This window comes from Kribbella sp. NPDC048915, from assembly GCF_040649595.1.
GTDB lineage: Bacteria > Actinomycetota > Actinomycetes > Propionibacteriales > Kribbellaceae > Kribbella.
This window is the reverse complement of record NZ_JBEZFT010000004.1, coordinates 344-112,150: the sequence shown is the minus strand read 5'-3', so window position 1 is coordinate 112,150 and position 111,807 is coordinate 344. Positions and strand designations below refer to the sequence as shown.

The 111,807-nt window shown below is 69.5% G+C and carries 107 protein-coding genes, 1 pseudogene and 1 riboswitch (1 of these 109 running past the window's edge); of the genes and pseudogenes, 59 read left to right on the top strand and 49 right to left on the bottom strand.

What is annotated here, in order from left to right:
• On the top strand, positions 1–213 hold the end of the coding sequence (locus AB0B82_RS03830) for a ferredoxin reductase (protein ID WP_360162138.1). 543 nt of this gene lie to the left of the window's left edge; 213 of the gene's 756 nt are visible here — the last part of the coding sequence; the start codon falls outside the window, past its left edge; its stop codon occupies positions 211–213.
• Positions 210–476 (top strand): DUF6510 family protein, encoded by a 267-nt coding sequence (locus AB0B82_RS03825; RefSeq protein ID WP_360162136.1) that lies wholly within the window; start codon positions 210–212, stop codon positions 474–476. The genes AB0B82_RS03830 and AB0B82_RS03825 overlap by 4 nt, the downstream gene beginning before the upstream one ends.
• 804 nt (positions 477–1,280) lie before the next feature.
• Here AB0B82_RS03825 and AB0B82_RS03820 read toward each other — a convergent pair.
• Positions 1,281–2,039, bottom strand: coding sequence for a MerR family transcriptional regulator (locus AB0B82_RS03820; RefSeq protein ID WP_360162134.1), 759 nt, complete (start codon positions 2,037–2,039; stop codon positions 1,281–1,283).
• Between the two features lie 85 nt (positions 2,040–2,124).
• On the opposite strand from AB0B82_RS03820, the gene AB0B82_RS03815 reads away from it, so the two are divergent.
• From AB0B82_RS03815 to AB0B82_RS03795, 5 genes are all read left to right on the top strand, one after another.
• On the top strand, positions 2,125–3,339 hold the full coding sequence (locus tag AB0B82_RS03815; protein ID WP_360162132.1) for an acetyl-CoA C-acetyltransferase: 1,215 nt from the start codon (positions 2,125–2,127) through the stop codon (positions 3,337–3,339).
• Positions 3,340–3,383: 44 nt separating this feature from the next.
• Positions 3,384–5,519 carry a 3-hydroxyacyl-CoA dehydrogenase NAD-binding domain-containing protein gene (locus tag AB0B82_RS03810; RefSeq protein WP_360162306.1) on the top strand — a complete coding sequence of 712 codons (2,136 nt, stop codon included), beginning with the start codon at positions 3,384–3,386 and terminating at the stop codon, positions 5,517–5,519.
• A 219-nt stretch (positions 5,520–5,738) separates the two neighbouring features.
• A complete protein-coding gene (locus tag AB0B82_RS03805; RefSeq protein ID WP_360162130.1) occupies positions 5,739–7,022 on the top strand; it encodes a sugar ABC transporter substrate-binding protein in 1,284 nt (427 codons plus the stop codon).
• Positions 7,019–7,978, top strand: a complete 960-nt coding sequence (locus AB0B82_RS03800) for a sugar ABC transporter permease (protein ID WP_360162128.1) — start codon at positions 7,019–7,021, stop codon at positions 7,976–7,978. The genes AB0B82_RS03805 and AB0B82_RS03800 overlap by 4 nt, the downstream gene beginning before the upstream one ends.
• Entirely contained in the window at positions 7,978–8,862 is an 885-nt protein-coding gene (locus AB0B82_RS03795; protein ID WP_360162126.1) for a carbohydrate ABC transporter permease, read from the top strand. Before AB0B82_RS03800 ends, AB0B82_RS03795 begins: the two co-directional genes overlap by 1 nt.
• Before the next feature lie 176 nt (positions 8,863–9,038).
• Here AB0B82_RS03795 and AB0B82_RS03790 read toward each other — a convergent pair whose 3' ends face one another.
• The gene (locus AB0B82_RS03790) at positions 9,039–9,434 is read right to left on the bottom strand and encodes a hypothetical protein (RefSeq protein WP_360162124.1); all 396 of its coding nucleotides are present in this window, start codon (positions 9,432–9,434) and stop codon (positions 9,039–9,041) included.
• A 100-nt stretch (positions 9,435–9,534) separates the two neighbouring features.
• On the opposite strand from AB0B82_RS03790, the gene AB0B82_RS03785 reads away from it, so the two are divergent.
• Positions 9,535–10,473: a crosslink repair DNA glycosylase YcaQ family protein gene (locus AB0B82_RS03785; RefSeq protein ID WP_360162304.1), complete on the top strand. Its 939-nt coding sequence runs from the start codon at positions 9,535–9,537 to the stop codon at positions 10,471–10,473.
• Here the strand turns inward: AB0B82_RS03785 and AB0B82_RS03780 are convergent.
• Both AB0B82_RS03780 and AB0B82_RS03775 read right to left on the bottom strand, forming a co-directional pair.
• Complete coding sequence (locus AB0B82_RS03780) at positions 10,462–11,070, bottom strand: hypothetical protein (RefSeq protein ID WP_360162122.1); 609 nt, start codon at positions 11,068–11,070, stop codon at positions 10,462–10,464. The genes AB0B82_RS03785 and AB0B82_RS03780 overlap by 12 nt on opposite strands.
• Positions 11,049–11,315: a nucleotidyltransferase domain-containing protein gene (locus AB0B82_RS03775; protein ID WP_360162120.1), complete on the bottom strand. Its 267-nt coding sequence runs from the start codon at positions 11,313–11,315 to the stop codon at positions 11,049–11,051. The genes AB0B82_RS03780 and AB0B82_RS03775 overlap by 22 nt, the downstream gene beginning before the upstream one ends.
• Positions 11,316–11,364: 49 nt before the next feature.
• Here AB0B82_RS03775 and AB0B82_RS03770 point away from each other — a divergent pair, with 49 nt between their 5' ends.
• Complete coding sequence (locus AB0B82_RS03770; protein ID WP_360162118.1) at positions 11,365–11,742, top strand: YchJ family metal-binding protein; 378 nt, start codon at positions 11,365–11,367, stop codon at positions 11,740–11,742.
• A 4-nt stretch (positions 11,743–11,746) separates the two neighbouring features.
• Here the strand turns inward: AB0B82_RS03770 and AB0B82_RS03765 are convergent, their stop codons facing one another.
• Positions 11,747–12,280 (bottom strand): YbhB/YbcL family Raf kinase inhibitor-like protein, encoded by a 534-nt coding sequence (locus tag AB0B82_RS03765; RefSeq protein WP_360162116.1) that lies wholly within the window; start codon positions 12,278–12,280, stop codon positions 11,747–11,749.
• A gap of 130 nt (positions 12,281–12,410) precedes the next feature.
• Between AB0B82_RS03765 and cobT the strand changes: the two genes are divergently transcribed.
• The 5 genes and pseudogenes from cobT (at position 12,411) to AB0B82_RS03740 (ending at position 16,041) form a co-directional block, all read left to right on the top strand.
• Positions 12,411–13,448: a nicotinate-nucleotide--dimethylbenzimidazole phosphoribosyltransferase gene (gene cobT / locus AB0B82_RS03760; protein ID WP_360162114.1), complete on the top strand. Its 1,038-nt coding sequence runs from the start codon at positions 12,411–12,413 to the stop codon at positions 13,446–13,448.
• A complete protein-coding gene (gene cobA / locus AB0B82_RS03755) occupies positions 13,445–14,746 on the top strand; it encodes a uroporphyrinogen-III C-methyltransferase (RefSeq protein ID WP_360162112.1) in 1,302 nt (433 codons plus the stop codon). The genes cobT and cobA overlap by 4 nt, the downstream gene beginning before the upstream one ends.
• Positions 14,743–15,567, top strand: a complete 825-nt coding sequence (locus AB0B82_RS03750) for an RNA methyltransferase (protein WP_360162110.1) — start codon at positions 14,743–14,745, stop codon at positions 15,565–15,567. The genes cobA and AB0B82_RS03750 overlap by 4 nt, the downstream gene beginning before the upstream one ends.
• Positions 15,567–15,734: pseudogene (locus tag AB0B82_RS03745) on the top strand (helix-turn-helix domain-containing protein); the annotation flags it as partial. The gene AB0B82_RS03750 and the pseudogene AB0B82_RS03745, both read left to right, overlap by 1 nt.
• Before the next feature lie 79 nt (positions 15,735–15,813).
• A complete protein-coding gene (locus AB0B82_RS03740) occupies positions 15,814–16,041 on the top strand; it encodes a hypothetical protein (RefSeq protein WP_360162108.1) in 228 nt (75 codons plus the stop codon).
• Between the two features lie 122 nt (positions 16,042–16,163).
• On the opposite strand, the gene AB0B82_RS03735 is transcribed toward AB0B82_RS03740, so the two are convergent.
• On the bottom strand, positions 16,164–16,334 hold the full coding sequence (locus AB0B82_RS03735) for a hypothetical protein (protein WP_360162316.1): 171 nt from the start codon (positions 16,332–16,334) through the stop codon (positions 16,164–16,166).
• On the opposite strand from AB0B82_RS03735, the gene AB0B82_RS03730 reads away from it, so the two are divergent.
• The gene (locus AB0B82_RS03730; protein WP_360162302.1) at positions 16,255–16,821 is read left to right on the top strand and encodes a hypothetical protein; all 567 of its coding nucleotides are present in this window, start codon (positions 16,255–16,257) and stop codon (positions 16,819–16,821) included. The two genes, AB0B82_RS03735 and AB0B82_RS03730, sit on opposite strands and share 80 nt — an antisense overlap.
• On the opposite strand, the gene AB0B82_RS03725 is transcribed toward AB0B82_RS03730, so the two are convergent.
• Positions 16,811–16,942, bottom strand: a complete 132-nt coding sequence (locus tag AB0B82_RS03725) for a hypothetical protein (protein ID WP_360162106.1) — start codon at positions 16,940–16,942, stop codon at positions 16,811–16,813. The genes AB0B82_RS03730 and AB0B82_RS03725 overlap by 11 nt on opposite strands.
• Positions 16,943–16,973: 31 nt before the next feature.
• Between AB0B82_RS03725 and AB0B82_RS03720 the strand changes: the two genes are divergently transcribed.
• Entirely contained in the window at positions 16,974–17,528 is a 555-nt protein-coding gene (locus AB0B82_RS03720) for an AAA family ATPase (RefSeq protein ID WP_360162104.1), read from the top strand.
• A 4-nt stretch (positions 17,529–17,532) separates the two neighbouring features.
• Here AB0B82_RS03720 and def read toward each other — a convergent pair whose 3' ends face one another.
• Both def and AB0B82_RS03710 read right to left on the bottom strand, forming a co-directional pair.
• Positions 17,533–18,132, bottom strand: a complete 600-nt coding sequence (gene def / locus AB0B82_RS03715; protein WP_360162103.1) for a peptide deformylase — start codon at positions 18,130–18,132, stop codon at positions 17,533–17,535.
• A gap of 146 nt (positions 18,133–18,278) precedes the next feature.
• Positions 18,279–19,094, bottom strand: a complete 816-nt coding sequence (locus tag AB0B82_RS03710; protein ID WP_360162102.1) for an LLM class F420-dependent oxidoreductase — start codon at positions 19,092–19,094, stop codon at positions 18,279–18,281.
• 69 nt (positions 19,095–19,163) lie between these two features.
• Here AB0B82_RS03710 and AB0B82_RS03705 point away from each other — a divergent pair, with 69 nt between their 5' ends.
• A complete protein-coding gene (locus AB0B82_RS03705) occupies positions 19,164–20,615 on the top strand; it encodes an ATP-binding protein (RefSeq protein WP_360162100.1) in 1,452 nt (483 codons plus the stop codon).
• Between the two features lie 43 nt (positions 20,616–20,658).
• Here AB0B82_RS03705 and AB0B82_RS03700 read toward each other — a convergent pair whose 3' ends face one another.
• Positions 20,659–21,000: a helix-turn-helix domain-containing protein gene (locus AB0B82_RS03700; RefSeq protein ID WP_360162098.1), complete on the bottom strand. Its 342-nt coding sequence runs from the start codon at positions 20,998–21,000 to the stop codon at positions 20,659–20,661.
• Between the two features lie 27 nt (positions 21,001–21,027).
• Here AB0B82_RS03700 and AB0B82_RS03695 point away from each other — a divergent pair, with 27 nt between their 5' ends.
• Positions 21,028–21,672 (top strand): NAD(P)-binding domain-containing protein, encoded by a 645-nt coding sequence (locus AB0B82_RS03695; protein WP_360162096.1) that lies wholly within the window; start codon positions 21,028–21,030, stop codon positions 21,670–21,672.
• Positions 21,673–21,751: 79 nt separating this feature from the next.
• Here AB0B82_RS03695 and AB0B82_RS03690 read toward each other — a convergent pair whose 3' ends face one another.
• The 7 genes from AB0B82_RS03690 to tkt all read right to left on the bottom strand — a co-directional run bounded on the left by AB0B82_RS03690 (position 21,752) and on the right by tkt (position 31,149).
• The gene (locus AB0B82_RS03690) at positions 21,752–22,564 is read right to left on the bottom strand and encodes an isocitrate lyase/phosphoenolpyruvate mutase family protein (RefSeq protein WP_360162094.1); all 813 of its coding nucleotides are present in this window, start codon (positions 22,562–22,564) and stop codon (positions 21,752–21,754) included.
• A gap of 221 nt (positions 22,565–22,785) precedes the next feature.
• On the bottom strand, positions 22,786–23,505 hold the full coding sequence (pgl, locus tag AB0B82_RS03685) for a 6-phosphogluconolactonase (RefSeq protein WP_360162092.1): 720 nt from the start codon (positions 23,503–23,505) through the stop codon (positions 22,786–22,788).
• Positions 23,502–24,674, bottom strand: coding sequence for a glucose-6-phosphate dehydrogenase assembly protein OpcA (locus AB0B82_RS03680; RefSeq protein ID WP_360162090.1), 1,173 nt, complete (start codon positions 24,672–24,674; stop codon positions 23,502–23,504). Before AB0B82_RS03680 ends, pgl begins: the two co-directional genes overlap by 4 nt.
• Positions 24,671–26,215: a glucose-6-phosphate dehydrogenase gene (gene zwf / locus AB0B82_RS03675; RefSeq protein WP_360162088.1), complete on the bottom strand. Its 1,545-nt coding sequence runs from the start codon at positions 26,213–26,215 to the stop codon at positions 24,671–24,673. Before zwf ends, AB0B82_RS03680 begins: the two co-directional genes overlap by 4 nt.
• Positions 26,216–26,243: 28 nt before the next feature.
• Positions 26,244–27,824, bottom strand: coding sequence for a glucose-6-phosphate isomerase (locus AB0B82_RS03670; protein ID WP_360162086.1), 1,581 nt, complete (start codon positions 27,822–27,824; stop codon positions 26,244–26,246).
• Positions 27,821–28,930 (bottom strand): transaldolase, encoded by a 1,110-nt coding sequence (gene tal / locus AB0B82_RS03665; protein WP_360162084.1) that lies wholly within the window; start codon positions 28,928–28,930, stop codon positions 27,821–27,823. Before tal ends, AB0B82_RS03670 begins: the two co-directional genes overlap by 4 nt.
• 41 nt (positions 28,931–28,971) lie before the next feature.
• Complete coding sequence (tkt, locus tag AB0B82_RS03660) at positions 28,972–31,149, bottom strand: transketolase (protein WP_360162082.1); 2,178 nt, start codon at positions 31,147–31,149, stop codon at positions 28,972–28,974.
• A gap of 322 nt (positions 31,150–31,471) precedes the next feature.
• On the opposite strand from tkt, the gene AB0B82_RS03655 reads away from it, so the two are divergent.
• Both AB0B82_RS03655 and AB0B82_RS03650 read left to right on the top strand, forming a co-directional pair.
• Positions 31,472–32,395: a heme o synthase gene (locus tag AB0B82_RS03655; RefSeq protein ID WP_360162300.1), complete on the top strand. Its 924-nt coding sequence runs from the start codon at positions 31,472–31,474 to the stop codon at positions 32,393–32,395.
• A 120-nt stretch (positions 32,396–32,515) separates the two neighbouring features.
• Entirely contained in the window at positions 32,516–33,613 is a 1,098-nt protein-coding gene (locus AB0B82_RS03650) for a ScyD/ScyE family protein (RefSeq protein WP_360162080.1), read from the top strand.
• A 69-nt stretch (positions 33,614–33,682) separates the two neighbouring features.
• Here the strand turns inward: AB0B82_RS03650 and AB0B82_RS03645 are convergent, their stop codons facing one another.
• Genes AB0B82_RS03645 through AB0B82_RS03635 form a run of 3 tightly spaced genes read right to left on the bottom strand, consistent with a single transcriptional unit; the run spans position 33,683 to position 36,121 of the window.
• Positions 33,683–34,609, bottom strand: a complete 927-nt coding sequence (locus AB0B82_RS03645; protein ID WP_360162298.1) for a COX15/CtaA family protein — start codon at positions 34,607–34,609, stop codon at positions 33,683–33,685.
• Between the two features lie 19 nt (positions 34,610–34,628).
• Positions 34,629–35,357: an ABC transporter permease gene (locus tag AB0B82_RS03640; protein ID WP_360162078.1), complete on the bottom strand. Its 729-nt coding sequence runs from the start codon at positions 35,355–35,357 to the stop codon at positions 34,629–34,631.
• A gap of 44 nt (positions 35,358–35,401) precedes the next feature.
• A complete protein-coding gene (locus AB0B82_RS03635; protein WP_360162076.1) occupies positions 35,402–36,121 on the bottom strand; it encodes an ABC transporter ATP-binding protein in 720 nt (239 codons plus the stop codon).
• A gap of 127 nt (positions 36,122–36,248) precedes the next feature.
• Between AB0B82_RS03635 and AB0B82_RS03630 the strand changes: the two genes are divergently transcribed.
• From AB0B82_RS03630 to AB0B82_RS03590, 9 genes are read left to right on the top strand one after another with little or no spacing between them, the layout of a single operon-like run.
• Positions 36,249–36,965, top strand: a complete 717-nt coding sequence (locus tag AB0B82_RS03630; protein ID WP_360162074.1) for a metalloregulator ArsR/SmtB family transcription factor — start codon at positions 36,249–36,251, stop codon at positions 36,963–36,965.
• On the top strand, positions 36,962–38,374 hold the full coding sequence (gene sufB / locus AB0B82_RS03625) for a Fe-S cluster assembly protein SufB (RefSeq protein WP_360162072.1): 1,413 nt from the start codon (positions 36,962–36,964) through the stop codon (positions 38,372–38,374). The genes AB0B82_RS03630 and sufB overlap by 4 nt, the downstream gene beginning before the upstream one ends.
• Positions 38,374–39,576: a Fe-S cluster assembly protein SufD gene (sufD, locus tag AB0B82_RS03620; RefSeq protein ID WP_360162070.1), complete on the top strand. Its 1,203-nt coding sequence runs from the start codon at positions 38,374–38,376 to the stop codon at positions 39,574–39,576. The genes sufB and sufD overlap by 1 nt, the downstream gene beginning before the upstream one ends.
• Positions 39,573–39,911 carry a non-heme iron oxygenase ferredoxin subunit gene (locus AB0B82_RS03615; RefSeq protein WP_360162068.1) on the top strand — a complete coding sequence of 113 codons (339 nt, stop codon included), beginning with the start codon at positions 39,573–39,575 and terminating at the stop codon, positions 39,909–39,911. Before sufD ends, AB0B82_RS03615 begins: the two co-directional genes overlap by 4 nt.
• A 26-nt stretch (positions 39,912–39,937) precedes the next feature.
• Complete coding sequence (gene sufC / locus AB0B82_RS03610) at positions 39,938–40,699, top strand: Fe-S cluster assembly ATPase SufC (RefSeq protein ID WP_360162066.1); 762 nt, start codon at positions 39,938–39,940, stop codon at positions 40,697–40,699.
• Entirely contained in the window at positions 40,696–41,952 is a 1,257-nt protein-coding gene (locus AB0B82_RS03605; RefSeq protein WP_360162064.1) for a cysteine desulfurase, read from the top strand. The genes sufC and AB0B82_RS03605 overlap by 4 nt, the downstream gene beginning before the upstream one ends.
• A gap of 1 nt (position 41,953) precedes the next feature.
• Positions 41,954–42,412, top strand: a complete 459-nt coding sequence (gene sufU / locus AB0B82_RS03600) for a Fe-S cluster assembly sulfur transfer protein SufU (RefSeq protein WP_360162062.1) — start codon at positions 41,954–41,956, stop codon at positions 42,410–42,412.
• Positions 42,405–42,785 (top strand): metal-sulfur cluster assembly factor, encoded by a 381-nt coding sequence (locus AB0B82_RS03595; protein WP_360162060.1) that lies wholly within the window; start codon positions 42,405–42,407, stop codon positions 42,783–42,785. Before sufU ends, AB0B82_RS03595 begins: the two co-directional genes overlap by 8 nt.
• The gene (locus tag AB0B82_RS03590; protein WP_360162058.1) at positions 42,782–43,402 is read left to right on the top strand and encodes an acVLRF1 family peptidyl-tRNA hydrolase; all 621 of its coding nucleotides are present in this window, start codon (positions 42,782–42,784) and stop codon (positions 43,400–43,402) included. Before AB0B82_RS03595 ends, AB0B82_RS03590 begins: the two co-directional genes overlap by 4 nt.
• Here the strand turns inward: AB0B82_RS03590 and AB0B82_RS03585 are convergent.
• From AB0B82_RS03585 to AB0B82_RS03560, 6 genes are all read right to left on the bottom strand, one after another.
• Positions 43,390–43,902: a hypothetical protein gene (locus AB0B82_RS03585; protein WP_360162056.1), complete on the bottom strand. Its 513-nt coding sequence runs from the start codon at positions 43,900–43,902 to the stop codon at positions 43,390–43,392. The genes AB0B82_RS03590 and AB0B82_RS03585 overlap by 13 nt on opposite strands.
• Positions 43,899–47,480 carry a hypothetical protein gene (locus AB0B82_RS03580; protein WP_360162054.1) on the bottom strand — a complete coding sequence of 1,194 codons (3,582 nt, stop codon included), beginning with the start codon at positions 47,478–47,480 and terminating at the stop codon, positions 43,899–43,901. The genes AB0B82_RS03585 and AB0B82_RS03580 overlap by 4 nt, the downstream gene beginning before the upstream one ends.
• Before the next feature lie 141 nt (positions 47,481–47,621).
• A complete protein-coding gene (locus AB0B82_RS03575) occupies positions 47,622–49,907 on the bottom strand; it encodes a hypothetical protein (RefSeq protein WP_360162052.1) in 2,286 nt (761 codons plus the stop codon).
• Between the two features lie 160 nt (positions 49,908–50,067).
• Complete coding sequence (locus tag AB0B82_RS03570) at positions 50,068–50,664, bottom strand: hypothetical protein (RefSeq protein WP_360162050.1); 597 nt, start codon at positions 50,662–50,664, stop codon at positions 50,068–50,070.
• Between the two features lie 3 nt (positions 50,665–50,667).
• Positions 50,668–51,207, bottom strand: coding sequence for a hypothetical protein (locus tag AB0B82_RS03565; protein ID WP_360162048.1), 540 nt, complete (start codon positions 51,205–51,207; stop codon positions 50,668–50,670).
• A gap of 46 nt (positions 51,208–51,253) precedes the next feature.
• On the bottom strand, positions 51,254–58,315 hold the full coding sequence (locus AB0B82_RS03560; protein WP_360162046.1) for a hypothetical protein: 7,062 nt from the start codon (positions 58,313–58,315) through the stop codon (positions 51,254–51,256).
• Between the two features lie 225 nt (positions 58,316–58,540).
• Between AB0B82_RS03560 and AB0B82_RS03555 the strand changes: the two genes are divergently transcribed.
• The 12 genes from AB0B82_RS03555 to AB0B82_RS03500 all read left to right on the top strand — a co-directional run bounded on the left by AB0B82_RS03555 (position 58,541) and on the right by AB0B82_RS03500 (position 70,016).
• Positions 58,541–59,275: a hypothetical protein gene (locus AB0B82_RS03555; protein WP_360162044.1), complete on the top strand. Its 735-nt coding sequence runs from the start codon at positions 58,541–58,543 to the stop codon at positions 59,273–59,275.
• Positions 59,275–60,075 (top strand): hypothetical protein, encoded by an 801-nt coding sequence (locus tag AB0B82_RS03550; RefSeq protein ID WP_360162042.1) that lies wholly within the window; start codon positions 59,275–59,277, stop codon positions 60,073–60,075. The genes AB0B82_RS03555 and AB0B82_RS03550 overlap by 1 nt, the downstream gene beginning before the upstream one ends.
• Positions 60,072–61,382: an ATPase, T2SS/T4P/T4SS family gene (locus AB0B82_RS03545; protein WP_360162040.1), complete on the top strand. Its 1,311-nt coding sequence runs from the start codon at positions 60,072–60,074 to the stop codon at positions 61,380–61,382. The genes AB0B82_RS03550 and AB0B82_RS03545 overlap by 4 nt, the downstream gene beginning before the upstream one ends.
• Before the next feature lie 57 nt (positions 61,383–61,439).
• Positions 61,440–62,345, top strand: a complete 906-nt coding sequence (locus AB0B82_RS03540) for a type II secretion system F family protein (protein ID WP_360162038.1) — start codon at positions 61,440–61,442, stop codon at positions 62,343–62,345.
• Positions 62,342–63,262: a type II secretion system F family protein gene (locus AB0B82_RS03535; RefSeq protein ID WP_360162036.1), complete on the top strand. Its 921-nt coding sequence runs from the start codon at positions 62,342–62,344 to the stop codon at positions 63,260–63,262. The genes AB0B82_RS03540 and AB0B82_RS03535 overlap by 4 nt, the downstream gene beginning before the upstream one ends.
• Before the next feature lie 126 nt (positions 63,263–63,388).
• The gene (locus AB0B82_RS03530; protein ID WP_360162034.1) at positions 63,389–63,607 is read left to right on the top strand and encodes a hypothetical protein; all 219 of its coding nucleotides are present in this window, start codon (positions 63,389–63,391) and stop codon (positions 63,605–63,607) included.
• Positions 63,608–63,654: 47 nt separating this feature from the next.
• Complete coding sequence (locus tag AB0B82_RS03525; protein ID WP_360162032.1) at positions 63,655–64,062, top strand: TadE family protein; 408 nt, start codon at positions 63,655–63,657, stop codon at positions 64,060–64,062.
• An 11-nt stretch (positions 64,063–64,073) separates the two neighbouring features.
• Positions 64,074–64,502, top strand: coding sequence for a TadE/TadG family type IV pilus assembly protein (locus AB0B82_RS03520; protein ID WP_360162030.1), 429 nt, complete (start codon positions 64,074–64,076; stop codon positions 64,500–64,502).
• A 2-nt stretch (positions 64,503–64,504) separates the two neighbouring features.
• Positions 64,505–65,251 (top strand): hypothetical protein, encoded by a 747-nt coding sequence (locus AB0B82_RS03515; protein WP_360162296.1) that lies wholly within the window; start codon positions 64,505–64,507, stop codon positions 65,249–65,251.
• 20 nt (positions 65,252–65,271) lie between these two features.
• A complete protein-coding gene (locus tag AB0B82_RS03510) occupies positions 65,272–65,916 on the top strand; it encodes a hypothetical protein (RefSeq protein ID WP_360162028.1) in 645 nt (214 codons plus the stop codon).
• Between the two features lie 109 nt (positions 65,917–66,025).
• Entirely contained in the window at positions 66,026–66,955 is a 930-nt protein-coding gene (locus tag AB0B82_RS03505) for a hypothetical protein (protein ID WP_360162026.1), read from the top strand.
• 46 nt (positions 66,956–67,001) lie between these two features.
• The gene (locus tag AB0B82_RS03500) at positions 67,002–70,016 is read left to right on the top strand and encodes a hypothetical protein (RefSeq protein WP_360162024.1); all 3,015 of its coding nucleotides are present in this window, start codon (positions 67,002–67,004) and stop codon (positions 70,014–70,016) included.
• 289 nt (positions 70,017–70,305) lie between these two features.
• Here the strand turns inward: AB0B82_RS03500 and AB0B82_RS03495 are convergent, their stop codons facing one another.
• On the bottom strand, positions 70,306–71,208 hold the full coding sequence (locus AB0B82_RS03495; RefSeq protein ID WP_360162022.1) for a neutral zinc metallopeptidase: 903 nt from the start codon (positions 71,206–71,208) through the stop codon (positions 70,306–70,308).
• Positions 71,209–71,343: 135 nt separating this feature from the next.
• Between AB0B82_RS03495 and AB0B82_RS03490 the strand changes: the two genes are divergently transcribed.
• On the top strand, positions 71,344–72,942 hold the full coding sequence (locus AB0B82_RS03490) for an ABC-F family ATP-binding cassette domain-containing protein (RefSeq protein WP_360162020.1): 1,599 nt from the start codon (positions 71,344–71,346) through the stop codon (positions 72,940–72,942).
• 23 nt (positions 72,943–72,965) lie between these two features.
• The gene (locus tag AB0B82_RS03485) at positions 72,966–73,736 is read left to right on the top strand and encodes an enoyl-CoA hydratase/isomerase family protein (RefSeq protein WP_360162018.1); all 771 of its coding nucleotides are present in this window, start codon (positions 72,966–72,968) and stop codon (positions 73,734–73,736) included.
• A 21-nt stretch (positions 73,737–73,757) separates the two neighbouring features.
• Here the strand turns inward: AB0B82_RS03485 and AB0B82_RS03480 are convergent, their stop codons facing one another.
• Genes AB0B82_RS03480 through AB0B82_RS03470 form a run of 3 tightly spaced genes read right to left on the bottom strand, consistent with a single transcriptional unit; the run spans position 73,758 to position 74,967 of the window.
• Positions 73,758–74,198 (bottom strand): SRPBCC domain-containing protein, encoded by a 441-nt coding sequence (locus AB0B82_RS03480; protein WP_360162016.1) that lies wholly within the window; start codon positions 74,196–74,198, stop codon positions 73,758–73,760.
• Positions 74,195–74,530: a metalloregulator ArsR/SmtB family transcription factor gene (locus AB0B82_RS03475; RefSeq protein ID WP_360162014.1), complete on the bottom strand. Its 336-nt coding sequence runs from the start codon at positions 74,528–74,530 to the stop codon at positions 74,195–74,197. The genes AB0B82_RS03480 and AB0B82_RS03475 overlap by 4 nt, the downstream gene beginning before the upstream one ends.
• Positions 74,527–74,967 (bottom strand): SRPBCC domain-containing protein, encoded by a 441-nt coding sequence (locus tag AB0B82_RS03470; protein WP_360162012.1) that lies wholly within the window; start codon positions 74,965–74,967, stop codon positions 74,527–74,529. The genes AB0B82_RS03475 and AB0B82_RS03470 overlap by 4 nt, the downstream gene beginning before the upstream one ends.
• 164 nt (positions 74,968–75,131) lie before the next feature.
• On the opposite strand from AB0B82_RS03470, the gene AB0B82_RS03465 reads away from it, so the two are divergent.
• Positions 75,132–76,985, top strand: coding sequence for an ABC transporter ATP-binding protein (locus tag AB0B82_RS03465; protein WP_360162294.1), 1,854 nt, complete (start codon positions 75,132–75,134; stop codon positions 76,983–76,985).
• Positions 76,985–77,161, top strand: a complete 177-nt coding sequence (locus AB0B82_RS03460; RefSeq protein ID WP_360162010.1) for a hypothetical protein — start codon at positions 76,985–76,987, stop codon at positions 77,159–77,161. The genes AB0B82_RS03465 and AB0B82_RS03460 overlap by 1 nt, the downstream gene beginning before the upstream one ends.
• Here the strand turns inward: AB0B82_RS03460 and AB0B82_RS03455 are convergent.
• From AB0B82_RS03455 to AB0B82_RS03445, 3 genes are all read right to left on the bottom strand, one after another.
• The gene (locus tag AB0B82_RS03455; protein WP_360162008.1) at positions 77,133–77,651 is read right to left on the bottom strand and encodes a hypothetical protein; all 519 of its coding nucleotides are present in this window, start codon (positions 77,649–77,651) and stop codon (positions 77,133–77,135) included. The two genes, AB0B82_RS03460 and AB0B82_RS03455, sit on opposite strands and share 29 nt — an antisense overlap.
• A 65-nt stretch (positions 77,652–77,716) precedes the next feature.
• Positions 77,717–78,475, bottom strand: coding sequence for a polyprenyl diphosphate synthase (gene uppS, locus AB0B82_RS03450; RefSeq protein ID WP_360162006.1), 759 nt, complete (start codon positions 78,473–78,475; stop codon positions 77,717–77,719).
• A complete protein-coding gene (locus tag AB0B82_RS03445; RefSeq protein ID WP_360162004.1) occupies positions 78,472–79,548 on the bottom strand; it encodes an ATP-dependent DNA ligase in 1,077 nt (358 codons plus the stop codon). The genes uppS and AB0B82_RS03445 overlap by 4 nt, the downstream gene beginning before the upstream one ends.
• Before the next feature lie 110 nt (positions 79,549–79,658).
• On the opposite strand from AB0B82_RS03445, the gene AB0B82_RS03440 reads away from it, so the two are divergent.
• The 4 genes from AB0B82_RS03440 to AB0B82_RS03425 are packed head-to-tail and all read left to right on the top strand — an operon-like array spanning position 79,659 to position 81,371.
• Positions 79,659–80,297, top strand: coding sequence for a DUF1707 and FHA domain-containing protein (locus tag AB0B82_RS03440; RefSeq protein ID WP_360162002.1), 639 nt, complete (start codon positions 79,659–79,661; stop codon positions 80,295–80,297).
• Between the two features lie 38 nt (positions 80,298–80,335).
• Positions 80,336–80,632 carry a hypothetical protein gene (locus AB0B82_RS03435; protein ID WP_360162000.1) on the top strand — a complete coding sequence of 99 codons (297 nt, stop codon included), beginning with the start codon at positions 80,336–80,338 and terminating at the stop codon, positions 80,630–80,632.
• Positions 80,629–81,039 carry a MerR family transcriptional regulator gene (locus tag AB0B82_RS03430; protein ID WP_360161998.1) on the top strand — a complete coding sequence of 137 codons (411 nt, stop codon included), beginning with the start codon at positions 80,629–80,631 and terminating at the stop codon, positions 81,037–81,039. Before AB0B82_RS03435 ends, AB0B82_RS03430 begins: the two co-directional genes overlap by 4 nt.
• Complete coding sequence (locus AB0B82_RS03425) at positions 81,036–81,371, top strand: YnfA family protein (RefSeq protein ID WP_360161996.1); 336 nt, start codon at positions 81,036–81,038, stop codon at positions 81,369–81,371. The genes AB0B82_RS03430 and AB0B82_RS03425 overlap by 4 nt, the downstream gene beginning before the upstream one ends.
• Here AB0B82_RS03425 and AB0B82_RS03420 read toward each other — a convergent pair whose 3' ends face one another.
• Positions 81,372–82,346 (bottom strand): zinc-binding dehydrogenase, encoded by a 975-nt coding sequence (locus AB0B82_RS03420; RefSeq protein ID WP_360161994.1) that lies wholly within the window; start codon positions 82,344–82,346, stop codon positions 81,372–81,374.
• Between the two features lie 91 nt (positions 82,347–82,437).
• Here AB0B82_RS03420 and AB0B82_RS03415 point away from each other — a divergent pair, with 91 nt between their 5' ends.
• Positions 82,438–83,658 (top strand): ROK family transcriptional regulator, encoded by a 1,221-nt coding sequence (locus tag AB0B82_RS03415; protein ID WP_360161992.1) that lies wholly within the window; start codon positions 82,438–82,440, stop codon positions 83,656–83,658.
• A gap of 498 nt (positions 83,659–84,156) precedes the next feature.
• On the opposite strand, the gene AB0B82_RS03410 is transcribed toward AB0B82_RS03415, so the two are convergent.
• The 6 genes from AB0B82_RS03410 to AB0B82_RS03385 are packed head-to-tail and all read right to left on the bottom strand — an operon-like array spanning position 84,157 to position 90,379.
• Positions 84,157–85,506 (bottom strand): GH1 family beta-glucosidase, encoded by a 1,350-nt coding sequence (locus tag AB0B82_RS03410; protein WP_360161990.1) that lies wholly within the window; start codon positions 85,504–85,506, stop codon positions 84,157–84,159.
• Entirely contained in the window at positions 85,503–86,456 is a 954-nt protein-coding gene (locus tag AB0B82_RS03405; protein WP_360161988.1) for an aldo/keto reductase, read from the bottom strand. The genes AB0B82_RS03410 and AB0B82_RS03405 overlap by 4 nt, the downstream gene beginning before the upstream one ends.
• Positions 86,453–87,256, bottom strand: coding sequence for a VOC family protein (locus tag AB0B82_RS03400; protein ID WP_360161986.1), 804 nt, complete (start codon positions 87,254–87,256; stop codon positions 86,453–86,455). Before AB0B82_RS03400 ends, AB0B82_RS03405 begins: the two co-directional genes overlap by 4 nt.
• A gap of 30 nt (positions 87,257–87,286) precedes the next feature.
• Positions 87,287–88,111, bottom strand: a complete 825-nt coding sequence (locus AB0B82_RS03395; protein ID WP_360161984.1) for a carbohydrate ABC transporter permease — start codon at positions 88,109–88,111, stop codon at positions 87,287–87,289.
• Positions 88,108–89,067, bottom strand: coding sequence for a sugar ABC transporter permease (locus AB0B82_RS03390; RefSeq protein WP_360161982.1), 960 nt, complete (start codon positions 89,065–89,067; stop codon positions 88,108–88,110). The genes AB0B82_RS03395 and AB0B82_RS03390 overlap by 4 nt, the downstream gene beginning before the upstream one ends.
• Before the next feature lie 4 nt (positions 89,068–89,071).
• The gene (locus AB0B82_RS03385) at positions 89,072–90,379 is read right to left on the bottom strand and encodes a sugar ABC transporter substrate-binding protein (RefSeq protein WP_360161980.1); all 1,308 of its coding nucleotides are present in this window, start codon (positions 90,377–90,379) and stop codon (positions 89,072–89,074) included.
• 217 nt (positions 90,380–90,596) lie between these two features.
• On the opposite strand from AB0B82_RS03385, the gene zapE reads away from it, so the two are divergent.
• The 3 genes from zapE (at position 90,597) to AB0B82_RS03370 (ending at position 93,901) form a co-directional block, all read left to right on the top strand.
• Entirely contained in the window at positions 90,597–91,601 is a 1,005-nt protein-coding gene (zapE, locus tag AB0B82_RS03380) for a cell division protein ZapE (RefSeq protein ID WP_360162292.1), read from the top strand.
• A gap of 190 nt (positions 91,602–91,791) precedes the next feature.
• A complete protein-coding gene (locus AB0B82_RS03375) occupies positions 91,792–92,910 on the top strand; it encodes a peptidoglycan bridge formation glycyltransferase FemA/FemB family protein (RefSeq protein ID WP_360161978.1) in 1,119 nt (372 codons plus the stop codon).
• Positions 92,911–92,989: 79 nt separating this feature from the next.
• Complete coding sequence (locus AB0B82_RS03370) at positions 92,990–93,901, top strand: polyphosphate kinase 2 family protein (RefSeq protein ID WP_360161976.1); 912 nt, start codon at positions 92,990–92,992, stop codon at positions 93,899–93,901.
• A gap of 73 nt (positions 93,902–93,974) precedes the next feature.
• On the opposite strand, the gene AB0B82_RS03365 is transcribed toward AB0B82_RS03370, so the two are convergent.
• Complete coding sequence (locus tag AB0B82_RS03365) at positions 93,975–95,081, bottom strand: Clp protease N-terminal domain-containing protein (RefSeq protein ID WP_360161974.1); 1,107 nt, start codon at positions 95,079–95,081, stop codon at positions 93,975–93,977.
• Positions 95,081–95,299, bottom strand: a complete 219-nt coding sequence (locus tag AB0B82_RS03360; protein ID WP_360161972.1) for a ribbon-helix-helix protein, CopG family — start codon at positions 95,297–95,299, stop codon at positions 95,081–95,083. Before AB0B82_RS03360 ends, AB0B82_RS03365 begins: the two co-directional genes overlap by 1 nt.
• 165 nt (positions 95,300–95,464) lie before the next feature.
• Here AB0B82_RS03360 and AB0B82_RS03355 point away from each other — a divergent pair, with 165 nt between their 5' ends.
• Positions 95,465–96,343 carry a hypothetical protein gene (locus tag AB0B82_RS03355; protein ID WP_360161970.1) on the top strand — a complete coding sequence of 293 codons (879 nt, stop codon included), beginning with the start codon at positions 95,465–95,467 and terminating at the stop codon, positions 96,341–96,343.
• A 34-nt stretch (positions 96,344–96,377) separates the two neighbouring features.
• On the opposite strand, the gene AB0B82_RS03350 is transcribed toward AB0B82_RS03355, so the two are convergent.
• From AB0B82_RS03350 to AB0B82_RS03330, 5 genes are all read right to left on the bottom strand, one after another.
• Positions 96,378–97,172: a sirohydrochlorin chelatase gene (locus AB0B82_RS03350; RefSeq protein ID WP_360161968.1), complete on the bottom strand. Its 795-nt coding sequence runs from the start codon at positions 97,170–97,172 to the stop codon at positions 96,378–96,380.
• On the bottom strand, positions 97,169–98,455 hold the full coding sequence (locus AB0B82_RS03345; protein ID WP_360161966.1) for a GTP-binding protein: 1,287 nt from the start codon (positions 98,453–98,455) through the stop codon (positions 97,169–97,171). The genes AB0B82_RS03350 and AB0B82_RS03345 overlap by 4 nt, the downstream gene beginning before the upstream one ends.
• Complete coding sequence (gene cysD, locus AB0B82_RS03340) at positions 98,455–99,429, bottom strand: sulfate adenylyltransferase subunit CysD (RefSeq protein WP_360161964.1); 975 nt, start codon at positions 99,427–99,429, stop codon at positions 98,455–98,457. Before cysD ends, AB0B82_RS03345 begins: the two co-directional genes overlap by 1 nt.
• A gap of 44 nt (positions 99,430–99,473) precedes the next feature.
• Positions 99,474–100,160 (bottom strand): phosphoadenylyl-sulfate reductase, encoded by a 687-nt coding sequence (locus AB0B82_RS03335; protein WP_360161962.1) that lies wholly within the window; start codon positions 100,158–100,160, stop codon positions 99,474–99,476.
• A 142-nt stretch (positions 100,161–100,302) separates the two neighbouring features.
• Complete coding sequence (locus tag AB0B82_RS03330; protein ID WP_360162290.1) at positions 100,303–101,991, bottom strand: nitrite/sulfite reductase; 1,689 nt, start codon at positions 101,989–101,991, stop codon at positions 100,303–100,305.
• Positions 101,992–102,402: 411 nt separating this feature from the next.
• On the opposite strand from AB0B82_RS03330, the gene AB0B82_RS03325 reads away from it, so the two are divergent.
• Together AB0B82_RS03325 and AB0B82_RS03320 are read left to right on the top strand one after the other, a co-directional pair.
• The gene (locus AB0B82_RS03325; RefSeq protein ID WP_360161960.1) at positions 102,403–102,972 is read left to right on the top strand and encodes a winged helix-turn-helix domain-containing protein; all 570 of its coding nucleotides are present in this window, start codon (positions 102,403–102,405) and stop codon (positions 102,970–102,972) included.
• A gap of 133 nt (positions 102,973–103,105) precedes the next feature.
• On the top strand, positions 103,106–104,326 hold the full coding sequence (locus AB0B82_RS03320; RefSeq protein WP_360161958.1) for an amidase: 1,221 nt from the start codon (positions 103,106–103,108) through the stop codon (positions 104,324–104,326).
• A 111-nt stretch (positions 104,327–104,437) separates the two neighbouring features.
• On the opposite strand, the gene AB0B82_RS03315 is transcribed toward AB0B82_RS03320, so the two are convergent.
• Together AB0B82_RS03315 and AB0B82_RS03310 are read right to left on the bottom strand one after the other, a co-directional pair.
• A complete protein-coding gene (locus AB0B82_RS03315) occupies positions 104,438–105,886 on the bottom strand; it encodes a glycine hydroxymethyltransferase (protein ID WP_360161956.1) in 1,449 nt (482 codons plus the stop codon).
• A gap of 29 nt (positions 105,887–105,915) precedes the next feature.
• A riboswitch (ZMP/ZTP riboswitch) is annotated at positions 105,916–105,997 on the bottom strand.
• On the bottom strand, positions 105,996–107,618 hold the full coding sequence (locus AB0B82_RS03310; RefSeq protein ID WP_360161954.1) for an acyl-CoA dehydrogenase family protein: 1,623 nt from the start codon (positions 107,616–107,618) through the stop codon (positions 105,996–105,998). (Overlaps the previous riboswitch by 2 nt.)
• Before the next feature lie 63 nt (positions 107,619–107,681).
• On the opposite strand from AB0B82_RS03310, the gene AB0B82_RS03305 reads away from it, so the two are divergent.
• The 3 genes from AB0B82_RS03305 (at position 107,682) to AB0B82_RS03295 (ending at position 111,014) form a co-directional block, all read left to right on the top strand.
• A complete protein-coding gene (locus tag AB0B82_RS03305) occupies positions 107,682–108,980 on the top strand; it encodes a YhjD/YihY/BrkB family envelope integrity protein (RefSeq protein WP_360161952.1) in 1,299 nt (432 codons plus the stop codon).
• Between the two features lie 154 nt (positions 108,981–109,134).
• On the top strand, positions 109,135–110,202 hold the full coding sequence (gene rsgA / locus AB0B82_RS03300; protein WP_360161950.1) for a ribosome small subunit-dependent GTPase A: 1,068 nt from the start codon (positions 109,135–109,137) through the stop codon (positions 110,200–110,202).
• Positions 110,203–110,270: 68 nt separating this feature from the next.
• Positions 110,271–111,014 (top strand): SDR family oxidoreductase, encoded by a 744-nt coding sequence (locus AB0B82_RS03295; RefSeq protein ID WP_360161948.1) that lies wholly within the window; start codon positions 110,271–110,273, stop codon positions 111,012–111,014.
• Positions 111,015–111,807: the final 793 nt, after the last annotated feature.

Sequence of the window (111,807 nt, the reverse complement as noted above, 5' to 3'; positions counted from 1 at the left end):
GACGTCCGGCTGGTGTACACCCGCGAGGCGCCGCCCGGTGAGCCGCGGGTCGGGCGGATCGACGCCGAGCTGATCGAGCAGTACGCGTTCAAACCCGGGGACGGCGCGACGACCTACGTCTGCGGCCCGACACCGTTCGTGGAGACGGTGGCCAATCTGCTGGTCGCGGCCGGGCACGACCCGGCCGACGTGAGAACGGAGCGGTTCGGATGACCCAAGCCAACTACCTCGACGGCAACGCGGCCGCCGGCGCCCTCAGCGAAGTGTTCGCCGTCGACCTCACCTCGGCCGTCGGCCGCTGCGACGGCTGCGGCCAGACCGCGGTGTTCGCCGAGGCTCGCCTGTATGTCGACGCGCCCGGAATGGTTGCCCGCTGCAACGGCTGCGAGTCGGTCCTGCTCCGGGTCGTGACCACCCCCGACGACACCTACCTGGACCTCCGCGGCCTCACGTACCTCCGCATCCCGAAGGCCTGACCGAACCCTCCGACTGCTGCGCGGATCCTCGACGCCCCAGCTCCGCGTCGATGGCTTGAACAGGAACTGGTGCGGTTGGACCCGTTATTACCTGTTCAAGGCCCCCGCCGCGCGGACAAGCCCCCGCCTTGTGGCACATGCCCGCCTTCTGGCACACGCCGGTCTTGTGGCACGCGCCGGCCTCTCACCCCAAACACCTCCCGGGGGCTTGAACAGGAACCTGTGCGCTTGCACCCGTTATTACCTGTTCAAGGCCCCCGCCGCGCGGACAAGCCCCCACTTTCTGGCACACACCCGCCTTCTGGCACACCCGCCGTCTGTCGCACGTTCGCCTGCCACCCTGGACACCTCCCGGGGGATTGAACAGGAACCGGTGCGGTTGGACCCGTTATTACCTGTTCAAGGCCCCCGCCGCGCGGGCAAGCCCCCGCCTTCTGGCACACACCCGCCTTCTGGCACACACCCGCCTTCTGGCACACACCCGCCGTCTGGCACACGCCGGTCTTGTGGCACGGGCCGGCCTCTCACCCCAAACACCTCCCGAGGGGCTTGAACAGGAACTGGTGCGGTTGGACCCGTTATTACCTGTTCAAGGCCCCCGCCGCGCGGACGCACCCCCGACTGCTGGCACACGCGAGGTTCTCTGGCGGATGCCGCGCGTCCGCGGCGGGACGCGGTGCGTCGACGAAGATGGGGACATCCGGTGACGTTGGGGGAGCGCGGCCGACGGCCCGGGAGCTCTACGCCGACGACAGGGCGGGTGTGGTCGGCCGGTGAAGTGGACTGGTTGGCCGGTGAGCCGTTCTACTTCTTGCGGATCGGGCGGGGGCGGCTGTTGCGGTTGCCTTGGCGGCGGATCGTGTCTCGCTGTGTCTCGCCGACGGCGCGCTCGTAGGCGAGTACCAGCCCTTGAATCGTGACCGGCTTGAATCGTTCGACCAGTTCCTGGATGTGCTCGGGTGGGCCGCCGGACTCGCGGTAGTGCGGCCAGACCTTGGTCCGGAACACCTCGGTGAGTTCCTCGGCGATTGCTCGGCCGTGCTCGGTGAAGATCCGGCCGGCGTCCAGCACGGCTTCGACCGGGAGGTCCAGGTCGAGCAGTTCGACGCCGAGGCTGAGATGGGCGGTCGCGACCCGGAACACGTCCTCGTCGGGCGTCGGCTCGACCACGCCGAGCGCGACCAGCATCTCGATGTCGTCGTCGCTCAGGTCCCGTCCAGTTCGGCGGACCAGCGCCGCCCGGTCCAGTGTCTCGGGCAGATCGCGCATCCACGGTGTCAGCAGGGTCCGGTGCAGGGCGATGTCCTGCGGGGTTGCGTCCGACGGGATCCGCTCGAGGTACCCCTCGATCGCCTGCAGCGTGAACCCGTGCGCCTGCAGTTCGCGCACCAGGTCCAGCCGGGCAATGTGCTCCGGACCGTAATACCCGACCCGGCCGCGCCGGATCGGCGGCGGGATGAGGCCCCGACCGGCATAGAAGCGCAGCGTGCGCACCGTCATCCCGACCCGCGCCGACAGTTCGTCCACTGTCAGCGTCGCGTCGTCCCCCGCGAGCTCGGACATGGCCGAGATCATAACGAGTCGCCCTTGACCACCGTGACAGCACTACTGTCACAATCGGCGGTATGACGGTTCTCCGGGAGGCCCCATGACCGACGCCTTTCTGTACGACGCGCTGCGCACGCCGCGCGGCAAGGGCAAGCCCACCGGCGCGCTGCACGAGGTGAAGCCGATCCAGTTGATCACCGGGCTGCTCACCGAACTGCGCCGCCGGCACCCTGACCTGGACCCGGCCGCGATCGACGACGTCGTGCTGGGCGTCGTCACGCCGATCGGCGACCAGGGTATGGACATCGCGCGCACCGCCGTACTGATGGCCGGCTATCCCGAGACGACCGGCGGCGTCCAGCTGAACCGCTTCTGCGCGTCGGGTCTGGAAGCTGTCAACCAGGCAGCGCAGCGGGTGCGGTCCGGTTGGGAGGACTTCATTCTGGCCGGTGGCGTCGAGTCGATGTCGCGCGTGCCGATGGGCTCGGACGGTGGGGCGTGGGCGATGGACCCGGAGACCGCGCTCGCGACCGGCTTCATTCCGCAAGGCATCAGCGCCGACCTGATCGCAACCCTTGACGGCTTCTCCCGGACCGACGTCGACGCGTACGCCGCCGAGTCGCACGCTCGCGCCGCGAAGGCCTGGGCGAACGGGTACTTCGGGCGCTCCGTCGTACCCGTGGTGGATCGCAACGGCCTGCTGATCCTGGACCACGACGAACTGGTTCGGCCCGGGACGTCGGTGGAGACGCTGGCCGGGCTGCCGTTGTCGTTCGCCGCGATCGGGGAGCACGGCGGGTTCGACGCGGTCGCGCTGGAGAAGTACCTGACCGTCGAACGGATCGAGCACGTGCACCACGCGGGCAACTCCTCCGGCATCGTCGACGGCGCCGCCCTGGTTGCTGTTGGCAACGAGAAGGCCGGGGAGGCGCTGGGTCAGGCGCCGCGCGGCCGGGTGGTCGCGACGGCCGTCAGCGGTGCCGATCCGACCATCATGCTCACCGGTCCGGCGCCGGCTGCCCGCAAGGCGCTCGCGAAGGCCGGGCTCGAGGTGAACGACATCGACCTGTTCGAGATGAACGAGGCGTTCGCCGCGGCGGTGCTGCACTTCATGAAGGACCTCGGCGTACCGCACGAGAAGGTGAACGTGAACGGCGGCGCGATCGCTCTCGGTCACCCGCTCGGCGCGACCGGCGCGATGCTGATCGGCACGCTGCTGGACGAGCTGGAGCGGCGTGAGCTCCGCTACGGCCTCGCGACCCTGTGCGTGGGCGGCGGAATGGGTGTCGCGACGATCATCGAGAGGCTGGCCTGATGAGCGACCTGACCGAGGCAACCGACAGGACCGAGGCAACCGACATGATCGGCTGGAAGAACGACGCGGGTGTCGTCACGCTGACGCTGGACGACCCGTCGGCGTCGGCGAACACGATGAACGACGCGTACATCGAATCGATGGGCCGCACCGTCGAGCGCCTGGTGGCCGAGAAGGCGCTGCTGAAGGGCGTGATCGTGACGTCGGCGAAGTCGACGTTCTTCGCCGGCGGCGATCTGCGGATGCTGTCGCGGATCCAGCCGTCGGACGCCGCTGAGGCGTTCGCGACGATCGAGCGGGTGAAGAAACAGCTCCGGACACTTGAGACGTTGGGGGTGCCGGTGGTTGCCGCGATCAACGGCTCCGCGCTCGGCGGTGGCCTGGAGATCGCGCTGGCCTGCCATCACCGGATCGTTGCCGACGACCCGCGGATCGAGCTCGGCGTACCCGAGGTCACGCTCGGCCTGCTGCCCGGCGGCGGGGGAGTGACCCGCACGGTGCGGATGCTCGGTCTGCAGGACGCACTGATGAAGGTGCTGCTGCAGGGGCAGCGGATGAAACCGGCGCACGCGTTGTCGGTCGGCATCGTGGACGAGGTGGTTCCGGCCGGTGACCTGCTCGAGGCGGCGCGCCGGTGGATCACGTCGTACGACGGTGACGCCAAGCAGCCGTGGGACCGCGACGGCTACAAACTCCCCGGCGGTACGCCGTCCTCGCCGAAGCTGGCCGCCTTCCTGCCGGCGTTCCCGGCGAACCTGCGCAAGCAGCTCAAGGGTGCGCCGTATCCGGCGCCGCGCGCGATCATGAGCGCCGCGGTCGAGGGCAGCCAGGTCGACTTCGAGACCGCCTCCCGGATCGAGTCGCGGTACTTCGTGTCGCTCGCGACCGGGCAGATCGCCAAGAACATGATCCAGGCGTTCTTCTTCGACCTGCAGGGGATCAATGCCGGCGGGTCGCGGCCGGCCGACGTACCGAAGTACGCCACCCGCAAGGTCGGCGTGCTCGGCGCCGGAATGATGGGCGCCGGGATCGCGTACGTGTGCGCAAAAGCCGGAATCGACGTAGTGCTCAAAGATGTTTCTTTGGACGCTGCTGCGCGCGGAAAAGAATATTCCGAAAAATTGCTCGCGAAACAGGTCGCGAAAGGCCGAACCACGGCCGCGGACGTGGAGACGTTCCTGAGCCGGATCACGCCGACCGCCGATCCGAACGACCTGGCCGGATGCGACCTGGTGATCGAGGCCGTCTTCGAGGACCCCGGGCTGAAGCAGAAGGTGTTCGCCGAGATCGCCGGCGTGGTCGAGCCGGACGCGCTGCTCTGCTCGAACACGTCGACGCTGCCGATCACCACGCTCGCCGACGGTGTCGACCGCCCGGACGACTTCATCGGCATGCACTTCTTCTCACCGGTCGACCGGATGCAGCTGGTCGAGCTGATCGTCGGCGCGAACACCTCGGACCGCGCGATCGCCCGCGCGTACGACGTCGTACGGCAGATGCGGAAGACGCCGATCGTGGTCAACGACAGCCGCGGGTTCTTCACCTCGCGGGTGTTCGGCACGCTGGTGATGGAGGGCGCCGCGATGGTCGCCGAGGGCGTCGACCCGGTGACGATCGAGCGGGCCGCGACGCTGGCCGGGTTCCCGGCGCCGCCGCTGGCAATGCTCGACGAGGTCACCCTCACGCTGCCGCGGAAGATCCGCGACGCGGCCCGGGCCGCCGGCGACAGCGCGGGCGCGTTCGACGACCACCCCGGGATGGCGGTCACGGACCGTCTCGTCGAGGAGTTCGACCGGAAGGGCAAGGCGGCCGGTGCCGGGTTCTACGACTACCCGACCGACGGGCCGAAGCGGCTCTGGCCGGGGCTGCGCGAGCACTTCACGCAGCGTGCCGACGTACCGCTCGTCGATCTGCAGGAGCGGATGCTGTTCGCGATGGCGCTCGAGACCGTGAAGTGCCTGGACGAAGGCGTGCTGCGGTCGGTGTCGGACGCCAATATCGGGTCGATCTTCGGCATCGGCTTCCCCCCGCTGCACGGTGGGGCGTTGCAGTACGTGAACGCGTACGGGCTGCCAGCCTTCGTCGAGCGGGCGCATCAACTCGCCGCGTCGTACGGCGCCCGCTTCGAGCCGCCGGCGTCGCTGGTTCGCAGGGCCGCGGCGGGGGAGATCTTCGGCTGATCACGGCCCGATACCAACTCAAGCAAATTCCACACATTCGAACAAATAACAGCGCGTCCGGTCTTGCGCCGGGCGCGCTTTTGCGCCATTGTGCTGGCACTTCTACAACGATTGACCTGTAGTAGGTTGTGCCATAATCAGAGATGCTTAACTCAGTTAAGTAACTCGGAACCGCTGGCGTCGTACCCCTGCGACGTCGCTCCCGGGAAGGTGGAATTCATGCCTGCTCATGTTCCGAACGCCGGTCTGACCCGGCGGGATCTGCTCAAGCGGACCGGCGGTCTGGCCGCCCTCGCCGCTTTCACCGCGGCCTGTGGTGGCAACACCGGCCGCCCGGCCGACTCCGGCGGAGGCGGCGGCGAGAAAGTCAACCTCGCGCAGTGGTACCACCAGTACGGCGAGACCGGGACGCAGCAGGCCGCGCTCAAGTACGCCAAGGCCTACCCCGACGCGAACGTCGCGGTGCAGTGGACGCCGGGTGACTACGGCGCGAAGCTGTCGTCCGGCCTGCTGTCCAGCAAGGGTCCGGACGTCTTCGAGAGCCAGTTCAACATCGGCATGGTGAAGAGCAACCAGGTGGTGCCGCTCGACGACATCCTGGCCGACGTGAAGGACGACTTCCTGCCCGGCGACCTGGCCACCAACACGCTCGACGGCAAGATCTACGGCGTCCGGATGATCATCGACCCGCAGGTGATCTACTACCGCAAGTCGCTGCTCGACAAGGCCGGCATCAAACCGCCGGAGACCGTCGACGACCTGATCGCCGCGGCCAAGGAACTCACCACGAACAAGGTGAAGGGCATCTTCGTCGGCAACGACGGCGGCAACGCGATGGGCGGTCCGGCGCTGTGGTCGTCGGGCGGCAGCTACCTGACGGACGACAACAAGCCCGGCTTCACCGGCGAACGTGCCGCGAAGGCGTTCGGCAAGCTGCACGAGCTGTACGCCAGCAAGAGCGTGCTGCTCGGCGCGCCGACCGACTGGTGGGACCCGACGGCCATCAACCAGGGTCTGGTCGCGATGCAGTGGATCGGCATGTGGGCGGTCCCGGGTATGCAGAAGGCGCTCGGCGACGACCTCGGTGTGATCCCGTTCCCGAAGCTCGATGCCGAAGGGCAGCCGGCCGTGTACTCCGGCGGCTGGACCCAGTTCGTGTCCGCGAAAAGCGCGAACGTCGACGCCGCGAAGAAGTTCGTCAAGTGGCTGTGGATCGACAATGAGGAGTACCAGGAGGACTGGTCGCTCAACTACGGCTTCCACATCCCGCCGCGCAAGAGCCTGGCCGCCAAGGCGTCCAAGCTGCAGAGCGGCGTCGCGGCCGACACCGTGAAGCTCAACCAGGACTACGGCCACACCGACAACCCGGCCTGGACCCCGAAGATGGGGACCGCCTTCGGTGACCTGCTCACCAACGTGATCAAGAAGGGAGCTGACCCGGCGGCCGAGATCGCGAAAGCCGAGAAGACCGTCAACGACGAGCTCTCGCGGTTGTTCGGATGAGCGCACCCACCAAGGAGTCCGTCGCCCCCGCTGCCGCTGGTGAGCAGCGCAAGGTCAAGCGACGGCACAAGGGCATCGCCGGGACCACGCTGTGGTTCTGGGTGTTCGTCGGCCCGTTCGTGATCGGGTTGCTGGTCTTCTCGTACCTGCCGATCATCTGGAGCCTGGTCCTCAGCTTCTTCGAGGCGTACAACACCGTCACGCCCTCGAAGTTCGTCGGCCTGCAGAACTACGTCGACATGCTGACCGACCGAAACTTCCTGTCCAGCTTGGGCACGTTCACGATCTTCGCGGTGTTCATCGTGCCGCTGACGTTCGCGCTCTCGCTGGCGCTGGCGTTGCTGGTCAACCAGGTGAAGATCGCGCGGGCGTTCTTCCGGTCGGTGTTCTTCCTGCCGACCGCGTGCTCGTACGTCGTCGCCTCGCTGATCTGGAAGCTGTCGATCTTCAACGGTGTCCGGTTCGGCCTCGCGAACACGGTGCTCGGCTGGTTCGGTATCGAGAACATCGCGTGGCTGTCGACGGTCGACCCGCCGTGGTACTGGATCCCGCTGATCACGGTCCGGTTGTGGCTGCAGCTCGGGTTCTACATGATCCTGTTCATCGCCGGTCTGCAGCGGATTTCGCCGACGTTGTACGAGGCGGCGTACGTCGACGGTGCGAAACCGGGCTGGCAGGTGTTCCGGTACATCACGCTGCCGCAGTTGCGCGCGACGTCGGTCGCCGTACTGATCCTCAACCTGATCGCGGCGTACCAGGCGTTCGACGAGTTCTACAACCTGATCGGCAACGTGAACTACGCGCGGCCGCCGCTGGTCTACCTGTACGGCATCTCGCTCGGCTCGATCCAGGACCTCGGTCACGGCTCGGCCGGCGCGCTGATCCTCGCGGTCATCATCATGCTGGTGACGCTGCTGCAGAACCGGATCTTCGGCTTCGGAAAGGCAGGCGACTGATGGCGGTCTCCGAACGTACGACGGGAACGCCGCAGCCGATCGGCTTCAGCCGCAGCCCGATGGGTGTCGTCGGGATGGTGCTGCGCTGGATCGCGCTGCTCGTCGCGGTGGTGCTGTTCCTGATCCCGTTCTACCTGATCCTGCGCAACGCCCTGTCCACCGAGCAGGACATCACCGCGCCGGACTGGACGTTGTTCCCGTCGACGCTGCAGTGGGGGAACATCAGCGAGCTGTTCAACGACACCACGGTGCCGATGGCGCGCTCGATGTACAACTCGGCTGTGGTGGCGATCCTGGGCACGGGCGGGCAGTTGCTGCTGGCGTCGATGGCCGGGTACGGGCTGGCGCGGATCCCGTACAAGCACGCGGACAAGGTCTTCTACGCGATCGTGGCGACCTTGATGATCCCGGGCGCGGTGACGTTCATCCCGTCGTTCATCGTGGTGTCGTCACTCGGGTGGGTCTCGTCGCTGCGCGGCCTGATCATTCCCACGCTGTTCAGTGGGTTTGCGGCGTTCCTGTTCCGGCAGTACTTCCTCGGGTTCCCCCGCGAGCTCGAGGAGGCGGCCCGGGTGGACGGTGCGGGGTACTTCGGGGTGTTCTGGCGGATCGTCGTACCGAACTCGCTGCCGTTCTTCGCGGCGATCGCGGCGATCACGTTCATCGGCAACTGGAACTCGTTCCTCTGGCCGCTGGTGATCGGCCAGGACTCGTCGTCGTGGACCATCCAGGTCGCGATGTCGACGTTCATCACGGCGCAGACCATCAACATCCATGAGCTGTTCATGGCGGTCGCGGTGTCGATCCTGCCGCTGGTGCTGATCTTCGCCTTCCTCCAGCGCTACCTCATCCAAGGCGTCACCCAATCCGGCATCAAGGACTGAACCGGAGACCCGCCAAGTAGCGGGTGGCCCCCGTCACCCGACAAGTCGCCGAGTCGTGGCGAATGGTTCCGGCCCCCTCGTCGAGTCGTGGAAAGTGGTTGTCTCAGCCAACCGATTTTCACGACTCGACGGCGGGCGTGACGTCGGCGGCGGGGGTGCGGTCGGCGGGGCTTCGCTCACGGGGTGAGCAGGGCGCGGACGCCTGCGCGCGCGAGCATCAGGGAGACGACGAGCGTCGTCACCGCAAAGAAGCCGCCGAGCATCACCGCGTCGCCGAACACGACGTCTGTGAGCCACAGGATCAGCGCCTTGCTGCCCGCGGACGCGGCCACGAGCCCAAGCGACGCGCCGACGCGCCCGCGCAGCCTCGTCGCCGCCTTGATCCGGCCGACGAGGATCGACTTCACCTTGACGACTCCCTCAAGGACGAGTTTCATCAGGACCGCTGTGCCGAGGGACATCAAGAACGACTCGCTGATCACCTTGGGGACCAGTTGCACGAAGGCGCAGAGCACGACCGTGTAGACGAAGACGTCGACGAGATCGACGGCGCGAAGGCGTCGGACGCTCATGCGGGCAGCCTACGCGAGCCAGGCCGTCTCGGCATGGTGCTCCCGGCAAATAGGTCATTGGGTGGCGGGGTTTGTGGTTAGCGTTCGGGTTGTGCGGATTATGACGCGGGAGCAGGCCGTTGGCTATCGGTTGTGGGTCAATCACCTGATCGAGCGGCTGCCGGCCGGGTCGCAGGCGGTGGCGGCGTACGTCGGGTTGCAGGACACGGCGCCGCGGGATGCGCTGCTCGGGATGCATGCGCGGATGGAGGGATGCACGCCGGGGGACTGGGAGCATCCGGAGTTGATCCAGACGTACAGCCCGCGGGCGGCGGTGTATGTGTTGCCGGTGCGGGACTTCGGGGTGTTCACGCTCGGGCGCTCGCCGTTCGATGCGGAGCGGATCGACATCCTCGCGGATCGCGTCTGCGAAATCCTGGGCGGGGAGGAGCGGCGTGGGGCCGGCATCCCCGGGTTGCGGGAGGCGTGCGTGAGTGGGCGGGTCGCGGTGCGCTGGGATACGACGTCGCTCTGGGCGCGGGAGGTGCCGCGACCGGCGATCGACGTGGACGAGGCGCGGGCGGAATTGTGCCGGCGGCATGTTCGTTGCTTCGGGCCCACATCGCCGAAGGTGTTCGGGTGGTGGGCGGGTCTGCGGCCGCCTGATGCGCGCATCGTGTGGGATCGGTTGGCCCACGAGTTCGCTGAGGTCGACTTCGACGGCGTCCCGGCGTGGGTGCTTCGCGACGTCGAGGATCTGGTGTTGGAGGCGCCACAGCCGCGCGGCGTTCGGTTGCTGGTGGCGTCGGATCTGCGGCTTTTCGGGCGGGATCGTGAGGGGCGATTCATCGCACCGGGTCTGCGGGCACTGACTCCGGTCGCCGACACTTTCCACCCGAATGGTGTCCTCGTCGACGGCCACATCGTCGGCGCGTGGGGCCGCAAGGGCGGTCGCGTGGACGTGATCCTGGCGGAGAGGCTCAGCCGCGAGCAGTACGACGAACTCGAAGCGGAGGTGGCGAGCATGCCGGTCGTCGACCCGCGACTCTCAATCCGCTGACTCGACAGGTACCCGCTCGCTGCGGAAGGTGGTTCGCAGTCGATCGATGTCGACTTCGGGCAGGTGGAGTTCGACGAGGTCGAAGGTTTCCTCGACCAGGTCGCGCAGCGCCGCGGCACCGACTGCAGGCGGCGAGGTGAAGATCGCGCGCACCCGGGCAGCGAGCGACGCTGGTGCCAGCGGGAGGTCGTGCTCCATGCTGTCGAGCCTTTTGAACGCGAGAACGTGCCCGCTGTACCGCCCGTTGAGCGCGTGCAGGACGGTCAGCACCTGATCGACCATGCGGACGAGTTCACGCGAGATCAGCAGCGGATTGTCGCGCTCGATCAGCATCTGCAGACGCCAGTACTTCTCGATCGCGCCGGCGTACCGCACGACGGCGACCTTCAGCTCCCGCGGGTACGTCGCGACGCGCTCCTGCCATCGTCTGACGAGCTCACGCCGCGGACCGATGACGTCGACACCGTCGACGAACCCCTGCGCGAGCTGCAGGGTCGCGCCGTCGGGCCGGCCCGCGAGCAGGTTGTCCAAGGCCGTCTCGACCGAGTCCGACAGCGTGTGCGTCACCTCGAGCATCAGCCCGCTCGGCACGTACACGTGGTCGTCCCAAGGCGGCGGCCGTCGGCGGCGATCAGCCGGACCTCGCCCGGCGCCGCGCGACGCTCGTCGGGTCTCGGCGGCCGCGACCAGAAGACGCCGATCTCCACGTCCGACCACCGATCGGCGTCGCCGCGGGCCGTCGAGCCGCCCAGCATCACCGCGTCGACGCCGTCGAGGTCGGCGTACCAGCGCATCGCCGGCCGTGCCACGTCCCGTCGCCAGCGTGCCGCCTCGGTCACCATTCGAGCAGCACATCATGTGGGTGGTTCAGGGATCGGGAACAATCGGGATATGGCTGTTCCTACTTGCCCCTGCGGCAACAACCTTCCGTACGGCGCCTGTTGTGGGCGGTTGCATCGCGGCGAGGCGGTGGCGAGTACGGCAGAGGAGCTGATGCGGTCCCGGTACGCCGCGTTCGTGATGCACGACGCGGCGTACCTGCGGAAGACCTGGGCCCTGGCCACCCGGCCCGCGACCATCACCTTCGACGCGGCGCAGAAGTGGACCGGCCTGGAGATCGTGAACACGACCGGCGGCAGCCCGTTCCACACCGAAGGCACCGTCGAGTTCCGCGCCCACTACCTGCGCGACGGCCGCCCCGGCGTACAGCACGAGAACAGCACCTTCACCCGCGAGGCCGGCCAGTGGGTGTACGTCGCGCCGCTCTGACCAGCTACTCGGCGGCGATCTGGTAGGTCGGGGTGATGATGGCTCGGGCGAGGGTGTGGAAGGCCAGGTTGAAGCTGACCACCGCGGGGGTGGCGTCCTCGTCGACGTCCAGCGCCTCGACGTCGATCGCGTGGACGACGAAGTAGTAGCGGTGGACCTGGTCGCCGGCCGGCGGGGCGGCACCGCCGTAGTTCTTGGTGCCGAAGTCGTTGCGGACGTGGAAGGCGCCGTTGTCGAGGCGCTCCGTCGTCCCGGCGCCGGTCGGCAGCTCGGTGACGGTCGCGGGGAGGTTGACCAGGACCCAGTGCCAGAACCCGGACGGGACCGGCGCGTCGGGGTCGAAGCAGGTCACCACGAACGCCTTGGTTTCCGCGGGGAACCCGGACCAGCTGAGCTGCGGTGACTTGTTGCCGCCGGCGAACGCGTGGTTGTCGGACAGCAGCTGACCGTCGGCGACGTCCGTACTCGTCACGGTGAACGAACCGACCTCGGGGAGCAGCTTGTACGGGTCCGGGGCGACAGGACGATCGAGCGACATCAATACCCTCCAGCTCTCACGATGTGTGGTGATCCCGACATTACTGTCCACATCCTGCCCGTCCGGCGCGGGGCACCCGGTCGGAGGTGCGAAGATCAGGACGCACGGCAGCGGACGGACGGAGGACCTGGTGGACGAGTACCTGGCGCGGATCGCTCCCGCTGATCAGGCGGCGATGCGGGCGGCCGCGGAGCGGCACGCGCGGCTGACCAAGCCCGCGGGCTCCCTCGGCACCCTCGAGGACCTCAGCGTGAAGGTCGCGGGCATCACCGGCGGTACGGCGGCAGTACCGGCGCCGGCCGTGGTGACGGTGTTCGCCGCCGACCACGGCGTCCACGCACAGAACGTGTCCCCGTGGCCGCAGGAAGTGACGGCCGCGATGCTCGCGAACTTCGCCGCCGGCGGCGCCGCGGTGAACGCCTTCGCGAAGAACAACGGAGTCGACGTCCGCGTGGTCGACGTCGGCGTCGCCACGGAAGTCGACCAGCTGGACATCACCCATGCGAAGGTCCGCCCAGGTACGCGCGACCTCGCGCAGACCGACGCGCTGACCGAGGACGAGGCCCGGGCGGCGATCGGGGTCGGGTTCGACCTGGCCGATCAGCTCGTCCGCGACGGGTACCGCTGCCTGCTGACCGGTGACATGGGGATCGCGAACACCACCGCGTCCGCAGCCCTGATCGCCACGTTCACCGGCGCCACGGCCGATGCGGTCACCGGGCGCGGCACCGGCATCGACGACGCCGCGCTCGCCCACAAGACCGCCGTCGTACGGGATGCGCTCGCGCTGCACGCCGTACCGCCGACCGAGCCGCTCAAGGCGCTGCAGGCGTACGGCGGTCTCGAGCACGCCGCACTGGCCGGGTACATCCTCGGTGCCTCGGCCAACCGCACTCCGCTGATCCTGGACGGCGTGATCGCGGGGGCGGCCGCGCTGGTGGCGCAGGCGTTCCACCCGGCCGTGATCGACTACTGCATCGCCGGCCACCGGTCCGCGGAGCCCGGTCATGCGGTCGCGCTGAAACAGCTCGGGCTGTCGCCGCTCGTCGACCTCGACCTGCGGCTCGGCGAGGGGACCGGCGCCGTGCTCGCGTACCCGATCGTGACCTGCGCGGTGCGCGCGCTGGCCGAGATGGCCACGTTCGAGGACGCGGGGATCACCTCGTGACGAACCAGTACCTGTCCGGACTCGTGCTCGAAGGACGGCGCGTTGTCGTCGTCGGCGGCGGCAGTGTCGCCCAGCGCCGCCTGCCCCGGTTGATCGAGTCGGGTGCGGTGATCGACCTGATCTCACCGTCGGTCACCCCCACGATCGAAGGACTGCTCGGCAACCCGTCGCTGACCTGGATCGAGCGCGGGTACGCCGAGGGCGACCTGGACGGGGCCTGGTACGTCGTGGTCGCGACGGATGATGCCGCGGTCAACGACCGGGTGTCGGCCGAGGCGGAGGAACGGCGGATCTTTTGTGTGCGGTCCGACGACCGCTCGCGGGCGACCGCGTGGACGCCCGCGTCCGGGCAGCACGACAGCGTGACGGTCGGCGTCCTCGGCGGCGGCGATCACCGGCGCTCGGCCGCCGTACGGGACGCGATCCTCGAAGGACTGCGGACCGGTGAGCTCGCTGCGCGGGACGTGGACCGGCGGCCGGGGGTGTACCTGGTCGGCGGAGGACCGGGCGACCCGGACCTGATCACTGTGCGCGGACGGCGGCTGCTGGCCGAGGCGGACGTGGTGGTCGCGGACCGGCTGGCGCCACAGCAGTTGCTGGACGAGCTGCACCCGGACGTCGAGCTGTTCGACGCGGCCAAGCTGCCGCGGGGGCGGGCCGCGCAGCAGGAGGAGATCAACCGGATCCTGGTCGACCGCGGGCAGCAGGGGAAGGTCGTCGTCCGGCTCAAGGGCGGTGACTCGTACGTCTTCGGCCGTGGTTTCGAGGAGGCACTGGCGTGCGCCGCGGCCGGGGTGCCGTGGACGGTGGTGCCGGGGATCACGAGTGCGATCTCGGTGCCGGCGGTGTCCGGGATTCCGGTCACGCATCGCGGTGTGACCCACGAGTTCACGGTGGTGTCGGGTCACATCCCGCCGTCGCATCCGGACTCGTTGGTGAACTGGGACGCTCTGGCGCAGTTGCGCGGGACGCTGGTGCTGCTGATGGCCGTCGAGAACCTGCCCGCGATCACCGAGCGGTTGATCAAGGCCGGGCGTCCGGCGGACACGCCCGCGGCGGCGATTGCCGATGGCACCCTTCCCGGGCAGCGGATGGTGACCTCTGACCTGGCCGGCATCGCGGCGGCGATGGCGGACGCGGGGGTCGGCGCGCCGGCGATCGTCGTCATCGGAGCGGTGGTGGACGTCGCAACTCAGGCGGCCAAGGCCCAGGACCAGTCGCAGGACCAGTCGCAGGACCAGTCGCAGGAACAGTCGCAGGAACAGTCGCAGGACCAGTCGCAGGAACAGGAACAGTGACGCTGGTACCGATCGAGGACGCCGCCGACGACCGGCTGGCGGACTACGTGAAGCTGCGCGAGGTGAACCTGCGCCGCCTCCTCGAAGAAGAACACGGCCTGTTCATCGCCGAGGGCGACAAGGTGATCCGGCGCGCGGCGGACGCCGGCTACGAGCCGCGTTCGTTCCTGCTGGCGCCGCGCTGGCTCGACTCACTGCAGGACGTCCTCCAGCAGTGGCCGGACAAGCCGGTGTACGTCGTGTCGGAGGAGCTGGCCGAGCAGGTCACCGGGTTCCACGTGCACCGCGGCGCGCTGGCGTCGTACAAACGGCAGGCGACGGTCCCACTGGACGACCTGTTGCAGGACGGTGTACGGCGGATCGCGATCTTCGACGACATCGTTGATCACACCAATGTCGGAGCTGGCTTCCGAGCCGCGGCCGCGCTCGGTGTGGACCTGGTGCTGGTGACACCGACGTGCGCGGATCCGTTCTACCGGCGCTCGATAAAGGTCTCGATGGGCACGGTCTTCCAGGTCCCGTGGACGCGGCTGCAGAGCTGGCCGGGTGACCTGCGGCGCCTGCAGGACCACGGGTACGTCGCGGCCGCGATGGCGCTGGCCGACGACTCGATCACGCTCGACGAGTTGGCCGATCGCAGGGACGAGAAGCTCGCGCTGATCTTCGGTACCGAGGGGCACGGCCTCACTCCGCAGGTGCTGCGGCAGGCCGATCTCACGGTCCGGATCCCGATGGCGGGCGGCGTCGATTCGCTCAACGTGGCGTCGTCGGCCGCGGTCGCCTTCTACGCGACACGTCCCCGAGAGTCCGGCGTACGCTGATGCGCATACGAGCGGCAGACGAGCTCGGCGCGTTCCTGCGGGCCGAGCGGGCGCGGGTGAATCCCGCGACGGTGGGCCTGCCGGCCGGTCACGACCGTCGCGTCGCGGGTCTGCGCCGCGAGGAGGTCGCCGTCCTGGCGGGCGTCAGCGCGGACTACTACACCCGCCTCGAACAAGGCCGCGAGCGGCATCCGTCGGCCCAGGTCCTGAACGGGCTCGCGCAACGACGCCGGGATCGATGCGCTCGTGGACGATCTGTCGGAGACGTCACCCGAGTTCCGCAAGCTGTGGGAGGACCGGACCGCGCGGGGCTTCAGCCGGGCGTACAAGATCTTCCACCACCCGCAGGTGGGCCGGATCGAGCTGACCTACCAAACCTTCGACGTCCGGGCCGCGCCCGGCCAGCAACTCCTCGTCGGCACCGCGGAGCCGGGCAGCCCGAGCGCCGAGGCGTTGGCGCGACTCGCCGGCTGACTGGGTGCGCCGCACCCAGGAAGTCCCGGCCTTCTCCGCGCCGGTCGGAAGTTCGACGCTGGTCGCATGACGAACCTGACCTACACGACCTACGTAGCCCCCTCCAAGCAAGCCGTCGCCGATCAGTTGCCGCCCGGCGAGGTCCGGCGGATGTGGTCGCCGACCGCGGCGACCCTGATCCAGGGCGAGCGCGACGCCGTCCTGGTCGACCCGCTGATGACCCAGGCCGAGGGCGAGGACCTGGCCGGCTGGATCGCGGCCACCGGGAAGAACCTCACCACGATCTTCGTCACGCACGGCCACGGCGACCACTTCTTCGGGCCGCGCCTGTACTCGACCGCTTCCCGGCCGCGCGGGTGGTCGCGCTGCCGTCGGTCGCCAAGGCGATGCGTGAGCAGGTCGGCCCGGCCTGGCTCGACGGTTTCTGGCGGCCGAAGTTCCCGGGACAGCTGCCCGAGCGGTTCGTCGTCGCCGAACCGCTCGAGGACGGCACCTTCACGCTGGAGGGCGCCGAGCTGGTCGCGGTCGACCTCGGTCACACCGACACCGACGCCACGTCGGCCTTGTACGTGCCGTCGATCGGCCTCGTCGTCGCGGGCGACTCGGTCTACGACGAGGTGCACCCGTACCTCGCCGAGTCGGTTGCCGGTGGCATCGACCAGTGGCTGGCCGCGCTGGACAAGCTGGACGCCCTGCATCCGGTCGCGGTCGTCTCGGGTCATCGGCAGGCGGACGCGTCCGACGATCCACGCTACATCGACGAGACGCGTCAGTACCTGAAGACGTTCGCCGCCGCGCAGTCGACGACGAGTACGGCGGTCGAGCTGTACGACGCCGTACTGGCCGAGTACCCGAACCGCCTGAACCGCGCCGTACTGTGGAACGCCGCCCACGCGGTCAAAAAGGGTTGACGACCGTGATGGCATGACCACATGCCGAAAGTAGTACTGGTCACCGGGATGCAGGCCGCTGGGAAGTCGACGGTCGCGCCGCTGCTGGCCGCACGGCTCGGACCGCCGGCCGCGACGCTGGACGGGGACGTGTTCTACCGCGGGGTCGTCGCCGGCGCCGAGATCATGACGCCGTCGCCCTCGGCGGAGGCGTTGCGGCAGCTGGAGCTGCGGTACGACGCCAGCGCGCTGGTCGCACAGCACTACGCCGACAACGGCTTCGACTTCGTCTGCAGCGACATCATCCTCGGCTCACACGTCGACCGCTGGTTCTCACAACTGCGCGACGTGGCGAAGTACCTGGTCGTGCTGGTGCCGTCGGTCGAGTCGGTCGTGCGGCGCGAGGTCGGGCGCGGCGGTGGGAACGCGTACCGCGATTGGCAGCGAGACGGTGGCTCGCTCGAGGACGCCGTACGGGCGTTTCAACCGGACGTCGACGCCACGCCGCGGCGCGGGCTGTGGATCGACACGAGCAACCAGACGCCGGCCGAGACCACCGCGCAGATTCTCGCCGACCTCGACCGGGCCCGCTGGTAGCGATTCAGGTGGCGGGGGAGTCCTCGTGGCTGTGGTCGACCATCGGGGTGACCGGCCAGTCCTCCGGGTAGTCCGGGGCGAACTCCTCGGCCTCGGCGAACAGGCGCTTGCGGTACTTGCGGGACAGGCGGTCGCCGAACACCATTCCCTGCGTGTGATCGGTCTCGTGCTGCAGGCAGCGGGCCAGCAGGCCGTTGCCCTCGTAGGTGACCGGCTGATTGTGGTGGTCGACGCCGGTCACCCGGGCGAAGTCGGGGCGGGCGCACTTGGTGAACGCGCCCGGCAGCGAGAGGCACCCCTCGTCGCCCTCGTCCAGGTTGCGGTCCTTGCCCTCGGGGAGCTCGAGCTTCGGGTTGCAGACGACGCCCTGGACGTAGTTGCCGTCCTTGTCCGGGCAGTCGAAGACGAACAGTTGCAGGTCGACACCGACCTGGTTCGCGGCCAGCCCGACTCCTTCGGCCGCGCGCATCGTCGCGACCATGTCGGCGACCAGCGTCTGCAGCTCCTCGCCGAAGTCGGTGACCGGCTGATTGACCCGGTGCATGACGTCCGTACCCCAGCGGGTGATGGGCCGCACCGAACCGTTCCCAGGCAACGTAGACATGCCCGAAATCCTAGCCGCCCGCACCGGTGCTCCCGATCCCGCCCGCACCAGCGCTCCGGATCCCGTCCGGCTGGCGGGTTGCTTGCCGGCTGACGGCTTGTGTAACCCGCCAGCGGAACTACAACCCGCCAGTGGGCGGGCTCGGATTACTTCGCGTTGATCTCGTCGCGCCAGGTTACCCACTCGCGGAGCAGGCCGAGGTCGTAGTCCGGGCCGGACGACGACACCGTGAACAGGCGGGTGCCGACGTCGAGCAGCGACTTGCCGATGTCCTCCGGGGACTTGTCGCCGACGCCGGCCGAGCGCTCGATCTCGCCCGGGTCGCGGCCGAGCGTGCGGCAGTGCTCGTCCAGGACGGAGTGCTTGTGTGCGAGCGTCTCGGCGTCGCCGAAGCCGTGCCAGATGTTCGCGTGCTTGGCGACCAGCTTGAGGGTCTTCTTCTCGCCGCCGCCGCCGATCAGGACCGGGATGTCCCGGGTCGGCTTCGGGTTGAGCTTCTGCCAGCGCTGCTCGATCCGCGGCAGCGCCTCGCCGAGCGCGTCCAGCCGGCCGCCCGCCGTACCGAACTCGTAGCCGTACTCGTCGTAGTCCTTCTCGAACCAGCCGGAGCCGATACCGAAGATCAGCCGGCCGTCGCTGATGTGGTCGACCGTGCGCGCCATGTCGGCGAGCAGGTCGGGGTTGCGGTAGGAGTTGCAGGTCACCAGCGCGCCGAACTCGACCCGCTCGGTCGCCTCGGCCCAGGCCGCCAGCATCGTCCAGCACTCGAAGTGCAGGCCCTCGGGCTCGCCGCTGAGCGGGTAGAAGTGGTCCCAGTTGAAGACGACGTCGACGCCGATCTCCTCGGCCGCTGCCACGGTCCGCCGGATGTCGGCGTACTGGGCGTGCTGGGGCTGGACCTGCAGACCGATCCGTACGGGGAAGGCAGCGTACGGCCGGTCGGTGGAATCGGAAGCTGTCATGCTGATGATCCTATCGGGCGTTACGGAGGACCCTCCGGATAGCCCGCATCGCGGAGGGGGTACGGCGGGATGACGGACATCGATGTCGACGAGTTCGCGCGGCTCTTCACGCGCTTCCTGGAGCGGATGCAGGTAGCCGGCACGTCCCGGCCCGCCCGGGAGAACTTGCGGGACCGGCTCCGCGACCATCTCGGGGTCGAGCCGGAGCAGGTGCCGGTCGTGGCGTCGGCGTACCCGTCCTACGACCTGCCGAACGTGCAGCGGGCAGTCGAGGCGTGGTTCGACTCCTACGAGGTGCTCGGGCTGGCCGGGGCGAATCGTGCGCACCACTCACTCGGTGAGTTGCTGGAGCTGGCGGATTACGACCGGTTCGGAGTCGGAGCGGTCGACTACCAGCGGCTGCCGATCGACGTCGACGAGGAGCTGGACTGCGTCGCGTTCGGGTTCTACCTCGGCGTGCGGGGCGTGGATCGGTACGTCGCGCTGCTGCGGGCCGCGAATCCGCAGTACGGGCGGATGAACGTCGACCTGGAGATCCTGGCGGCGGAGAAGGCGGCGGGCGACCGGTTCCTCGAGGCGTTGCCCGACTTGATCCGGGAGCACAACGTCTTCCGCGGAAAGGTGGTGTCGTTCGAGGGGCACGAGTTCGAGCGCGGCACCGGTCCGTTCCGGCTGTACCGCCGGCCGGGGATCACGCGGGCCGACGTCGTTCTTCCCGACGGCGTCCTGGAGCGGGTCGAACGTGCGGTGATCGGGATCGCCGAGCAGCGGGAGACTCTGCTGGCGGCGAGGCAGCACCTACGGCGTGGCGTGCTGCTGTACGGACCACCCGGAACGGGGAAGACGCACACCGTGAGGTATCTGCAGTCACGGCTGCCGGACTTCACCGTCGTACTGCTCGCCGGGACGAGCATCCAGTACATCTCGCAGGCCTGCTCGCTGGCGCGGGTGCTGCAGCCGGCCATCGTCGTACTCGAGGATTGTGATCTCGTGGCGGAGGCCCGGGACCTGCACGGCATGGGGAATCCGTTGCTGTTCCAGGTGCTCAACGAGATGGACGGGCTCGCGGCGGACGCGGATGTGGCGTTCGTGCTGACCACGAACCGCGCGGACCTGCTGGAGCCGGCGCTCGCGCAACGGCCGGGGCGGGTGGACCTGGCGGTCGAGGTACCGCTCCCGGACGAGCAGGGGCGGGCTCGCCTGCTGCGGCTGTACGGCCCTGATCTGGACCTCACGCCCGAGGTGGTCGACGAGGTCGTCGAACAGTCGGCCGGTACGACGGCGTCGTTCATGAAGGAACTGGTACGCCGGACCGTGCTGCTGGCTGCCGAGGCGGACGAACCACCGGGCGACCCACACATCCGAGCAGCCACCGCAGAGCTCCTGTCCGCCCGTGACCTGCTCACCCGCCGCCTGCTCGGCGCCAACGCCGGACCTTCAGGCCACGCGACAACAACAGATCCCGGCGTGGACACCGCACCAGGCCCGATGCCTGGGGTCTACAAGGGCCTTATCCGCTGAAGTAGGCCGCCAGGTAGCCGAGCATGGTCGGGTGTCGCCCCCTTTACGGTTCGTTCCCGGTCGGCAGTTGGTCGGCGTACTGGGCGGCCCAGTCGCCGAGTGCGCGGATCGGGGTCAGCAGGTCGGCACCTGCCGCGGTGAGGGAGTACTCGACGCGGGGCGGGGCCTCGGCGTAGCGGTCGCGTTGGACGAGCCCGTTGCGCTCGAGGCGGCGGAGCGTCTCGGTGAGCACCTTCTGGCTGATCCCGCCGATCTGCTCGCGGAGTTCGCCGGGCCGGACGGGGCCTTCCGCGAGCGCGTACAGCACCACCATCGACCACCGTCCGCTGATCAGCTCGACGGCGACGCGGGCCTGGCAGTCGGCGAAGAATCTCACGCCGTCCATTGTGCGTCGGCCGAAAGGCACCACCGGGTGCGTATCGAAGTACCTACCGTCGACGGCATGCGAATTGGAACACTGGGCAACGGAATGATGGCCGAGGCGCTGGCCTCGCACTGGGTCGCCAAGGGGCACGACGTGATGATCGGCGGCCGCTCGCCCGAGCGTGCCGCTGACGTCGCCAAACGGATCGGCGCGACGAGCGGATCGCTGGCGGAGGCGGCGTACGCCGAGGTGGTGCTGCTCGCCGTACCCGCCGAGGTGGCCGTCGACGTCGCGACCGTGGTGCCCGCCGGGACGACGCTGATCGACTGCACGAACGCCTTGGATCACAGCGATTTCACGCTGGCGCATCCGGCGACGGCGGAGGCGATCGCGGCGGCGGCACCCGGCGTCCACGTGGTGAAGGCGTTCAACCTGGCCCCCGATCTCGTCTGGCGAAACCCACCCGCCGGCCTCGGCGTCCCGCTGTGTGGCGACGACGGCGTCGATCAGGTCGCGGAGTTGGTGACAGACCTCGGATGTACGCCGGTGCGCGCCGGCGGACTGCGCCGCGCGAAGTTGCTCGAGGCAACCGCGGCGCTGGCGATCGGAATCTGGGTGCGCGGGGGAGACGTCCGCGCCATGTTCCCGCCGCTGGACCTGGCGGTCGGGACGGTCCCGCCCGGCCGGCCGTAGGCTCCAGACCGGGAACAGCAGGCACCTCCCCGCCCAGGCCGGACGGCATCCGGCCTAGCGTTCACCCCCGGACCGGCGTTCACCCTTTGGCTGATCGCGCAAAGAGCTCGTTCAGGGCAGCGTGCGGGATCTGCCCAGCGGCGAAGTTGATGGTGCCGTGGGTCGCGAGCTCCTCCGCGCTGCGGCGGATGAAGCCGAGTGCTGCCCGCGCGATCGAGCCGCCGAGGCTGATCCGCGTCACGCCGACCGACTGCAATTCGGCGACGGTCAACGCGGACGGGCCGAGGCCGAGGACGACGTTCAGCGGGCCGTCGATCTCCCTGACCAGCGTGCGGATCGCGTCGAGGTCGGCGACCCCGGGAACGTACAGGCAGTCGGCGCCGGCGGCGCGGAAACGGTTCGCCCGGTCGATCGAGTCCGCCAACGAGGTCGGTGTCCGGAGCAACTGCCCGTCGGTGCGCGCGGTCAGCACGAAGTCCGGCCCCGCCGCCTCCCGCGCTGCGATGATCCGCTCGACGGCGAGGTCCACGTCGTACAGCCAGCGGCCGTCGTAGTCCTCGATGTTCCCGCCGGCCAGTCCGGCCTCGCGCGCGAGCGCGATCGTCTCCGCGACCTTCGCCGGATCAGCGCCGTACCCGTCCTCGAGGTCGCCGTTCACCGGTACCGCGCTCGCGGCCGTGATCTCGCGGATCCGGTCGAACATCTGCTCCCGCGTCACCGCCGGCGCACCGTCCGGCAGCGTGTGATCGCCCTTGGCCAGCGAGAACGCGATACCCGCACTGGTCGTGGCGATCGCCGGGAAACCGGACGCCTGGAGCAGCACGGCACTCCCGGCATCCCATGCGTTCGGCATCACGAAGGGTGCGGTGTGCAGCTCGCGAAACGTCGTCATGCAGCGAGTCTGTCACCGACACACTTCGGCGTCCGCCGAACCGCCGACCGTCGCCGGCGCCCGCGACTGCGGCAGGAAGGCGGACGCCCACCACTCACCAACCTCGGGCACACGCCGCCGTTCACGCTCAAACGCTCGACGCAGCGGGTCCGATCGATCGGTTGGTGAGTGGTGGGCGTCCGCCTCCGAGCCGAGCCGAGCCGAGCCGAGCACAAGGGCCGCTACCCGAGCTTCGACGCGGCGGCTTCGTCGAGCAGCCAGAGCGTGCGGTTCCGCCCCTTCGGGAGCGCGGCGGGGACGTCCTGCTCGCCGAGCGCCTTCGCGACCGCCTCGGCCTTGTCCTCGCCGGCGACCACGAACCACACCTCCCGCGCCCGATTGAGCTGCGGCAGCGTCAGCGAGACGCGCGTCGGCGGCGGCTTGGGCGAGTCGTGGACGGCGACCGCCGCCTTGTCGGTCACGCCGAGCTGCGGATAACCCGGAAACAGCGAGGCGACATGCCCGTCCGGGCCGACGCCGAGCATCAGCACGTCGAACGTCGGCGACCCGGCCGCGGCCAGCTCCTCGGCGTACGCCGCTGCCGCCGCCTCGGCGCCCTGCCCGGTGTCCGCGGGCATCGGATGCACCCGGGCCGGGTCGACGTCGAGCTTCGACAGGAACGCGTCCCGCGCCTGCGTCTCGTTGCGCTCCGGGTCGCCGTCCAGCAGAAAGCGTTCGTCTCCCCACCAGAACTCGACGCGTTTCCACGCGACCTGTTCGCGGGCCGGCGACTCGGCCGCCGCGCGGTACACCGCCGCCGCCACCCGACCGCCGGTCAGCACCACGTGCGCGATGTCCCCGGTGCTCTGCCGGTCCACGATCGCCGTCAGGAAACGGGACGCCACCGAGAACGCGAGGTCCTCGGCATCGGGACGGATCACCAGTTCCGGATCCACAGTCATCGCTTCGCCGCCGCCTTCTTCGCACCTGTCTTCTTGGCCACCGACTTGGCTGCCGCGCTCTTCTTGGCAACCGTCTTCGGTGCCGCGCTCTTCTTCGCCGCGCTCTTCTTCGCGGCAGTCTTCTTCAGCGCGCTCCGCTGGGAATCCGTCGCAGCCTTCTTCGCCGACGGAGACTTGCTGCCCGCGACCTTCTTCCCGGCGGCCGTCGCCTTCGCGGCCGAGGATCTGCGCGCGGTCTCGCCGACCTTCTTGGCCTCGGCCGGCAACGCGTCCCGCTCGACCAGCGCCGCGAGCGCCTTCGCGTACACGTCGTCCGGATCCAGCCGGCGCAGTTCCTCGCTGAGCAGTTCCGCCGTCGTACGGCGCTTGAGCGCGACCGGACGATCGGGCTGGCCGGGCACGCTGAACGTCGCGACCGAACCGTCGGGGCGGGTCAGCGCGATCGGACCGGTCGGCGTGAACAGCCGAACCGCGGTCACACCCGGCCCGCGTGAGGTGCGCTGCTCGACCGGCACCTTCAGTCGCGACTGCAGCCACGCGGCCATCAGGTCGGCGCTCGGGTTGCCCTTCGCCGCCGCGACCTCGGCACCGGTCACTGTCGTCGGGTACTGGTCGAGGGCCGCGGCCATCAGCGCCCGCCACGGCGTCAGCCGCGTCCATGCGAAGTCGGTGTCACCCGGTGCGTACCCTTCGGCCCGCACCGTGTAGTCCACCGAGGCCCGGCGCGTCGCGGCCGCGTCGGTCACCCGGCGCCGGCCGAGCCGGCCGATCGGATCCTCCGCGGGAATTCGTGGACCGCCGCCCGGCCACCACACGACGACGGGGGAGTCCGGCAGCAGCAACGGCGTGACGACCGACTCCGGCACCTTGGCCAGCTCGCCGTGCAGCCGCAACAGCACCGCCTCGCCGGGAATGCCCTCGCCGACCCGCACCTCGGCGTCCAGCCCGGACGGTCCGCGGCCCGGCCGCAGGATCGCGACCAGGACCCGCGAGGGGTGTTCTCGGCCGGCTTCGTTCGCCGCCTTCATCGCGTCGTGGTGCGACGCCTCGTCGACGACGACCACGATCGTCCCGACCATGCCCATGGCCGGCGACCCCGCGTTCCGCCGCGCCCGCAGCAACGCGGACGCGATCTCGCTCGCGGTCGTGTCGGTCAGGTCGATGATCATGGCCGCCTCCAGGCGCGTCCGTCGCGGGCGAGCATCTCGTGGGCGGAGTCGGGGCCCCAGCCGCCGGACGAGTACTGCTCCGGCTTGCCGTGGCGTTCCCAGTAGTCGAGTACCGGGTCGAGGATCTTCCAGCCCAGCTCGACCTCGGTGTGCTGCGGGAACAGCGGCGGGTCGCCGAGCAGTACGTCGAGGATCAGCCGCTCGTACGCCTCGGGGGAGGACTCGGTGAACGAACCGCCGTACTGGAAGTCCATGTTCACGTCGCGGATCTCCATCGCGGTCCCGGGCACCTTGGCGCCGAAGCGGACCGTGATGCCCTCGTCCGGCTGGATCCGCAGTACCAGCGCGTTGTGGCCGAGCTCCTCGGTCTCGGTCTTGGTGAACGGCAGGTGCGGCGCGCGCTTGAACATCACCGCGACCTCGGTGACCCGGCGGCCGAGCCGCTTGCCGGTCCGCAGGTAGAACGGCACACCGGCCCAGCGGCGGGTGTCCACGTCGACCCGCAGCGCCGCGAAGGTCTCGGTCGCCGAGTCCTGCGGGATGCCGTCCTCCTGGAGGTACCCCTTGACCTTGACGCCGCCGGCCCAGCCGGCCGCGTACTGACCGCGGGCCGTGTGCAGGTCCAGCCGCGCGGGCAGCTGGACGGCGTTCAGCACCTTCTTCTTCTCCTGCCGCAGCGACCAGGCGTCGAAGCTGACCGGCTCCTCCATCGCGACCAGCGCGAGCAGCTGGAGCAGGTGGTTCTGGATCACGTCGCGGGCGGCGCCGATGCCGTCGTAGTACCCGGCGCGGCCGCCGATGCCGATGTCCTCGGCCATCGTGATCTGCACGTGGTCGACGTAGTTGCTGTTCCAGATCGGCTCGAACATCATGTTCGCGAACCGCAGCGCGAGGATGTTCTGCACCGTCTCCTTGCCCAGGTAGTGGTCGATCCGGAACACCGCCTCCGGCGGGAACACCGACTCGACCACCTGGTTCAGCTCACGGGCGCTCTTCAAGTCGTGACCGAACGGCTTCTCGATCACCACCCGCCGCCACGATCCCGGCCGCTCGTCGGTCAGGCCGTGCTCGGACAGTTGCCGCACCACCTCCGGGAACAGCCCCGGTGGAATCGACAGGTAGAACGCGTGGTTCCCGCCGGTCCCGCGGCTGACGTCGAGCTCGTCGACGGTCTCGCGCAGCCGCTTGAACGCCTCGTCGTCGGTCAGGTCACCCGGCACGAACCGGAAGCCCTCGGCGAGCTGCTGCCAGACCTCCTCGCGGAAAGGGGTCCGGGCGTGCTCCTTGACCGAGTCGTGGACGATCTGGGCGAAGTCCTGGTTGGTGTAGTCGCGGCGGGCGAACCCGACCAGGGCGAAACCCGGGGGCAGCAGCCCCCGGTTCGCCAGGTCGTAGACCGCCGGCATCAGCTTCTTGCGCGCCAGGTCACCGGTGACGCCGAAGATCACCAGGCTGCACGGCCCGGCGATCCTCGGCAGCCGCCGATCCTGAGGATCGCGCAGCGGGTTCTCCGGCCCCGGCTCTTCGAGCTCAGCGGTCATGGGCCGCCTTCCTCCCGTGTCAGGTGGCTTACTGGAACAGCGACAGCAACTGCTGTACGCCGGATGCGACGTCCGTGAGGTGCAGTCGCAGCACCGGACGTCCACGCTCCGCGAGCACACCCGCGTCGCCGGCCGCCTGGGCCGAGATCAGCGTGCCGAACGTGAACGGACGGTCCGGGATCTCGACGTCGGTCGGGTGCGCCCCGGTGATCTGCAGGAACACGCCCTCGGGGTGGCCGCCCTTGTGGTACTGACCCGTCGAGTGCAGGAACCGCGGGCCCCACCCGAAGGTCGTCGGCCGGCCGGTCTTGGTGGCCAGCGCCGGGCGGATCGCGACCAGGTTGGCGTCCCGCTCGGAGTCCAGGTACGCCATGACCGCGACGTACCCCTTGTCGTCGAGCTTGCCGAGCAGCGCGTCCAGCGCGCCCTGCAGCGAGTCGACACCGGCCAGCAGGCCTTCGGAACCGCGGACCTCGACAGCGCCCTCGGTGAACGCCGCGGGCTCCGGCTCCGGCTGCGCGTCGAGCAGACCGCGGGCCGCGGCCTTCGCGCTCTCGACGTCCGGCTGGTCGAACGGGTTGATGCCGAGCAGGTAGCCCGCCACGGCGGTCGCCACCTCCCAGAGCAGGAACTGGCCGCCGAGCGAACCGGACGTCAACGCCGTCGGCACGCTGCTGGTCGCCTTGTCCGCGAGCAGCGCGTTGGTCAGGTCGGCCGCTTCGCTGCGCAGCTCCGGCGCGCCGACCTCGACGGCCACCGGCAGCACGCCGGTGCCGTTCTTGCCGGTGCTCTCCGCGATCAGCTGCTCGGCCCAGTCCGGGAAGCCGACGATGTCGGATCCGTCGGCGGTGATGATCGCCTTGTCCCGGCCCGCGCTCGCCGCGAGCACCGCAGCCAGCCACAGCGCCGGGTTGTCGGTGCTGTCGGCCTGCAGCGCGGGGGCCGCCTCGGCGGCCTGGTCGAGCAGGTCGGCGATGTCGGCACCGGCGAGACCGGACGGCACCAGGCCGAACGCGGTCAGCGCGCTGTACCGGCCGCCGACGTTCGGGTCGGCGAGGAACGTCTTGCGGTACCCCTCGTCGGCCGACAGCTTCTCGAACGGCGACCCCGGGTCGGTGACCACGACGATCCGCGACGCCGCGTCGATCCCCGCGTCGGTGAACGCCTTGGCGAACGTCCGGCGGTGGCTGTCGGTCTCGACTGTGCCGCCCGACTTGCTGGACACCACGATGACGGTCTTCGACAGATCACCGTCGAGCGCGCGCTGCACCACGCTCGGGTCGGTCGAGTCCAGAACCACGAGCTCGACGCCCGCGGTCCGGGTGATGACCTCGGGCGCCAGCGAGGAGCCGCCCATGCCGGACAAGACGATCCGATCGATGCCCTCGGCGCGCAACTCGGCCTGCAGCGCCTCGATCTCGGCGAGCAAGGGGCGCGAGGTGTCGTGCAGATCGACCCAGCCGAGCCGGATCGAGGCCTCGGACTCGGCCTCCGGACCCCAGATCGTCGCGTCCTTGGCGGCGATCCGGGAGGCGATCTTCTCGGCGACGAGCTTGTCGACGACCTCGGACCAGTCGCCGCCCTGGGTGCTGACCTTCGGAGTGCTCACTTGGCCGCCGCCTTGAGGGCCGCGGTGACGGTCTCCTGCAGCTCCGACCAGGACGCCTCGAACTTCGAGACCCCTTCGTCCTCGAGCACCTGGACGACCTCGTCGTACGAAATGCCCAGCCGCTCCAGGTCGTCGATCACCTTGCGATCGGCCGCGTAGTTCCCGCGGACCGTGTCACCGGTGATCTCGCTGTGCTCGGCGACCGCGTTGATCGTTGCCTCGGGCATCGTGTTCACCACACCGCGGGTGACCAGATTGTCGACGTAAAGGGTGGGGGAGTACGACGGGTCCTTGGTACCCGTCGACGCCCACAGCGGACGCTGCGGCTTCGCGCCGACCGTCTCCAGCTCGCGCCAGCGGTCGGTGTCGAAGATCTCCTCGTATGCCTGGAACGCGAGCCGCGCGTTCGCGATCGCGGCCTTGCCCTTGAGCGCCTTCGCCTCGTCGGTCCCGATTGCGTCCAGGCGCTTGTCCACCTCGGTGTCGACGCGGCTGACGAAGAACGACGCCACACTGGCCATCTTGGTCACGTCGACGCCGTTCTCCACCGCCTGCTCGAGGCCGCTCAGGAAGGCGTCCGCGACGGCTTTGTAGCGCTCCAGCGAGAAGATCAGCGTCACGTTCACGCTGATCCCGGCCGCCAGCGTCTGGGTGATCGCCGGCAGACCTTCCTTGGTCGCCGGGATCTTCACGAAGACGTTCTCGCGGCCGACGATGTCCCACAGCTGCTTGGCCTGCTCGACGGTCTTCTCGGTGTCGTGCGCCAGGCCCGGCTCGACCTCGATCGACACCCGGCCGTCCTGGCCCTCGGTGTCGTCATAGATCGGCTTGAACAGGTCGGCGGCGTCCCGGACGTCGTCGGTGGTGATGACGCGGATCGCCTCGTCGGTCGAGACGCCCTGCGCCGCCAGCCGCTCGACCTGCTCGGCGTAGGCGTCCTTGTCCGAGATGGCCTTGGCGAAGATGGTCGGGTTCGTCGTCACGCCGACGACGTACTTTTCCTCGATCAGCTTGGCCAGGCTGCCGCTGGTCAGCCGCTGGCGGGACAGGTCGTCCAGCCAGATGGAGACACCCGCGTCGGCGAGTGCTTTCAAGCGATCGTTCATGATCCGATGCCTTCTTCCGAAATGTTCTGTTGTAGGGGTGTTCAGTGCGCGTCGCGGGTGTCGGCCGGGCCGACCGGGCCGGCGGCGGCACGCCGCGGCGGGACGCCCGGGCCGCTGACCTGCGCGGCCGCGGCGATGCTGTCCTTCGCGGCCTGGACGACGGCGTCGGTGGTGATGCCGAACTCGTCGTACAGCGTCTGGTACGCGGCCGACGCGCCGTAGTGCTCCAGGCTCACGCTGCGGCCGGAGTCACCGACGATGTCGTGCCAGCTCTGGGCGATGCCGGCCTCGACCGACACCCGGGCCCGGACGTCGGCTGGGATGACCGACTCGCGGTAGGCGTCGTCCTGCTCGTCGAACCACTCGCGGGAGACCATCGAGACCACGCGGGCCTGGACGCCCTCCTCGGCCAGCACCTTGCGGGCCTCGACCGCGAGCTGCAGCTCGGAGCCGGTGGCGATCAGCACCACGTCCGGCGTGCCCTCGGTGTCGAGCAGCACGTAACCGCCCTTGTGCACGTTCTCGGTGGTGGCGAAGCCGTCGGTCCCGCGCGGGAACGTCGGCACGTTCTGCCGGGTCAGCGCCAGGCCGGCCGGGCGATCGGAGTGCTCCAGGATCGCGGCCCACGCAGCGGCGGTCTCGTTCGCGTCGCCGGGCCGGACGACGTCCAGGCCGGGGATCGCGCGCAGCGCCGAGAGGTGCTCGATCGGCTGATGCGTCGGGCCGTCCTCACCGAGGCCGATGGAGTCGTGCGTCCACACATAGGTGACCGGCAGCTGCATCAGCGCGGCCAGCCGTACGGACGGGCGCATGTAGTCGGAGAAGACCAGGAATGTACCGCCGTACGGACGGGTCAGGCCGTGCAGGGCGATGCCGTTGAGCACCGCGCCCATGCCGTGCTCGCGGATGCCGAAGTGCAGCACCCGGCCGTACTCGTCGCCGGAGAACTCCTTGGTGGAGAACTCCGCCGGCAGGAAGGACGGCTGGCCCTTCGGGGTGGTGTTGTTCGACCCGGCGAGGTCGGCCGAACCACCCCACAGCTCGGGCAGCTCGGGCGCGAGCTTGGTCAGCACCTCGCCGGAGGCGGCGCGGGTCGCGACCCCCTTGGCGTCGGCGTCCCAGCTCGGCAGCGCGTCCTTCCACCCGGCCGGCAGCTCACGCTTCGACAGCCGGTCGAGCAGCGCGGCGCGGTCGGCGTTCGCGGCCTTCCACTCCTCGAACTTCGCGTTCCACGCGTCCTGCTGTTCCTTGCCGCGCTGCTGCGCCTTGCGGGTGTGCGCGATCACCTCGTCGGCCACCTGGAACGACTGCTCCGGGTCCCAGCCGAGGATCTTCTTGGTCGCCGCGACCTCCTCGGCGCCGAGCGCGGAGCCGTGGATCTTGCCGGTGTTCTGCTTGTTCGGCGCCGGCCAGCCGATGATCGTGTGCAGCCGGATGAAGCTCGGCTTGTCGGTCACCGCGCGGGCCGCCTCGAGCGCGTCGTACAGCGCCTGGACGTTCTCCTCGTAGCCGGTGCCGCCGAGGGTCCAGTCGACGTCCTGCACGTGCCAGCCGTACGCCGCATAGCGGGCGGCGACGTCCTCGGACAGTGCGACGTCGGTGTTGTCCTCGATCGAGATCTTGTTCGCGTCGTAGATGACGGTCAGGTTGCCGAGCTTCTGGTGGCCGGCCAGCGACGAGGCCTCGGACGCGACACCTTCCTCGATGTCACCGTCGGAGGCGATCACGTAGACCTGGTGGTCGAACAGGCTCTCGCCCTTCGGCGCGTCGGGGTCGAGCAAACCGCGCTCACGGCGGGCCGCCATCGCCATCCCGACCGCGTTGCCGACGCCCTGACCGAGCGGGCCGGTGGTGGTCTCCACGCCGGCGGTGTGCCGGTACTCCGGGTGGCCGGGGGTCTTGCTGCCCCACGTGCGCAGCGACTTCAGGTCGTCGAGCTCGAGGCCGAAGCCGGCCAGGTAGAGCTGGATGTAGAGGGTCAGGCTGGAGTGACCGGCCGACAGTACGAACCGGTCGCGGCCGGCCCAGTGCGGGTCTGCCGGGTTGTGCCGCATGACCTTCTGGAACAGCAGATACGCCGCCGGTGCCAGGCTCATCGCCGTACCGGGATGGCCGTTCCCCACCTTCTCGACCGCGTCCATCGCGAGCACCCGCACGGTGTCGACCGCGCGCTGGTCGAGCTCGGTCCATTCAAGCTTTGGGCTGGTCTTCTCCGTCACGCCGGCGGCGCTCCTCTCGATGGTCTTCCGATGTCGCTCCAGGACGAGCCTACTGTGAGCGTGCCCCGCCCTTGCGCACCTCTCATCTGTATGTCAACAGCTCACCGGGCTCTGCTGTTCCCAGCTGAATTTCTTTCGGACACCTCGCGGCGGTGCGCGCGCCCGCGCCCGGGAGGAGAGGGGGGTGGCAGGACTCTCCTACGGGGCGTCGTAGACTGCTGAATCGTCAGCGCCGGTGTGCCGGCGTCAACCCAGATTGTTCGAGGTGTTCGTGACGGCCGTCGACCCGCGTCCCGCCGCGACGACGTCGTACCCGACGCCGCTGCCGGACGCTCCCGCTGTATCAGCAACGGTGCGTCCGTCGGTGCGCGACGTGGTGAAGGCGTACGTCGGTCTGACCAAGCCGCGCATCATCGAGCTGCTGCTGATCACCACCGTGCCGGTGATGTTCCTGGCGGCCGGCGGTGTGCCCGGCCTGAAGGTGGTCGTCGCCACGCTGATCGGCGGCATCCTGGCCTCCGGCAGCGCGAACACGATCAACTGCGTCTTCGACCGCGACATCGACGAGCAGATGCGCCGGACCCGGCGGCGGCCGCTGCCGCGGCATGCGGTCAGCCCGCGATCGGCGACGATCTTCGGCATCGTCCTCGGGGTGCTCGCCACCCTCGAGCTCGGTTTCTTCGTGAACTGGCTCTCGTCCGGCCTGGCGCTCGCCGCGAACCTGTTCTACGTCTTCGGCTACACGATGGTGCTCAAGCGCCGGACCGTGCAGAACATCGTCTGGGGCGGCATCGCCGGCTGCTTCCCGACCGTGATCGGCTGGACCGCGGTCACCGGCAAGCTGGCCTGGACGCCGTTCGTGCTGTTCCTGGTGGTGTTCTTCTGGACCCCGCCGCACACCTGGTCGCTCGCGATGCGGTACCGCGAGGACTACGCGTCGGTGGACGTGCCGATGCTCCCCGTGGTCGCGACCCCGGTGCAGACCGCGCGCCAGATCATGGCGTACTCGGTCCTGATGGTGGGCACGTCGCTCGCGCTGTGGCCGATCGCGCACACCGGGTTCGTGTACCCACTGGCCGCGGCCGCGCTCGGATTCGTCTTCCTCCGCGAGGCGCGACGGTTGTTGCTCCGGGCCCACACCGGCGCCGACGGTGCTGCGCTGCGGCCGATGCGGTTGTTCCACTTCTCGAACATCTACTTGGCGCTGCTGTTCATTGCTGCTGCCATCGATCCGCTACTGCACTGAGCGTCGCTCCACAGGCACCGAATGCTTCCCCGTTGACCAAATCGTGATCTGATGGTCCGATGGGGTCCTGCCTGTGGAGGGGGATCCACGCCTGGGGAGGCACAGAGCAGGGGGCAGCACATGGGGGCACGAACACGTTTGGCCGCGGTCGCGGCACTCGCCCTGACCGCATCGGCACTGGTCACGACCCAAGCCGATGCCCACGGAAAGCAACACTCAAGTCTCAAGCCGGTCGCTTCGAAGCTGAACGGCCCGCGCGGAGTCTCGACGTACAAGAATCTGGTCATCTACAGCGTGACCGACGGTTCGGTGTACGCGACCACCGGCCGGAAGACGGTGAAGCTCGGCCAGGTACCGGGCGGATTCCCGCCGGCGATCGACACCAACAAGTGGGGGACGACGTACGCGCTGACCGGAGCCGGGGGTGAACCGGGTCAGCCACTCCCGCCAGGAAGCGCGACCCTGTACCGGCTGCGTCCGGGCAAGTCGCCGGTGAAGGTGGCCGACATCGCGAAGTACCAGGCCAAGGACCCCGATCCGTTCAACCTGGCCGACTCGCCGACCGAGTCGAACCCGTTCGGTGTGGCGGCGCTGAACGACGGGACGGTCCTGGTGGCCGACGCCGCGAACAACGACCTGCTGCGGGTATGGCCGAACGGTCACATCAAGACCGTCGCCCGGTTGAAGCCGCGCGTGGTCAAGGTTCCGACCGGCATTCCGCCGTCCTTCGGGCTGCCGCCGGCCGGTTCGAGGATGCCCTCCGAGGCCGTCGCCACGTCGGTCACGGTCGGCTCGGACGGCTACTGGTACGTCGGTGAGCTTCGGGGTGCGCCGGCCACGCCGGGAACGTCGCAGATCTGGCGGATCAAGCCGGGTTCGGTGGGCGCGGTGTGTGACCCGGTGCGGCCGTACAAGGGCAAGTGCCAGCGGTACGCCGACGGGTACACCTCGCTTGTCGACCTGGCCGGTGGTCCGCGCGGCGTGCTCTCGGTCGTCGAGCTCGACAAGGCCAGCTGGTTGAAGATGGAGATCAACGGGCCGACCAAGGGCGGGCTGTTCCTGCAGTACCCGGGCAAGCACCACAAGGCCGGGTTCAAGCGTGAATTGGTGCGGAACCAGCTTGTCCAGCCGGGAGGTACGGCGTTCGACCGGTGGGGCGGGCTGTACGTCTCCGCGCCGGTCTTCGGGACAGGAGCTGTCTACAAAGTCAGGTACTGAGTCAGGTGCTGGGTCAGGTACTGAGTCAGGTTTGTGACCGGGTACTGAAAGGTGCGCGCGGGACGCCCGTCAGGTGGCGGGTGTCCCGCGCTCGCCGTACACGGCGGTGACGAGCGCGATCAGCAGCCCGGCCAGGAACATGTGGACCAGGACCAGGCCCCACGGCAGGCCGGTGAAGTACTGCGTGAATCCGACGGCGCCCTGCATGAACTCGACCGCGAGCAGCCAGGCGGCGAGTTTGCGCAAGGTCCGTGAGGTGGCGGTGACGCGGGTCGCGATCACCAGCGCGATCGTGATGCCGAGCAGGCCGAACACGACGTCCGCGTGCAACTGGCTGACCAGCTCGGGGTCGAACCCGTTGCGGCCGGTCTCCGGGTCGCCGGAGTGCGGACCGGCGCCGGTGACAACGGTGCCGAGGGCAACCGACAGCCAGACTGCGACGACGCTCGCCGTGGCCAGGGCGCGGACGACCGGGGGAGTGTGCGGGTACGGGCTGGTGCGCGACCGGCGCACCATCGAGACCGTCAGCGTGATGATGATCGGCGAGACCAGGAAGTGCGCCGAGACGATCCACGGGTTCAGGCCGGTCAGCACACTGATGCCGCCGATCACACCCTGCAGCGGGACGCCCAGCGCGGCCGCGGTCGCCAGCCGGCGCAGGTCCCGCCGGACCGGGCGGTAGCGCATCACGACCAGCCAGGTGAGGATCGCCACGATCGCGACCACGAAGCCGAGCATCCGGTTGGTGAACTCGATCGCACCGTGAATGCCGAGCGCGGCGTGCGGAACGTAGGAGTCGTCGGTGCACGACGGCCAGGTCGGGCAGCCGAGTCCCGAGCCGGTCAGCCGGACCAGTCCACCGGTCACCACGATGCCGATGTTCACCGCCACCGACGCCCAGCCCCAGCGCCGGACCACGTCCAGGCTCGGGTCGGGCACCAGTCGCCAGAATCCACTCACCGGCTGGGTGTCTTGGGGCGGGGTCTCCGTCGTCATCACGCGCACACTCTAAAGCTCAGTCCCATTTGAAGGTCCGGGACACCAGGTATCCGAGTACTGCGGCCCACAGCGCCAGGGAGAGGGCGGCGGCCCAGGGGATGACGCCCTCGACGGTGGAGTTCGCGATGCCGTTGGCCAGCGCGGCGCTCGGCAGCAGGCGGACGATGCCCTGCATTCCTTCGGGGTACTCGGCGACCGGTGTCATCACCGCGCCGCCCACGAGCAGCAGCAGGTACAGCAGGTTCGCTGCGGCCAGCGTCGCCTCGGCGCGCAGTACGCCGGCCATCAGCAAGCCCAGTGACGCGAAGGCCGCCGTACCGCACAGGATCGTCAGCAGGACGCCGAAGGCTGCGGTGACACCGCCGACCGGCTTCCACCCGAGGGCGAACCCGGTGCCGATCAGGACCGCGAGCTGGATCGCCTGCACGATCAGGACCGCCCCGATCTTCCCGGCGAGCAGGCCGGTCCGGGACAGCGGAGAGGCGCCGAGCCGCTTGATCACGCCGTACCGGCGCTCGAAGCCGGTCGCGATCGCGAGCGACGTGAACGAGGACGACAGCACCGCCAGCGCGAGCACCCGCGGGACCGCCTCGTCGATCGGCCGGCCGCTGCCGAGCGGGAGCCGTTCGCCGAGGCCGGTGCCGCCGAGCAGCAGGAGCAGACCGAGCGGAATCACCAGGGCCAGCAGCAACTGCTCGCCGTTGCGCACCAGGAGCTTGAACTCCATCCGTGTGTGCGCAGTCACCTTCCGCGTCCACGGCGCGCTGCCGGGCTGTGGGGCATAAGTGGTCATGGCTTGCCTTTGGGGGTGGTGAGTTCCAGGAAGACGTCCTCGAGGGACTTGGTGTGGTGCTGGGTGAGGGCGTCGGGGGTGCCGGAGGCGATGACCTGGCCGGCGGACACCACGTGCACCTGGTCGGACAGTTGCTCGGCCTCGTCCATCGCGTGCGTGGTCAGGACCACGGTGACGCCGTCGTCGCGCAGGTCGCGGATCAGTTGCCAGATCTCCCGGCGGCCGTGCGGGTCGAGCCCAGTGGTGGGCTCGTCGAGGAAGGCGATCTCCGGTCGGCCGACGATCGCGAGCGCGAACGACAGCCGCTGCTTCTGCCCGCCCGACAACCGGCGGTACGGCGTCCGCCCGCAACTGCCGAGGTCGAGGCGCTCCACCAGCGCGGGAACGTCGAGCGGGTGGCTGTGCAGCGTCGCGACGTACCTCAGCATCTCGACCGCGCGGACGCCGGACCAGGCGCCGCCCTCCTGGAGCATCACGCCGATCCGCGGCATCAGTTCGTCGTGGTCGGCGAGCGGGTCGAGTCCGAGGACCCGGACGCGGCCGGATTCCGGGCGTCGGAAGCCCTCGCAGGTCTCGACGGTCGTGGTCTTGCCGGCACCGTTGGGCCCGAGCACGGCCGTCACAGCGCCGGCGGCTACGGTGAGACTGAGACCGTCGACCGCGGTTTTCTCGCCGTACCGCACGACGAGGTTGTCGATCTCCACCGCGACTGGCACAACGGCAGCATAGAGAGTGGACCGAAGTGACCTCGCTCACGCCTGGCCTTCGGCCCCCGCGTGAGCCCGGCATCCGGTAAGGGGAGCCTTATTTGAAGGCCCTCGGGAATTACGCGACACTGATGTTGTGAAAAATCCTGCGACCACCGGAGCCGTCAGTGGCGCCGCGCGGGACGAGTCCACTCGGGACCGGGTCGCACGCTCGATCCTGACCAACGGTCCGTCCAGCGCCGCGGTGCTGGCCGAGCGGCTCGAGCTCACCCCGGCGGCGGTACGCCGGCACCTGGACCACCTGCTCGACGAGGGTTTGGTGGAAGCCCGTGAGGAGCGTGTCTACGGCCCGCGCGGCCGCGGCCGTCCCGCGAAGGTGTTCGTGCTGACCGACGCCGGCCGGCACGCGTTCCACCAGGCGTACGACGACCTGGCGGCCACTGCGTTGCGGTTCATCGCCGAAGCAGGCGGTGACGACGCGATCACGGAGTTCGCCCGGCGCCGGGTCGCGGACGTGGAAGAGCGCTACCGGGAGCTGCTGGCGCAGGCTCCCGAGGACCAGAAGGCGGAGGTGCTCGCGCAGGCTCTGACGGCCGACGGGTACGCCGCCTCGACGGCGGAGGCGGGCCAGGGCGCCCAGCTCTGCCAGCACCACTGCCCGGTCGCGCACGTGGCCGAGCAGTTCCCCCAGCTGTGCGAAGCCGAGACCGAGGTGTTCTCGAGACTCCTCGGCCAGCACGTGCAGCGCCTGGCCACCATCGCCCACGGCGACGGTGTCTGTACGACGCATATCCCGGGTGCGACCCCCGCTACCCCTGTAATCGACGGCGAATCTGCGAGGACTACGCGATGACGCAAACCGCTCACCCCGAACTGGAAGGCCTCGGCAACTACCAGTACGGATGGGCCGACTCCGACGCGGCCGGCGCGGTCGCCCAGCGCGGCTTGAACGAGGACGTGGTGCGCGGCATCTCGGCCCTCAAGAACGAGCCGGACTGGATGCTCGAGCTGCGCCTGAAGGGCCTGAAGCTCTTCGGCCGCAAGCCGATGCCGTCCTGGGGGGCGGACCTGTCGGGGATCGACTTCGACAACATCAAGTACTTCGTCCGGTCCACCGAGAAGCAGGCCACCTCGTGGGAGGAGCTGCCGCCGGACATCAAGGCGACCTACGACAAGCTGGGTATCCCGGAGGCGGAGAAGCAGCGCCTGGTCGCCGGTGTCGCCGCGCAGTACGAGTCCGAGGTGGTCTACCACCAGATCCGTGAGGACCTGGAGGCCCAGGGCGTCATCTTCCTGGACACCGACACCGGCCTCAAGGAACACCCGGAGCTGTTCAAGGAGTACTTCGGCTCGGTGATCCCGGTGGGCGACAACAAGTTCGCCTCGCTGAACACCGCGGTCTGGTCGGGCGGCTCGTTCATCTACGTGCCCAAGGGCGTCAAGGTGGACATCCCGCTGCAGGCCTACTTCCGGATCAACACCGAGAACATGGGCCAGTTCGAGCGGACCCTGATCATCGTCGACGAGGGTGCCTACGTGCACTACGTCGAGGGCTGTACGGCGCCGATCTACAAGTCCGACTCGCTGCACTCGGCGGTCGTCGAGATCATCGTGAAGAAGGGCGCCCGCTGCCGCTACACGACGATCCAGAACTGGTCGAACAACGTCTACAACCTGGTCACCAAGCGCGCCACCTGCGAAGAGGGCGCGACGATGGAGTGGATCGACGGCAACATCGGCTCCAAGGTGACGATGAAGTACCCGGCCGTCTACCTGATGGGCGAGCACGCCAAGGGCGAGACCCTGTCGGTCGCGTTCGCCGGCGAGGGCCAGCACCAGGACGCCGGGTCGAAGATGGTGCACAACGCGCCGTACACGTCGAGCTCGATCGTGTCGAAGTCGGTGGCCCGCGGTGGCGGCCGGACGTCGTACCGCGGTCTGGTCGAGGTGGCGCCGGGTTCGCACCACAGCAAGTCCACGGTGCGCTGTGACGCGCTGCTGGTCGACACCATCAGCCGTTCGGACACCTACCCGTACGTCGACGTCCGCGAGGACGACGTGGCGATGGGACACGAGGCGACCGTGTCCAAGGTCAGCGACGACCAGCTCTTCTACCTGATGAGCCGGGGCCTGGCCGAGGACGAGGCGATGGCGATGATCGTCCGCGGCTTCATCGAGCCGATCGCCCGCGAACTCCCGATGGAGTACGCGCTGGAACTGAACCGACTGATCGAGCTGCAGATGGAAGGGGCCGTCGGCTGATGTCCGCGACGGAAACTCTTGTTGCCACCGGCAACAAGGCGCACTCGCACGGACCGGGCTCCCCGGTGCCGCTGCAGGCCCGCAGTGAGCGGCCGACGTCGTATGACGTGGCCGACTTCGCGGTGCCGAACGGGCGCGAGGAGGAATGGCGGTTCACGCCGGTCAAGCAGCTGAAGGCGCTGTTCGAGGACGCGCCCGGCACCGAGACGCCGAAGATCGACGCCTCCGGCCCGGACGGCGTGGTGATCGAGACGGTCGCCGCCGACGCGCTCAAGGTCGGTACGCCGCAGGACCGCAGCGCCGCCGTCGCGTGGAAGCACGCACCGGAGGCGCTGGCGGTGCGGATCCCGGTCGAGGCCGAGCTGACCGAGCCGGTGCACGTGAACGTCGCGAGCCTGGGTGCCCGCGGCTTCAGCCACCTGATCGTGGACGCCGGCCGGCACAGCAAGTCGATCGTGATCGTCGACCACACCGGCGCCGGTGAGCTGAGCAGCAACGTCGAGATCACGGTCGGCGACGGCGCCGAGCTGCGGGTCGTCGCGATCCAGCAGGGTGACCACGAGTCGATCCACCTGTCCCAGCACGACGCGCTGATCGGCCGGGACGCCCGGCTGCACCACGTCGCGGTCACCCTCGGCGGCAAGATCGTCCGGGTCGGCACCAACGTCCGGTACGCCGGTCCGGGTGGCGACGCCGACCTGGTCGGCGTGTACTTCGCCGAGTCCGGCCAGCACCACGAGCACCGGCTGTTCGTCGACCACGAGGCCACGCACTGCAAGAGCAACGTGCTCTACAAGGGTGCGCTGGCCGGTGACAACGCCCGCTCGGTGTGGATCGGCGACGTGCTGATCCGGGCCGCGGCTGAGGGCACGGACACCTTCGAGCTGAACCGGAACCTGGTGCTCACCGACGGCGCCCGCGCCGACTCGGTGCCGAACCTGGAGATCGAGACCGGCGAGATCGAGGGCGCCGGGCACGCCTCCGCGACCGGCCGGTTCGACGACGAGCAGCTGTTCTACCTGCAGGCCCGCGGCATCCCCGAGGACGCCGCCCGGCGCCTGGTGGTGGCCGGGTTCTTCAACGACATCATCGGCAAGATCGGTGTCGACGAGGTGACCGACCGGCTGCACGACGTGATCGAGGAGAAGCTCGCCCGCACCGCCGAGCTGAGCGAAGCCGCCAAGGCGGCCACCGGGCGATGAGCGACACCTTCGAGCGCGCCTGCGCCGCCGCCGACGTCCCCGACGAGGGCGTGGTCCCGGTCGAGGTCGGCGGCGTCGAGATCGCGGTGGTGAAGAGCGAAGGACAGTTCTTCGCGGTGCGCGACGAGTGTTCGCACGCCCAGATCCAGCTGTCCGAGGGCGATGTCGGCGGGTGTGAGATCGAGTGCTGGCTGCACGGGTCGCGGTTCGACCTGCGCACCGGTGAACCGACCAGCCTGCCGGCCTACGATCCGGTGCCGATCTACCCGGTCCGGCTCGACGGCGACGACGTACTCGTCGACGTGAAGAACCCCATCAACCAAGCTTCCCTGTAACAACCGACGGAGATAGAGAAACCCTCATGGCGACACTCGAGATTCGCGACCTGCAGGTGTCGGTCGACACCGAAGCCGGCCCGAAGCAGATCCTGCGCGGCGTCAACCTGACCATCGCCGGTGGTCAGACGCACGCGATCATGGGCCCGAACGGCTCCGGCAAGTCGACACTGGCGTACTCGATCGCCGGGCACCCGAAGTACAACATCACCGGCGGTTCGGTGACGCTGGACGGCGAGGACGTGCTGGACATGTCCGTCGACGAGCGCGCCCGGGCGGGCCTGTTCCTCGCCATGCAGTACCCGGTCGAGGTCCCGGGCGTCTCGGTGGCGAACTTCCTGCGGACCGCGAAGACCGCCATCGACGGCGAGGCGCCGAAGCTGCGGACCTGGGTCAAGGACGTGAACACCGCGCTGGCCGAGCTGCAGATGGACCCCGAGTTCGCGCAGCGCAACGTCAACGAGGGCTTCTCCGGCGGTGAGAAGAAGCGGCACGAGATCGTCCAGCTCGAGCTGCTGAACCCGAAGATCGCGATCCTCGACGAGACCGACTCCGGCCTCGACATCGACGCGCTGAAGATCGTTTCCGAGGGCGTCAACCGGTTCGCCTCCCAGGGCGACAAGGGTGTCCTGCTGATCACCCACTACACGCGGATCCTGCGCTACATCAAGCCGGACTTCGTGCACGTGTTCGTCGACGGCAAGGTCGCCGAGGAAGGCGGCCCGGAGCTGGCCGAAGAGCTCGAGGCGAACGGCTACGAGAGGTTCCTGAAGGCAGGCGCGAAGTGACCGACGCCCGGACCTTTGGCAGTCCGCTGGACCTGCAGTCGGTCCGGGCGGACTTCCCGATCCTGTCCCGCGAACTCGCGGGCGGTTTCCCGCTGGTCTACCTGGACTCGGCGAACTCGTCGCAGAAGCCGCGCCAGGTGGTGTCGGCGATCGAGCAGCACTACCTCGAGCACAACGCGAACGTCGCCCGCGCCATGCACCAGCTCGGCGCCGAGGCCACCGCGGCGTACGAGGGGGCTCGCGACATCGTGGCGTCGTTCATCGGCGCCCCGAGCCGGGACGAGATCGTCTTCACCAAGAACGCCTCCGAGGCGCTCAACCTGGCCGCGAACACGCTCGGCGCGTCGCTGAAGCCCGGGGACGTCGTGGTGATCTCCGAGATGGAGCACCACAGCAACATCGTCCCCTGGCAGCTGGTCTGCGAGCGGACCGGCGCGACGCTGAAGTGGTTCGGCGTGACCGAGGACGGGCGGCTCGACCTCAGCAACATCGAGGAGCTGCTGACCGAGAACACCAAGGTCGTCTCGCTGGCCTGGGTGTCGAACGCGCTCGGCACGATCAACCCGATCAGCGACATCGCCGCCAAGGCGCACGCGGTCGGCGCGACCGTGGTCGTGGACGCGTCGCAGGCGGTGCCGCAGTTCCCCGTCGACGTGTCGTCGCTGGGCGCGGACATGCTGGCCTTCACCGGTCACAAGGCCGTCGGCCCGACCGGTATCGGCGTGCTCTGGGGCCGTTACGACCTGCTCGCCTCGCTGCCGCCGTTCCTGGGCGGGGGCGAGATGATCGAGGTCGTCCGGATGACCGGTTCGACGTACGCGCCGCCGCCGGCCCGGTTCGAGGCGGGGACGCCGCCGATCGCGCAGGCGGTCGGCCTCGGTGCGGCGCTGGAGTACCTGTCCGGGATCGGCATGGACAAGATCGCCGCGCACGAGCACGCTGTCGTCGAGTACGCGCTCGAAGGGCTGAAGACCGTTCCGGGGCTGACGCTGCTCGGGCCGACCGACGCGACCGACCACGGCGGCGCGATCAGCTTCGCGCTCGAAGGCGTCCACCCGCACGACGTTTCGACCGTCCTGGACACCCGGGGGATCGCGGTCCGCGCCGGCCACCACTGCGCGCGGCCGGTGCACGAGCGGTTCGGAATGCAATCGTCCACCAGAGCGTCTTTCTACCTGTACACGACGCCTCAGGAGATCGACGCGCTCGTCGACGGCCTGGGATTCGTCCGATCGTTCTTCAAGGTGGATTGATATGCAGCTCGACAACCTGTACCAGGAGATCATCCTGGACCACTACCGCAGCCCGCACCACAAGGGCCTCGCGGAGCCGTACGACGTGGAGGTGCACCACGTGAACCCGTCCTGCGGGGACGAGGTCACGCTCCGGGTCGAGCTGGACGGCGACACCGTCAAGGGCGTCACCCACGACAGCGTCGGCTGCTCGATCAGCCAGGCCGCCACCTCGGTGATGACCGACCTGGTGATCGGCAAGCCGGTGTCCGAGGCGATGGCGACGTACGAGAAGTTCCTCGAGCTGATGCAGGGCCGGGGGAGTGTGGAACCGGACGAAGAAGTTCTCGAGGACGGCGTCGCGTTCGCGGGCGTCGCGCAGTTCCCGGCCCGGGTGAAGTGCGCCCTGCTGGGCTGGTCGGCCTGGCGGGACGCCACCGCCCAGGCGCTCGCAGCCAACGAAGGAGTCAAGAATGCCTGACCGGACCGACGAGAAGATCGAGCTGCCGGAGGTCGACCTCGAGGCGGCGCAGACAGGGACGGCCCCGCCGAAGGTGGACGACGTCAACGAGGCCCTGAAGGACGTCGTCGACCCCGAGCTGGGGATCAACGTCGTGGACCTCGGCCTGGTCTACGGGATCACCGTCGACGACACCAGTACGGCGATCATCGACATGACGCTGACGTCCGCGGCCTGCCCGCTGACCGACGTGATCGAGGACCAGACCCGGATGGCGCTGGACGGGCTCGTGAACGACTTCCGGATCAACTGGGTCTGGATGCCGCCGTGGGGTCCGGAGAAGATCACCGACGACGGCCGCGAGCAGCTGCGCGCCCTCGGCTTCAACGTGTGAGTCGCCGTACCGTTTTCGTCGCGCCGGAGCGCCTGGACCGGTGGCTGACCGGTTTCGGTGAGCGGCACGGCGAGGTCACGTACGACGTGACGCCGACGAGTGTCACGCTGTCGGCCGAGGACGGTTCGTCGGCCGTCGTGACCGTGCCTTTCGAGCCCCTCGCGGAGTTGACCCGCGAGGGGCTCGTCGCACATGTGCTGACCGAACGCCGGCTCGGTGTCCTGCTGGTCCGCCGGGGCGGGTACGGCGCCGGCGTGTTTACCGGGGGCAAGCTGATCGACTCGAAGGTCGGATCCCGCCATGTGCAGGGGACGACCAAGGCGGGCGGCTGGTCGCAGCAGCGGTACGCGCGCCGCCGGGACAACCAGGCGCGCGAGGCATTCGCCGCGGCCACCGAGGTCGCCGCACGGATCCTGGCGCCGGCGCGTCTCGATGTCCTGGTGTGCGGGGGCGACCGGCGCGCGGTCGACACGGTGCTCGACGATCCGCGCCTGAAGGACCTCGCCGCACTGGTCCGGCCGCCGTTCCTCGGCGTACCGGACCCGAAGCAGAAGGTCCTGGAGCAGGCTGGTGCCGACGCCCGCGCGGTCCGGATCGAGGTCGATCAGTCGGAGTAGCTGTCCCGGATCGCCAGCAGACGGTCCACCCGGAACCGGCCCGGATCGCGATCCCGCTCGGTCCGCCCGGCGTCGGTCCAAAAGGCGTCGCCGGGTACGGCGTCAGCGCCCGGCTGGACGAACTTCAGCACTTCCAGCACTGCTCGGTGCGCGTAAGCCATCGCCGCCTGCGCCTGCTCGGACCGGGCACCGGCCGCGACCCCACGGGCGATCTCGTCGGCCACCGCGAGCCACTGCCCGGCATCGATCAGCTCCGACGGCTCCGGCCCGCCGAACGTTCCCTCGGTGTCGAGCGGTCCGCGGCGCGGCAGCGAGAACAGGCATTCCCGGTCTGCGCCGCACCGCGAGCACGAACCGGCAGACCGCAGTGTTTCGGCCTGGATGTCGTGTGTCCAGGTTGTCTGGTCCGAGCCGCACCGGGCGCACACGGTGAGGTCGAGGTAAAGCTCCACTTCGGTGGTGGTGCGAGCGATCGCGTACGGCGGGTCGTAGTCGTTCATTCGATCGCCGTCCCGGTGGCCTGATGGCTGTTACGGCTTCGGTACGCCGGAGTGTCCGACGAGCGGGGGCCGCTCGTTCGGGCATCCATTGCGGTGAGGGCGGCCGCCGGGATGCCTTGTTGTTGCAGGGCATCGACGACCACGCTGGTGAACCGCTGGGACGTCTGGGCGGAGTGCAGCGCACGGAGGTCGACGCGGCCCTCGGCGAGCAGCGCCAGCCTCGGATGCAGTGTGGCGAACGCGGCCGCGAAACCGCCGTCGTTCCGGCCGGTCATGGTGCCGTCAGGCCGGGCGACAACGGTGGACCGCCGACCGTTCGGCTTCCGGATCACGAGCCGCACGTTGACGTCCTCGCGTCGTGCCCGCTCCAGTGCGTTGATCAACGGTTGATAGGGGTGCCGCTCGTCCGCGTCGACCGTCTCCTGCACGGTAGGTCCATCGGCCGGTCGAGGACCGGCGGTCCGCCCGGATTCCATCTGCTCCTGCATCCTGGCGTACTCGTGCCGGTACATCGTGACGTACCCCTCGCCCACCGCCGCACGGCGTACGGTGTCCGAGCGTTCGACCTTGGGACGCAGGCGCCGACCGAGCCGGAGACGCTCGAAATCCAGGTGGTAGTCGACCCGCACCTTGACCGTGACGAACTGGCTGGACTCGTAGACCCCGGTCTCGTGGCGCGCGCCGACCGTGCCGGTGTCCTGCTGACTGACCCGGCCGCTGCTGGACAGGCTCGTGCTGAGCTCGCCGCCTGGCGTGCCGCTGCTCACCGTCCGCGAGCCCGGCAGCAGCCGGTTGCTGCGTGCGGTCAGCTGGCTGACGTTGATCGCACGGGTGTTCTCACCGAGCTGAATTGCCGAGTCCGGGTCGGGATCGGACACGAGCTCCAGGCCGGAGATCTCGGCGCGCACCCGGACGACGACCACCTTGGTGGGTTTCCCGGGCACCGGGAGCGGGACGAGCTCGTGTCCCGACTCGCCGGCGATCTCCTGGAACTCGGTCAGCCGGTTCGCGGCGCCGAACTGCGACTCCAGAGTCGTGGCGTGCATCCGAACGCCGTCGGGCGTCAGCAGATCCCGCCTGCGAAGCCGCGCACAGGCGGCCGCGAAGAGGGTGTTGTCCTCCGCAGTGCCGGTCAGGTAGGGCAGGGTGGCTTCGGGAAGATAGCGGTCGGGCAGTACGACGGTGCGATGGTCCTCCGGGCCGAGCTGTGGCGGAGCCGAGTCGAGCACGGACGCGGGGACCGCGAGAGTCAGCCGGCCCGTGACGACGCGACGCGTCGTCACACCGGGTTCCGCCGAGTCCTCGACCTCGATCTCGACCCGGCAGTCGCGCTCGATGCGCGCTGTCTTCAGGGCAAGACCGGCAGTGATCCGGGTGTTGATCTCGCTGCTGGAAGCGGTCGTCGACGTACTCAGCTCCGCGCCGATTCCGGAGCCCACCGGGATCCCGTCAGTGGCCGTGCCGTTCAGCGAAGTGCCGTACGACGTGCTCCGGCTGACGCTGCGGCCTCGCTCGCGGAACGTCCACAGCTGGACGAGGCCGAAACCATTGCCGGTGACGTCCTGCGTGCCGCCGAGATCCGTGGTCGGTCCGCCGGTGAACCTGAGTCGTACCCGGAGCTTGAGCTTGCGGCTGCCCGCTCCGCCGCGGACCGGGAGTTCGTCGACGAAGCCGCCGGGGTCCAGCATGTTGTCCATCTGGTTGCGCCACCGCGGTTCGGCGAAGTTGCCGCGCAGCGCGTCGATCAGCACCGGGTCGTTCAAGGCCCGCCGAGAGTGGTCCGCGACGGCTGCACGGATCTCGCGGAACAGGTCGGTGCCGTTGCCGTCGGAGTCCCGGAACGCGGCCGTGTCGATCTGCGCGGCGCCCATGGTCCGGTCGTAGTGCCGCGGGAGCTGCGTCCGGACCCGCAGCTGTGCGAGGTCTTCCGCACTACGGAGCACGGCGTCGAGTGCCGGAGCCGACTTCTTCGCGAATCCGAAGGTCTTCTGCAGCGCGGCTACGATTACCTCGTCGGTGTGCCGGGCGGCCAGGCTGTCGGTGGCGCCCTGCTTGTCGATCTGGTAGCGGAGCAGCAGCGCGGTCATGGTGCGGCGGGGCAGTTCGAGGTTCCCGTTGAGGAGTCGCTCGACCGCATCGGACACTTGGTGCAAGGGGAGGTCCAGGGCGCCTCGCCCGTACGACAGGAGCGCCTCGCTCTCAGGCAGGGTCAGGACCACGGCGCCGTTGTCGAGCGGGACATCGTGTGCGGTGCCGAGCCGAAGCCTGGCCTCGAGGACGAGATCGCCCCAGAACTGGTAGTGCTGCCCGTCGCGGATCAGTGTCCGTTCGACACCGGACGTTTTCGACACGGTGGTGCTCGACGAGGCGCTGGTCGTCCGAGCCGACCCGTGCGAGACGTCGTACGACGGCCCGTCCGCCGACACCAGGCCGTAGCCGGCGCTGAATCCAGCGGTCGTGGCGGCCGACCTGCTCGCGGTGGTGCCTGTGGTTGCGAACGTCACGTTCAGCTCGGAGAGCGTGACCGGGCCGGAACCGACGTACCGGAGGTTCTCGATCCGGGTGGTGAGAGCGAGCGTGCCCGGCTGTGGGGTGAGGGCGCGTTGCCGGAGTTCGGTCAACGGACCCGCGGGCACCGGACCGACTGCGAGGCTGGTGCGGTACTCGGTGGTGAGCAGCTCCGGGTGGGTCATCAGGTTTCGCGGCGCGAGGAACGCATTGAGGTGGTGCAGGGCGGCGCTGTTGTGGTGGCCGAGCGCCGGGGCGGCCGCTGTCAACTGGTCGATCGGGTCCCGGACGTCGATCTGGTGGATCGTTGCTGTCTGCAACAGGCCGGGCTCGACCGGGCCGCGGACGGCGACCGTGGACTCGGTGGCGTCGCGGCAGAAGTCGCCGTCGAGCCAGACCTGTGCACTGCCCTCGGACGACGCCACCGGTACCGCCCCGTCGGCCGTGAGCTCAGTGATCCTGATCGTGTGCGGGATGTCGAACACCGCAGCGCGCGACGCCGACTCGGCGACCGCCATCCGGTACGCGCCGCGGCTGGACGACGATCCGAGGGAGCGTCCCCGCGAGGACCGGCCGATCGCGGTGCCGAGCGTCGGGGCGGTGCCTGCCTGGCCGGCCGCGGGTGCGTCGCTGAGACCCAGCCGGGCCGACCACGGCAGGCTCCGCGCCTGGGTGGTGGTGCGTCCTGACGAACTGACGCCGAAATCGACATTGACGACCGCGTCGTAGTTCGCGAGACCGATCGGCGTCGCACGGTCGAAGTGCTGCTCCAGCGTGATCCGGTACGACCTGACCCGCGGCGGGCCGCCGGTTCGGTGCTGGGTGAGTTGGAAGGTCAGCCGGTCCTGCGCCGCGTGGTCGTACCCGGCCTCCAGCCGGTGCCTGGCAATTTGCTCGCAGGCTCGCTGCCAGTTCTCCGTACGGCTGAGGACGACGGCCGGGTCTTTGCCGGCGAGGTCTTCCGGCAGTGGCAGGCCGTGCTCGTCGAGTGCCGGGATCATGCCCTGCTGCGACAGGTGGTCGAGGAAGCTGCGCAGCGCCTGATCGGCGCCGGACAGCTCGCGGATCATCGCCGGCCCGGCACCGCAGTTGGGCCGGATCGTTGCCGAGCCAGATCGGGAGCCGCAGCGGAACGTCGGTCGGCACCGGATCTCCGCGAAGGAGCAGCTGGCCGTCGGCGCGACGCTGTACGGCGCCCTCCCCGTCCCGGATCAGCACTTCGCTCGGGGCGGGCAGGCCGTAGCGGAACGCGTCGCGCTCCGCCATCCGCAGATATGCGTCGCCGTCGCCCGTGACAGTGAATGAGCCGGCGCGATCGAGGCGATGGATGGTGACCCGGTGCCGCAGCTGCACCTTGACTCCGACAGTCGGCGCCACTCGCTGGGTGCTCCACCGGGTACCCTGATCGCCGGTCGACGCAGTGTCGTCCCCGACTGGTGTTCCGGCCGGCGCGGAGTGCGGGACCGAGATCCGCGGTGGTCGAGCCCAGGTCTTGGAGCGACGAGGCCAGGCCGGCGCCGAGCGCGCGGTTCGAGCTGAAGGTCTGGCTGCCGGACGCGCCGGTGTTGCTGACCCTCCAGATCTCCAGTTTGTGGTCCGGTGAGCTGTCGCGGGTCAGCTCGGCGGACTCCAGCTGGACGGTCGTTTCCAGTTGGGCCCAAGCCACCGGCCGACCGTCGTTCGTGATCAGCCGCCAGACTCCGCCGGGGCCGGGACGTCTGGTCCAGCCGGATCATGCCGTCCTCGACGATCAGGCTGCGGACCCGGTCGTGGCCGACGCGGTCGAGCGCCCCGAGGGTTCGCCGGAGTTCGGCCACGGTCCGATCGCACAGATCGTGGAGGCCGTCGACGCGGGTGGCCATGTGCTCGGGCATCGTCGGACGGCGTTCCGCGTCGAGGCCGAGCGCGTCCAGGCTGGTCGTGTCGGCCGGCGGCGGGACCGTGTAGGTGTGGACGAACCCGAGGACGAGCGCGGTCGCGTCACGGTCGGAACCGGTGTCGACGACGTTCGGTTCTGACCAGTCGGCGGTGGCCGACTCCCGGATCCGCCAGATCCACCGGGGGCGATCGGCGCGGTAGCGCAGGAACTCCCCGCGCAGCGCCTCGACCGCGCCGGGCTGCGCGAAGTCGGTGGCTCCGCCGCTCACCGTCCGGCCGCGTCCCTGCGCCAGCTCGGCTCCGGGCGAGACGAACATCGCGGCCGCTCGCAACTGGCTTGCGTCCGGCAGCGCGTGGGACAGGGTCGCGAGGCTGGCGCCGGCGGCTACATTGACGTCCCGGGACGCCGCAGTCGCAAAGCTGAACCCGCCTTGGACCACCTGTCCGACTTGCGCCTCGTCGATCTGCACCGGACTGTCGAGCACCTCGCGCAGCTCGCCCGGATCGAGCACCAGGTGGAGCTGCGGGACGCCGCGCACACCCGCCCGCGGGTCGTTGTCGGGCGTCAGCACCAACCCGTCCGGCGACAGCAGCCGCCGGCTTTCGCCCCGCAGCGTCCGATGCAGAGCATCCGGCGTGAACCGTCCGGGTTCACCCGATGCCTCGTTCAGCTCCGCACACAACGCGCTCAGATGTGGAAGCCGCCCTGACGGCAGACCGTTGTGCTGAAGGTCCTTGGCCGGGACCGTGGCCGCGTCGGCCCGTTCGTACGCCTGGATTGCTCGTCGCGCGATGTCGGCATCGCCGCCCGTTGTCAGGGCCTGGGCTGCTTCCGCGGCGGTGCGGGCACGCTCGGCGGCGATGGTGCAGGCGGCAGCGATCTGCTCGTGGCGCTCCGCGATGCGGAGGCACGCGACCCCGCGGTTCCGGAGACGGCGCGCGCGTTCACCGGCGGCGGCGGCGTCCTGCAGCTTGGCCTGGTCAGCGGCCGACTTGCCCACCAGCCGATGGACTGCCCTGGCGAACCCATTTCCGGGTGCGTTGTTTCGGCCGCCGACGCCTGGGCGAGGGCTGCTCGGGTTGCGAAGTGCCGCGGGGGCGGGCGTCGTCATGCGCTCCGCTTCGTCGATCAGAGCGTTGGTATCGGCAACCAAGTCTGCCGTTGCCGGGTGGCCGGAGCTCTCCTGGCGGGCTCGTGCGCGGGTCAGTCGCCGGAGGTCGGCATCAGTCTCCAGTCGGTTCCCGTCGAGCAGGTCCCGCAACAGGGCGTTGCCTTCGCTCCGCTGGCGCGCGGGCAATCCGGGGAGGTCCAGTAACGCGTCCAGCCCGCCGGTCGCGCCGTCCACCGCGTTCCCGCCGCGCGCGCGATCGACCTCGGCCCCGACGAACGCGACCGCCTCGGCAATCAGCCGATCGTCGTCGACGATTCCCGCCCGCCGCTCCAGTCGGCGCTCGAGCCGTCGGAGGGCTTTGCGGCCCAGCCGTTCGCGGGAGTGCCCCAAGCGCAGAGCGCCGTTCTCGAGGACGATCGCGTCCGGTGCCACCATGCCCACCGCGAGTCCGAGCGCCCGGCGTGCGCGAACCCGCGGGGTGTCTCCCGTGCTCGCGGTGGTCGTCATCGTGCTCTCCCGTTGATGGCAGCTCACGGGAGGCTAACAACCACGGTTCCGCGAATCCCACCAATTCAGTCAACATTGGGCGGTGGGGTTCGTCACCCAGGAATCGCTGGACACGGCGCGGAGATTCCGCAGCCGGCCGGGTGATCCGGATCGAGGTGGATCAGCCGGCCGAGGGGCCCTGAAGCTCGCGGAAGTCCTTGAGGACGCCGCGGTAGTACTCGAGGTCCTCCTCGAGCCTTGCGCGGGTGACGGCCTGCGGGTCGTCGGCGAGGATCGAGCGGCCGAACTCGGACCAGATCTCCGCCTCGGGGACGCGGTCGCTGGCGTCGGGCAGGAACGCCATCGCCTGCACGATCGCCTCGGCGGCGAGCTCCCAGCCGAGCTCGACGTGGTGGCGCCGCTGCCGGTACTCGGGGTCCTGCGGTGCTTCGGGCTCGCCGGAGAAGTACACCTGGTCCTCGATCGCGCGCTCGCCGTACAGTTGCGCGACCTTGACCCACTCGGCGGCGTCGATCAGTTGCGACCTGCCGAGCCCGAAGTGCGCGCCGGCCGTGGTCGCGGACCGCTCGGACGAGTAGGGGATCGTGATGTCGCCGACCGGGGACGCGTAGATCCAGGCGTCCACGCCCTCGGTGACGTTCTGCCCGACCTCGAGCGGCGGCGCGGGCTGTGCCGCGTCCCCCTGGTCCGCGCTGCGCTGCGCGATCTCGAGGGACACATAGGTCTCGGCTTCCCACAGACTCCTGGCGGTCAGCATCCGCTATCTCGCTCCTGTTCGGTCGATGTCTCGGCGCAGTCGCGCGTAGGTGTCGCGAGCCAGCAGCAACCGGTCCAGCCGGAACCGTCCCGGCTCGGCAGCCAGCACCGCCTGTCCCTGCGGCGTCCAGAACTCGTCCGCCGGTACGGCGTCCGCGCCGGACGGGACGAACTTGATCACCTCGCCGACCGCGGCCTCCGCGATCGCAAGCACCCTATCGGCCTCGACGCGATCTGCCGGGACCGCCGACGCCGCGGTGTCGGCGACGTCCAGCCACTGACCCGCGTCGAGGACTTCGGACGGCTCCGGCCCGCCGAACGTCGGCCAGCCCCGCACCGGGGTCTCTCGCGCCGGCACCCCGAACAGGTACTCGCGCTCGGCCGAGCATCCCGGGCAGATCGCCGCGTAGCTGGACGCGATCTCGCCGTCGACCTCGACCAGTGCCTGTTCCCACGGCGCGTCGACCGATCCGCAGTCCGGGCACGGGTGCAGCTCCAGGTACAGCCGCGCCTCGTCCCGGGTCCGCGCTACCGCGAAGGCCATCGGGCCCCTTTCGTTCGTTCGGCAACCAGCGCATCCATCATCGACCTCACGGCCCGGACAGCGACGGCCCGTGGCCGGTCGGGGAGATGTGCCGGCCGGGGGCACTGCCCATCGGCCGTCCGCCTTGACCGGCGGCCGGTGCGACCGTCCGCGCGGCCGTCGAGTAGTCGAGCCCCTTCAGCACCTCCCGCGGTACGCCGGCCTGCTCGAGCGCACCGGCGACCTTGGCGCTGAAGCTGCCGCCCGGCTCGGAGGTGTTGTAGAGCGCGCGCAGATCGACGCGTCCCTCGGCCATCAGCGCGAGGTTCGGGTGCAGCGTCGCGAACGCCGAGGCGTAGCCGCCGTCGCCCTGACCGACCATCGAGCCGGTCTTCAGCGCCTTGTAGGTGCGCTGGGTCCCGTCGGCCTCCTGCACCTGCAGCACGATGTCCCGGCGCTCGATCTTCGCCTTGGCGAGGGCGTCGACCAGCGGTCGGTACGGCTGGAAGACCGCACCGGATTCGCCCTGGACGTACTCGGTCGCGCTGATGTCCGGCGGCCCGAAGTCGGCCGGCTCGGCCTGTAGTCGCGCCTCGGCGAGGGCGGCGTCGAGCGAGGCGCCGTTCTCCATCTGCTGCAGCACCTCGAGGTAGCGGTGTTTGAGCATCCGGACGAACATCTCACCGCGGGCCAGGCTCGGCAGGTGGGTGGCCTTGCGCTCGATCGGTTCGCCGCGGCCCTTGTTCGTGGACGTCGTCACGGTGGCGTCGTACACGAGCGGGATCCGCACCGTGACCATGTCGCCCTCGAGGAACCGGCTGCCCTCGAGCCGGGTGCCGTTGGCGTCCGACGACTGCTCCTTGACCTGCTCGCCGACCGAACCGCCGACGCTGACCAAACCGCCGTCGGCGCTGCCGTTGGCGGTCAGCGGCGTCAGCCGGTTGCCGGCGCTGGAGGCGCGGTACGCCTCCTGGCGGCGCCAGACCCGGCCTTCCTGGCCCTCGACCTCGGGACCGTGCAGCTCCCAGCCGACTGCGGTCGCATGCACGCTGACCTCGACGACCGAGCGGCCGTTCCCCGGCTCGGCCAGGGGCTGCAGCTGGATGCCTTCGCCGAGCAGCCGACCGGCCTTGGCCCGCAGCGCGGTCGGCTTCAGGTTGGCCTGGATCAGCGGCGCGTACTCCGCGACGCCGCGCTCACCGAGGACGCCCGGCCGGCGCAGGTGCGCGGTCAGGTTCTCGAGCAGTTCGTGCCGCCGCTCGTCGCCCTCGCCGTGCAGCGCGACGCGAATCGCGACCGAGCCTTCGGGCAACGCGATCGGCCGGTGCTCGGTGCGCGGCTCGAGCTCCTGCTGCCGTTGCGGGCGGGGGCCGTCCATGATGTCTCCGCGTGGGATCCACTGGACGATGTCGGCGCGTACCTCCCGCGGCTCGGACACACTGGTCACGTCGGCCGGGTCGATCCGGCCGAGCTTCCAGCGGGCGCTGGCCATCGCCGCCGCGCCGGCGTTGCGGAGCCGGACAACCTGCGTGCGGAAGACCGCTGTCCGATGGGTCTTGACCTGGTCGAAGTGTCCGAGCCGGTCGATCAGGGTGTTCACCTCGCCGCTGCCCGCTGTACGGGCCTTGGTCTGATCTGTCCCGACGCCGACGGACGTGCCGGGTTCGAGGACGCTGCCAGGCTGCGCGTCGACGCCGCCGGAGATCGTGACGGAATGACCGACCGAGCGGTCGCGGCCCTGATAGTCGTAGTTCTGCCCGATTCCGCCGGCGTCCTGCCTCGGGATGTCCGGGCTGCCGTCGGGCTGATCCGGGACGCCCTCGATGGTGCGCTCGCCTTCGTACCGGAGTTCGGTCAGGACGAGCAGGACGTCCGGCCGCTCCTGGCCTTGGATCGGCACCTCGATCGCGGCCTCGAAACCGCTCGGCGCGAACATGTCGTCGAGGTGGCCGTCGTAGCTGGTCGGCGAGAAGTTGACGTCGAGCGCGGTCCGCAGCACCCGGCTGGCGTCGCGGAGACCGGGCGCGAGTTCGTCCACCTGGGGTTCGACCAGCTTGCGCAGGTCGACGGGTTCGTCCGTTCCCTCGACGGTGATCGACTCGAGCTGGGCCGCGCCGAGACTCTCGTCGTACGCCTCCGAGGTGTGCACGACCCGTCGGTGGTCGGCCTGCTTCTCGGTGCGCGCGATGACAGCTCGAAGCTGTTCCTCGGCGTCGGCCGCGTGCGACGGGGCGACCTTGCTGCGCTCGCGGAGCTTGGCGGCGAGCCGCTCGGCGGTGTGCTCGGCAGCCAGGCCGGTGGTGACGCCAGCCTTTTCCCGCTGGTAGCGGCTGATGAAGCCTGCCGCCACGCGGTGGCTGATTGGCAGCCGGTCGCTGAGGTAGCGCTCGGCGGCGTCCTCCGCGACCCACAGCGGCAGGTCGAGCTTGCGGGTCGCGTAGAGCTCGAGCGCTCGCCGTTCGGGCAACGCCTTCTGCGCCAGCGCGTCCGGCAGCGGGATCGACTGCACCACTTGGCCCTGGTGCACGATGTCCGCGGTCATCGTGTAGCGCTCGATGAACTCGTGGTGCGTCCCGGGATTGACCAGCAGCCGCTCGTCGCCCGACGTCTCGCTGGTCGTCGTGGACTGCGACGTACCGCCGGTCCGGCCGAGCGACGCGCCGCCGGTATTGGCGAGCCCGCCCGCCTCGACCGCGCCGCCGCCACCGTCGGCAGAGACCCCGCCGGAGGCGGAGGTGCCGATGGTCGAGCCGACGTTGTTCATCGTGAAGTTGATGTCGACAGTGGTCTGCTGGCTCATCGCGAGATGGGTCGATTCGACCGCCTCACCACGAACGACGATCTCGTACTCCTGCGGCAGGATCGTGCCGTCGGTGAGCGCATGCAGCGGGTTACCCGGCGCCGGTACGACGGTGAACGGCAGCCGGTACTCGCCGTTCATCCACTGCCGGTTCGCGATCAGGCTGGACGGTGACAGCGCCGCGTGCAGCGCGGGCAGCGCACTGGTGTCCGACCGGATGGCCGGAATCGCCTGGCACAGTGCGTCGGCCGCATTGCCGGCGTCGACCGCGACCGGGATCGCCTGCCGGACGGCGACCGCGTGCGGCGGCTTCGGGGTGGTCGCGAAGACGGGGGCGGCGGCGCGGGTCAGCGCGCTGTCGTACGCGACGTCCATGGTGCCCGGCACGTCGACGAGCGGCGTGTCGCCGCGGTCGGTGATCTCGCCGAACTTGATCCGCACGCCCTCCCGCAGGCGGTCCATGACCGCGCTGGTCTCCCACAGCGCGACGTGGTTGATCTGCTGGGCGACCGTGTAGCTGATGTTCCGGCCGAAGGCGTTGCGGTTGACCTTGACGCCACCCTTGCCGGAGGCTCCGGAGACACCTTCCGCGGGTTTGTCCGAGCCGCCGATGCCTGCGGACAGCGGCAGCGATTTGTTCCGGCCGGAGGTCCGTCCGGTGCCCCACGAGGCGATCCCGAGCTTGATGTCTTTCTGGCTCTTGCTGACGCCGAGGCCCTCGGCCTGGAAGCCGCCGGTCTGCTCGTCCCGCTCCTGCTCCACCGACAACCGGAACGGGCGCCAGTGCGGTGTCCCCAGCGGGCCGCGCTCCTCGAGCATCACGATCAGACCACCCTGACAGGCCTGGTCGATACCGGCCTCGATCCGCGGCGCGAGGATCTGTTGCCGGATCCGCTCGCGGTTGCGGCGCTGCTCGAGCGTAGCCTTCTGCCCCGGAGCCGCGACCAGTCCCATCCGCTCCAGCTGCTTGAGCGCCTCTTCCTGGGCCTCCTCGGCGCCCGTGAGATTCTGCGCCATACCGCGGCCGACGCCGCGCAGCTGGTTCTCACCGGGACCGATGGACGGCGGCAGCGTCTGCGGGAACGCCGCCGGCTCGTCGTCGCCGCGCAACAGCACGCGCCCGTCCTGCTCGACCCGGACGGTACCGTCGGGGTTCCTGGGGATCGCGTCCTCCGCAGCCCGCCCGCCGGCTCGCAGCAAATCGTTCTCCGGAACGCGAAGCAGACCCTCACAGCGGCCGGTCTCGACGATCGGCTTCGCCGTGGGATCGCCGACCTTGCGCAGCGTCGCCTTCACCTGGAGCCCGACCAGCACACCCTGCGTCGGTCCCATGTTGCGCTGCACGACCGGGGTGATCGCGGTCATGCTCACGCTCTGGCCGCCGGAACGGGAGACGTTGCGGCCCACCGACGCGCTCGGCGAGACGTCCACTCCGGTGCCGGCGACGTTGTTCAGGGCAGTCGCCGCGGCCAGCGGGTTCGCCTTGTCCAGGTCACCGGGGAACTTGACCGAGACGGTGCCCGTCGAGGACGCGCCGTAGGTTTGGTTCGCGTTGAGCCCGCCGAAGTCGACGAGCACCTCCTCCTGCCACATCTCGGTGCTCGACTCACCGACGAGCTGCGTCTCGGCCCAGACCGGCTGGACCTCCCAGGTCAGCTCGTACTCCGACTCGCCGCCGACCGGGATCTGCCGGGTGATGCCGCCCGGTCGGCTCAGCTCGCGGAGCAGGCGGGGCGAATCGTTGACCATCAGGCCGGCGATGTGGTTGTACCCCACGCGGTCCAGGCTGCCGTGCTGCTGTTCCAAGCGGCGAACGAGCCGCTCGGTGACGTCCTGCAGCCCGGTGATGCTCGTGACCGTGTGCCGTGGGAACTCACCCGTGACCTGGTGGCCGACGCCCGCCTCCTCGAGCGAGGTCGACTCGGTCGGCGTCGGCACCGTGTAGGCGCTGGACACCCAGGTCTGCTGACGCCCCGCGTCCGCGGTCTCGACCGGCGACCAGTCGTCGAGCGGCGAACGCCGGACCTCGATCTCCCACTCGCCGGACCACTCGTACAGCAGTGATTCGCCGCGGTTGTCGTCGACCCAGCCGGATTGGTAGTGCGCACTGGCGCCGCCGGTCTCGGCGAGCGTTCGCCCGCGGGTCACCTCGGCCTTGGGTGACACCAGTTGGGCGGCGGCGTGCAACGGCGTACCCGGCGCCGCAATCGCCATCAGCTTGCCGAGGTTGACTCCGGCGGTGAACGTGCTCGCGTGCGTGTCGGTGGTGCTGATCGACGTACCGCCGTCGCCCAGCGTGCCGGACATCTGCTCGGCCATCCGGTGGTCGCGGTCGGCGATCTCGGTGACGTCACGGGACTTCATCCGCAGCCGCACCTGCGCCAGGCCGTCGACCTCCTGATCTGCGTCGTTCTGGACGAAGAAGACCATGCCGTCCCGCGACATCAGCCGCCGGTACTCCGCGGCCGGCAGCGGGAGCGGGCCACGGCGCGGCATCCGCTCGTCGATGTTCGCGGCGGCGAGCGCCGCGTTGATCCGGTCGATCGGAAGCTTGAGTCCGTCGCCGTCGGGCTGCCCGGTCATCAACAGGTCCTTGGCCGGCAGCGCCTGGTCGACGCTGCGCCGGTACGCCTGGACCTGGCGCTCCGCCGTACCTGCCAACTCGGCGATCCGGGCGGGGGAGGCCCCACCGTCCAGCTCGGTCAGCAGATCGCGGTAGCCGGTCACGGCCTGCCGTGCGGCGCCGGCGGCACGCTCGTAGCCGTCGGCGATCACCGTGTGCCGGTGAGACTTGTTGTCCTTGGCAATCGCCTCGTCGCGCAGCACGCGGCCGCGTTCGGCGGCGCCGAGGTCGCGTTGCTGCTCCTCGGTCGTGGCTTCGTCCCGCTTGGCCGTGGCCTCTTCGGCCGCGCCCGCGGCGGTTTCGCGCTTCTTGCTCGCTTGCCCGTCGAGGTCCGCGGCGGCCGTTTCGAGCGCCTGGATCTGGGCGACGACCTGAGCGCGCAGATGCGGAACGGTGTGGCGGGCCGTTTTGGCGCGCGACTCGGCGCGGGCCGCGGCGACGCCGAGGGCGGCTGCGTCCGGAGTGACGACGGTGCCGGACTTCCAGGGCAGCGCGGGCTCGGTGCCGCCGTGGCGGCGGATCGTCCGCGCGACACCTTCGAGGTCGCGCTGGAGGTCCTCGAGGCTGCGTGGCCCGCTGGTCCGGCCGGTCGTGAGCGTCTCGGTGCGCGCGTCGTGCCAGTCCCGGAGCACGACCTGGAAAGCGGCGTGGTCCGCCTGCAAGCGGCGATCACGACGCTCGTGGCTGAACACGGACCGCACGCGATGCAGCACACCGTTGGACTGTCCGGCCTCGGCGGCGGCGACCTCCTGGGTCATTTGGGCGAGCTGGTGCGTCATCACGAAACGGACCTGGTCGTCGCTCAGGACGCTCGGCATCCGCAGTACGTGCGGGTCGTCCGCCGTACCGCTGCGGATGACGCCCTTGCCCAGGGCGCCGAGTGTGGTGTCGCCGATCTCGATCCGGACATGCTGGGGTACGGCGGAGTACGGGGTCTGCAGGATCGCCTGACTCGTCGCCGGGTCCACCTCCACCGCGGCGGTGACCGAGCCGGTCAGGGACTGCCCGTCCATCGCGCTGAGCACATCCAGCGCGTGCTCGGACGTCAACGGCGGCTGCGAGCTCGGCCGGTTGCCCGTCGCCAGACCGGTACCGCGGATCTGTGACGTCCAGACCCGCCGGCCCTCGGCGCGGCGGTGCCGGCTGCCGACCTGGGCACGGCGGCGGGCGGTACGGCTCGGCGCTGCCGTGGTGCCCAGGAGTTGGGCGTCGCGCTCGATGGCGGCCGAGGCGTCGACGACGGCCGACATCGCGGCCGCGCGCTGCGGCTGCCTGAGTTGCTCGAGGCGGGCTGCGGCAGCCGGGTCGTCCGGCGCTGCGCTGCTGAGCGCGACCCGCAGCATGGCGTCCGCCTCGGTACGACGTGACTGGTCGAGGCCGGGCACCCGCAGGTACCGGTCGAGGGCTTCGGTGGCGCCCCGCGCGGGCAGCTCACCGCGCGCCCGGGCGGCCTCCGTACCGACGAGGGCCACCGCTTCCGCGAGCAGGCGGTCGTCGTTCACCCGGTCCCTGGCCCGGCCGGTCAGCAGCGTCTCGATCGCGCGGACAGCGCGGGCGGCGAGAGTCTCGTCCCGGGTCAGCCGGACCCGGGCGTCCCGCAACGGCACCGCCGACGGGTACAGAATGCCGAGCGCGACGCCGAACGCGCTGCGAGCGCGCTGGACCGGATCCGTGGCGGACAACGTCGGTGTAGTCAGCCGAACCACCCCTTACATGAGGGGGCCTGGTGCTCACCAGTTGTCACCAGGACCCTCTGGTTCCGGAATGTAGCAAAAGAACGGTTAATCGCCAGCCCTCCGCGGCCCCCGTTCAGTTAACGATTTACGCCCGGCGGGCGGCGGCACCCAAGGATTTACGGCCGTTCCCGGGTCGGCACCGGCAGCACCGACCTGTTGGCGCGGATGGCACCTCGCTGCCATTACGGTAGGCGCGTGAGTCTCTCGTCCTCCCAGCGAACCCCCACCTCAGGCGGCCGGGCCGCGGCCCGATCGGCGGGTGCCGGGGCGACCCGGCTGCCGAGCAGCCGGGAACGACGGCCTGCCCTGGCCGCGCTCGCGGTGATCCTGATCCTGCTCGGCGCCGCCGGGTCCGCACTGATCGCCCTGAACAGCGGCAACCGCTCGGACTTCGTCGCGATCGCCGAAACCCTCCCACCGGGACACAAGCTCGAGCAGAAAGACCTCTCCCGGGGCGACCTGGCCGGCGCGACCGGCGGGCTGATCCCGTGGTCGGAGGCGGAGAAGTACCTCGGCCGCTACACCAAGACCTGGCTGTACAAGGACCAGTTCGTCACGCCCGACAGTCTGACCAAGGACAACGAGAAGCCGATTCCGGCGCGCAGTGCGCTGGTCGGTCTCAGCCTCGAGGCCGGCCGGGCGCCGTCCGACGGCCTGCAGATCGGCGACGTGGTCCGGGTGATCCGGGTGCCTGCGGCCAACCAGGACGGCGGCGCGGCGGTCACGCTCGTCAACGCCGCCGAGGTGACGTCGGCCGCCGGTGCGATCACCGACAGCAAGACGAGTGCGAACAGCACGCTGAACGTGTCGATCCTGATCCCGGACGACGACATCACCGCGGTCGCCGCCGCGGCGGCCGCGAAAACCGTCGCAGTGGTGAAGCTCGCTCCGGGGACGAAGCCGGACGTCGTCCGCAACGGAGCCAACTGATGGCACTGGTGGCACTGGCGAGCGCGAAGGGCTCGCCGGGGGTGACCACGGCCGGCCTGGTCTTCGGCGCGCTCTGGCCGCGGCAGGTGATGCTGGCCGAGTGCGACCCGGCCGGCAGTGATGTGGCGATCCGGATGACCGGCCCGGCCGGCGCTCCGCTGAACTCGGACCGCGGGCTGGTCAGCCTGGCCGCGGCGAGCCGGAAGGGACTCGGCGACGAGGTCATCCTCGCGCACAGCCAGCAGCTCGACGGCGGCCTCGACGTCCTGCTCGGCGTGCGCTCGCCCGAGCAGGTCGGCGGTATGGGCGGCCTGTGGCACCCCCTCGGTATCTCGTTCAACCAGATGCAGCACGGCGACGTCCTCGCCGACTGCGGGCGGATCGGTGCCTCGTCACCGCAACTTCCGGTGATCCAGTCCGCGCGCCTCGTCGTACTGGTCTGCGCCGCGACCGGCTCGTCGGTGGCGCATCTGCGCGAGCGGCTGGCGACACTGGTCCATCACGTCAATGCGCAGCTCGGCGTGGTCGTGGTGGCCGACCCGAAGCAGCGCGACGCGGTGAAGCAGGTGTGGTCTGTGCTGGACGCAATGGCGCTGCCGGTGCGGCACCGGTGGCACCTGGCGTACGACCCGGCCGGAGCGGCGTTCTTCGACGGGCGCGGCCACGGCCGGCTCGAGAAGACCCAGCTGATCCGGTCCGCGACGGCGATCACCGCCGAGATGGCCGCGCTGGTGGCCGCGCCGCCGCCGCAGGACTTCGACATGGCCAACGCCGCCTTCCCGCCGGGAGACCTGCGGTGACCGCCGATCAGGAGCTGGTCCGCCGGCTGCGGGTGCAGGTCGCGGAGCGGCTGAACGAGCAGCGCCGCCGCGACCAGGTGAACGGCGTACCTCCGATGAGCGCGGAGGACGAGCGGGAGTACGCGCGGTCGCTGATCGTGCAGGTGCTCGAGGACCACGCGCGCTACGAGCTGGCCGAGGGCCGGACGCCGCCGACCCCGGACGACGACGCGCAGATCGCAGCCGCGATCCACTCGGCGCTGTTCGGCGTCGGCCGGCTGCAGCCGCTGATCGACGACCCCGAGGTCGAGAACATCGACATCAACGGGTACGACCAGGTCTTCGTGCAGTACGGCGACGGACGTGAGGAAACGCCCGGCCCGGTGGCCGAGAGCGACGAGGAACTGGTCGAGCTGATCCAGGTGCTGGCGGCTCATGCCGGTCTGACCAGCCGTCCGTTCGACTCGGCGAACCCGCAGCTCGACCTGCGGCTCCCGGACGGCTCCCGGTTGTCCGCGGTGATGGGCGTGACCGCCCGGCCCGCGGTCTCGATCCGGCGCGCCCGGCTGGGCAAGGTGTTCCTGCAGGACCTGGTCGCCAACGGCACGATGAGCGAGGACGTCGGCTCGTTCCTGCGGGCGGCGGTTGCCGCGCGCAAGAACATCATGATCGCCGGCGCCACGAACTCCGGTAAGACCACGCTGCTGCGCGCGCTGGCCAACGAGATCCCGCCGCACGAGCGGCTGATCACCGTCGAGCGCTCGCTCGAGCTCGGCCTCGGCGAGTTCAAGGACCTGCACCCGAACGTGGTCGCGTTCGAGGAGCGGCTGCCGAACTCCGAAGGTGTCGGCATGGTGAGTATGGCGGACCTGGTCCGCCGCTCGCTGCGGATGAACCCGTCCCGGGTGATCGTCGGTGAGGTGCTCGGCGACGAGATCGTCACGATGCTGAACGCGATGAGCCAGGGCAACGACGGCTCGCTGTCGACGATCCACTCGAACAGCTCGATGGAGGTGTTCAACCGGATCAGCACGTACGCGATTCAGGCGACCGAGCGGCTGCCGATGGAAGCCACGCAAATGCTGATCGCCGGCGCGCTCGACTTCGTCGTGTTTGTTCGCAAGCACAACGACTACACGCGCGGCGGCGGCCTGAGCCGGTACGTCGAAAGCATCCGGGAGGTCACCGGATGGGACGGGCGGGTGCTGTCCGGCGAGGTCTTCGCGCCAGGACCGGACGGCCGCGCCGCGGCGCATGCACCGATCGCGTGCATGGACGAACTCGAGCACTTCGGCTACCAGCCGCTCGTCCACGGAACGTGGGCGTGATCGCGTGAGCGAGCGCAGTGAGGTCACCATCAGGCACAGTGCGACGCGAGGACGCCGATGAGCGACAGGACTCTGGGAGCGCTGCTGTGCGGTGCGGTGGTCGGCGGCGCGGTGATGCTGCTGATCGTCGCGATCCGCGGTACCGAGCCGAAGGACGACACCCCGTCGCTGTTCCGCAACCGCGGCGCTGACCACCGCAGGAACATGGTGCGTTTCGGCGCTGCGCTGGCCGTTGGTCTGCTGGTGCTGGTGGTGACCCGCTGGCTCGTGCTCGCGGTCGCGCTCGGTCTGCTGGCCGGGATGGCGGACCGGTTCTTCGGCGGCACGGGGGAGGAGCGCCGGGCGATCGACCGCCTCGACGCGCTCGCCACCTGGACGGAGGCGCTGCGCGACACGATCGCCGGTGCGGTCGGGCTCGAACAGGCCATCCCGGCCACCGCGGTGAACGCGGCGCCCGCGATCAAACCCAGCCTGAACCTGCTCGTCGACCGGCTGCGGATCCGCGAACCGTTGCCGTCGGCCCTGATGCGGTTCGCCGACGACCTCGACGACCCGTCCGCCGACCTGATCGTCGCCGCCCTGGTGCTGAACGCGCGGCTGCGCGGCCCGGGTCTGCGTGAGGTACTGAGTGCGCTGGCGGATTCGGCCCGCGAGGAGCTCGACGTACGGCGGAAGGTCGCGGCGGAGCGCCGATCCACGCGGCGCAGTGTGCAGGTCGTCGTCGCGATCACGCTCGCGATGGCCGCCGGCCTGATCCTGTTCAATCCGACGTACATGGCGCCGTACCGCAGCTTCATCGGCCAGATCGTGCTGGCCGTCGTGATCGGGCTGTACGCCGTCGGTCTGCTGTGGCTGCGGCGGCTGGCGAAGATCGAGGTACCGGAGCGGTTCCTGATCGGCGGCGGCGCGGACCAGCGGATGAACCGTCCGGGCAACGACCGGATGGAGGTGGTGAACGGATGACCTGGGCGTTCATCACCGGCGGCATCGCCGGGCTCGGTGTGTACGTGCTGGTCCGGATGTTCATCAGGCCGCGCGCGAACGTGCTGTCGACGATCGCCCGGATCGACGCGGGCCGCAGCGGCTACACCAGCGGCGCGACGGCCAGCGCGGCCGGCGAGAAGGTGCTGGGCGGTGTGGACCGGGCGCGGGAGTCGCTCGGGCGCCGGCTGGAGGCCGAGGCGAACGCCCGCGGTTGGGCGTTCGGCAAGCTCCGCCGCGACCTCGCCGTGATGAACCGGCCGTTCGCCGAGATGCTGGCCACCAAGGTGTTCTTCGCGCTCGGCGCGATGATCTTCATCCCGATCGTGCTGTTCCTGGCCTCCGCGATCGGCATCACCGCCCCGGGCGCGGCGCCGGCGGTCGTCACGCTGGCGTTCATGACGCTCGCGTTCTTCCTGCCGGACATCGCGCTGCGGCAGGAAGCCGAGGCGCGGCGGCGCGACTTCCGGCACGTGGTCGGCAGCTTCCTGGACCTGGTCGCGATGAACCTGGCCGGCGGCCGCGGTCTGCCCGAGGCGCTGATGACCGCGTCGACGATCGGCGAGCACTGGGCGATGGCCCGGATCCGGCAGGCGCTGGCCAACGCCCGCCTGATCGGCATCACGCCGTGGGACGCGATGGCCCGGCTCGGCGAGGACCTCGGCGTCGAGGAACTCCGCGACCTGGCATCGGCGCTCGCACTGGCCGGTGACGAGGGTGCCAAGATCCGCTCGTCGCTGCTCGCCCGGGCGGCGTCGCTGCGGCGCAAGGAGCTGGCCGATGTGGAAGGCAAGGCGGGTGAGCGGTCCCAGTCGATGCTGGTCGCGCAGCTCGTCATGATCGCGGCGTTCTTCCTGTTCCTGGCCTTCCCGGCCGGCGTGGCGATCCTCGGAAGCTAGGCCGGACGGCGATGCGGGCAGGCAGGAACGACCAGGGATCGCCGCGAGGGATCCGTACGGCGGAGTTGTCCGTCGAACCCGGCATACTGAGGCCTGCTTCGGCCTCACGATCTGGAAGGTGTGCGAATGACCTCGGAGTTGATGTTCTGGCGGGCCATGACCGGCTACGCGCTGGCGCGGGCGAAGGCTCAGCGGGCCCGGGCGAAGCAGGGCCACACCGAGCTCGGCGCCTCGGCGCTGGAGTGGGCGATCATCTCGGGCATCCTCGTCGTCGCCGCGCTCGCGATCGGCGTCGTGGTGAAGCGCGTGATCGACAAGCACACGGCCGACATCGAGAAGGGCTGACGGAGGCCGGTGTGCGATCGGGCCGGCGCTTCTCGGGACGACGCTTTGTGCGGCGGCGATCCGAGCGGGGCGTCAGCACGCTGGAGCTCGCCATCCTCGCACCGGCGATCCTCGCGCTGATCTTCCTCTGCATCCAGACCGCCCTGTGGCTGTACGGCCGCTCCGTCGCGCTGAACGCGGCGGAGGAAGGCGTCTCCCGGCTGCGGCTGGTGCAACCGCCGGTCTACACCGCGGCGGTGGGGGAGAAGGTGCGCGCGGACGTCCAGTCCTACGCACAACAGCTCGGCGGTACGGCGTTGCAGCATGCCACCGTCCCGTTCCCGGCGTACAACGACCCCGAAGGCATGGTTTCGTTCACGGTCACCGGCGAGACTGTCTCGCTGGTGCCCGGTCTGACGTTGCGGGTCAGCCGCACCGCAACCGGGCCGATCGAGCAGTTCGAGGCCGACAAGTGAGGATGCCGACGATGGTAGGGAGGCGGCGTGCCCGGCGCGGTGAGCGCGGCACGCTGGCCCTGGAGCTGGTGATCCTGGCGCCCGTGCTGCTCGCGCTGTTCATGTTCCTGCTCGCCTGCGGGCGGTACTTCCAGACCTCCTCGCTGCTGGAGAGCGCGGCTCGCGACGGTGCCCGCGGCGCCAGCCAGTCGCGGTCGTTGCAGGAGGCCCAGGGGCGGGTCGACGACGCGGTCACCGCCGCGCTGAGCCAGGGTGTGGCCTCGTGCAAGCAGTCGGCGTCCGGGTCGATCACGACCGGATTCGAGGCCGGTAAGCCGTTGTCGGTCGAGGTGACCTGCACGATCAACTACCGCGATCTCGGTCTGCTGGGTCTCGGTGGCGACACGAAGATCACCAAGCGGTTCACGTCCTCGCTCGACCCGTACCGGGGGGTGCGGTGACGATGCGCAGGTGCGTCGAGTTCGTCCGCATCGATGCCCCCCGCAACGACCCGGGCAGGCGCCGGCGCCGGCTCGGGCGTGGCGCGCTGAGCCCCGCGGTCGCGATCCTCGCGGTGATGATCTTCACGCTGGCCGGCCTGGTCATCGACGGCGGCCGTCAGCTCGGCGCCCGCTCCCGCGCGATCGGCTACGCCCAGGAAGCCGCCCGCGTCGGCGCCGCAGCGATCCAGCTGAACGTCGCCGAGGCCAAGATCGACACCGCCAAGGCCGCGACCGCGATCACCGAGTTCTGCGGCCAGGTCCGCCAGAACGACCCCGCCGTCACCACCTGCGGCCCCACCACCCTGACCGACTCCGAAGTCGCCATCCAGGTCGACATCGCCAACAAGACCACGTTCCTGGGCCTCGTCGGCAAACGCTCCCTGAAAGCCACCGGCACCGGCCAGGCCCACGCCGAACAAGGCATCACCAAAGCCGACGAGAGCCCCACCATCCCGCCCATCGTGGTGAACTCGACCACCGATGATCCCGGCGCGCCGATCACGACGGCCCGGCCGCCGACGATCGACCTCCCGTGCCCCACCTGGACGATCGGTTCGCCCACGCCGATCTGGACACTGTCCCCGTTCCCGTTCCCGGCCACCTGTACCCCAAGCATCACCCCGACCCCGGACGACCCGTCCACACCGCCGTCCGGCACACCGTCCGAGACGCCGTCGAGGCCAACGAGTTCCGCGCCGCGGCGCTAGACACCGGAGGATTGTCTGTCGTGCGAAGGTCTGCACTCCCGGCCGCCGCCCTGGCGAGCATGCTGTTGCTCGGTGCTTGCGGCAACGACTCCGACGATGGCGGCCGCCCGGTCCCGGTCGGCGAAGGCGGCGGTACGACGTCGAGTACGCCGAGCGAGTCCACCGAACCGACCACGACCGTCAGCGCCCCGACGCGGCCGGCCACCAGCGCCAAGCCGACCGGCCAGACCCAGCAGGTGATCGTGCGGGCCGGGAACTTCGCGTCGAACCCCGCCGTCCAAGGCCTCGTGACCAGCTACCCGCTCTACTTTCAGGCCCTCGTCGCCAAGGACGACACGATCCTGAAGAAGCGGTTCCCATCGTTCTTCTACGCCGATGTCTCGCAGGGCATCCAAGACGCCAAGCGGAACGGCTGGGTGATGAGGCCGCCGGGCAGTGTCGTCGTCGTCGGCGCCCGGAGTACCGACGACGGGACGGTAGCGGTGCAGACCTGTCGCTCGCAGACGACGCAGTACTGGGATCCGAAGACCCGGAACTGGACCGTCGTCACCCCCAAGGGCTCGCCCGAGGTGATCGAGATGATCAAGACGGGGGTCGGATGGTTGCCGTACCGGCTGGCGACCAGCAAGGGCGTGAACTGCGCGAGCGTGCGTTATCCGGCCTAGGTCGGAATACGACCTTGCGAGGTTGCGAACAGGTGACGGGGTACTGGGCAACGGGCATGATGCACCTGGTCGAAGATAATCTGCCGGAAGACAAGTCTGGGGAGTGAGGATGCACAACCGAGTAGGCCGCACATTGCTCGTCCTGAGTGCTGTGTTCGCGCTGCTCAGCGCCGTCCCGGCCACGACCGCGTCCGCCGAGACGATCCATCGTGGGAACTCCGTCTGCAGCATGTACGTGAACGCCGTCGGCTTCGGCGCGTACTGCAGCTCGGGCCAGGCCTACATGGGCGGCGGGAATCCGCCGCCGACCTGGCGTGAGCGGCTGAACGGACGACCGTTCGTTCCCTGCCGGGACTTCGACATCCCCGAAGGCATCCGGTTGCCGAAGGCGCCGGAGGGCAAGAGCTGGGTCCTGCGGATCACGATCACCGACTACAAGCTCGACTCCTACAACGGCGGTCCGAACGCTCACCTCGAGCGGGCGTACGTCGCGGTGGACGAGGCCGAGCGGGCGCAGTGCCCGTTCCCGGACTACATGCAGCAGTTCTGGTGGCGCTTTCAGAGCACTTACCCGTCGCCGGCACTGCAGATCATGCCGACGTACACGCCGCGGGTGAATGTTCCGGCCTTCTTCACCCTGACCCCCGAGAGCTCGATGGTCCTGAAGCAGACGGGTGATCTGAGCGGCTACTACGACCCGACGCACAACCTGACGATGCGCGGGATGGTCGTGGAGATGACGATCGACCCGGGTGACGGCACCGGACCGTTCACCTGCAAGACCGGTGTGACGCCGGCCGACGACCCTGACGGCTACGACCAAACCAAGGATCCGGACGAGCAGATCAACCCGTGCAAGCACACGTACAAGAAGTCGAGTGCGGATCAGCCGGACGGGATGTACACCGTCAAGCTGACGATCACCTGGGATGTCTCGTACTGGATCGGTAAGGCCACCGGCTGGACGTCGATCGGGCGAGCGAATGTGACTGCTGTGCAGCGGCTGCCTGTGCAGGAAGTTCAGGCTATTGGTGGCTGATCTGGATGGCTGACATGGTGGTTGACGGTGGGGGTATGGAGGCGTGATGGTCAGGACGAATGAGCCCGTGCGGGCGGCGCGGTTGCCGCAGCAGCGGTCGGGGAGTCCGGGCGCGGACCGGCTGAAGGGTTTCGTCGCGCTGCTCGCGATCCTCGCGATCGTCGGCGGTGTGCCGTACGTGCTGCTGCGCTTCTTCGGTACGCCGTGGCCGGACTCGATGCCGAGTGCGGACATGCTGCTCAGCGAGCTGAGCGTCGAGACCGTGCTGGGCATCATCGCGTTCGTCATCTGGCTCGCGTGGCTGCACTTCGTGATCTGCCTGATCGCGGAGGCGGTCGCGGAGATCCGCGGCCACGGTTTGTCGCCACGGGTCCCGTTGGGCGGTGGTTCGCAGGCGCTGGCACGCCGGCTGATCGGCACCGTCGTACTGATCGCGGCGGGTGCCGGTGTGAGCCTGCCGGTTGCGAGCGCGGCCACCGCGAGCGGTCCGGCCGCGCCGACCTCGGTGAGCGTGAGCCAGGGCGGCGACCAGAGCTCGGCGTCGCAGTTCCGGCAGACCGAGCCGGCGAGCAAGGTTCTCACCGGCGGCCACCAGCAGCAGTCGAAGACCAGCGTCGGGGTCCGGACGAACAACGATCACAAGGGTCAGGTCGTCAAGTACACCGAGGTCCGCCCGCCGCAGGGCCGCAACTACGACTGCCTGTGGGACATTGCCGAGCGCTACCTCGGTGAGGGCCGCCGGTACAAGGAGATCTACGACCTCAACAAGAACAAGCTGCAGCCCGACGGCCGTCGCTTGACGAACCCGGATCTGATCCTGCCGGGCTGGCAGGTGCGGCTGCCCGCGGACGCCAAGGGCCCGGGTGTGCACACGGTGCGGGTCAGCATCGGCGACCACACCAAGACCACGACCAAGACCACGACCAGCACCAAGACAACCGTCAGCACCCGGACCGAGACGCCGGCGAAGCCCACGGTCGAGAACAAGACCGAAACCCGCACCGAGAGCAGCGGGCCCGGCCGGTACGCCGAGCAGGGGATCGAGAAGCCGTCGTCGGTCGTGATCGGCAGCTCGAAGAACGACCCCGGCGCGAAGAACGTCAAGCCGGGTCAGCCGAACGTCATCGCCGAGCCGCACGCGCCCGGCACCGGCCGGACCGAGCACGGCGAGCCGGCCGCGGGTGGTACGCGGGTGCCGGAGGCGACGCCGGCACCGGTGGACGACGGTTTCGACGTGAAGCAGGCCGGAATCTTCGGGCTCGGTGCGACGCTGCTCGCTGCCGGTCTCGCACTGGCGCTGAAGCGCCGTCGCGGCTGGGCGCAAGGCCCCGGGCCGAAGGCCGCCGGCCACCGGCAGACCGAGGTCGGGTTGCGGCTGGCGTCGGACGTGCCGACCGCGCAGTTCGTCGACAACGCGCTGCGGAAGCTCGGCGCGGACATGACCCAGTTGCAGCGCCCACTGCCGAAGGTGGTCGCCGCGCTGGTGACCGACCGCGCGCTCACCCTCGTGCTCGACCCGTACGGTGCGAACCCCGAGCCGCCCGGTCCGTGGCAGGCGATTGCCGACGGCACCCGTTGGACCTTGCGACGCGCCTACGCGCCGAACGCCGACGTGAATGCGCCGGCGCCGTACCCGACGCTGGTGACGGTCGGCCAGAACGCCGACGGTGCCACGGTGCTGATCGACCTCGACACGGCGAACGGGATCGTCGCGTTCGGTGGCGTTAACAACGCCTCCCGCGACGTGGTCGGTTCGCTGGCCGTCGAGCTCGCGACGAACCTGTGGTCTGAGGGCGCGCACATCAGCATGGTCGGATTCGGTGACGACCTGTCGTCGCTGGCGCCGGCCCGGCTGAGCTACTGGGTCCGTCTCGACGACGCGATGGCCGAGGTTGTCCGCCGGTCCGAGGCGCAACTGCAGGCCTGCGAGCGGCGCAACGTCGGCTCGGTCGCCGAGGCCCGGATGTCGCACCCGGACGCCGCGCTGTGGGGCCCCGAGATCGTGTTCCTGTCCGCGCCGCCCACGCCGCAGGAGCAGGAGCAGCTGAACCAGCTCGCCGCGGACACCAAGCGCAGCATCGCGGTCGTCGTGGTCGGCGACGTACTGAACTCGCCGTGGCGGTTCGTCGTGGACGAGAAGAACCAGGCCGTCTGCCGGCTGCTCGGCCTCGAGGTGGACGCGCACAGCGTCAACCCGGAGCAGTTCGCCGACCTGGTCGCGCTGTTCGACGCGGCCGAGGCTGACGCGCGCGACAAGCGGCGCTCGGAGCAGGACATGCCGGCGTACGAGTTCTCGACCACCGACCTGAGTCAGCCGGCCCCGGTCGAGGTCGACCTGCTCGGCCCGGTCGAGGTCGATGCCCGTGGCACCATCGACGAGGGCCGGATCGCCCTGTCGACGGAGATCATCGCGTTCCTGGCCAGCCAGGACTACGGCGTGCACCCGAACGTCCTCGCCGGTGCGATCTGGCCGCGCGGAATCAGCCCGGAGTTGCGCGACGCGGCGCTCGAGCACACCCGCCGCTGGGTCGGTGTCGACGCAATGTACGCCGACGAGTCCGGCCGCTGGATGCTCAACCGCAGCGTCGTCCGCGTCGACTGGGACGTCTTCCGCACGCTGTCCAAGCAGGCGTCGATGGTCGACGACCCGCGCGGGCCGCTGTCGACGGCGCTCAGTCTGGTGCACGGCCCGGCCTGGTCGAACCTGCCCGCCGGCCGCTACTCCTGGCTGGCCGCGTCCGGCGTCGAGCGCCGGATGGCAGAGGCCGTCGTCGACGCCGCACTGCGGCTCGCCGAGGCGTCGGTCGCGTACAACGACGGAGGCACTGCCCGGACGGCGCTGCAGACCGGCCTGACCTTCTCGCCCGCGTCCGAGGAACTGTGGCGCGCCACGCTCCGCCTGGCCGCCCACTTCGGCACCACCGCCGACGTCACCAACGTCGCCGCCCAGATGTACGCCGCCCTCGCCAAACACGGTGGCCCCCGCGGCGCCGAAGCCGAAACCGACGCCCTCGTCGACGAACTCCTCCCCGGCTACCACCGCCCCGCCCAAGTCGCCTGACCGAGTCGCCTGACCGAGCCGCCTGACCCAGCGGCCCGGGCCAGGTCGCCTTGGTTCGAGCACCTAACTCCGTCTCCGCAAACCCTCCACTTGAATGGGCACCCCTTGAGCTGAAGGGTTGCCCATTCAAATTTCCGCTGGGCAACCCTGCACTTGGATGGGCAACCCTTCAGCTAGGGGGTTGCCCTGTGAGGTGGAGGGTTGCCCGCTCAAGTGGAGGGTTGTCGCGGTGTGGGTGGCGCGCTTGGGACAGGAAGGGGTGGGGGAGCTGGGGCGGGTTCGGGGTGGGTCAGAGGGTTTGGGCGGACCAGGTGTCGCAGGCGGTCATGTCGCCGGATTCCATGCCCTTGGTGAACCAGCGCATGCGCTGTTCGGCGGTGCCGTGGCTGAAGTTCTCCGGGGTGACCTGGCCCTGGGTCTTCTGCTGGATGCGGTCGTCGCCGACCGAGGCGGCCGCGTCGAGGCCGCGGGCGATGTCGTCGTCGGAGAGTTCGGTGATCAGCGGCTGACCGCTGCTGTTGGGCACCGTGGTCGCGTGGTTGGTCCAGATCCCGGCCAGGCAGTCGGCTTGCAGTTCCGAGCGGACGGCGTCGGATGTCGGGCCGTTGCGGGACTTGATCCGGCCGAGGATGCCGTACAGGTTCTGGACGTGGTGGCCGTACTCGTGCGCCACGACGTACGCCTCGGCGAACTCGCCGCCGCGCGCACCGAGGTCCTGCTCGAGGGTCTGGAAGAACCCGATGTCGAGGAAGACCCGCATGTCCGGCGGGCAGTAGAACGGGCCGACCGCACTGGTTGCCGGACCGCAGCCGGTGTTCACCGAGCCCTCGAAGACCCGCATCGGCGCGCGGGTGTACTTCTTGCCGCGCCGGGGCAGCTCGGCGGCCCAGAAACTCTCGATCGAGTTCTGGTAGAAGACGAACCGGCAGTCCGAGTTCGACTGCAGGTCACTGCCCTTCTTGCACGAATCGAGGTTACCCGCTGCCGTGTTCCGGACCGCCGGTTCGTCGCTGCCACCTCCGCCTGGCAGGCCACCGGTCAGGAGCAGGATCACGATCAGCAGGATGATGCCGCCGATGCCGCCGCCGACCGGGATCGTCCCGCCCGGCAGGCCACCGCGGCCGCCACCGCCACTACCGCGGGTGTCCTCGACACCGCTGGTGTCGAGATCCGCATCCGGATTGAATTTCACCCCACCTACACTAGACCTCGGAGCGGGGGATTTCGGGGTGTCGCGACGCCGCCGTACCGCCGTGCCCGCCCCGCCAGACCCTGTGTTCCGCCCATCCCAGCCCGTAGCTCACCGTAAGGACGCCTGCGACCCCCGATGATCACTGTTTCCCATCTCGAGGTTCGCGTCGGTGCCCGTCAGCTGCTCGCGCCCGCCTCCTTCCGGGTCGGCCCGGGCGACAAGGTCGGCCTGGTCGGCCGGAACGGCGCCGGGAAGACCACCCTCACCAAGATCCTCGCCGGCGAGGGCCTGCCGGCCAGCGGCACCGTGACGTCGTCCGGCGAGATCGGCTATCTCCCGCAGGATCCGCGGACCGGCGACCTGGAGGTGCTGGCGCGGGACCGGATCCTCGCCGCGCGCGGTCTGGACGAGGTCGTACGGCGGATGCGCTCCGCCGAGAAGTCGATGGCCAGCGCGGACGAGAAGACCCGCGCCAAGGGCATGCGGCGGTACGAGCGCGCCGAGGCGGATCTGCACGCCGCGGGCGGGTACGCCGCCGAGTCCGAGGCGGCCCGGATCGCGGCCAACCTCGGGCTGCCGGAGCGGGTGCTCGGGCAACCGCTGGCGACGCTGTCCGGCGGTCAGCGCCGCCGGGTCGAGCTGGCCCGGATCCTGTTCGCGCAGGCCGACACCCTGCTGCTCGACGAGCCGACCAACCACTTGGACGCCGACTCGATCGTCTGGCTGCGCGACTTCCTGAAGTCGTACGCCGGTGGCGTGATCATGATCAGCCACGACGTGAACCTGCTCGAGGAGACCGTGACCCGGGTGTTCCACCTGGACGCGAACCGGGCCGAGATCGACATCTACAACGTCGGCTGGAAGGCGTACCTGAGCCAGCGCGAGACCGACGAACGCCGCCGCAAGCGCGAGCGGGCGAACGCGGAGAAGAAGGCGTCGCAGCTGATCGACCAGGCGAACAAGATGCGCGCCAAGGCGACCAAGGCGACCGCCGCGCAGCAGATGCTGCGGCGCGCCGAGCAGCTGATGTCCTCGCTGGAGGAGGAACGCCAGTCCGACCGCGTCGCGAAGATCGCGTTCCCGACACCGGCGCCGTGCGGCAAGACGCCGTTGATGGCGCGCGAGTTGTCGAAGTCGTACGGCTCGCTGGAGATCTTCACCGACGTCGACCTGGCCATCGACAAGGGCTCGCGGGTCGTCGTCCTCGGTCTGAACGGTGCCGGCAAGACGACGCTGCTGCGGATCCTCGGCGGCATCGAAAAGGCCGACACCGGTGAGGTGATCGAGGGGCACGGCCTCAAACTCGGGTACTACGCCCAGGAGCACGAGACCCTCGACGTGAACCGGACCGTCCTGGAGAACATGAAGACCGCCGCGCCGGACCTCAACGAGACGCAGGCGCGTAGCGTGCTCGGCTCGTTCCTGTTCACCGGCGACGACGCGGACAAGCCGGCCAAGGTGCTGTCCGGCGGTGAGAAGACGCGACTCGCGCTCGCCACGCTGGTCGTGTCGGCGGCGAACGTCCTGCTGCTCGACGAGCCGACCAACAACCTCGACCCGGCGTCCCGCGCCGAGGTGCTGAACGCGATCCGCTCGTACACCGGCGCGATCGTGCTGGTCACGCACGACGAGGGCGCGGTCGAGGCGCTCGAGCCCGAGCGGGTGGTCCTGCTGCCGGACGGCGTCGAGGACCTCTGGTCGAACGAGTACGCCGACCTGGTCTCGCTGGCCTGATTACTTCTGAGTAATATCCGGGTATGACGGATCCCGGAGTGCGGTTGTCGGTGCAGGGACCGGTCGCGCGCGTCGTGCTCGACCGGCCGGAAGTGCGCAACGCCCAGACGCCCGCGATGTGGAGCGCGCTGGCCGAGTTCGGTACGGCGCTGCCGCCCGAGGTCCGGGTGGTGATCGTGTCGGGGGAGGGGCCGTCGTTCTCGGCGGGTCTCGACCGCCGGTTGATCATGGGGGAGAACGACCTCGGCCAGGAGCCGCTGCTCACGCTCGGTGCGAAGCCGCGGGACGAGGTGCTCGACCTGATCGCACGCTTCCAAACCGGATTCTCCTGGCTGCGGCGCCCGGAGATCCTGAGCATCGCGGCCGTGCAGGGTCATGCGGTCGGCGCGGGCTTCCAGCTCGCCCTGGCCTGCGACCTGCGCGTGGTCACGCCGGACGCCCGCTTCAGCATGCGGGAACCGTCACTCGGCCTGGTCCCGGATCTGGGCGGTACGAAGCCGCTCGTCGAACTCGTCGGCTACTCGCGGGCCCTGGAGATCTGCACGACCAGCCGCTGGGTCGAGGCGGCCGAGGCGAAAGAGGTCGGCCTGGCGAACATCGTCGTCCCGGCCGGCGAGCTGGAAGCGACGGTCAAGGATCTGACCGCCGCGCTGCTCGGCCCGCTGCCGGGCGCGATCCGCGAGACCAAGGCGTTGCTCCTCGGTGCCGCGGACCGCTCGTACGACGATCAGCTCAAGGCAGAGCGGGAGGCGCAGGAGCGCCGGTTGAAGGAGCTCCTGGTCGCTCTCGGCTGATCAGGGCGGGTCTGGCGATCCCTAGTGCCAGTTGCTGACGAGAATGTCGTTCGGGGACGGTGCGCCGGCGCCGGTTTCGACGTACTGCTTGAGGCTCATCAGGTACGTCGCCCACTTGGTGCTGCAGTGGTACATGAAGTTGACCGGCTCCCGCCAGCCCTCGTGTTTGAACAGGACGATCGTGTAGTCGTCGACCTGGGACAGCCGGAAGCTGACGTGGGTGCCGATCCACTCGTCCGGGCCGCCGACGACCTCCCAGCGGACCAGCTCCGGCGAGTTCTCGAGAACCTTCATGTCGAACCCGTCGCCGCCGGCGCTGGCGAAGCGGAACTCGATGACCTCATCCGGGTCGCCTTTCGTGTCCTCGGTCCACCAGCCGGCCAGGCCGTCGATCGTGGTGAGGGCTGTGTGTACGTCGGTCAACGGCGCGATCACGCCGACCCGGTGCAGGATGTCGCTCATGGTTGCTTCCCTTCGTGGTTTTCGATCGCTTCCGCGATGCGCTTGATCCGCTGCAGCCGCCGGTCCCAGGTGCGGGCGACGTCGGTGAGTTGGTCGAGCGCGCGGGCGAGTTGGTCTTCGTCGACGGTGTAGCGGCGTTCGCGTCCGGATGGCGCGGAGCGGACGAGGCCGGCCCGGTCGAGCACGGTGAGGTGTTTCGCGACCGCCTGCCGGGTGACTGGCAGCCGCTCGCTGAGACCGGTCGCGGTGCCGCCGCCGTCGGCCAGCAGCAGATCGAGCATCCGCCGCCGCGTCGGGTCGCCGATCGCCGACCAGAGCTCGTCGTCGATCACGGCCGGTGCGCCAGCCGGTCCGCGTACGGCGCGATCCGGGGCAGGAAGTAGTCCCAGCCGCTGGTGTGGTCCTGGAGCATCTCGTCCGGCTTCGCAGCCTCGTCGTACCCGGTCTCGGCGAAGCGGAGCAGCGTGCCGCCGTCGGCCGGCACCAGGTCGAAGGTGACCAGCAGCGAGTTCTCCGCCGTGGCGACCTCGCCGCGGTAACCCCAGCGGAAGACGAACCGGCGCGGCGGCTCGGCCTCGACCACCGTGATCGGCTCGACCTTGTCGCCGTCGTCGCGCCGGAAGCTGACGCTTCCGGTCGCGCCGGGCACCGGTTCGAGGTCGACGTCGTCCGGCCACCACTCGCGCAGGTGCTCGGGCGAGCTGATCACCTCGTACACCACCTCGGGTGCGGCCGCGATCGTGATCTCCCGCTCGATACTCCTGGGCATCTCTTCATCCTTTCGCAACCTTTGGTTGCATATGACTGTAGCCCGCGCCGGATTGATGTGCAACCAAAAGTTGCGGGAAGTGTGGCTGGGCACCAGGTGTTGAGAAGATGCGTGCAGACGAAGGGAGCCGGATGTCCGGAATGATGCGGCCCGGCATGGGGGCGATGGGCTGGCGGCGCCAGGACACGTCCGTTCTGGACCAGAAGTTGGCCAAGGGAACGCTGCGGCGGATCGTCCGGTTCGCCCGCCCGTACCGCTGGCACATCACGGCGTTCCTGCTCCTGGTCGTGGTGTCCGCGGTCCTCGTGGTCGCGTCGCCGCTGCTGTTCAAGAAGATCGTCGACGACGGCATCTCCAAGGGGAACGCGGGTCTGGTGACGGCGCTCGCGCTACTGGTCGCCCTGCTCGCGGTCGTCGAGGCGGCGCTCGGCTTGGTGCAGCGCTGGTTCTCGGCGCGGATCGGGGAAGGGCTGATCTTCGACCTGCGCACCAAGGTGTTCGCGCATGTGCAGCGGATGCCGATCGCGTTCTTCACCCGGACGCAGACCGGCGCGCTGGTCTCGCGGCTCAACAACGATGTGATCGGCGCGCAGCAGGCCTTCACGTCCACGCTGTCCGGCGTCGTCTCGAACGTCATCAGCCTGCTTCTCGTCGTCGGCGCGATGCTGGCGCTGAGCTGGCAGTTGACGATCGTCGCGATCCTGCTGCTGCCGATCTTCCTGATCCCGGCGCGCATCCTCGGCCGCCGGCTGGCCGCGATGACGCGCGAGCAGATGCAGTTGAACGCCGAGATGTCGACCGCGATGACCGAGCGGTTCAGTGTCGGCGGCGCGCTGCTGGTCACGCTGTTCGGACGCCCGTCGATCGAGAACGCCGACTTCGGCGAACGCGCCGGCCGGGTGCGCGACCTGGGCATCCGGATCGCCATGCTGGGCCGGGTCTTCTTCACCGCGCTGACCCTGGTCGCGGCGCTGGCGACGGCACTTGTGTACGGCGTGGGCGGCAACCTGGCGGTCCGTGAGACCTTGACGATCGGGACGCTCCTGGCGCTGGTCGCCCTGCTCGGCCGCCTGTACGGTCCGCTGACCGCACTTTCGAATGTTCGCGTCGACGTGATGACCGCGCTGGTGTCCTTCGAGCGGGTCTTCGAGGTGCTGGACCTCGAACCGATGATCAAGGACGCTCCTGAAGCGCGTGATCTGCCACGCGATGCCGCAAGCGTCGAGTTCGAGCACGTTTCGTTCTCGTACCCGACGGCCGACGAGGTGTCGCTCGCGAGCCTCGAAGCGGTCGCGGTGCTCGACAAGCGCGTCTCGGCGCAGGTGCTCGAGGATGTGAGCTTCGCCGTACGGCCCGGGCAGATGGTCGCGCTGGTGGGGCCGTCGGGTGCCGGCAAGACCACGATCACCAACCTGGTCGCCCGGCTGTACGACGTCAGCGGGGGAGCGGTGCGCATCGGCGGGCACGACGTACGGGACGTGACGCTGCAGTCGTTGCACGACACGATCGGGTACGTGACGCAGGACGCGCACATGTTCCACGACACGATCCGCGCCAACCTCGTGTACGCGAAGCCCGAGGCTACCGAGGACGAGATGATCGCGGCGCTGCGGGCGGCGCAGATCTGGGACCTGGTCGAGGCGCTGCCCGACGGACTGGACACCGTGGTCGGCGACCGCGGCCACCGGCTGTCCGGCGGCGAGCGGCAGCGGCTCGCGATCGCCAGGTTGTTGCTGAAGGCGCCGAAGATCGTCGTCCTCGACGAGGCGACCGCGCACCTGGACTCCGAGTCCGAGGTCGCCGTCCAGCGGGCGCTCGACACCGCGCTGGAAGGCCGGACGTCGCTGGTGATCGCGCACCGGCTGTCCACGGTGCGCAATGCCGACCAGATCCTGGTGGTTGACCGCGGCAACATCGTGGAGCGCGGCACGCACGACCAACTGCTGGCGGCCGGCGGCGAGTACGCTGAGCTGTACCAGACTCAGTTCAGGGAGTCCGACACAGCGGCAGGTGTCTGATGATCAAACTGGCTCTCGCGCTGGCGGCCGGCTACGCCGGCTATCAGGTCGCGTACCACTCCGAGGACGGCAAGCACTACGGGCGGACCGGCGAGCGCACGGTCCGCACCACCCTCGCGCTGGTGATGGCCTGCCTGGCCGGCGGGGTCACTTACGCTGCTCTGCTCCAGCACTAGCCGGCTTCGAGTCGTGCTCCAGCAGATGGAGCACGGGTACGCCGAGGTGCCGGCGCGCCGAGTTGGTCCAGTCCAGGTGGAAGAACTCCGCCACGATGTGCGGCCGGGTCAGGATGATGACCTCGCGCCCGTTGACCGCCTGCACGGTCGCGACCAGAGCGTCAATCGGCCGGTCGTGGGAGATCCCGCCCTCGGCGAGCCGGCCGAGGTCCCGGAGCCGCTGCACGCTGCGGCCACTGCAGCCCTTGGCCTCGCTGTCGATGGCCTTCTGTGCTTCCGCGAGGTCCTGGCGCTGACCGGCCAGACCAGGCCCGTACAGGTCCGCGGTGCCCAGTGCGCTGATCGATGCTTCGACGCCCGCTTCGGCGTTGTGGCACGGTACGAGCACGTGGTACCTGACCTGTTCAGGCATGTCCTGATGCAACTCGACGACGCGTTTCGCGTCAGGCTCCGACAGCTCCTTCTCGACGAGCAGGACGACGTCGTACATCACGCCACCTCCGGTGCTTACCAGTCGGTATACCCCCATAGTGCCCCGGCTGACCCCGGATGTACTCAACTGAATCGATCCAGTCTCCGGTGTCCGTAGGTACGCAGCGCCCGCAGCAGGTCGACCTCGCGGAACGCGGGCCAGTAGAGGTCGCAGAACTCGATCTCCGAGTGGGTCGCCTGCCACAGCAGGAAGTCGGACATGCGCAGTTCGCCACTGGTCCGGATGACCAGATCCGGCTCCGGCAGTCCGGGTACGTACAGGTGCCGGCTGATGTCGGTTTCGGTCAATGTGCCAGCGATGTCTTCGAGCGATCGCCCCTCGGCGGCGGCCTCGTCGAGCACCGACCGTACGGCGTCCAGCACCTCGAGTCGGCCCGAGTACCCGATCGCGAGAGTCAGATCACCGGCGTCCCGATCGCGGCTCAGCTCGACCGCTTCCTTCAGCGCGCGGGCCGTTGAATCGGGCAACAGGTCCAGCTGTCCCGCGACGTGCAGCCGCCAGCGGTGGTCACGCCGGACATGATCGGCCAGCACGCTCTTGGTGAGCTCCATCAGGTACTCGACCTCGGCCGAGTCGCGCTTGCGCAGGTTGTCCGCCGAGGCGACCCAGGCGGTCACGCAGGTGACTCCGGCGTCGGCGCTCCAGCGCAGGAACTGCTCGAGATGCTTGGCGCCGAACCGATGCCCGATGCGAACGTCGTCGTACCCGGCGCGGCGGGCCCAGCGACGGTTGCCGTCCATCGCGATCGCGACATGTGCGGGCTTCGGCAGCCCGCGCAGCTGGTGGCGCAACCACCGCGCGTACAGGCTGTAGAGCATCATCGTTGAGCGCTGGAGAGGACGTCGGCGAGGTCGAACTTCACCGGCTCCTCCAGCTGCTCGTAGGTGCACGACTCGGGTGTGCGATCGGGCCGCCAGCGGACGAACTGGGCCGTGTGCCGGAAGCGGATGCCTTCCATGTGGTCGTAGCGGACCTCGACGACGAGTTTCGGGCGCAACGGCACGAACGACAGGTCCTTGCCGGCCTGCCACCGGCTGCCCTCGGCGTTGCGTGGTGTCCGAACGCCTTCCTCTTGCTTCGCCCAGGCCCACGGGTGGTCGTCGAATGTGGTGACGAGCGGCTGCAGCTCCTGGAACAGCTCCTTGCGCCGCTCGAGCGGGAACGCGCCGATCACCCCGACGCTGGCCAGCGTGCCGTCCTCGTTGTACAGACCGAGCAGCAGCGAGCCGATGCGATCGGGCCCGCTCTTGTGCACGCGGTATCCGGCGACGACGCAGTCCGCCGTCCGCTCCGGCTTGACCTTGAACATCACCCGCTTGTCCGGCTGGTACGTCCCGCCCAGCGGCTTCGCGATCAGCCCGTCCAGCCCGGCACCCTCGAACTGCTCGAACCACTGCGCCGCGACGTCGGGATCGGAGGTCGCCGGCGTGACGTGGATCGGGGCCTTCACATCCGACAGTGCGTCGAGCAACGCCGTCCGGCGCTCACCGAACGGCCGCTCGGTGAAGTCGTCCTCGCCGAGCGCCAGCAGGTCGAACGCGACGAACCGGGCCGGCGTCTTCTCGGCCAGCATGTTCACGCGACTGGCCGCCGGGTGGATGCGCTGCTGCAGCAACTCGAAGTCGAGCCGGTCGCCGGACTCGCCGATCACGATGATCTCGCCGTCGATCGCGCACTGCTCCGGGAGATTCGCCTTCACCGCCTCGACCAGCTCGGGGAAGTACCGCGTCATCGGCTTCTCGTTGCGGCTGCCGATCTCCACCTCGTCGCCGTCGCGGAAGATGATCGACCGGAAGCCGTCCCACTTCGGCTCGTAGGACAGGTCGCCGCGCGGTATCTCCTTCACCGGTTTGGCGAGCATCGGCTTGACCGGCGGCATCACTGGCAGTCGCATCCCGTCATTGTGTCCCACGCCACGGACAGTCTCCAGAAACCCTGCGTTCGGGAACCGCCGGTGACGACCGTGCGGTGGACAGTGAGCCGACCGCCACGGACAATCTCCGCATGAGCTCGGTACCGGTGGGGTGGACGCGTCCGTCGGACGCGGAGCGGGACCGTGCGCTGGCGATCCTCCGCGACGGCGCCGGATCGGGCCGGCTGTCGCACGACACCTTCATCCGCCGGATGAACCTCGCCCTGCGCTCCCAGAGCCGCGCCGAGCTCGCCGACCTGATCCGCGACTTGCCGCGGGGCGAAGCGCGCTTCCGCGGCTGGGCTCGCACGGTGCGCGCCAAGCTCCCACGGATCGCGGTGCTCCCGGGCTCCGAGCCCACAGGTGCACTGCGCACTCCCGGGACGGCGGCCTCCCGCGGCATCCTCGGATACCTGCCCAAACTCACGCAGCTTCGCAGCCCGGAGCCCGAACCGCTGCCCGCGCTGGCGCTGCCCGCGCCCGGCTCGCCGACGGTGCGGATCGGCCGTGGTCCGGGCGCGACGCTACGGCTGGCCGACGACTCGGTCTCGCGAGCGCACGCGGAGTTGCGGCACGTCGGCGACCGCTGGCTGCTCCGCGACCTCGGCTCGATGAACGGGACCTGGGTGAACGACTCCCGCATCACCACGACAGTCCGCGTGCGGCCGGGTGACCGGGTCGCGTTCGGCGCGGTGGAGTTCACCTTCACGTGGGTGGACCAGCCGCAATAGTTGCATCCGGTACTTCGGTACAGGTTTACCGTCGTTCCATGGACGCAACCTGGGCACCGGAAGCCTGCACCCTGCCGACCGCGGAGCGACCGTTCCGTGTGGCCGAGTTCAACGAGCTGTTCGCCGAGCACCTGCGGCGCGCCGACCGCGTGGACGCGCAGACCCTCGACATCGTGCTGGACCCCGAGTCCCGGACGACGGTGGAGGATCTCACTGCCCGCGAGACCGCCTGCTGCTCGTTCTTCACGTTCACCCTGACCGGCACCGCCGAACTCCACCTGCGCATCACGGTCCCGCCGGCCCAAACCGCCGTACTCGACGGGATGCTCCGGTGAGATCGAGCGAGGTGGCCGAGGCCGCCGGGGTGAACCTGCAGACCCTGCGGTACTACGAGCGCCGCGGACTGCTCGACCCGCCGGACCGGACGCTCGGCGGCCACCGTGTGTACCCCGAGGACGCCGTCACGACGCTGCGCGTGATCAAGGCGGCGCAGCGGCTGGGATTCACCCTCACCGAGATCTCCGAACTGCTCGCGACGGCCCGGCATCGCCACCCGCGCGGCGCGGGTGCCGGGCTGCAGGCCCGGGCGCGCGAGAAACTGGCCGACGTGGAAGCCAAGATCGCCGACCTGACCGTCATCGCCGCAACCCTGCGCGCCGGGATCGCCGCCGGATGCGACGACCTCGAAACCTGCGCGGGCGATCCGGACTGCCCGCTGCCGTTCACGGAGCTCGCCCGGTGACCGTGCTGCGGTCGGTCGTCCTGTTCGTCCTGGCGGCGCTGCTGGAAATCGGAGGAGCGTGGCTGGTCTGGCAGGGCTGGCGCGAGAACCGCGGTCTGCTGTGGATCGCCGGCGGGATCGTTGCCCTCGGCGCCTACGGTTTCGTCGCGACCTTCCAGCCGGATCCCCACTTCGGCCGGATCCTCGCGGCGTACGGCGGGGTGTTCGTCGCAGGCTCGCTCGCCTGGGGCGTCCTGGTCGACCACTTCAAACCCGACCGGTACGACGTGCTCGGCGCGGTGATCTGCCTGCTCGGAGTCGCGGTCATCATGTACGCGCCACGCTCCTCCTGATCAGGTCAGCAGCACCACCTTCCCCGTGGTGGCCCGGATTTCGAGGGCCTTGTGGGCGGCGGCCGCCTCGGACAGCGGGAACGTCGTGGTCTGCGCCCGCCACCGGCCGGCGACCGTCTCCTCCAGCGCAGCGGCCTCCAGCGCGCGGAGTTGCCGGGTCAGCTTGGCGCCGATCGCCCAGCTGACGGTCAGGCCGCGGCTCATCACGTCTTCGTGTGTGTACTCGATCGGCCCGCCGCCGGACCAGCCGAACATCAGGGCGCGGCCGCCGACACCGAGCAGCTCGAACGCCCGCTGACCGCTAGCCCCGCCGACGCCGTCGAACAGGACGGTGATCTCTTGATCACCCAGCGCGCCCTTCAGCACCTGCGGCCACTCAGGATCGCGGTAGTCGATCGCGTACTGCGCCCCGAGCGAGCGGACCAGATCGACCTTTGCGGGACCGCCCGCGAGACCGATCGCCACCGCACCGGCGTTGCGCGCTGCCTGGATCAGGTAGCCGCCGATCCCGCCCGCCGCGGCGGTCACGAGGACGACGTCGCTCGTGGTGAGCTGGGCCTGCCGGAGGATGCCCGCGGTCGTCCGGCCGGTGCCGATCGCGGCGACCGCCTGCGCGGCGTCGACGTGGTCGGGAAGTTCGTACAGCGACTCGGCCTTCGCCACCGCGCGTTCGGCGTACCCACCTGGCACCATGCCCAGATGCACCACGACCCGCTTGCCGCGCCAGGAGGGGTCCACGTCCGGACCGACCGCGGCGACCCGCCCCGCGACCTCGCGTCCGGGGATCGTGGGCAGTTCCGGCACCGGGATCGGGCCGCCGCCGGCCGAACCCGACCGAATCATCGTGTCGACGAGATGGACGCCGGCCGCCTCGACGTCGATGAGCACCGTGCCGGCGCCGGGAGTGGGGTCCGGAACGTTCTCGAGGACGAGATTCTCTGCCGGACCGAACGCATGCAATCTGATCGCTTTCACGGTCGCGACCGTAGAACCTCAACAGTGATTGAGGTCAACCACTGCCACTTCCTTACGTTGTGTATTAAAGTTCGCTGGGAGGGAGGGTGACGTGGCGAAGATTCTCAGAGGAGCGACCGCGCAGGAGACACACAGCGCGATCCTCGACCTGATCCGCTCCAGCGGCACGGTCACCCGGGTCGATCTCGCCGAGCGGTCCGGGCTGACCGGCGCGTCGATCTCGCGGGTGGTGAAGCGGCTGCTCGCGGACGGCCTGATCATCGAGACCGGGTACGGCGACCCGACCGGGGGTAAACGCGCCACGCTGCTGCAGTTCAACCCGCGCGCCCGGCACGCCGTCGGTATCGCGATCGACACCCCGAGCACGACGTACGTCGTCACCGACATGAGCGGCCGGGTGATCGAGCAGTTGTCGTCACGCGGGATCGGCAAGGACGCGCCGGAGACGGTGATCAAACGGATCACCGCCGAGCTCGACGACCTGATCGTGAAGGCCGAAATCGAGCCTTCGACGCTCGTCGGCGTCGGCGTCGCGCTGGCCGGACGGCAAGGCCGGGGCGGGGAGCGGCTGCTGCGCACGGGATCCCGGAAGTACGCGTGGGAGCCGTTCGCGGTGCGGGACACGCTGAAGGCGGCGATCGACCATCCCGTCGTGGTGGAGAACGACTCCACCTGCGCGGCCATCGGCGAGTTCTGGGCCGGGAAGATCCCGTCGGCGAACGACTTCGCCACCGTCTACCTGGCGGCCGGTTTCGGCCTCGGCCTGGTGACGAACGGCGATGTGTACCGCGGCTCGTCGTCGAACGTCGGCGAGATCGGGCACATGGTGATCGACGTCGACGGGCCGATGTGCTGGTGCGGCGGCCAAGGGTGCCTGGAGAGTCTCGCCGCGCCCGCCGCGGTGGTCGCCCGCGCGGTCGAGGACACTGACCTGGCGGCCCGGCTCGGCCTCCGCGGCAGCCGCCCCTCCGTCCGGTCGGACTTCGCGCGGATCGCCCGGGCCGCCGCCGGTGGGGACCCGCGGTGCACCGAGCTGATCGAGGAATCGGCGATGTACCTGGGCAAGGCGCTGCTGTCGATCACCAACCTGCTCGACCTCGACCAGATCATCCTGGCCGGCCCCGGATTCAGCGAAGCCGGCGACATCTACGTCCGAATTGCGTCGCAGGAGCTCAACCGCCTGTCGTTCGTCCGCGCCATGCACCCCACCCGCGTGGAGCTGTCCAAGCTCGGCCCGAGCGCGGCCGCCCTGGGCGCGGCGTCGCTGGTCCTGCACAGCCAATTGACCCCACACCAGAACGCCCGCGCCTGACGGTCCGCCTGACGGTCCGCCTGACGGTGCGGCTGACGGTGCGGCTGACGGTGCGGCTGACGGTGCGGCTGGGGTGCGGATCCCCAGGCCATCACAATGCGAGGAGCCGGGGATCTGTGGAGGGTTTTCCCCCGTATGGCGGGCAAAAGCCTCCAGTGTCGTGCGGAAACTCTCCTAGATGATTGATGCACGGCCTGGTCTGGATTCGGCGGTCGTAGTGATGGAGCCGGGGACGCTCGGGCGTGTGGCGTGGGTGGCGTGTGTCAGGTCGACAGGACGTGTCCCGTGCCAGGGGCCACAGCTGAGCGTGAATCAGACACCGAACAGACCCGCCCCGCACCACACTAACTGTCGAGCGTGCACACCTTCGGGCCGTGGATCAATCGTCTGGGAGTACCCGCGGCGCTGCTGACCGAGCCGCACGCCATCAGCCAGCCGTGCGCCGCGCCTGCGCGCCTGTCCCGACGACACATCCGTCCCAAGCGCCGGAAGGTCAGCTCAGTTCGTCAGGAAGTTCTGCAGCCAGCGGCCGCTCTTCTTCACGAACCGCGCCTGTGTGTCGTAGTCGACGTACACGATCCCGAAGCGGCGGCTGTAGCCCCACGCCCACTCGAAGTTGTCGAGCAGCGACCAGGCGAAGTACCCCTTCAGCGGGAAGCCTTCGCTGACGAGGTCCTTGCAGACGGCGAGGTGCTGCTGCAGGTAGTCGAGGCGTTCGTCGTCCTCGACGGTGCCTTCCGCGGTGACGACGTCGGGGTACGCCGATCCGTTCTCGGTCACGTACAACGGGAGCTCGGGCGCGAGCTTGTTGATCGTGACCAGGATGTCGCGCAGCCCGGTCGCCTGAATCGGCCAGCCCATCTGCGTGCGGGGGAGTCCGGTGTCGATGGTGACGACGTTCTCGCTGCCCGGGTTCGTGGACGCGACCGGGGCCGAGATCGGACCGTCGGGCGCCGCCACCGTGCTCGGGCAGTAGTAGTTGACGCCGATGAAGTCCAGCGGCGCCCCGATCAGCTCGAGGTCCGCCTCCTGCTCGGCGAACCACGCCGTCGTCCCGGTGTCCTCGAGGACGTCGGCCGGGTACCGCCCGGACAGCAGTGGCTCGAGGAAGATGCGGTTCCGCAGGCCGTCGATCCGGCGGGCCGCGTCGCGGTCGGCGGGGGAGTCGGTGGCAGCGTGCACCGGGGCCGGGTTGAGCGCGATGCCGTACGTGCCGCCTTCGGAGCGGATCGCGTCGAGCGCGAGCCCATGGCCGAGCAGCAGGTGGTGCACGGCCTTCAGCGACTCGGCGCCCTCGGTCCGGCCCGGAGCGTGCTCGCCGTTGCCGTACCCGAGGAAGGCCGAGCACCACGGCTCGTTCAGCGTCATCCAGTGCTTGATCACGTCCGACAGCGCGTTGTGCGTGACGGCGGCGTAGTCGCGGAACCGCTCGGCGGTCTCGCGCACCAGCCAGCCGCCGGCGTCCTCCAGCGGCTGCGGCAGGTCCCAGTGGTACAGCGTCGCGTACGGCGTGACGCCGTGCTCGAGGCATGTCTCGGCCAGCCGCCGGTAGAAGTCGAGACCGGTCTGGTTCGTGGCGCCGGAACCGGTCGGGACGATCCGCGGCCAGGCGATCGAGAACCGGTACGCGTTCAGGCCGAGGTCCGCGAGCAGACGAATGTCGTCGGCGAACCGGTGGTAGTGGTCGACGGCGACCTCGCCGGTGGAGCCGTCCGCGATCCGCCCCGGGGTGTTCGCGAACGTGTCCCAGATGCTCGGACCGCGGCCGTCCGCGGCCACCGCCCCCTCGACCTGGTACGACGCGGTTGCCGCGCCCCACGTGAATCCGCTCGGGAAGCCGTTCGTCACGTCGTCTCCTTCTCCACCCAGTGCCGCTTGTCGGGGAGCAGGCTACCTAACCGGTTAAGCAAAGCCGAGGGCAGGTCCGCATCCCGGGCAGCGATCAGCGCGTCGACGCGGGCCGGTTTGGTGATCCCGACGACCGCGCCGGCGATGCCCGGATCGTCGATCGAGTGCCGTAGCGCGGCCGTCGCCAGGTCGACGCCGTACTCGCGGCACGCCTTGTCCATCTCCGCGACCGCCTCGAGCAGCGCGGGCGGTGCCTCGCGGTAGGCGTACTTCGTGGCGCCGGCCGGGTTCGCGAGGATGCCGCCGCCGTAGATCGCGGCGTTCACCACCGCGATGCCCTCGGACCGGGCCCGCTCGAAGATCGGTCCGGCGGAGCGGTCGACGAGGCTCCACCGGTTGTGCACGAGCAGTACCTCGAAGCCGCCGAGGTCGAGGTAGCGCGACAGTTCGCGGGTGTCGCCACCCGCGAGGCCGACGTGCCCGATCTCCCCGTCCGCGCGCAGTTGCATCAGCGTGTCGACCGCCTCCCGCATCGACTCGAAGTCGTGGAACTCCGGGTCGTGCAGGTACACCAGCGGCAGGTCGTCCAGCCCCAGCCGTTCCTTGCTCTCGGCAACACTCGCGCGGACCCGGGCGCCCGAGTAGTCGCGGTCCTTCGCGTCCACCTTCGTCGCCACCAGGAAGCCCGGCGGGAGTCCGCCGTACTCGCGGATCGCCTGGCCGATGCGCGTCTCGCTGGTGCCGTCGCCGTACCCGTTGGAGGTGTCGATCCAGGTCAGCGGGCTGTCGAACACCCGCAGTACCAGGTCGATGGCTTCCTGCGGCGTCACGTCGTACCCGAAGACGGCGGGCATGCCCGCGATCCCGGAGCCGCCGGCGCAGACCGCGGACACGGTCAGGCCGGTGTTTCCGAGCGGGCGAAGCCAGTTGGCGGGGGCAGTGTCAGTCATGCGCCGGAGCCTACGGCGTACGCGAAGCCGTCGGAGCCTACGGCGTACGCGAAGCCGTCGGGGTCGACGTAGACCTTCGTCTCATCGTGGGCGATCTGCACCGGCAGATCCGGTACGTCGCCCGCCAGCTCGGCGTACGCGAACCCGGCGACGTCGAGCTGCGGGTCGCGGGCGGTCTTCGGGACGTCGTAGGTGAACACCTCGAGCACCGTGTCGCCACCCTTGAGGTAGCCGATGTGGAAACCGCGGCTGTCGTGCGGCTGCTCGATCGTCCCGATGAAGTCGAACCCGTGGTGCCGGTGGTAGAAGTCGCTGGTCGCGTCCCGGTCCTCGACGGTGATCGCGACGTGGTCGAACCGCGGTCGCTGCGGTACGCCGAGGGCACGCTCACGCGCCACCCCGTCGGCGTCCAGAACCTCGGCGTACCGCAGGTCGCCCTGGATCAGTTCGAGCAGCGTGCCGTCGGGGTCGTAGAAGAAACAGATCCGGACGTTGCCCTCCGCGTTCAGCGGGTCGAGTTTGAATTCGACACCGCCGGCCTTCAGCGCGTCGGCCCGCTCGTCCAGCCGGTCGACCTTGAACCCGATGTGCCGGAAGCCCTTCTGCAGGTCGTCCGGCGACCAGGTGCTGTGCTCGCGGCCGTTCGGCACAACGCGTAGCTCGATCGTCGCGGTGACCGCGTCGAGGACGGCGCGGTCGGCGGTCACCTCGCCGACGACTTCGAGCTCGAGGAAACGGGTGTAGTACTCGACCGAGCGGGGGACGTCCGTGCAATTGACCACGACGTTCTGGATCGGCATCTGACCTCTTTCGGGAGATGAGTTGGGGAATCAGTTCTTGACGGCGCCGAGCATCATCCCGGCGACGAACTGCCGCTGCATCCGGACGTACACGATCACGACCGGGACGACCGACAGCGTGAGGCCGGCGGTGAGGGCCGGCCAGTTCGTGGAGTACTGACCCATCAGCGTGAACAGCACCGGTTGGAGCGGGAGCGCGTCGGTGTTGCGCAGCACCGTGTTGGCGATCAGGAACTCGTTCCAGGTGGACAGGAACTGGAAGATCACCACGGTCGCGATCCCCGGCCGGGTGATCGGCAGGATCACCCGGCGGAAGATCGTCAGCTCGCTGCCGCCGTCCACCCGGGCGGCCTCGATCAGCTCATCCGGCAGGGTCTGGAAGAACGCCCGCATCAGGAACATCGCGAACGGTGCCGAGCCGGAGATGTACAGCACCAGCAGACCGGTCTGGGTGTCCAGCAGACCGAACGACTTGAGCTCGAGGTAGAGCGGGATGATGAGCGCGGTCGACGGCATCATCAACGTGGTCAGCAGCAGCACGAACAACGTGTTCCGGAACGGGAAGTCCAGCTTCGCGAACGCGTACCCGCTGAGCGTCGCGAACACCAGGACGCCGATCACCGTGACCGACGTGATCCAGACGCTGTTCCAGAAATGCAGCGGGAACTCGATCGACGTCCAGGCCTCGCCGTACGCCGCCCCGGTCAGCTTCCGCGGGAAGAACGGGCCGTTGAAGATCGTGTTCTGCTCCCGCAGCGACGTGAGCAGCATCCACACGAACGGGAACGCCATCAGCACGCAGAACGGCAACAGGACGAACGTCGCGAAGGACTTTCCGGCTGACGACTTCTTCATCGGTCCGTCCTCCGGGTCAGCCAGAGTTGCGCGAGTACGGCGAGCGTGCAGAGCACCATCGTCACGACGCTGAACGCGCTCGCGTACCCGAGTTGCGGGATCGAGCCGGACGTCGACCCGAAGGCCAGCGAGTACAGGTACGTACCGAGCACCTCGCTGGCGTGATTCGGGCCGCCGCCGGTCATCACGAAGATCACGTCGAACGCCTTGAAGCCGTTGAGCAGACCGAGGCTGACGATCAGACCGGTGACCACCCGCAGGCTCGGCACGGTGATGTACCGGAACTGCTGGACCGTGTTCGCACCGTCCATCGCGGCGGCCTCGTACAGGTTCGGGTCGATGCCCTGCAGCCCGGCGAAGTAGATCAGCATCGTGAACCCGATTCCGCCCCACACGCTCACCACGACGAGCGCCGGCAGCACGGTCTTGTGGTCGGCGAGCCACGGATGCTGCAGGCCTTCCAGACCGATCGCCCCGAGCACCCGGTTCAGCGTGCCGATGTTCGGGTCGTAGATCAGCTTCCACAGCACCGCCGACACCACGAACGAGACGATGCCGGGGATGAACAGGATCGTCCGGACGACGACGCCGACCTTCGGCCAGATCACGTTCACCAGGACTGCCGTGACGAGTCCGAGGAAGGTCAGCAGCGCCGTCGTCACACCGGTCAGCGCGAGCGTGACGAGCAGCGCCCGGCGGGCGATCGGGTCGTGCAGCATCCGGCTGTAGTTGTCGAAGTTCACGAACCGCGGCGCCCCGAACCCGCCCCATGAGGTCAGGCTCAGGTACGCCGTGTAGAGGATCGGCCACAGCACGAAGGCCAGGAACAACACGAACGTCGGCGCGATGAACAGGTACCCGGCGATCCGCTGCGATTTCCGCAACGGGGACCCGAACCGGTACGACCAGCGCGCCGCGGACCGCCGTACGACGCCCCGCGTGAGAGCTGTCGCCATCCGATTAGCCGCCCTTGGCGTTCTGGACGGCCTGCTGCATCGCCTTCGCGACCGTGGCCGGCTCGCCGCTGCCGTCGAAGATCTTCGCCAGCGGGTCGCCCGCCGCCACCGAGCCGGGGCCGAACGGGATGTGCGGGCAGCCGTCGCCGTCCAGCAGCCAGGACGTCATCTGCTTCATGATCGGCAACTCGATGCGGGTCGCCGCGCTCTTGGTGGCCGGCATCGAGTTGGAGTCGTTCATCGTGGGGGAGTACTGGTCGGCGGAGTACATGAACCGCAGGAACTCCAGTGCGGCGTCCTTGTTCTTGCTGGTCGCCGACACCGCCCAGCCGGCGCCCGCCTGGTTCGCTGTCCAGTGCCGCTTGCCGGGCGCGAGCGCCGGCGTCTTCATCACCTTGTACAGCTTGTTGAACGCCGGAGACGCGTCCTTGGTCAGGCCCTGCGGCGTCCAGCTGCCGTTGAACAGCATCGCGGACTTCCCGGTGTAGAAGAGCTGCGGCGCCTGGTCGCCGCTGGTGCCGGTCGTGCCCGGCTGGAAGACGCCCGCCTTGACGATCTTCTGCAGCAGCCCGATCGCCTCGACGACCTTCGGGTCCTCGTAGTTCGCCCCGTCCTTGAGCTGGTCGAGCTTGAGGTAGTACGTCGGGTCGTCGGTGACCTGCGTGATCAGCGGCAGGAAGAAGTCCAGCGAGCTGGTCGTCGGGTTGCAGCTGAGCGCGACCGGGTGCTTGCCGGTCGCGCGGATCTTCGCCGCCGCCGCGATCAGGTCGTCCCAGGTCTCGATCTCGTCCTCGCCGACACCGGCCGCCTTGAGCAGGTCCGGGTTGTAGAAGATCCCGAACGTCTGCGCCATCCAGCCGACCGCGTACTGCTTGCCGTCCAGGGTGTACTCCTGGTTGGCCGAGTCGAAGAAGTCCTTCAGGAAGTCGTCGCCGAGCTCCTGCTTGAGATCGGCGGAGATGCCGCCGGTGCCGTAGGTCAGCGCGCGCGTGTGCGGCGCGAAGATCTCCGGTACGTCGCCGCCGGCCACCGCGGCCTGCAGCGCCGGGAGGTACTGGTCCGGCGTACCGAAGATCCTGTTCTCGATCGTGATGTTGCTGTGTGCGGCCTCGAACTTCTCGATCAGTTTCGGGAACTGGTCCTCCTGGTCGTTGTACCAGGACCACATCCGGACCACGGCCTTGCCGCCGCTGGTCGTCCCGCCGCTGTCGCTGCCACCGCAGGCGGCCAGCGCCGGCCCGAGGCCGAGCGCACCTGCGGCGCCCAGCGCGCCCTTGAGAACCGACCGCCGCCGTACGTGCTGTTCGCCCATCGGAGACTCCTCGTCCATCGCGCCTCACGAACTCACAACCAACTTCCTAACTGAAAGTAAGAAAGTGGTCAAGGCCACAGCGCCGACTTTGTGGACCCGCGTCCGACTTGTGGACGGCGGTCGAGTTGTGGACGTGATTCGTTCGGCAGCCGGCGGTCGAGTTGTGGACGGGGTTCGTCCGGCGGACGGGGCGGCATCGTAGGGTGGCGGGGTGGTGGTGCGGTTGAGTGAGCGGACGCCGGTGGTGAGTCCGGACCGGTTGCTGTCCGAGTGCGTGCCGCCGCCGCGGTTCGCGGACGTCCGATTCGGTACCTACCGCCCGGATCCGGACGAACCTTCGCAGGCGGCCGCGGTCGAGGTGCTGACGGCTCGGGCCGCAAAGCTGGCGGTACCGCGCTCGGCGCCGTCGTTGTGGTCGCGGTTGCGGGGGCGCTCGACGCCGCCGGAGAAGCCGGGGATCTACCTGGACGGAGGGTTCGGTGTCGGGAAGACCCACCTGCTGGCATCGCTGTGGCACGAGTCGAGCGGCCCGAAGATGTACTGCACGTTCGTCGAGCTGACCAACCTCGTCGGGGCGCTCGGGCTGCGAACAGCGGTCGAGGCGTTGTCGTCGTACCGGCTGATCTGCATCGACGAGTTCGAGCTGGACGATCCCGGCGACACGATGCTGATCTCACGGCTGCTCGGTCAGTTGGTCGAGGCGGGCGTCTCGTTCGCGGCGACGTCCAACACGTTGCCGGACAAGCTCGGCGAGGGGCGGTTCCAGGCGGTCGACTTCCTGCGCGAAATTCAGGGCCTCGCCGCGCGCTTCGACGTACGGCGGGTGGACGGACCGGACTACCGGCACCGAGGTCTCCCGGTCGCGCCGGAGCCGTGGCCGGACCAGAAGGTCGAGCAGGAGGCCGCACTTCGGCCGAACGCGTCCTGCGACCATTTCGTCGACCTGCACCGGCACCTGGCCGAGTTGCATCCGAGCAAGTACGGCGCGCTGCTCGACGGCATCGAGGCGGTCGCGATCACCGACATCCGCCCGCTGACCGACGAGAACGTGGCCCTGCGACTGGTGGTCCTCGCCGACCGCATGTACGACCGCGACCTGCCGCTGCTGGCCGGCGGCGTACCCCTCGACCAACTCTTCTCCGCCGACATGCTCAAAGGCGGCTATCGCAAGAAGTACCTCCGAGCCCTCTCCCGCCTCATCGCCCTGGCCCGCGCCGCATGACTGTCTGATCGGCAACGCGCGAGGTTCCAGCACCCGCTCCAGACCGCACGTTCTTGGGCTGCATTTCCGGGCCGGATGCGCAGCAGGTGTGACGGGATCGGTCGTTCGCCGCGTCCAAAAGGGCAAAGGCCGGCGAATGTCTGGAGGCGAGCCGATGGTGCCTGTCGGGACGGCAACCCGGGACGATCGGTTGACGATCAGTGTCATCGAACCGCCGGAGTATGAGGCCGCCTCGGACCTCTACGGCGGCCGGAGCTTTCTGCAGGTCGCGTCCTGGGCCGCGGTCAAGACGGACTGGGCCTCCGAACTGCTGGCGTGGCGCGACGCCGAGAATCGCGTGGTCGGAACCGCCTTGGTGTTGTTGCGCCGGCTGCCGGCCATGTCGCGCTGGTACGCCTATCTGCCTGAAGGCCCCGACATCGATTGGGCCGATCCCGTGTTGGAGCGCTGGCTCGCACCGCTGATCGCCCACCTGGAACGACACGACGTCTTCGCCGTCCGGATGGGACCGCCGCCGCTGCTGCGGCGATGGCGATCGGAAACGTTGGCCGCAGGGGTAGGGCGGCGCCGGCGCATCGACCAGGTACTGCCCGACCTCGTGGAGCCCGTCGGGGCCGCCGTTGCCGAGCGACTGCGCACCCTCGGCTGGACCCGGGCCGGTGAAGCAGGCATGCAGGGCGACGCACAGCCGCGGTACTTGTTCCAGGTGCCGCTGGCAGGTCGTGACGCGGAGACGCTGAAGAGCGGCCTCAGCAAGCAGTGGCAGCGCAACATCCGGAAGGCCGTCAGGTCAGGTGTCGAGGTCCGCCGCGGTGCCGCCGGCGATCTCGCGGCGTTCTTCGAGTTGCTGAGGACAACCGAGCGGCGCAACGGCTTCCGCCTCGGCCGGACGTTGGCGTACTACGAGCGACAGTTCAGGGCACTCAACGAGGCTGCGCCGGGCCGGATGCGCTTGTACCTGTCGACCTACGGCGGTGAGATCCTGGCGGCGCACACGATGACTGTCGTCGGCCGCCGCGTCTGGTACCAGACAGGTGCGTCGGCGGATCATCGCCGCGACGTCCGGCCCAGTCACATCCTGCAGTGGACGATGATGCGCGATGCGCTGGAGCTCGGTGCGAGCTGGTACGACATGCGCGGCGTCGCGAATTGCCTGGACCCCGAGGACCCGGCGTACGGCCTCCTGCGATGGAAGCTGGGCACCGGAGGCGAGGTTGCCCAAACTACCGGCGAGTGGGAGCGAGCTCTGCCTGGACCGATCAACCGGGCTCTCCATCGAGCACTGATCCGCCACCGAGCCCGCCGCTGACGAAACCCGGTCCTGTCGACAGGTACTACGTCCGGCGCGACGCCGGGCTTGCTGGGGGTTGATGAGGCAAGATGAGTGGATGGCGAAGAAGAAAGGCCTGAAGGCCGCGGGGAAGGGTGCTGGGGAGCCGGCCGTGCAGGCTGACGGGTTGCCGGCCGGGGGACTGCGGGAGCTGTTGCGGGTTCCGTCGGGTGGGGTTGATCTGACGCAGTACGACCCGCGGTCAACCGCCGGGTTCAGCGGGGCCAAGGAGGACGGCAAGCTCGCGCTGGCGAACCTCGGGGCCGAGGTGTCGGACTGGCAGGAGCGGCTGTTCGCGGAGGGGCGGACCGGCGGTCAGCGGAGCATCCTGCTGGTACTGCAGGGGATGGACACCTCCGGCAAGGGCGGTGTGATCCGGCACGGCGCGGGGCTGATGGATCCGCAGGGCCTGAAGATCACATCGTTCAAGGCGCCGACGCCGGCCGAGAAGCGCCGCGGCTTCCTGTGGCGGATCCGCCAGGCGGTGCCCGAGCACGGTCTGATCGGCATCTTCGACCGCTCGCACTACGAGGATGTCCTGATCGCGCGTGTCCGCGAACTCGTCCCATCGAACGTGTGGACCCGGCGCTACGACCAGATCAACGACTTCGAGGCCGAGCTGACCGCGAGCGGCGTGACGATCGTGAAGTGCTACCTGCACATCTCGCCCGAGGAGCAGCGGGCCCGGCTGCAGGCACGCCTCGACGACCCGACCAAGCACTGGAAGTACAACCCGAGCGACGTCGACGAGCGCAAGCTGTGGCCCGCCTACATGGAGGCGTACGACGCCGCGATCGAGCGCTGCAACACCCCCGCGGCGCCCTGGTACGTGATCCCGAGCGACCGCAAGTGGTACCGCAACTGGGCGGTCACCACGATCCTGCTGGAAACGCTCAAGGACCTCAACCCGACCTGGCCGACCGCCGACTTCGACGTCGCCCAGGAGAAGGCCCGCCTCGCCACGACCTGAACGGCCTCGGTCTCAGGTGTCTGGGGTCTCAGCTGTCTGGGGTCCCGGCTGTCGGGGTCTCGGCTGTCGAGTCTCAGTCGTCGGGGTCGATGTTGTGGCGGCGGAGGAGGTCGCGGAGGGCGGCGACTTGTTCGTGGAGGCGTTCGTTCTCGTCGAGCAGGGCGTTCAGTTCGGCGATCAGGTGGTGACGGCGGCAGTACGTCGTCCAGGTGCTGGGGTCCTCGGCCGCGAGGTTCGTCACCGTCTCCGCGACCACTGACTCCGACCGCTTGCGCCAATCCATCCGCTGCTCGAGCTTCCGGCGTACCGCATCGGTGCTCTCGGCAAGCTTCGTGATGATCTGGCCGGCGACACCGTGACCGTCGTCGAGCAACCCGAGGAGCAGGTGCTCCGGGCCGACCTGCTCCGCGCCGCGTTCGCGCGCCTGGTTCCACGCCAGCTCGAACGTGCTCTTCGCCCGCGGCGTGAACGGGATCCGCGCCGGCGACGCCCCGCCCGTACCGCGGCCGACGATCTCCACCACGAGCTCCCGCACCGCCGGCGCGGTGATGCCCAGGTCGGCGAGCACGCGCGCGGCGATCCCGGTCCCGGACGTGGTGACACCGAGCAGCAGATGCTCGGTCCCGACGTACACGTGATCGAGCTGCCGGGCCTCCTCCTGCGCGCGGAGGACGATCTGGCGAGCCGGTTCGCTGAAGCGTTCGTACATCTGGATTCCCCTCCACCACTCCTGCTCGAGGCCGAACGACAGCAGCTGCTCCTCGATCATCAGCTCGGTCTCGAAGTGCTCCCGCAGGTCGTCGGCCGTCACCGCGCGATGCTCCAGGCGGCTGCGGACGAACCTCGCCGCCGCATCTACATCGGCCGCGCCGGACGCGATCCTGTCGAGCAGGTCGTCGACGTCCTCGACCGGCTCCAGTTGCAACTCGGCATGGTTGAGCGCGGCGAACTGCAGCACCACCGCGACTGCGACCACCCGGTTCGCCCCGTGGAACGGCCGCGCCCGCACCAGGCCCGCCAGCAGCACGCCGGCCGCATCCGCCAGCGCAACCGCCGCCCGGGCCTCGTCGAGGACGCGGTCGATCGCGTCCAGGTCCGAGCGGCGTACGACGTCATCCGACGCGCAGCGCAGCACCCGCGCGGCGACCGCGAGAACGTCGTACCGCCCGAGATGGCGCATCAATCGTCTCCACGCAACCGGCGCAATGACTCCTCGTGCCGCGCGAGGTTCTCCTCGAGCAACTGACTGAACCGATCGTCCCGCCGCCGCTGATCCACCAGCGCCGCGATCGCCTCCCGCGCTACGTCCGACACCGACCGCCCCTCGACGGAAGCCACCGTCTGCAACCGCTCCGCCAAGTCCGGATCGAGCCGCAGGAGGATGTTCTTGGTCGTCATAGATATCAAGATATCACTCCTCTCTGCGACGTGGCCGAACGTCCAGGTATGCAGAACCCCCGGAAACATGCCGCGCGACGGCCGGATGAGGGGGTTCTGCATACCTGGACGTACACCTGTGGACAAGTCCCGCGCCACCCCACCGTTTCCTGTCACGCTCAACCCATGGCCGATGTCGTCGAGATTCTCCAGCGGTCCGGAGGCAGTGCCACGTACGCCCAGCTGCGTCAGTACGTCTCGGGCCGGGACCTCCGGGTAGCGATGAACGAAGACCGCATCAAGCGAGTGGCGAAGGGCGTGTACGCCTTGCCGCTCGACCTGTCTGCCTTGACCGTCGCGCGGTCCTTCGGTGGCGTTCTGTCGCACGAGAGCGCGGCCCAGCACCACGGCTTGGACGTCGTGACCACTCCGCTGGTCCCACACGTGACCGTGAAGCGACATCGTCGCCGGCGGCTCTCCCGCCTGGCGTGCACGTTGCACTGGGGTGAGGTGACCGAGCTCGACGGCGCCACGACAGTGGTGCGTACCGTGCTGGACTGCGCGCGCACTCTCCCGTTCTGCGAGGCCCTGGCGATCGCGGACTCGGCGTTACGCAAGGGGTTGGTGACGGGGGACGAGCTGCTGGCTGCGGCGGTCGCCCTGCGAGGGCCGGGACGAGCGCGGGCGATCAAGGTCGTCGAGGCGGCTGACCCGCGGGCGGCATCGGCGTTGGAGTCTGTGCTGCGTGGACGCGTGCTCGACGCGGGCTGGCGAGGTTTCGTCCCGCAGTTCGTGATCGCGGACGACGAGTTCTACGCCCGCGTCGACCTCGCCCTTCCGGAGCTGCGCCTGGCGCTCGAAGCGGACTCGTTCGCGTATCACGCTTCCCGGGAGGCGCTGCGCCGCGACTGCCGCCGGTACGTGAATCTGGCGATGCGCGGGTGGACCCTGCTCCGATTCTCGTGGGAGGACGTGGTGCTTGATGACGGATGGGTGGCCTACGCGCTGTCGGCGATGCGCGACGGACGTGCAGGTATGCAGAACCCCCGGAAACGGGCCGCTTGAGGGCCCGAACCGGGGGTTCTGCATACCTGGAGGGTCAGGCTGTCCGCACCAGGGTGGGTCGGGCGATGACCGGACGCGGGGCCGGGTCCAAGGTGAGGAGGTCCAGGCCGGCCACGCCGTAGCGGAGGAGGACCAGACGGGCCACTTCGGCGCTGACGCCGAGGGGGGCCGAGACGGCGACGGCGCCGGCGCGGCGGGCGGTGGACTCGGCTTGGTCGGGAAGTACGCCGGGGGCCAGGAACAGCGACCCGACGGCCACGTGGCGTCGGCCCTCCAAACGCCATTGCAGCACGGCTTCGGCGGGCGACGGCGACGCGGCGGCGACGAAGGCGGCCGTGACGGGCAGCTTGTGGCGCTGGCCCCAGAGGCGGGCGAGGCGGGTGACGCCGGCGTTCGCGTGCGAGTCGCTGGACCCGGCGCAGGCCAGCACGAGCGCGTCGAGTTCGCGGACGCGGCCGTCCTTGAGCTCAGCCCGCATCCGGCGGTCGAGGACGTCGAGCAGCGAGTCGTCGTACCCGAGCACGTCGGAGGCGATGATGCGCAGGTGCGGGAACCGGCTGCGCGCCTCGTCGACGACGGCGGGGACGTCGATCTTCGCGTGGTACGCCGACGACAGCAGCAGCGGCAGGACGACGACCTCTTCGACGCCCTCCGCGGCCAGCTTGCCGATCACCTGGTACGGCGTGGGCGGGCAGTGGTCGAGGAAGGAGGCTTCGATCCGCAGGTCGTCCCGCATCTCCCGCAGGCACTTCACGAGCGAGTGAACGGTGGCGGCCGACCGCGGGTCGCGGCTGCCGTGGGCGAGGATCACGAGCGCTGGAGCAGTCACAGCAGTTCCCCTTCTTCGTCGTCGATCATGCCGGCTGCGAGCGTCCACCCGTCGTGGGCGTCGATCAGCAGGAACGATCCGGTGATGGTGTTGCTTGAGTACGGGTCGGCGGCCAGTGGTGCGGCGATCTTGAGCTGGACCTTGCCGATGTCGTTCAGGTTGAGCTCGGCGGCGTCGATGACTCCGAGGGTGTCGAGGTCGAGCGCGCCGGCGATCTTGGTGACGATCGCCTGCGCGGTGGTGGTGGTGTGCTTGATCAGGACCCGGGCGCCGACGGTCAGCGGGCGGTCGGACAGCCAGCTGACCGTGGCGGCGAGCTCGCGGCGGGTGCCGGGGGAGGCGTCCGCGGCGACGATCACCGAGCCGCGGGCGACGTCGAGGTCGTCGGCGAGCCGGACGGTGACGGCTTCACCGGCGACCGCGGACGGCCGCTCGGCCACCGCGGTGGACGTCGCCGTGACGACCGGGCGGTCGATGCCGGCGATCGTCGTACGGCGTCCCGTCGGCAGCACGATCACCGGGTCACCGACCTTGACGGTGCCGGAGGCCACGGTTCCGGTGTAGCCGCGGTAGTCGCGGTACTCGTCGTCGGTCTGCGGGCGGAGCACGTACTGGACCGGGAACCGCATCGGCGCCGCGGAGGTGTCGGTGCGGCCGTTCGCGTTCTCCAGGACCTCGAGCAGTGTCGGCCCGTCGTACCACGGGGTCGACGCCGACCGCTCGACGACGTTGTCGCCGACGAGGGCGGAGACCGGGATGGCCTTGAGATCGGCAATACCGAGCTGGTCGGCGACGTCGGCGACGTCCTCGGAGATCTTGGTGTAGACGGCCTCGTCGTAGTCGACCAGGTCGATCTTGTTCACCGCGAGGACGACGTGCGGCACCCGGAGCAGGCCGGCGACCGCGAGGTGCCGACGGGTCTGCTCGAGTACGCCGTGGCGGGCATCGACCAGGATGATCACGACGTCCGCGGTGGACGCGCCGGTCACGGTGTTGCGGGTGTACTGCACGTGGCCGGGGCAGTCGGCCAGGATGAACGACCGCTTGTCGGTGGCGAAGTACCGGTAGGCGACGTCGATCGTGATGCCCTGCTCGCGTTCGGCGCGCAGGCCGTCGGTGAGCAGCGCGAAGTCGAAGTCGCCGCCGCGGGCCTCGGACACCGTCTTCACGTGCGCGATCTGGTCGGCGAGGATTGCCTTGCAGTCGTGCAGCAGCCGACCGACCAGGGTGGACTTGCCGTCGTCGACGGACCCGGCCGTTGCCAGGCGAAGGAGGGTGCTCATCAGAAGTACCCCTCTCGTTTGCGGTCTTCCATCGCGGCCTCGCTGACCCGGTCGTCGGCGCGGGTGGCGCCGCGTTCGGTCAGTTCACTCGCGGCGACCTCGACGACCACCTCGGCGGCGCTCGCGGCGGTCGACGCGACCGCGCCGGTGCAGGACATGTCGCCGACGGTGCGGTACCTGACCACCCGGCGCTGCACGGTCTCGCCGCCGCGCGGCTGCGAGTAGGGGCCGACGGCAAGCAACATGCCGTCGCGCTCGAACACGTCGCGCTCGTGCGCGTAGTAGATCGACGGCAGCTCGATGTCTTCGCGCTCGATGTAGTTCCAGACGTCGAGCTCGGTCCAGTTCGACAGCGGGAACACGCGGACGTGCTCGCCGGGGCGGTGCTTGCCGTTGTACAGCGACCACAGCTCCGGGCGCTGGTTGCGCGGATCCCACTGGCCGAACTCGTCACGCAGGCTGAAGATCCGCTCCTTCGCCCGGGCCCGTTCCTCGTCGCGCCGTCCGCCGCCGAACACGGCGTCGAACCGGTGCCCGTTGATCGCGTCCAGCAGCGGCACGGTCTGCAGCGGGTTCCGGGTGCCGTCGGCGCGCTCACGCAGCCGGCCGTCGGCGATGTACTCCTCGACGCTGGCCACCTCGAGCCGCAACCCGAGACGCTCGACCACCGAGTCGCGATAGGCCAGTACTTCGGGGAAGTTGTGCCCGGTGTCCACGTGCAGCAGCGCGAACGGCACCCCGGCCGGCGCGAACGCCTTCCGCGCCAGGTGCAGCATCACGATCGAGTCCTTGCCGCCGGAGAACAGGATCACCGGCCGCTCGAACTCCGCCGCCACCTCACGGAACACGAAGATCGACTCGCTCTCCAGCGCGTCGAGTTCCGTGACGGTCGTGGTCGCGGACGTCGCCTCGGTCGCAGCAGTGTCGGTCGCAACAGTGTCGGTCGCAGCAGTGTCGGTCACGGAAGTGGTCACGGGGGCGGTCACCGTTTCGGTTGCTGGGGTGATCACGGTCTCGGTCATGTGTGTAGGCCGCATTCGATCTTGCCGGTGCCGGCCCAGCGGCCGCTGCGCGGATCCTCACCAGGGGCGACCCGCTGCGTGCACGGCTCGCAGCCGATGGACGGGTAACCGTCGTACTGCAGGAGGTTCACCAGTACGCCGTTGTCCGCGATGTACTGGTCGAGGTCCGCCTGCGTCCACGGTGCGATCGGATTGAGCTTCACCATGTCCCGCTTCGCGTCGTACTCGACGACGGGCGTGTTGGCGCGGGTCGGCGCCTCCTCGCGGCGGATGCCGGTGACCCAGGCCTTGTACTGGGAGAGGTACCGGTTCAACGGCTCGACCTTGCGCAGCGCGCAGCACTGGTTCGGGTCGCGGTCGTGCAGCTTCTCGCCGTACTCCGCGTCCTGCTCGGCGACCGTCTGCTTCGGGGTCGCGTTGATCAGGTTGATCGGCAGCGTCGCCGCCACCGCGTCCCGGGTCCCGATCGTCTCGGCGAAGTGGTAACCGGTGTCGATGAACAGGACGTCGACGCCAGGTGCGGCCTTCGCCGCGAGATGGGGGAGTGCGCCGTCGGCCATCGAAGCGGTCACCACCAGCTCGTCGCCGAAGGTCTCCCGCGCCCAGGCGAGTACCTCCAGCGCCGACGCGTCGGCAAGCTGCTCGTTCGCCGCTTCGGCGAGCGTCTTGAGATCTGTGCTCATTCCACCGTCACCCGCAACCCGATCATCTTCAGCTGGAACACCCGTGCACACGGACGGCACTCCCACGCCCCGTGACCTTCCTCGGAAGGCCGGAGATCCTCGTCCCCGCAGTACGGGCAGTAGAGAGGCGCAGCGCGCTCGCTCACTGGAGTGCCTCCTCGTCCGCTCGGGTGACCCACTGGGCGAAGCGCTCGCCCTCGTTGCGCTCCTTCAGGTAGTTCTGGGTGACGCGCTCGACGTAGTCGGTGAGGTCGTCCGCGGTGACCTTGTGACCGCGCAGCTTCCGGCCGAAGCCGGCGTCCAGGCCGAGGCCGCCGCCGAGGTGCACCTGGTAGCCGGGCACCTGCTTGCCGGAGGCATCCATGACCAGCTGGCCCTTGAGCCCGATGTCCGCGACCTGGATGCGGGCGCAGGAGTTGGGGCAGCCGTTCACGTTCACGGTGATCGGTACGTCGAGTTCGGGGATCCGCTCCTCGAGCTCGGTGATCAGCTGCGCCGCCTTGGCCTTGGTCTCGACGATCGCGAGCTTGCAGAACTCGATCCCGGTGCAGGCCATCGTGTTGCGCCGCCACGCGGACGGGTTCGCCTGATAGCCCAGCGCGTCCAGCTCGGCGACCAGCGAGTCGACCTGTGACTCTTCGACGTCCAGCACCAGCAGCTTCTGCTGCGCCGTCGTCCGGATCCGGTTCGAGCCGTGCCGTGCGACCACATCGGCCACCTGCGCGAGCGACGCACCGGAGACGCGCCCTACGACCGGCGCGACGCCGACGAAGTACTTGCCGTCCTTCTGCTTGTGCACGCCGACGTGGTCACCCTGGACGGCGGGAACCTCCGGCGCGGGCCCGTCGATCAGCTTGCGCTGCAGGTACTTGTCCTCGAGCACCTCGCGGAACTTCTCCACACCCCAGTCCGCGAGCAGGAACTTCAGCCGCGCGCGGTTGCGCAGCCGCCGGTACCCGTAGTCGCGGAAGATGCTGGTCACGCCCCACCAGACCCGGGCGACCTCGTCCCGCGGCACCCAGACGCCGATCCGCTGCGCGAGCATCGGGTTCGTGGACAGGCCGCCGCCGACCCAGAGGTCGAAGCCGGGACCGTGCTCGGGGTGCACGACCCCGACGAACGCGATGTCGTTGACCTCCGGGACGACGTCGTGCGACGGGTGCCCGGTGAGCGCGGTCTTGAACTTGCGCGGCAGGTTCGAGAACTCCGACGAGCCGATGTACTTGTCGACGATCTCGGTGATCGCGGGCGTCGGGTCGATGATCTCGTCGGCCGCGATGCCGGCCACCGGGCTGGCGATCACGACCCGCGGTACGTCGCCGCACGCCTCGGTCGTGTACAGCCCGACGGACTCCAGCTTCGCCCAGATCGCGGGCACGTCCTCGATCGCGATCCAGTGCAGCTGGATGTTCTGCCGGTCGGTGATGTCGGCGGTGTCGCGCGCGTACGTCGTCGAGACCTCGGCGATCACCCGCAGTTGCTCGGTGCTCAGCTGACCGCCCTCGACGCGGATCCGCATCATGAAGTAGCGGTCGTCCAGCTCCTCCGGCTCGAGCGTCGCGGTCTTGCCGCCGTCGATTCCGGGCTTGCGCTGCGTGTACAGCCCCCACCAGCGGAACCGGCCGCGCAGGTCGGCCGGGTCGATCGAGTCGAACCCGGTGTGCGCGTAGACGTTCTCGATCCGGGCCCGGACGTTCAGGCCGTCGTCGTTCTTCTTGTTCTCTTCGTTCTTGTTCAGCGGCTCGCGGTATCCGAGTGCCCACTGGCCTTCGCCCTTGCCCTTGCGGGGGCGGGAGGGTTTGCGGGCAGGAGTGGTGACGCCGGCAGTCATCGGGGGCGTGTCCTTGTCCTTGAGACAGGTGCTCACCGAGGGCGGCAGGATCGAAGCGTCGTCGATTCGATGCGTTCCGCGCGGTGCGCACCCAGCGGTGATCGGGGGTGATCAGGGGCCGTCGTTGGCCCGGGCAGGGTGGCTGTCAGAACATCGAAGGACAACAGATGGCGCTGCGCATCCGCCCGAGGTCGACATGAATGCGACCTACGAGGTGGGTGGAGAGGGCAGCGAGCATGTCCACAAGCGTCAGCGCCGGAGCCTGACAAATCAACTCCCATTCCTGCTATGTGAGACCGAGTCTCACGATGTGGTTATGTCTACCAGCGTGGTGGAGATTGATTCGACCTGCACTTCGATCTCGCAAGAACTCTTGTACAAGAACTCTTGTAGAAGCTACGGTGTGGTCTCATGACACCTGCCAACCGGCGGTCCGGGACGCCGTCCGTGCTCGCCGCGATCCACCATCCGCTCCGCCGCCGGCTGCTCGATCTGCTCTCCGCCGACGGTCCGGCGACCGCCTCCCGGCTGGCCGCGGAAACCGGAGAACTTGTCGGCAACATCAGTCATCACCTCAAGGTTCTCGCGTCCGCGGGCGTGATCGTCGAAGCCCCTGAGCTCGCGCGGAACCGGCGCGAGCGATGGTGGCAGCTCGGCGACACGGCCGGGTACTCCCGGCCGGTCGCGGGCGCCGCGGGCGACCCGGCGGCCGAGTTCGTCGCGACCAGCGCGGAGGACGCGAACCTTGCACATCAGGCCGCCAAGGTGCGGCAGTGGTTCGACCTGCGAGACGAGTTCGACGAGCCCTGGGTGCGGGCGGTATACGCGACCGAGAGATGGCTCACATTGACGCCGGCACAGCTCGTCGAGCTCAGCGAACGTATCGAGGAGCTGGTCCGCGAGTACGCCAGCCACCCGGCAGTGGGCGACGACGCCCACTCGGTGTTCTTCTTCGCCCACGCCGTCCCCGCTCGGCCGTGACCACGTTCTCCCTGCTCCTCGCGTGTCAGGTCGGCAGGACGTCTGGACGCTCTGGGCCTACTCGCCACGTGTGCCACGCGGGCGGTGCACGATTCGGGCGGAGACCTCCTGTCGACGTGACACACTCGGTCCGGTGACCGACGCCGACCCGATGCCAACCGCGGCTGCCGGTGACCCGCTCACCGCCCGGGCGATTGCTGCGGCCGTGCGGGCCGGTGAGGTCCGCGCGACGGCTGTGGTGGAGGCGGCACTGGCGGCGGCCCAACGGCTGGATCCGTTGCTGCACTTCGTCGAGGAACTGGACGTGGTTGGCGCTCGGCGGGCGGCTGAGCGGGTTGACCCGACCGGAGCGTTGGCCGGGGTTCCGTTTCTGATCAAGTCGCGGACGCCGCCGGAGTCACCGATCCTGGAGCGGTTGATCGCCGCCGGTGCGATCCCGATCGGTTGGGCGACGCGGGCGCGGCCGGGTGCGGTGTCGCTGACGTTCGGGTGGAACGGCCGGGAGTACACGCGCAATCCGTGGGACCCGGAGCGGTCGCCGGGCGGATCGACCGCGGGTGGTGCGGCTGCGGTGGCGGCAGGTGTCGTGCCGCTGGCCACCGGTGGTGACAGCGGTGGCTCGTTGCGGATCCCGGCGGCGTTCTGTGGGATCGTGGGACTCAAGGGAACGAACGGACGTGTCCCGCGACCAGGCGGCCGTCCGCTCGGCGGGCTGACCACGGCCGGTGTCGTCGGGGCAGACCTGGACGACGTCATCCTCGCCACCAGCATCGCCAGCGGTCCGCATCGCCTCGACCCGTCCGCGCTGCCGCACTGGCCGGTCCCGGTCGAGGAAGGCATTGACCGACCGCGGATCGCCTACTTTCCGACGCTCGGCACCTGTCCGCCCGATCCCGCTGTCGATCGCGTACTGCGTGAGCGCCTGGCGCTGGCCGACGTCGACCTGATCGACCTACCACTGGAGCTCGCACCGACCGACGAAGCCTGGCCGGTCCTGTCAGCGCTGGACAACGGGCGGGAGGTGGACGCCGCCGCGGCCACCAGGGCCCGCGAGATCAGGGACCACAACAACACCGCTTTGGCTGACCTGTTCGCCGAGATCGATGTCCTGGTCACGCCGACCACGCTGACCGTTGCCCACGGCTACGACCAGCACGAGGAAACCATTGTCACCGGCGATCCGTGCTGGGTCTTCAACGTGACCGGCCACCCGGCCGTGAGTGTGCCGGCCGGGCTGGCGGACGGGCTGCCGGTGGGAATCCAGGTTGTCGCGCCGCACCACGCCGACGCCACCGCCCTCTCAATGGCGCGCCTGCTCCAGGCTCGGCTGCCGCTGCCACCCGTCCGCGCCTGAGCGCATGGGTCCTTCCGACAGGAGGTGTCCGCTCTGCCCAGGTGCCGCGCGCGCGGCGCGCGCGGCGATCAAGGCCGGAGCCCGGACACATCCTGTCGAACGGGCACGCAATCAGTTGAGCTCGAGGCCCGGGTACAGCGGGAAGTTGTCGAGCAGCTCGGCCGAGGCGGCCTTGGTCTTGTCCGCGACGCCGTCGGCGAGCACGTACTTCGCCTTCGACGGCGCGCCGGCCGAGGTCGTGGTCGGCGTGGTCGAGGACAGCACGTCCACGATCAGCTCCGCGACCCGGTCGAACTCGTCGGCCCCGAAACCACGGGTGGTCAGCGCCGGGGTACCGATCCGGACGCCGGAGGTGTACCAGGCGCCGTTCGGGTCGCGCGGTACCGCGTTGCGGTTGGTGACGATGCCCGCGTCGAGCAGCGCCGACTCGGCCTGCCGGCCGGTGATGCCGTACGACGAGACGTCGAGCAGGACCAGGTGGTTCTCGGTGCCGTCCGTGACGAGCTTGACGCCCCGCTTCATCAGGCCGTCGGCCAGCGCGACCGCGTTGTCGGCAACGTTCTGCGCGTACTGCTGGAACGACGGCTGCCGCGCCTCCGCCAGCGCCACGGCCTTCGCGGCCATCGTCTGGCTGAGCGGGCCGCCCAGGACCATCGGGCAGCCGCGGTCGACCGCGTCGGCGTACTCCGGCTGGCAGAGCACCATGCCGCCGCGCGGGCCGCGCAGCGACTTGTGGGTCGTGGTCGTGGTGACGTGCGCGTGTGGCACCGGGTCGAAGTCGCCGGTGAAGACCTTGCCCGCGACCAGGCCGGCGAAGTGCGCCATGTCGACCATCAGCGTCGCGCCGACCTCGTCGGCGATCTCGCGCATGGTCGCGAAGTTGATCTTGCGCGGGTACGCCGAGTAGCCGGCGATCAGGATCAGCGGCTTGAACTCGCGCGCGACCCGGGCCACCTCGTCGTAGTCGAGCAGGCCGGTCTCCGGGTCAGTGCCGTAGGAGTGCTGGTTGAACATCTTGCCGGAGATGTTCGGCCGGAAGCCGTGGGTGAGGTGACCACCGGCGTCCAGCGACATGCCGAGCATCCGCTGGTCGCCGAGCGCCTTGCGGAGCTTGGTCCAGTCCTCCTCGGTGAGGTCGTTGACGTGCTTGGCCCCGGCCTCGGCGAGTGCCGGGGACTCGATCCGCTGGGCCAGGATCGCCCAGAAGGCGACCAGGTTCGCATCGATGCCGGAGTGCGGCTGGACGTAGGCGTGCGGGGCGTCGAACAGCGCCTTCGCGTGGTCGGCGGCGGCCTGCTCGACGGTGTCGATGTTCTGGCAGCCCGCGTAGAAGCGGTGCCCGATGGTGCCCTCGGCGTACTTGTCCGACAGCCAGTTGCCCATCGTCAGCAAGGTGGCGGGGGAGGCGTAGTTCTCGCTGGCGATCAGCTTCAGCGAGGACCGCTGGTCGGCCAGCTCGGCCTTGATCGCACCGGCGATCGTCGGCTCCACGGACGCGATCACCTGCAGCGCGTTGTTGTACGCGGCCGACGCGGCGGCAGCGTCGAAGGGTTGAGTCATCGTTGTCTCTCCTGCGGTTTGCAGTGGGTCGAAGGCACCCAGGCGCACGGTGCCGACGGGTTTCGCTCCCCGGTGGTTCTCCACCTCAGCGCGCCAGTCGCGACGACGCTCACCCTATCGTGCGGTCGAGGATCTGACCGAAGGGTGTCGTCCGCGGCAACGTCCCGAAGACGCCGGCCGAGTCACCGGCCAGCCGGGACGCCACGAACGCGTCCGCGACGGCGGGTGTCGAGTGCCGGATCAGCAGCGAAGCCTGCAGGCACAGGGCCATCCGCGCGGCCAGCCGACGGGCGCCGGCGTCCGCGTTCTCGATGTCAGCAAGCGCTTGCAGTACGTCGTTGACCGCCGCGTCGAGCCGCGCATCCGCGCCTTGGACGGAGCCGACTTCGAGCAGCCACGCCTCGAGGGACTCCGGGCGGCGCAGCGCGCGCAGTACGTCGAGCGCGTTGACGTTCCCAGACCCTTCCCAGATCGAGTTCAGCGGCGATTCGCGGTACAGCAGCGGTAGCCCGGACTCCTCGACGTACCCGTTGCCGCCGAGGCACTCGAGCGCCTCGGCGACCATGAACGGCGTCCGCTTGCAGACCCAGAACTTCGCCAGCGGCAGTGCGATCCGCCGGAACGCGGCCTCCCGCTCGGCACCGCCGACCGCGGCGTCGACGGCGGCCGCGAGCCGCATGCCCAGCGCCGTGGCCGCCTCGCTCTCGATCGCGAGGTCTGCCAGCACGTTCTGCATCGCGGGCTTGTCGGCGAGCAGGCCGCCGAACGCGGACCGGTGCCGGGTGTGCCAGATCGCCTCGACCAGGGCGCGGCGCTGCAGGGCCGACGAGCCGAGGACGCAGTCCAAACGCGTCGCCGCGACCATCTCGATGATCGTGCGGATCCCGGCGCCCTCGTCGCCGAGGCGATAGCCGATCGTCCCGTGGAACTCGACCTCCGACGACGCGTTCGATCGGTTCCCGAGCTTGTCCTTCAACCGTTGCAGGGCGAACGGGTTCCGGTTGCCGTCGGCAAGAACCCGCGGTACGACGAAACAGCTGAGCCCATCAGGCGCCTGGGCGAGGACGAGGAAGACATCTACCTGCGGGGCCGAACAGAACCACTTGTGACCGTGCAGCTGGTACACGTCACCGACCGGGGTGGCCGTCGTTGCGTTCGCCCGTACGTCGGAACCGCCCTGCTTCTCGGTCATCCCCATCCCGGCAAGCACGCCGTTCTTCGCCGCGGCGGGCAGGCGTCGTACGTCGTATTGCGTCGACGCCAGCTGCGGGACCCACTCCTTCGCGAGCCGCTCGTCCGCCTTGAGCGCGGGCACCGCGGCGTACGTCATCGAGATCGGGCAGCCGTGTCCCGGCTCGACCTGCGACCACAGGTAGAACCCGGCCGCCCGGCGGAGGTGCGGCGCGGGCGCATCGCTGGTCCACGGCGCGGCCTGGAGCCCGAACCCGACGGTCCGCTCCATCAACCAGTGCCACGACGGGTGGAACTCGACCTCGTCGATCCGGTTCCCGTAGCGGTCGTGGGTGCGTAGGACGGGGGGATTCTGGTTCGCGGGCAGGGCCTGCGCGAGAGCCTCCTCGGACCCGGCGAGCTCGCCGATCCGGCGCAGTACGGGATCGCCGGCCAGCTCGGCGTACGGCTGCAGAGCGTCACCGAGAGCCTGGTCCTGGGTGAAGAAGTTCACGCCCCGCAGTGGGGGAGCCTGATTCGTTACCGCGAATGGGTCCGCCATGTCAGTACGGTAAGCGGTATGGCACGTTCTGGGGCAGGACCCGCTGGTGGGAGATCCCTCTCGTTGGCGTGGGTTCGCAAGGTCCCCTCGACGACCTGGAAGCTGCTCACGCAGACCGTCGGCGTCTGTCTGCGCTACCGGGTCACCGGACTCGCGGCCGAGGGAGCGTTCTTCGCGATCCTCTCGCTGCCGCCGCTGATCTTCGGTCTGGCCGGCTCGCTCGGTTACATCGCGAGCAAATGGTTCGAGGTCGAGACGATCAACGAGATCAAGGAGCAGATCGCCCAGCTCGCGGCCCGCGCGCTGACCGACGACTCGGTCCAGAGCGTGATCGTGCCGACCCTGAACCAGGTGCTGAACGGCGGCCGCCCGGACGTCATCTCGATCGGTTTCGTGCTCGCGCTGTGGTCCGGCAGCCGCGCGCTGAACGTCTTCGTCGACACGATCACGATCATGTACGGGATGGGCGGCAAGCGCGGCATCGTCCGGACCCGCGCGCTGTCGTTCTCGCTGTACTGCGCGGCGCTGGTCATCGGCGTGATCGTCCTGCCGCTGGTACTGGCCGGCCCGGACGCGGTCGATGCCCTGCTGCCGCACCGGCTGGACTTCCTGAACCAGCTGTACTGGCCGGTCGTCACGATCCTGTCCGCGGGCTTCCTCAACACGCTGTACCACCTGTCGGTGCCGATCCGGACGCCGTGGGTCTCCGACCTGCCCGGCTCGTTCCTGGCGCTGTCGATCTGGATCCTCGGCAGCTTCGTGCTCCGGTGGATCCTGCAGAGCACGGTCGGCGGTACGTCGATCTACGGGCCACTGGCCGCGCCGATCGCCGTCCTGATGTGGCTGTACATGACCGCGATCGCCGTACTGATCGGTGCCGCACTGAACGCGGTCGTCGACCGACTGTGGCCGCACACCGCGCAGGTGACCGAGGTGAAGAAGGCTGTGTCCGCCGACGACGGTGCGGACGAAGTCTCGGCGGCCGCGGTGCCGGACGAGGCTTCGGAGCAGGCCTCGGAGCAGGCTTCAGAGCGCGCTTCGGGGCAGGCTTCGGGGGAGGCTTCGGGGGAGGTGGTGACGGAGGTGGAGCCGGTGATGAAGGCGGAGCCCGAGCCGCCGCACCATCACCCCGGCGGTCAGCGGGTGCCGCGGAGTCCGCTGACGCCGATGCCGGAGGAGCGGCCCGAGACACACCTCGCGCGGAAGGTCGAGAAGCTGTCCGATCGACCGCGTGCGGGGGCGCCTCGAGCTGAGGCTGAGCCCGAGGGGCACGGTGCGGCTGCAGCTGACGGCGAGGTGCGCCGGAAGCCCGCGTCGGTCGGAAAATCCGGTGCGCAGGCCGACACCGACGACCTAGGCTGACGGCATCGCGACAACAGGTCCTCGGCGAGGGGACCGCAGGAACCAGAAGGGAGGCAGCGCCATGAGCTCGCACGAGGCCCGCTGGGCCGTTGTCTCCCATTTCGTCCGACCGCTGAGCTGATCTCGCGGCCGGACCCTCGGAAAGGTTCGCCGCATGTCAGCCACACTTCAGGCCCTGGGACTCGACACTGCCACGGCCTCGCATCTGCAATCCGTCCCGGCCGAGCTCGTGCCGGGACGCGTCGCCCGGGTCGACAAGGGCCTCGCGACGGTCCTCACCGCCGACGGTCCGGCGCGCGCCACCTGGTCCGGGGCGCTGCTCGCCGAGATCGCTGCCGATCCGCAGGCCGGGCCCTGCACCGGGGACTGGGTCGTACTGCGGTACTGGCCGGACGACCGGATCACGCTCGAGTCCGTGCTGCCGCGGCGGACGACGATCGTTCGCGCCGAGGTCGGCGGGTCGTCACGCGGTCAGGTGCTGGCGTCCAACGTCGACGTGATCGCGATCGTGGTCGGTCTCGTTCCGGAGCCGAACATTTCTCGTATCGAGCGCTTCCTGGCATTGGCGTGGGAGAGCGGTGCGCGACCTGTCGTCGTACTGACCAAGTCCGACCTGGTGGGGGATGCCGACGCTGTTGCCGAGGACGTGGCACAGGCTGCGCCGGGTGCCGACGTGCTGGTCTGCAGCGCGAGCACGGGCAGCGGGCTGGTCGACGTACGGGCGTTGTTCGACGGGAACGCCACGCTGGCGCTGCTCGGGTCCAGTGGCGCGGGTAAGTCGTCGCTGGTGAACGCGCTGGCCGGTGTGGAGTTGCTGGACGTGCAGGACATCCGCGAGGACGGGAAGGGCCGGCACACGTCGGTACGGCGCGAGCTGATCGTGCTGCCCGCGGGCGGGGTCGTCATCGACACGCCTGGGCTGCGGGGGATCGGTCTGCAGGAGAGCGGTGAGGGGCTGGCCGCGGCGTTCCCCGATGTCACGCAGCTCGCGGAGCAGTGCAAGTTCAAGGACTGCTCGCACGTGTCGGAGCCCGACTGTGCGGTACGGGCGGCGTTGGAGGACGGAACGCTGTCGTACCGGCGGTACGAGAGCTGGGTGAAGCTGCAGCGCGAGGCCGCATTCATGGCTCGCCGCGCGGACGCCCGCCTGCGCGCACAGGCGAACAAGGAGCGGGCACGCGCGACCAAGGCATACCGACGCGACAACACGTCCCGAAGGTAGGACGGCCGGCAGCGTGCGTGTCGTGCCGGTGCGATGTCGGGGTTCGGGGTGCGTGCAAGGATCGGCGCATGAACCGATCAGTGCTGGTGACGGGGGCTTCGCGGGGGATCGGGGCGGCGACGGCGCGCGCGTTCGCCGCTGCTGGTGATCGGGTCGCCGTCCATTACGGCGCCTCGGCGGATGCGGCGGCGGAGGTGCTGAAAGAGCTGCCGGGGTCGGGGCATGTGATGGTGCAGGCCGATCTCGCGGACCCCGAGGCGGTGCGGACGGCGGTCGACGACGCGGCGCGTACGCTCGGCGGCATCGACGTCCTGGTGAACAACGCCGGCGTCTACCACCCGCACCGGATCCGCGACACGACGTACGCCGAATGGCAGCGCGCGTGGGCGGACACGCTGGCCGTCAATCTCGTTGGCCCTGCCAATGCCACCTGGTGCGCCGTGCGGCACATGACGCGCGGCGGGCGGATCGTCAACGTCTCGTCCCGCGGCGCCTTCCGCGGCGAACCGAACCAGCCCGCGTACGGCGCTTCGAAGGCGGCGATCGTCTCGTTCACCCAGTCGCTCGCGCGGGCCCTCGGTCCCGAAGGCATCGCCGTCACCGCCATCGCCCCTGGCTGGACGGTCACCGACATGGCCGCCGTCAACCTCACCGGCGAAGGCTACGACCGTCGCCGCCTCGAAAGCCCCCTGGAACGCGTGGCGGACCCCTCCGAAGTAGCCGCCGCCATCCTCTACTTGGCAAGCCCCGAAGCCGAATTCGCCACCGGCACAGTCCTCGACTTCAACGGCGCCTCCCACCTCCGCATGTAACCCACCCCATGCGACAGCCGCCGACCGTACCCCCGCGGCCGAACCGACCGCACAACTCAACCCCCGCAGGCGAGCCGACCGCCGACCCCAGCGATCGAACCGACCGCCGAACCCGGCGCCAGCGGGCGGGCTGACCGCCGAACCCGCCCCCCGCAGGCGAGCCGACCGCCGAACCCGATCTCAGCGCGATCCTCGACGACTGCATCGCCCACGACGAAGCTGGCGCGGAAGCAGCACTGCGCGAACACCTGGAGAGCGCCATGCAACGGATCATCCAAACAATGGAACGCCGCACAAAGCACTGACCAGGTGACGACCGGAGCCCTGGGTTGCCACCCACGACATGCGGCGCGGACCGGGCACATGCGGTGTGGAGCTGGGGCATGCGGTGTCATGGGGCCTGCGGTGTGGAGCTGGGGCATGCGGTGTGGACCGGGGACATGCGGTGTAGAGCTGGGACAGGGCGGCAGCCGGGACGGGGCTGATTTTGTCCATGGGCGTGGACGGGACGAGCTGGAGTGGGGAGTCCTGCCGGTCATTTCAGGTGTGCTGCGCTCCCCAGTCGCAACTTTGTCGCCGCTGCGCGGCCCGCGGGGCGTTGATAACTGGGGTGGTGCGACACGTAGCGGGGGGTTTCGACAGGCAATATCAGGTCCTCACCGACTACGGCCTGTCTGCACCCACCACAACCTGTCCGTACCGACTACGGCCTGTCTGCACCCACCACAACCTGTCCGTACCGACTACGGCCTGTCTGCACCCACCACAACCTGTCCGTACCGACTACGGCCTG

Coding starts and splice junctions, on each gene's coding strand:
- AB0B82_RS03485 (WP_360162018.1), top strand. CDS start 72,966: ATGACGGATCCCGGAGTGCGGTTGTCGGTGCAGGGACCGGTCGCGCGC.
- AB0B82_RS03325 (WP_360161960.1), top strand. CDS start 102,403: ATGACACCTGCCAACCGGCGGTCCGGGACGCCGTCCGTGCTCGCCGCG.
- AB0B82_RS03800 (WP_360162128.1), top strand. CDS start 7,019: ATGAGCGCACCCACCAAGGAGTCCGTCGCCCCCGCTGCCGCTGGTGAG.
- sufC (WP_360162066.1), top strand. CDS start 39,938: ATGGCGACACTCGAGATTCGCGACCTGCAGGTGTCGGTCGACACCGAA.
- AB0B82_RS03515 (WP_360162296.1), top strand. CDS start 64,505: ATGCGCAGGTGCGTCGAGTTCGTCCGCATCGATGCCCCCCGCAACGAC.
- AB0B82_RS03465 (WP_360162294.1), top strand. CDS start 75,132: ATGGGCTGGCGGCGCCAGGACACGTCCGTTCTGGACCAGAAGTTGGCC.
- AB0B82_RS03645 (WP_360162298.1), bottom strand. CDS start 34,609: ATGACGACGGAGACCCCGCCCCAAGACACCCAGCCGGTGAGTGGATTC.
- AB0B82_RS03440 (WP_360162002.1), top strand. CDS start 79,659: ATGAGCTCGGTACCGGTGGGGTGGACGCGTCCGTCGGACGCGGAGCGG.
- AB0B82_RS03575 (WP_360162052.1), bottom strand. CDS start 49,907: ATGACGACCACCGCGAGCACGGGAGACACCCCGCGGGTTCGCGCACGC.
- AB0B82_RS03820 (WP_360162134.1), bottom strand. CDS start 2,039: ATGTCCGAGCTCGCGGGGGACGACGCGACGCTGACAGTGGACGAACTG.
- AB0B82_RS03580 (WP_360162054.1), bottom strand. CDS start 47,480: ATGATCCGCGAGCTGTCCGGCGCCGATCAGGCGCTGCGCAGCTTCCTC.
- sufU (WP_360162062.1), top strand. CDS start 41,954: ATGCAGCTCGACAACCTGTACCAGGAGATCATCCTGGACCACTACCGC.
- AB0B82_RS03395 (WP_360161984.1), bottom strand. CDS start 88,111: ATGAAGAAGTCGTCAGCCGGAAAGTCCTTCGCGACGTTCGTCCTGTTG.
- AB0B82_RS03520 (WP_360162030.1), top strand. CDS start 64,074: ATGGTAGGGAGGCGGCGTGCCCGGCGCGGTGAGCGCGGCACGCTGGCC.
- AB0B82_RS03405 (WP_360161988.1), bottom strand. CDS start 86,456: ATGACTGACACTGCCCCCGCCAACTGGCTTCGCCCGCTCGGAAACACC.
- AB0B82_RS03550 (WP_360162042.1), top strand. CDS start 59,275: ATGGCACTGGTGGCACTGGCGAGCGCGAAGGGCTCGCCGGGGGTGACC.
- AB0B82_RS03470 (WP_360162012.1), bottom strand. CDS start 74,967: ATGCCCAGGAGTATCGAGCGGGAGATCACGATCGCGGCCGCACCCGAG.
- AB0B82_RS03680 (WP_360162090.1), bottom strand. CDS start 24,674: ATGATCATCGACCTGACCGACACGACCGCGAGCGAGATCGCGTCCGCG.
- AB0B82_RS03335 (WP_360161962.1), bottom strand. CDS start 100,160: ATGAGCACAGATCTCAAGACGCTCGCCGAAGCGGCGAACGAGCAGCTT.
- AB0B82_RS03345 (WP_360161966.1), bottom strand. CDS start 98,455: ATGAGCACCCTCCTTCGCCTGGCAACGGCCGGGTCCGTCGACGACGGC.
- AB0B82_RS03365 (WP_360161974.1), bottom strand. CDS start 95,081: ATGCGCCATCTCGGGCGGTACGACGTTCTCGCGGTCGCCGCGCGGGTG.
- AB0B82_RS03490 (WP_360162020.1), top strand. CDS start 71,344: ATGATCACTGTTTCCCATCTCGAGGTTCGCGTCGGTGCCCGTCAGCTG.
- AB0B82_RS03400 (WP_360161986.1), bottom strand. CDS start 87,256: ATGCCGATCCAGAACGTCGTGGTCAATTGCACGGACGTCCCCCGCTCG.
- AB0B82_RS03535 (WP_360162036.1), top strand. CDS start 62,342: ATGACCTGGGCGTTCATCACCGGCGGCATCGCCGGGCTCGGTGTGTAC.
- AB0B82_RS03540 (WP_360162038.1), top strand. CDS start 61,440: ATGAGCGACAGGACTCTGGGAGCGCTGCTGTGCGGTGCGGTGGTCGGC.
- AB0B82_RS03570 (WP_360162050.1), bottom strand. CDS start 50,664: ATGCTGACCGCCAGGAGTCTGTGGGAAGCCGAGACCTATGTGTCCCTC.
- AB0B82_RS03595 (WP_360162060.1), top strand. CDS start 42,405: ATGCCTGACCGGACCGACGAGAAGATCGAGCTGCCGGAGGTCGACCTC.
- AB0B82_RS03700 (WP_360162098.1), bottom strand. CDS start 21,000: ATGGACGGCGTGAGATTCTTCGCCGACTGCCAGGCCCGCGTCGCCGTC.
- AB0B82_RS03585 (WP_360162056.1), bottom strand. CDS start 43,902: ATGAACGACTACGACCCGCCGTACGCGATCGCTCGCACCACCACCGAA.
- AB0B82_RS03505 (WP_360162026.1), top strand. CDS start 66,026: ATGCACAACCGAGTAGGCCGCACATTGCTCGTCCTGAGTGCTGTGTTC.
- AB0B82_RS03445 (WP_360162004.1), bottom strand. CDS start 79,548: ATGCGACTGCCAGTGATGCCGCCGGTCAAGCCGATGCTCGCCAAACCG.
- AB0B82_RS03690 (WP_360162094.1), bottom strand. CDS start 22,564: ATGACGACGTTTCGCGAGCTGCACACCGCACCCTTCGTGATGCCGAAC.
- sufD (WP_360162070.1), top strand. CDS start 38,374: ATGTCCGCGACGGAAACTCTTGTTGCCACCGGCAACAAGGCGCACTCG.
- AB0B82_RS03775 (WP_360162120.1), bottom strand. CDS start 11,315: ATGGTGACCGAGGCGGCACGCTGGCGACGGGACGTGGCACGGCCGGCG.
- AB0B82_RS03330 (WP_360162290.1), bottom strand. CDS start 101,991: ATGACTGCCGGCGTCACCACTCCTGCCCGCAAACCCTCCCGCCCCCGC.
- AB0B82_RS03385 (WP_360161980.1), bottom strand. CDS start 90,379: ATGGGCGAACAGCACGTACGGCGGCGGTCGGTTCTCAAGGGCGCGCTG.
- AB0B82_RS03455 (WP_360162008.1), bottom strand. CDS start 77,651: ATGTACGACGTCGTCCTGCTCGTCGAGAAGGAGCTGTCGGAGCCTGAC.
- AB0B82_RS03370 (WP_360161976.1), top strand. CDS start 92,990: ATGGCGAAGAAGAAAGGCCTGAAGGCCGCGGGGAAGGGTGCTGGGGAG.
- AB0B82_RS03785 (WP_360162304.1), top strand. CDS start 9,535: ATGACGCGGGAGCAGGCCGTTGGCTATCGGTTGTGGGTCAATCACCTG.
- AB0B82_RS03390 (WP_360161982.1), bottom strand. CDS start 89,067: ATGGCGACAGCTCTCACGCGGGGCGTCGTACGGCGGTCCGCGGCGCGC.
- AB0B82_RS03710 (WP_360162102.1), bottom strand. CDS start 19,094: ATGACAGCTTCCGATTCCACCGACCGGCCGTACGCTGCCTTCCCCGTA.
- AB0B82_RS03770 (WP_360162118.1), top strand. CDS start 11,365: ATGGCTGTTCCTACTTGCCCCTGCGGCAACAACCTTCCGTACGGCGCC.
- AB0B82_RS03815 (WP_360162132.1), top strand. CDS start 2,125: ATGACCGACGCCTTTCTGTACGACGCGCTGCGCACGCCGCGCGGCAAG.
- AB0B82_RS03295 (WP_360161948.1), top strand. CDS start 110,271: ATGAACCGATCAGTGCTGGTGACGGGGGCTTCGCGGGGGATCGGGGCG.
- sufB (WP_360162072.1), top strand. CDS start 36,962: ATGACGCAAACCGCTCACCCCGAACTGGAAGGCCTCGGCAACTACCAG.
- tal (WP_360162084.1), bottom strand. CDS start 28,930: ATGAACGATCGCTTGAAAGCACTCGCCGACGCGGGTGTCTCCATCTGG.
- AB0B82_RS03315 (WP_360161956.1), bottom strand. CDS start 105,886: ATGACTCAACCCTTCGACGCTGCCGCCGCGTCGGCCGCGTACAACAAC.
- AB0B82_RS03825 (WP_360162136.1), top strand. CDS start 210: ATGACCCAAGCCAACTACCTCGACGGCAACGCGGCCGCCGGCGCCCTC.
- AB0B82_RS03530 (WP_360162034.1), top strand. CDS start 63,389: ATGACCTCGGAGTTGATGTTCTGGCGGGCCATGACCGGCTACGCGCTG.
- AB0B82_RS03480 (WP_360162016.1), bottom strand. CDS start 74,198: ATGAGCGACATCCTGCACCGGGTCGGCGTGATCGCGCCGTTGACCGAC.
- zwf (WP_360162088.1), bottom strand. CDS start 26,215: ATGACCGCTGAGCTCGAAGAGCCGGGGCCGGAGAACCCGCTGCGCGAT.
- AB0B82_RS03360 (WP_360161972.1), bottom strand. CDS start 95,299: ATGACGACCAAGAACATCCTCCTGCGGCTCGATCCGGACTTGGCGGAG.
- AB0B82_RS03705 (WP_360162100.1), top strand. CDS start 19,164: ATGACGGACATCGATGTCGACGAGTTCGCGCGGCTCTTCACGCGCTTC.
- AB0B82_RS03810 (WP_360162306.1), top strand. CDS start 3,384: ATGATCGGCTGGAAGAACGACGCGGGTGTCGTCACGCTGACGCTGGAC.
- AB0B82_RS03310 (WP_360161954.1), bottom strand. CDS start 107,618: ATGGCGGACCCATTCGCGGTAACGAATCAGGCTCCCCCACTGCGGGGC.
- AB0B82_RS03355 (WP_360161970.1), top strand. CDS start 95,465: ATGGCCGATGTCGTCGAGATTCTCCAGCGGTCCGGAGGCAGTGCCACG.
- uppS (WP_360162006.1), bottom strand. CDS start 78,475: ATGATGCTCTACAGCCTGTACGCGCGGTGGTTGCGCCACCAGCTGCGC.
- AB0B82_RS03615 (WP_360162068.1), top strand. CDS start 39,573: ATGAGCGACACCTTCGAGCGCGCCTGCGCCGCCGCCGACGTCCCCGAC.
- def (WP_360162103.1), bottom strand. CDS start 18,132: ATGTCTACGTTGCCTGGGAACGGTTCGGTGCGGCCCATCACCCGCTGG.
- rsgA (WP_360161950.1), top strand. CDS start 109,135: ATGTCAGCCACACTTCAGGCCCTGGGACTCGACACTGCCACGGCCTCG.
- pgl (WP_360162092.1), bottom strand. CDS start 23,505: ATGACTGTGGATCCGGAACTGGTGATCCGTCCCGATGCCGAGGACCTC.
- AB0B82_RS03500 (WP_360162024.1), top strand. CDS start 67,002: ATGGTCAGGACGAATGAGCCCGTGCGGGCGGCGCGGTTGCCGCAGCAG.
- AB0B82_RS03650 (WP_360162080.1), top strand. CDS start 32,516: ATGGGGGCACGAACACGTTTGGCCGCGGTCGCGGCACTCGCCCTGACC.
- AB0B82_RS03435 (WP_360162000.1), top strand. CDS start 80,336: ATGGACGCAACCTGGGCACCGGAAGCCTGCACCCTGCCGACCGCGGAG.
- AB0B82_RS03805 (WP_360162130.1), top strand. CDS start 5,739: ATGCCTGCTCATGTTCCGAACGCCGGTCTGACCCGGCGGGATCTGCTC.
- AB0B82_RS03565 (WP_360162048.1), bottom strand. CDS start 51,207: ATGGCCTTCGCGGTAGCGCGGACCCGGGACGAGGCGCGGCTGTACCTG.
- AB0B82_RS03720 (WP_360162104.1), top strand. CDS start 16,974: ATGCCGAAAGTAGTACTGGTCACCGGGATGCAGGCCGCTGGGAAGTCG.
- AB0B82_RS03765 (WP_360162116.1), bottom strand. CDS start 12,280: ATGTCGCTCGATCGTCCTGTCGCCCCGGACCCGTACAAGCTGCTCCCC.
- AB0B82_RS03795 (WP_360162126.1), top strand. CDS start 7,978: ATGGCGGTCTCCGAACGTACGACGGGAACGCCGCAGCCGATCGGCTTC.
- AB0B82_RS03460 (WP_360162010.1), top strand. CDS start 76,985: ATGATCAAACTGGCTCTCGCGCTGGCGGCCGGCTACGCCGGCTATCAG.
- AB0B82_RS03790 (WP_360162124.1), bottom strand. CDS start 9,434: ATGAGCGTCCGACGCCTTCGCGCCGTCGATCTCGTCGACGTCTTCGTC.